Source organism: Sphingobacterium sp. UBA5639 (genome assembly GCF_002421245.1).
GTDB classification, from domain to species: domain Bacteria; phylum Bacteroidota; class Bacteroidia; order Sphingobacteriales; family Sphingobacteriaceae; genus Sphingobacterium; species Sphingobacterium multivorum.
The window spans coordinates 57,672-173,014 of the sequence record NZ_DIJR01000037.1 but is presented as its reverse complement, the minus strand read 5'-3'; the positions used below and the strand labels follow the sequence as shown (position 1 = coordinate 173,014).

The following is a 115,343-nucleotide window of genomic DNA, read 5'->3' as shown; positions in this document are numbered from 1 at the left end:
ATAAAAATTAAAAGACCATGCTTTTACTAAAACATGGTCTTTTTTATGGATCGTCTATAGTTTACTTTTTCAAGACTTCTTTCAATTTCGCGCGTAAAGCATCACCATGTAAATTCTTGGCGACAATTTTCCCATTGGGATCGATCAGGACATTCTGAGGAATAGATTTTACGCCATATAATGTTCCGACATCATTTTGCCAACGTTTAAGATCCGAAACATGACGCCAGTGCAATTTATCTGCATGGATGGCTTTGATCCAAGAATTGCGATCCTTATCAAAGGATATACCCAATATTTCGAAGTTTTCACCTTTAAATTGTTGGTATGTTTTGACAAGATCCGGGCTTTCGACACGGCAATCGGGGCACCAAGATGCCCAAAAATCAAGAAGCACATATTTTCCTTTAAAGTCCGAAAGCTTTACAGGGTTTCCAGTGGTGTCATTTTGCGTAAACGCTGGCGCTGTCTTTCCAATTTGAACCGTTTCCAAGGTATTTAAATAGTCTTGGAACTCTTTCCCTTCACTTGAATTCTTGACATTTTTACTCAACGTATTATAAAGCGCCTGAAGCTCGGGATAAACCGGGTCATATCCGCCAACTCTACGCAAGTCAACTAATGTCGAAATAGAATCCGGAGCAGCCTTTACGCGGGCAATATACTCCTCTTTGGTAAGTTCCTTTTTTTGTGCCGAACCAATGAATGGCAGAATTAAAAAAAGTAGTGTGATGTATTTTATCATGTTATTATTCTTATATATATTTACAAATATAGGAAAATCCACTAATTTAGTAGATTAATAAAATGTCAAAAAATGAACTTTAACCTAACTTCTAAACTTCCACATGTCGGTACGACGATCTTTACCAAAATGACGATGCTTGCGAATGAGCAGCACGCTTTAAATCTGTCGCAAGGTTTTCCTGACTTTGAGACCGATCCGAAGTTGGTGGAATTGGTTTCTAAGGCAATGGAAGCGGGACATAACCAATACGCGCCAATGATCGGAGCACAGACATTACGTGATACGATCTCCAAAAAATACCGGGAAGTTTATAACGTGGCGGTCGATGCAACGGCGGAGCTTACTGTGACATCAGGTGGTACCCAAGCAATTTTTACAGCTATTGCCGCAGTCGTTAGACCGCAAGATGAGGTTATTATTTTTGAACCGGCATACGATTGTTATGCGCCGACTATCGAATTGTTTGGCGGTAAAGTTGTTCCCGTGCGATTAATGGCACCTGATTTTCAGATTGACTGGGGTTACGTCGCTACGTTAATTAATTCCAGAACTCGTTTAATCATCATTAATAATCCGAATAATCCAACAGGCAAAGTGCTGGGTAAAGAAGAGTTAATTAAACTTGGGGACTTGTTGGCAGGTACCAACGCACTCTTATTGAGTGATGAAGTGTACGAGCATATCGTTTTCGATGGTGTCTCGCCCCAATCGGTATTGGAAATACACTCATTACGCGAGAGAAGTTTTGTTGTTGCTTCCTTTGGAAAGCTATTGCACACCACGGGTTGGAAGATAGGTTATTGCATTGCTCCGCCACAATTAACGCAGGAATTTAGAAAAGTGCATCAATTCAATGTATTTAGCGTAAATACACCCATGCAATTCGCTATCGCAGCATATCTGGAGGATATAAGCTATGTCAAAGGTCTATCGGAATTTTTTGAGCGAAAAAGAAACCTATTGAAAGACGGATTAAAGGGATCCCAGTTTACGATTCTTCCCTGCGAAGGAACTTATTTCCTGAATATCGATTATAGCGCGATCAGTCAGGAGAAGGAATTTGAATTTGCTTGCTCGTTAACCAGGGAGCACAAAATTGCAACCATCCCACTTTCAGCGTTCTATAAAGAAGCTACAAATCAACAAGTTTTGCGGGTTTGTTTTGCTAAAAAGGATGAAACGCTATTAAAAGCTGTCGAGATTCTGAATAAGGTATAGCTGTATTATTGGGGTAAAAGAATAGCTAAAAGGTTTTATTTAAAATATCGCTAAGAAAGAACCACTTTATTAAAATTTTACTTCAACTTGAGGTACTAATTTTATAAATTTGTAATTCACGTTTATCAACATACCCATAAAATGGCTAGATTAAATTTATTGGAAGAAACACGCTTCGAAAAAGTCCCTGTGAGCGTCTATCCAGATCAAAATTCAGCTTCGAAAAACGTTGCAAATCGTATTGCTGAAATTATTCGTGCAAAGCAAGAGAAAGGTGAGAAAGCTGTTCTGGGCCTTGCTACCGGTGCCACTCCGGTAAAAGTCTATCAAGAATTGATTCGTTTGCATAAAGAAGAAGGTTTAAGCTTTAAGAACGTGATTACCTTCAATCTTGACGAATACTACCCTATGCAACCTGATGCCGATCAGAGTTATGTGACCTTTATGAACAAAAACTTGTTCGATCATGTAGATATTGATGCGGCTAATGTAAATATTCCAGATGGTACCTTAGCTCCTGACCAAGTAAATGCATTCTGTGAAGCTTACGAACAGAAGATTACAGCAGCAGGAGGTTTAGATATTCAATTATTAGGTATTGGCCGTACAGGCCATATCGGTTTCAATGAGCCAGGTTCTGCACCTAACTCAGGTACACGTGTCGTAACGTTGGACGATTTGACTCGTCGCGATGCTTCCCGTGCTTTTGGTGGAAAAGAAAATGTACCGACAAAAGCGATTACCATGGGCGTAGGTACAATTTTCAAAGCGAGAGAGATTATTTTAATGGCTTGGACCGAGACAAAGGCTGAGATCATTAAAAAAGCAGTTGAAGGTGAAATCTCCTCGGAGATTCCTGCAACTTATCTTCAGTTATCGGACAACGTTGAATTTATTCTTGATGAAGCGGCAGCATCATTATTGACACGTTTTGATCTTCCTTGGTTGGCAGAAGATGTTACCTGGACACCTTCATTAATTAAAAAAGCAGTCGTTTGGTTGGCTTTAGAGATCAAAAAACCAATCCTGAAACTTACCGACGAGGATTATAATGCGCACGGGATGGCCAAGTTGGTTACAGAGACCGGTCCAGCATATAATATTAACATCCGTATATTTAACGAACTTCAACATACGATCACGGGATGGCCAGGAGGTAAACCCAATGTTGACGATTCACAACGTCCTGAGCGTGCTAACCCAGCGAAGAAAAATGTGATTGTATTTTCTCCACATCCGGATGATGATGTCATCTCGATGGGCGGTACATTTATTCGCCTGGCAGATCAAGGACACAATGTCCATGTTGCTTACCAAACTTGTGGTAATACAGCAGTTTGGGATGATGATGTGGTACGTTATCTGGAGTTTGCTGAAGATCTTGCAAAACAAATTGGGGCAGAGGCAGAAGCTTCTCAGATCGGCCGCATTTATGATGAAGAAAGAGCAATTTTTGCAACAAAAAAACCAAATCAGATCGATACTGAACTTGTCCGTAAAATCAAAGCATTAATCCGTAAGGGTGAGGCGATCGCAGGAGCCCGTTTGGTTGGTTTGCCAGATGAGAATATCCATTTCCAGGATCTACCTTTCTATGATAGACAGAAGTTTTCAAAAAATGTATCTTTTGAAGATGATATTCGACAAACAATGGAATTGTTGCGTCAGGTAAAACCACATCAGGTATTTGCTGCGGGTGACTTTGCAGATCCACACGGTACACATAAAGTATGTTTCGACATTCTGTTTGAAGCACTAAACAGATTGAGTAAAACGGATGAGTGGACAAAAGATTGTTGGTTGTGGTTATACCGTGGAGCATGGCATGAATATCCTATCCACGAGATCCAAATGGCCGTTCCTTTATCACCACAAGAAGTTTATCGCAAACGTTTAGCCATCTTTAAACACCAGTCTCAAAAAGATTTGCCTGTATTCCCTGGAGATGATCCACGTGAATTCTGGGTGCGTGCTGAAGATCGTACAAGCGAAACAGCAGCTTTATATGACCAACTAGGTTTGGCAAACTATGAAGCTATCGAAGCGTTTGTAAGATGGAAATTTGACTAAAATAATTGTCTAAATAAACAAAAAAGTCCTGAGCCTGAGTTGGTTCAGGACTTTTTTGTTTTTAATCATTCTAAATAGCTTATTTTTTATACCTTTGCGTTATTATTTAGAATAATTAAAAATAATTACCCAAAATTATTAACATGGACAAACACTTACTAGCTCTTGCTTCTACATTTTTAATCGGAGGTGCAGTATATGGTCAAACTTCGGGAATCGTCAAAGGTAAAGTCGTCGATACACAAAATAATCCTTTAAGTTCAGTAACCGTTTCAATCGGAGATAAAAAAGTACGTACGGACCATAGAGGTCATTTTAGACTGCATGGCATCGACCAAAATACGGTGATTAAATTCACCTACATGGGCTACCAAACAACCGTTATCGATTATGTTTTTAGCACGAAAAGCCCTGAAGTGATTATTGATGCCATTACGCTAGTGAGCAATGAGCAGGCCATTGATGAGGTAGAAGTGTTTGGTGAACGTAACAAAAAGCCAAAAGGCTTGGAGATGATTACACGTATGCCATTAAAACCTTCGGATCAAATTCAGAGTATTTCTGTCATTTCCAATAAGGTAATTCAAGATCAGGGTATTCTTACTTTGACGGATGCTGTAAGAAATATTCCCGGTGTAACCTTGTTTGGTTCTTATGGGGGTGTTAAAGAATCTTTGTCAACCCGTGGGTTCAGAGGGGTGCCTGTATTGAAGAATGGCGTGCGGATGGACTCTCAATTTCAAACTGCATCTGGAGTTGTTGATATGCAAGGTGTGGAGTCTATTCAAATGATTAAAGGGTCTGCTGCCGTTACACAGGGTGTTATTACCGATATTGGTAATGCCGGTGGTGTAATTAATGTGGTCACTAAAACCCCTAATTTCACGAATTCCGGTGAGGTGGGTGTTCGTGCAGGAAGTTGGGGACAATTCCGCCCAACCTTTGATTTCCAAACGGTACTGGATAAAAAACAGACCGTTGCTTTTCGAATGGATGGCGCGTATGAACGTAGTGATAGCTACCGTAAAAGTATATCCTCTAACCGTGTTTATTTAAATCCATCGTTAGCTTGGAAACCAACGGATAAGACAACAATTACTTTGGAGGGTGATTATTTTAATGATAATCGCACGCCGGTTAATTCCGCTGTCAATTTAAATCCTTCACAGGGGGTGAATGCGCTATATGTTATCCCGAACAATAAGTTTTTGGGCTTCAATTCCGATAATAATAATACAGAGATGAAGAGCTTTATGGCGCAGATCAATCATGAACTGACTGATCGCTGGAGCATCCGAGCCTCTATCGCAACGTCATCTTATCAGGTTGATAACCAATCATCATCTTCCTCATTGATTAAAGATGATGCAAAACAATATAATACCTTCTCGCGCTCAATGAGTAAGAGCCTGCGCGATGACAAAAATAAAACTTTCCAGTTTGACTTGATCGGAAAAGATCTTTATACGGGTAAGGTAAAACATTTGGTTCAGGCAGGGGTGGACTATCGTATTGCTGATGCGACAACAACTTCTTTTGCCGGAAAATTAAGTCCACTGGAGAAAAATGTTCTTTTGAAAAAAGCCGATCAAAATAGCAATGTAATTGATATTATTGATATCCATGGTGATTGGGTGAATGATCTTTCGGAAGTGGTATACGTCGATTCGTTGGGTAACCAGCGGAAAGGAAAGCAAATTGTCTATACAGCAGGAACTCCTGTACGGAGTTATTATTCTTCTATAGGATTTATGGGGCAAGACGTTATTGAATTTAACAAATACATTAAGGCTGTATTAGGTTTACGTTATTCCGAAATTACAACAAAAGATTTTACATCAAACGGTAATAAAAGGGAGTCGGCTTGGAATCCAATGGCGGGAGTGATTGTTACGCCATTTGAGAATTTCAACGTATTTGGATCTTATACAAACTCAACGAATTTAAGAAATGCGGCAAATCCTTTAACAGATGGTACAGCGGCAGGTGCTTCTAAAACCGAACAATTTGAGGGGGGAATTAAATCCGATTGGCTGAATAATCGTTTACGTTTCAATTTAACCTATTTCCATATTTATACCTCAAACTTGACGAATGCGGAGTATACACCAGGCACGAATGTCGCCACAGGATTATACTTTAAGGCCGGGGATTTGGTGCGCGATGGTATTGAGGCAGAGTTGAACGGTCGTGTATTGGAAAATTTGACAGTGATGTTGGGCTATGCGTATTTAGACGCACGTTATAAAAATTCACCATCTTATATGGATGGATCGGCACCGATGAATGCGCCAAAACATACGGCAAATGCATGGATACAATATGTATTTAATCAAGGAGCTCTTCGGAACCTGAGCTTAAGTGCCGGAGTTTATTATGTTGGAGACCGACCTGTCAATGAATATAGCTTAACCCCAAATGGGCACGGCGAATATTATGGTACAGAACCTTTCAATATGCCAGCATATACCACATTAAATGCGCAGGTGGGATACAAATGGCGCAAATTTGATGCGAAAGTCTTTGTAAATAATATCACCAATGAGATCGGATTGAATTCATACTTCCGCGGTGGTTTTATTAATCAGATCGATCCAAGAAATGCTGCGGTTGCATTGAGTTATAAGTTTTAAAGATATAAGTCTATATAAACAGAAGGGCTGTCCAAAGAAGTTGGACAGCCCTATTTTTATGCTATTTTCTTTTATCAGCTTAAGTATCCTTTCATCTAGTGGACGCTGGATCGACTGATGTTATTTTAGGCAGCTTTTTTTTGCGTTATCGACACCAATAGCGTTCACCATGATGAATCCCGATGAATTAATAGCTGATTACATCACCTGACCGTCCTTTGGCATCAAATACTTTAAATAAGTATTTTTTTCCGTTCTGGAAAGGTATCGGACCGTTCACCACTTTTGATTTCAATGTTGGCGTACTTCCATTATCGCTATAATAGACTTTGAAACCGGGATAATCGGTGTTGATAAGAAGTTGGCTGCCCTCTTTCTTGATCCCAATTTTTGGAAGTCGATAGGTATAGCCCCCATTTACCCTATCCAGTTTTCTCAATTCATCCTCACCTAATTTTTTGATAAAGGCGGTATACGATTTGCGATAAGTGGCCTCGTCAAAAGAATTTCCTTTTTCCCAAGTTTGTTCGGGCGCCCACGCGCGATCAGCAATCGCTATCAAACGTGGGAATATCATTTCCTCAAGACGTTGGTCAGTGGATACCTTTTCTGCCCATAAAGCACCTTTAATACCAAGGAGATTTTTCTTCCCTTCGGCTGTAAGCTGTTCTTTATTGGTGTAAGCCTCTGGTTTAAGACCTTTTCCAGTATCATCCTTCCGAAGGTTGATGAAGAAATTTTCAGGAGAGAACGAATAGGTTCTGTTCAGATTAACCGTGCCTACCCAGCTGTGTCCTGGATCTGCAAAGTCACGGTCCCAAGACATATCGAGGTAGTTGTTTGCCGCACTCGTGTAAACAACTTTATAACCAGCATTTGCCAATCGATAAGCGAGGTCTTCCTGTCCTTGGCCAGGGAGATTGTTCCATACATTCAAATGGATGCCGGATTTTCCTAGATCGGCATTTACAACCATGCCTTTTCCTTTATTGCGCATACCCATTTCTTCCCATCCCGACATCGTCAATCCTTTTTCTTGAACAAGGCTATTAATTTTGGCAATATACAGTGGCCATACATCGAGTACATTGGCGATATTATTCTCCTTCATAAAGGCCAACACCTTGGGCGATTTCTCCCAAACACCACTTGGCGTTTCGTCGCCGCCCAGATCGATAATTTTCAACGGAACTCCAGCTTGATCATGTATTGCTTTGATTTCATCGATCACCTTGCTCAGGAAGTGATAGGTTGAAGGTAGGGCAGGGTTCATGACATTGTCATTCCAGTTTTGTGCAGAGTTGTAAACGGACTTGTCCTCTGCATCGTCCAGCAAGAACTCCTCTGCCTTCTGTTTATCGCCAAGTTTTGAATAATGGGCAAAACGCGCCCGCATTGCTTTAATCGCTGCACGCGCATGACCAGGAGTTTCTACTTCGGGTATGACATCGATATGTCTTGCCTGTGCATATTTTAAAATTTCAATATAGTCAGCAACACTGTAGAATTGATGCGATTTGGTGGTCGCTCCAGAACCATAAGCAGACTGTATCGCTTTTCCATCCTCAAAATTAGCCGAACGATTGGCTCCGATAGCCGTTAATTCAGGTAGCGAAGGAATTTCCAATCGCCAACCTTCGTCGTCAATGAAGTGGAAATGGAATTTGTTCAACTTGTAAAAAGCCATGAGATCCAATATTCTTAAAACCTCGGCTTTGCTATGGAAATTACGGGCAGCATCCAGCATAAATCCACGGTAGCCATAACGTGGACTATCTTCAATGTTACCGTATGGTAAAGCGATTGATTTTGTGGCTTTATTCCATTGATTGTGATTGATCAACGATTTTAAAGATTGTATGGCATAAAATGCACCGGCTTTATCGGAAGCTTCTATTCGTATACCTTTTGCACCAATCGTCAAGTGATAGGATTCCGGCTTTAAGTTATTTGCTTTGACAATCTCGATGCCACCCTGAGGGCTAGATGAAGCCGTTAGCTTAATACCTGAATATGCTGAAAAAAAGTTTGTCAGAAAGTCCGATTCGCTCGCAAAATCCTTATCGACAAAAAGTTTTGTACCTGTCGATAGATTGAATTTCTCGTTATTATTGATGCTGATATTACTTGGTAAAGGAATGACATGTTGTGCTGCTGTCCCCTCCACAAGCTTGTTTTGATCGTATTTATAAGCAAAGTAATCTGTTTTTTCAGCGTCCGACTGGGGAGCGATTTTAACAGCAGAATAATCCGAAATATTTGTTGCAAGCCCAGTTTTATTATTTTTTAGGTATAGACCAATTGGCCCATCCGTATAATTGACCAGTCCGGTTGTGATAAAATCGATGTGGACCGTATCTTGCGCATTTAATGAAAAGTTATTTTTCTTAAAGCTAACCTGAAAGAGATCCCCGTTTCGGTGGTCTATCGCAAAACGTTTGTCGACCTTATCGGGATCGATAGATCGGATAAAATTAAACCAAAGGCTCCAGTCGTTGAGTTGAACAGCACTTTTCCCCTTGTTTTTTAAAATTAGGGTAGAAACCGGATTTTTACGGATATTCTCTCCGTCTTTGACCTTCCAGGTGAGCTGCAGTTGATCTGCGATTGCACTCGATTTCTGAGCATAGGCTTCCTGGCTTAACAAAGCCAAGCCTAGTCCGGCATAGAGTAGCGGTTTTTTGATTTTTTTTAAATTAGTCATGTTGGTTACTTTTTCAATGACTTTAAATATAGCTATTTTAGAGGGTTTTATGATCTATTTCAAAAAAAATGAATAAAAAAAAGATAAAAATTTTGACAGATTTATAAATATTTCTATATTTGCACACCGAAACAGAAAACGGCCCGTTCGTCTAGGGGTTAGGACGCAAGATTTTCATTCTTGAAACAGGGGTTCGATTCCCCTACGGGCTACAGATCTAAAAGTCAAAACGTACAAAAGCCTGCAAATGTTTAATTTGCAGGCTTTTTTGTTTTTCAGTATCTACAAAACCTATAATAAATCCAAAGAAAAAAGTGAGTCATTCAGTGAGTCATTTTCGCTCATTTACTCACTCACTGAAATGACAATAACATTCTTATAATCAAGATGTTTAAAAATCAAACATCTTGATCTGTTTTAGTTGCAAGGCTAATTTTGCATCGCTGAAATTTGTTTTTCAGTGGTGATGCAGAGCTCGCCGCAAAGGCGGCTCGGTTTGTTTCACTTAAATGATGTTGTCATGAGTACAAATTATTCCTTGCTTTTCTATCTGAAGAAACCAAAAAATTATGTTAGCGGCCCCAAGTCGATCTACATGCGGATTACCGTAGATGGTATCCCAAAAGAAGTTTCCACTGGACGAGAATGCTATCCGTCCAAATGGAATTCTAAAGCCAACCGTGTGAAAGGCACAACAGAAGCTGTCAAGACCCTGAACAGCTATCTTGATACCCTCGTAACTAAAATAAGTACGATCCATACCGCTATGACGGCTGCCGCAGAGGAAATCACAGCGGAATCGATCAAACTTAAGTATCAGGGAAAGGATACTAAATGTAAAAATTTCTTAGATGTCTTCAGGGAGCATAATATGCAGATGGAAGCATTGCTCGGCAATGGATTCAAGCCCAATACACTCAAAGGATATAAAACCTCTTTATTGCATGTTTGTGAATACCTTGAGAAAGAATTTAGACTAGCAGATATCGACACAAGAAAGATTGACCATGCTTTTATCACAGGCTACGAATTCTTTCTTCGTGCCACGATAGGCTGTTCAGCCGTGTCGGCAGCAAAATACATGAAGCACCTTCGCAAGATCATCAAGGTATGTATCGCGCACAGATGGATAACGGACGATCCATTTGCCTTTTATAAGATCAAGGTCAAAGCTAAAGAGAAGGAATTTCTGACAGATGCGGAACTTCGGAGGATAGAAGAAAAGAACTTCAAAATACCAAGACTTGCACATGTCCGCGATATCTTTGTCTTTTGTTGTTACACTGGACTTTCCTATGCAGATGTAAAGAAACTAAAATGGATTGATATTTCTGAAGGAGTGGACGGAAAACTCTGGATCTTCACCAGCAGAGAAAAAACCGAAACGTCGTCAAATATTCCACTACTTCCCAAAGCTCTTGAAATCATTGAAAGGTATCGTGATTATCCGCCGTGCATAGCCAAGGATATGGTTCTTCCAGTTCTCAGCAATCAGAAAATGAACAGCTATCTTAAAGAAATAGCGGATGTGTGTGAGATAACAAAAGAACTCACTTTTCACAAATCACGTCATACGTTCGCCACTTCTGTTACATTGGCAAATAGTGTACCTATCGAAACTGTTTCCAAGATGCTTGGACATACGGACATTAAGACTACGCAGCATTATGCGAAGTTATTGGACAATAGGGTCGCAATAGACATGGAAAAACTGGAAAGAACGATCGAGAATAAAACTGCGCCAACAGGTCATGCTAAAATCGCAGCGCTATGGGCCACCTAAGGTGCTTACTCTAATAAAGGCAAATCATAGTCGAAGAAATATTGCTTAATTCAGGAAGAAAGCGATGTTTTCATACATCGCTTTCATATTACATATTTGTAGTAAGAATTTAGAAATTTAGATATAATAGTTTATTTATCGCCAATTGCTCAATGAACCGACATGCCTGTACCTAGTACCGGATAAGCCTGATCAATCCTACAGGAGGTATTATCACTACCAGCCAGAAAATTGACGGGCCCTATCCGAGTGGATTACTATACGGAAGCTATCCATGCTGTTCAGCTGAGCGATGTTCTAGACCCATCTGATATGCCAGCAACAGTTAAAGAATCTTAACAAGGAACATAATAAACAAACTTTCGAATAGGGTACTAGGAAGATAAGCTATTGGGCAATATTGCTTTTATGCTATTAGGCTTGCCCTCCTGCTATCGAATCACGCTGTTTGGAACTGAGATTCGTTCTGAGTACAAAAAAATGAAGTGTTTTAATACGCGCAAGTTGTGTTTTCGGGGACCCCGAAAACCATCTTGCCTTTACTCTGCAATGCCTCAATTGGGGCATTGCAGGGTAAAGGGAGAACAACCTTCGCAACTCGGTCTTTCTTTCCAAATCTGGGGATAGCGCAAAATAGGATTTGCAAAATGCTAAAATGTGGTATTTTGTATCACCTATTCAACTAATTTTCTCAAGACTTATTTGAGAAATTAACGTCTGAGACTACTACCCCTGTCCTGTCCATCGTCATCCTGTTCCCATGGCTTTCGGTCTGGGGTAGCAATTCGAAGAATATACCCGTCGTCTTCTTTGAAAGCGTTACTCGCTTCAAGCACATGGTGCATAGCGGAGAGATCTTCTCCCTTAATCGTTTCGCTGAACAACTGTGCTCTTTGCAACATTCGGATAAAGGTATCAGGTTCCTGCCTGCGTGTCAATTGTCTGAGTGCGCCAAGGTAATCGTCCCGGAAAACGGTTGGTATAATGATCTTGGTCTGTCCCTGGCTGGTCAGCTCAGCATTCATCATCACTCTCGCCAATCTCCCATTTCCATCCAAAAAGGGATGTACCTCGCTGATCATAAACATCATGAATGCAGCTTTGGCAAAAGGGTGCCTTAATGCTCTGTAGAAATCAAACCCCTGTACCAATGTACCTCCAACAAGCTCATGGTCGACAAATTCAGTATCACCAGCCCGGTTGTTGCGGTCCTTGAACTCGCCCGGATTTTTGTCAGGTCTGGCAGTTAGCATGGTCTTATGCCGATAGCGAAGGATATGAATGAGCTCATCAGAATTCTTGGGGACAACCTGCATTTCCTCACGATTACTGACCATTTGGTAAGTTCCCAGTATATCGTGAGAATCTTCTCCCCTTGCGGGCAAGGGTTTTCCGCTATCAATGATCTTCAGAGCCTCTTCTACCTCAAAACGGGTACCCTCGATAAAGTTAGAGAAGTAGGCTTCGTAGAAGGCAAAATTGCGGAAGGCCCTAGTTGTTTGGTTTGCGTCATATATATCCGCAAACTCACGCTGCTGCAATTCCACAAAGAGCTTTTCGAAGAGGTCCAACCGTGCCGGATCATACGGATGCCCAAATGCCCGGGCAATGGCCACCGGGGATTTCAGGATACCCGAGGGCTTAGTCGACAGCATTGCGCCGACCATCCGGTTCAGCTTATCGAACTCCCTATCCATACCCAGCCTGGTACTGATTTCACTTGCACGGTCCCGCAATTCATTTAGTCCCTGTTCGCCTTTAACCCGTACGATCTGATCCAATTTTTCTTCTATCTGAGGAATTGTCCATGTTTTGGACTCCCCTCCAACTTTACGGGATTCCTGAAGATTCTCCAATAATGCACGGTCCTGTCCTGAGACATAGAGTCCATCGGAAAAAAGTAAATCTCCTGGGAGTGGCCCTTGTCCCTGCATTAAGTTCAACGTAAGGCCCGGGAGTTTGACCTTTCTATCATAGGAATAAGTTAGAAAGATATCACCAGTATCAGTAGGTTTAAATTCAAGGGCGGAGCGGTGACTGAGCAAAACACCTGGATATAGATGCCCGATGATCTTGAACCTATTCCGAAGCACGATAGCCTCCGGAGCTTCCTCCAAATTTGGGGTATATATCTTCGGTGCAATCTTCTTCAGTTTTCCTTCTTTGACAAGCTTGCCAATGGCTCTGCTTATGTTGGAATCGCTGGAAGAAAACAGTATCTCCTGTAGGTGTAATGGGATATCCTTGTCCATGATCTTTACAAACTTTTGAGATTAATTATAGTAATCAACATGTCAGAACAAATTTTTCAAACTAACAAAGTGTATTTATGCGAATTTTTCAAACTAATTTAAGTAAAAATACAGATTTTTCAGATTTGTATTGGAAAGCTATAATTACTTTTTTCAAAAATTTCCTACTAAACTCTTCAAAAAAGCTTTGGTCTACAAATTTTTCCGGATAAACCCGTCTGTTTTACAAATTATTTTAATTATGGAGCGGTTAGCTCTCCTATCAAGGGGTACATAGGAACTCAGGGAGACCGGATTCCTGCTTTTGGAGAAAGGAAAGTATACGCCACTGTAAAGTTCATTTTTCAGCACCCCGTCATTCAGATCGGCAGTATCCTTTTTGATTCTATTGAAATAATTAAACATCTTTATCAGGAATAGAAGTTTTGTCCTGCCGAGTTTAGGGGAAAGATGTTTAAGTCTGCGATTCACTTCCATAGAGAAGCGGACGCGTCTTGTGTTTTCATTAGATCTAGCCATTGCTGTCAGAATTATTGTTAGCGATAAACCTAAATCTGCTGGCCCTGGTAGGGTGCCAGGAGGGGATGTACTCCAGATAGCCATATAAGACGAGTTCGGAAAGGCATTTATGATAGGTAGCGATTGAACGGATCCGCGAAAAATGCATCAGTTTCCTGCGGCTGGTATAGAAAAAATCATGAAAGCCGGGTTGCTTATGAAAATAAAAAAGTGCCATAACCAGTTCGATATGTGATGGCAGCAGTCTATTATCTTTTGCGATGTGCTCAAAGTAAACTTCAAAGTCATGGTCTTGTGTATTGTTATCCATTACCTTCTCCTCCTTCCATCATCTTATCCACATCGCTGGCGCGATAATAAATGCTACCGCCGATTTTCTTGAATGGGAGCGTGCCTGTGATCCGCAGGTTTTGTAGCGTACCCGGAGATATTTTCAGTTTCTTTCTTACCTCACGGCTGCGGAAGCATTCCCTTTCGGCGTCAGTTTTTTCGTTTGTTAGGATCTGTCTGATTTCTTCGAGCAGTTCTTTCTTGAACTGCGACAGGTCTTCTTTTGTCAGGATGTCTAATAGCATGGTATACCAATTTTGTGAACAATATGTACCCCGGTTATACGCGGGGCCACTGCTACAAAGTTGGGATCTGGCGATGAAGTTTGGATGACCAACTCGGCGCGATGGTCATGTTCAGGGATCAAACAGGATGGGATCAATCCTTCTTTTTAGGAACGATGACGAATAGTTGCCGATCTTCTGGAATTTTTACTTCCTTCTGTGAATTATCTTTACCTACAAAATAATTTTTAGCAGTATCTATACTGATCTTCTTTTTGTTATTGCTAAAATAATTGGACACAATTTTATAATAGGGACTGAGCATATCCTTTCGTAACAAGGGAGCGCCGTTAGGAAGCTTTAATTTTTGCATCTGTTGAAATAGGTCGATCACTGTGGTATGATAATCATCGTATATTTCGATCTTGCGCATTATCGTGAAATCGGATAGCTTTTTATTCTCCTCCTGTAGTTTTGCGATCAGTTCATCTTTTTCCTTGAGAAGAATATCATTTGGGCGAACATTCCACCTGTCCTTTGGTGATAGGAAATCCAGAAATCCGCTCAGCTTTTTGATATTGGAAACGTAAAGTGGATGTTTCTTGGAAAATGGGTTCTGGTGATTGAAGTAATCTATCCTGGTAGAAACGATGTACCAAAGGTGGGAAAAGAACTCCTTCTCTGTTCGGTCTCCAGCCGATAGATAATATTTTAGATGGTACCTATAGTAATCATCAAAAGATTTCTCTTTCATACCGTATATCTTCAGTAGGAAATGATTGTCTTCATAGCCCCTTTTAAGTCCCATGATAGTTCCCAGTTTAAATGGATGTGGATCGAAATCGAAAGCTCTTCTGGGTTTAAAGTAATATAATGCCATAACTCTAATTTAGCGAAAAAATATTTTCTTAATAAAAAGATGGATATGGCCTGTTTAGTGTAAGAAGTTATATTCGGCAAATCTGTCTGAGGTTTTCAACTTTTTTGTATATTAAAGAGAGAAAGGACGCCAAGGCGTTTCATCTTCTTTAATGAATTTTTTCATATTTAGGTTTTATAATGAAACTCCTGCTTTAGTCTCCCAATGACAGGCAGGAGTTTTTTATGCAGTCCTCTTATTAACTCCTCATATTTTTATATAGTTATCTGGCCTATTGTTAAGGAATCGCATATGATTTAAAGTATACTACTCAGTATACCAAAAATGAGCTTTACGATATTGTAGAGGCTATAGAGTATCCCCGGAGGATACTCTAAACCCCATTTGCAGGGCATGGGGCAAGAAAAGTAGGGCTCTGCCCAACTTCTGCTTGCTCTAATGACTCGTCCTGAAATAAGTTTACACATTTCTTTTAAAATTTAATCAATTTCCTGAAACAGCTTTACAGCTTAATGACCTGGACCAACTATTCGCTGTACCAGCAGGATCCGGAGGTGACGGCCAACAGTGCAGGCGACGCCTACTAGAACCAGTGTGTTGTGAATCTAGGAATCCAGATCAGCCTGTAGGCTAGATGCGCACTGGTATTGCGCAAGCATCAGGTAACTAAGCAGAGCGGCCTACCTCCGGGTATGTTTCCGGAAGGTAGTGTATGTAAAGGCTGCTTGTCAGCCATTGAGGCGGGGGACTTACCTCAGTCCCAGTTGCCAGGTCTCCTGGACTTTGCCCCGGCTTTTGAGTAGCTCCAGCTGTTCACCCGTGGCTGCCGCCAGTAGCTTGTGCAGGCTGCTGTATTTGTCAAATTCGGGCGGGTACTTTTCGAGCACCCGGAAGCCTTGATCATAAAAGAACTGCTCGGCCTGGTCGAAAGACTCGAAGTAGTTGGCGTGCACGTTGTTTTTCCGGAAGAAATCGTTCCATTGTCCGTCTCTGTCGCTTCCCACGGCATGGGTCTCATGCCGGATATAAATATCGGCGGTGGTCCAGGTGCCGCCCTGCCGCTCGAGCAGCCTGCGGATATGCTGTAGGATCTGCTTTTTGTCTTCATCGTCGAAATACAGCAGCAGCCCCTCATTGATGATGGCGAGGTCGCTGCTGGTCTCCGGATTGCTTTCGGCGTGCAGGACGTCGAGCGGCTGTAACTGCAGGTTTTGCGGGACAGCCTGCTGCATGGTACTCAGCATATCACTCTTCTGGCTGATGATGGCCGGCAGGTCCGTGTCGATGTAGCTGGCGTCGGGGTGCTTGCGGGCGTAGTCCAGACCGCGCAACGAGAAGCCCGCGGAAAGCTCGAGTACGGTAGGTGCTGAGGTCTTTTCCAGAAAGTAATCTAGGGAGCGGTACCGCATTTCGAAGTGCACCACGCTTGCCCAGAAACCAAAATCCTGTTGCGGAGCGGCAGGGATTTCGATGCCGAAATAGGCGGCTACCTCTTCCGCAAAGGGAATGGAGCCTGAGGCCGCTTTGAAGGCCAGCAAGGCGCTGGCGGTATCTGTTACTTTTTTTAATCTCATGATTGTGTGTTTTTTTCTGCAAAGTAACAGCACCCCGGGATGGCAAAATAGGAAAAAGTAGACCTATCGTTATTTGTTGAAGGCATTGCCCAGCTGGTTGGGGGCGCGCATGAACTGCCGGGGCCGCTGTGCGAATACCTTGCGGAAGTTTTGCAGGAAGTGGGATTCGTCATAGTAAAGGTCATACAGATGGTCTTTGTTTTCCCTTTGATGATCACGGATATAGAGGTTGTACATCGCCTGCAGGCGCACGATGGAAGCATATTCTTTCGGTGTCAGGCCGACCTGCTGCTTGAACAGCTTATTGAGATGTCTCTGCGAGCCGGGAATATTTTCGAATACCTCCCGGATTCGGATATTACCCTTATGCTGGTCGATGGCATCCACTGCACTGATGACGCGCCCATCGGCTGCAAACTGTATCCGCTCGGCCAGCAGCTGCAGCAGCGAACCGATACTGTCCGCAGGCAAACCAGTGCAGGAGTCCAGTACCATGCTGCCGTCCCGCTTCAGGCGGGAGATGGACGCTACCCTGTTGACTAATGTGGGCATGGCAGCACCTGCGATGGCATAATAGCCATAGGGCCTGAAGGTGATGCCGATGGAGCTGACCGGGACAGAACCGCGGAGCACAATATTTTTGTTGTGAGGGCCCACCAGATGCAGGTCGTACAGCGGATGATGAAAGACCGTGTCGTCCACGACATGCTCGTAAGTACTTTGATAGTTCCACAGCAATACGCATTTACCGGTCGGGATCACTAGGGCCTGCTCGTGCTCGGGGAGCTGCTCCGGGCTTTCGAACGACCAGATGGACTCAATCAATGGAGATAAACTGTCAGGTACGGGATAATACTGCATGCCGGCATGTAAAAAAGCAAATATCGGAATAATGGGCCAGTCGCGCAACAGGGGCTTCGTGAATTCTGATAGCGGTAAGTTAACTTATTTTTTCCAACCTTTTTGTGTACAGGAGATGTTCAGACCGTAGCAATCATTCCCGAAAGGGGCTAATATCTCGATTCTTCGGCAATATTTTTAATGTCAGTTGACAAAAAGTCGAATACTAAGACTAACTTTCTGTAGGTAAATCTATATCAGTTGAATCATAGACAGCATCGTGTGGAGTTGCTACTTTTGGTGCGAGACAGATTTAATAAGTAATTTAAAATTTGTAGAGTTGCATAGAAGGTTTGATGATTCATTTAAGATAATGGCAGTGGATCTGAGCGTTGTTAGAGGGTCAGTGGCAGAAGTTGCAAAGGAGCTGGATATAGGACCCAGTTTGCTCAGTAAGAGGTGTAGAAACCCTCATTATAATGAGGATAAAGTTTTCCCTGATAATCCTAAAATTAGCACTGGGGAACAGGAGTTGAGGATTTTACGTAAAAAATTAAGAGATGCAGAGTTAGAGTGTGATATATTAAAAAAGGCCATAGCCATCTTCTCCAGGGGAGACGATACATATACCGATTCATAGAGGCTAACCGAGAGGTAAATTACGTAGAGAAGATGGCGAGGTATTGAACGTTAGCAGCAGTTGTTTTTACCGTTGGCAAGTTTCTCCCGAGTCACCTAGGGAACAGCAAAGTAAATCACTCGTGGATAAAATAAATCAGGCACACATGGATAGTAAGTATATCTATTGTAGCCCACGGATATCCGCAGAGCTGCACAAAAAAGGTGAAAAGGTGTCAAGAAGCTATGTTGAAGGGTTGATGAAGAAACATGGAATACGAAGTAAGGTGAAGAAAAAATTTAGGGTGGCCACAGATTCGAGCCATAGCTATAGGATAGCTGAAAATCTCCTCAAAAGAGATCTTTCGGCGGATTCCCTGTCGTAGAAATGGGATGGAGTCATTACTTACATCCATACAAGTACAAGATGGCTTTATCTAACAACAGTCATCGATCTAGCGGACAGAAAAGTGATCGGATGGTCTTTGAGCACTGACATGACCGCTACAAACACTACCGTAGAAGCCATCAGGATGGCTATTAGAAACGGAGGTGTCAAAGTTGGCCTTATCTTCCATTCGGATATAGGGATGCTATATGCTTGCGATGAATTCAGGAAGATAATTGTAGAAATCAGGATACTTCAAATCATGAGCAAGAAGGCGAATTGCTGGGACAACGTAGCAGCTGAGAGCTTTTCAAGACATTAATAGCTGAAATTGTCTACCATAGAAAATTAATGGATCAGCAGTCAGCTAGATTGGAAATCTTTTGATACATTAAAGGGATTTTACAATACCCAAAGAATACATTCTGCTCTGCGGTATAAAACCCCTAAGCAGATCGAGGAGATGCTATTGGAAAGAGAAAGGGTCTGTAAAATGAACTGTGTCAAGGCTTGCTTCACCGCCCCACGGGGCGTGAAGTGACCATCTTTTCAAAATCCTCATTCTGTTCTTTAAATACTTTAAGAATGGCATCATCCATTACACCAACCCCTAAAAAGGACAGCTTTACTTTTTGTGCAGTTGCAAAGCCTTCATCCTTGAGCATATCATCGTAAATCTTGTTGATACGCACACGAATATTGTCCAATTTGAGATTGGTACCCAGGGCCTGGGCACTTTTACCTAAAACTCTTCCGTGCTTTAAATCCCAATTATTGGGGTTGATGTCCAGTTTGGTACTAAAGGATTTTGGTATTCCGTCAATAGTGATACGTCCCATAACAGGCACGTTTCCGTTCTTCTTAGGTTCATTCTTCTTCAGGTAGAAAAGCAGTTTGAACGTGGATCTTTTCTCTTGTTCCATAACTCAATTGTTTAACGTTTAAAATTAAATTTTATTGAGTTACAAGGGAATATGAAAATTTGTGCAAATGACTGAAATATAGATTGTTATATTATCATTCGGTTGGTTGTACTCAGTAACGATTTAGTAACCTAACCTTGTAATTTTAAGCCCAAAACTTGTCGGACACCTACTTCCAAATTTTGCCTCACGTTTTCTAAACTACTGTATATGAATGGTCTTAACCATTTTGCTTATTTTTGCTTTCTTCTAGTATTTTTTAAGAAAAAAAATGAACTGATATATCTTTTCTGTTGTTTTGGAGTCCAAAAACAACAGAAATTCCTTAGATAAACACTGTATATTTTTTTGATTTTCAGCGATACAAAGCAGACACTTTGCCTAATAACGTGAGACAAATAGTCAAAGGTTTTATCTTCGCAAGAGTGCTGTTCTTATTTTCCTTCGGTTCCGGAATTTATAGTTACGCATCGATTCCTAATCCAATACATGCATATTATTCCTCGATGTGTACATGCAAGTGAAAATTATGACAATAATGCTCTAAATAAGTGAAAACTTTGCGTTCCACTGGCTGTACCTCAGTTCTTTCATCGCAATAGGAGGTCTAGTGACATTTCTCTGTTAGAGGTGAAGACTCTCTGGACAAGACAATCGACATAACGGTTGCGCATCTTCAGGTCAAGTGTATCCTTGTTTGTTGGCCGATAGATTTACACATTTTAAGTTATACGGACGAGGAATTCAATCGGTTTTTCTCTTAGCAACGCCAGATCAGCCTCTTGTGGCAGTGATTTTCGATGGTTCGAGCATCATCGAGCCTTTCTATACTTTTTTTCGTGAGACAAACACAATTGTACAAAAAATTTATTGGTTAACGTGTCCTTTAATATATCATCCGCATGAATTAAAAAAGGGAAAACACCCTTTTTGCGAGGCCGGACTTTTCTGCATTTAATTCTCACATCTCAGTCATTCAACATTCCCCTCAACCTTGTTTCAGATCGTCGACAACGAATTTCTCTGCAATAAAATTTTAGTGCCCAAGATCAAGGTACCAAGTTTTGTAGCCTCCTATTCTTTCGGAAGAATCTGGCACATCTTAATTATTGGCTTTTGCACCGACATTTTGTTTCGAAGTGTTTGTTAGCCTCCTGTTTGAAAGATCAGGAGGCTTTTTTAAATTTTAACTTGCCAAGTTTAACGCAATTTGCTATATTTAAGTTGTATAGCAATTGCAGCTAAAACGTATGTCAAACCAGTGAGGGATTCAGTGAGTTGGGAAAACGAAAGTTTGTAAAACACTGATAAAGAGATTATTGCCCGAAGAGTGTTATTCCCCTACGGGCTACAGATCGAAAGATTAAAACTTAAAAAAGCTTGCAATTCATATTGCAAGCTTTTTTTATCTTTGAGTATCTACAAAACCAATACGAACTTCCAGAAAAAAAATGACAACATTTCCTGTTATAGCTTCTACTCTTTCTGCCAAACAATTAGGCGATTTTGTGATAAATAGATATGGCCTAGACGACAAATACCAATGTTCCTTATTCAGAACAGGAATGAACCATACGTATTTTCTTTCCAACACCGAAACGAAATACGTTTTGCGCGTTTATAGTCATAATTGGCGGTCAAAATCCGAAATTATTGAAGAGCTTGAACTTTTGAAATCATTGAAGAAGAATAATTTAAGTGTTTCTTTTCCAATTGAAGATAAAGACGGAGGGTTCATTCAACAAATAAATGCGCCTGAAGGAATCAGATACGTTGTACTTTTTTCCTTTGCTCAAGGGGAGAAAATTCGATTTATGGACATCGAAACGTGCTTTCGGATAGGTTCTCTAATGGCAAATATCCACAACCATACCGAAAACAAGAATATTAACCGTGTGACTTACAATAAGAAGTCGCTTATAGAATTACCTTATGCGTATTTACAACAGTTCTTTTCAGACAAGTTGCCAGAAATGGAACTCATCAAGGAGTTTGGCAGAAATTTTCAAAATTCAGATTTTGATAATACAAAAACCGGAATTATACATATGGATATCTGGTATGATAATATGGCCGTTACAGACGAGCATGAGATTACCATTTTTGACTTTGACTTTTGTGGAAATGGATGGCAAATTTTAGACGTTGGATATTTCTGCAAACAGCTGTTTTTCATAGAATCAGATAAAGAGCAGTACGAATTAAAAATTCAAAGCTTCCTACGAGGATACCAGAGCAGCATTTCTTTATCTGAAAAAGAGCTCAGGTTAATACCGAAAGCTGGCGCTGCTATTTTTATTTTTTATCTTGGCGTACAGGCGCAAAGATTTGATTGGTCCAATATATTTTTGACAGAAAACTATCTTAAAATGTTTGTCGGAAGAATTAAAGCTTGGATGGACTATTACGAAAAGAAAGAAGTCACTGTGGTTAAATAAGGCAAGATTAAGGAATATTAATTCGGTTTTACGTTGAAGGCTGGAAAACAACTCTTGCATAAGCGTTGGGTGAAACTATAAACCAATTACAGGTATTTTGTCTTGTTGGTAATTAAAATGTAACGTATTAATTTTACCTTTACTATTCCAAATAATATAATTTTATGAAGGCACATACGTACGAAACACAATCAACAATTACCCCACAAAAGGCATTGGACTTCCTGAAAGAAGGAAACCAGCGCTTTGTTAATAACCTGAAAGCTAACCGCGATCTTCTCGAACAGGTGAACGCTACACGTGAAGGGCAGTGGCCATTCGCCGTGGTGCTAAGCTGCATCGATAGCCGTACTTCAGCTGAGCTTATATTTGATCAGGGACTGGGTGATATCTTCAGTATCCGGATTGCCGGAAATTTTGTCAATCAGGATATTTTGGGATCGATGGAGTTTGGTTGCAATGTGGCCGGTTCTAAACTTGTTGTCGTTTTGGGGCATACCAAATGTGGGGCATTAAAAGGAGGATTGGATGCGGCGCAGATCGAGGGTATGGGAATGGATAACCTAAATCATTTGATTAATCATTTCGACCCGATCATCAATGAAGTGATCGAGCAGGGGGAAGAACGTTCTTCTAAAAATAGTGTACTGCTTGAAAAACTAAATCAACAGAATATTAAACATGCAATCCGTGACATTCGCAAACAGAGTTCAACGCTCCGGAAATTGGAAGAAGAGGGTAAAATTAAAATTGTCGGAGCGAACTATGACGTCGAAACTGGTAGCGTAAGTTGGCTATAAGCCGAAAGGTCGTGTATACTTTTTAAGAATAAAAAGCATGACGGTCATTTGCTTGAATCCATGCGAATAGTTCTGTGTCATCTAACTGTTTCATGATTACCGCAATTTGTGTAACATCCCTAGTTTAATTAGGTTAAATTATAATTGTGGTGTTGAGTTAATATTAAAAACAGAAATATAGTAATGTTTTTTTATCAAACGATTGCACAAAATGCCAGATACTAAAAATCCTGATCTGCTTAAATTTTTGACAAGTAGATCAGGATTTGAAAAAATACTATTAGAACGGATCTTTATAAGCGGGCATCTACAAATTTTCGATCGAGTATGCCCTTGATATCAAAAACTACGGATGGGTTCTTTTTTAAATTATTGAGATCTAAATGTAAGAACTCTCGGTGTCCCACAGCCAGAATAACACTGTCATAATCTGCAGATTCGGGAAGATCCGATAATAGTTTTAAATTAAAATGTGATTTCACTTCATCTCTATTGACCCATGGATCATAAATGTCGACTTTTAGACCAAATTCTTGAAGATCCTGAATCATATCTATAACTTTACTATTTCTCATATCAGGACAGTTTTCTTTGAAGGTGATGCCCAATACTAACGCTTTTGCCCCTTCAAATTTGATGTTTTTCTGAATCATCAATTTCACCACTTTTGATGCGATGAAGGAGGCGATCTGATCATTTACTTCTCTTCCAGATAAAATAACATGTGGGTGATAACCTAGTTGAGTTGCTTTTTGAGCGAGGTAGTAGGGGTCTACAGAAATACAATGACCGCCCACTAGTCCTGGTTTAAAACGTAGAAAATTATATTTTGTGCCCGCAGCATCTAACACATCCTGTGTATCTATTCCTACACGGTCGAAGATTAGCGCGAGCTCATTCATAAAGGAGATATTTACATCGCGCTGCGCATTTTCGATCACCTTGGCAGCTTCGGCAACTTTGATTGAGGGCGCCAAATGTGTCCCGGCTTCAATAATATTCTTATAAAGTCCATCTACCACCAATCCTGCCTCAGGTGTACTTCCAGAAGTCACTTTCATGACCTTTTGAAGTGAATTTACTTTATCGCCTGGATTAATACGTTCTGGTGAATAACCAACAAAAAAATCTTGGTTAAATTTTAATCCCGAGCAACTTTCCAAAACAGGTATACACTCTTCTTCAGTACAACCAGGATAGACGGTAGATTCATAAATAACCAAATCGCCCGGATTTAATAATCCGCCAATCATTTTAGATGCCTCCAACAATGGTGACAAGTCTGGTGAATTATAGCGATCTATCGGAGTTGGTACAGTGACTATGTATACGTTTGCATCAGCAATGTCTGCGGTAGAATTACTCGCATCATATCCCTTACTTTGGTTTGATGTGAGAAATAGCTCTCTTGCACGTTCCAGTTCTTTTTTATCAGCTTCCAGTGTACGGTCAACACCGCGCCTAAGTTCATCAATACGTGTTTCATTAATATCAAATCCAATCACGGGGAAATAATCGGAAAATGCTATTGCTAACGGCAATCCGACATATCCTTGACCAATGATGGCAATTTTTTTTACCTGAAAATCTCTCATATATAGCTGTAAATATACGTTCTTTGCTTTAAATTTAACCTCTTGTCAACCAACCTCTGCGTCCAGCTGTTGCTATGGCATAGGGTGTAATCCAGAATAAACTGAAGGCGTAGAATATACTGTAACTATATGCCCAGAAAGCTTCTTTGGCATCCGAGTTTTTGGAAGCAAAGAAATAGGCCTGGACGCTGGAAAATATTAAGATACCGACCAATGTTGAGCTTAAGAACATCAGTGGATAATGAAATACGGTCCATAACATCAGTAATATCATCGGATAAGACAATAACACTTTTTTCCATTGCATAAGCAATAAGATACGTGCTCCCCATTTAGGTCCCTGACGGAAATTCTTAAATGTAAATTGACTCATCGCAATGTTTTCACGCACGTTGCTTCGTTCCCAACGGATAAACATCTTGTACAGATTTTTGTAACGTACAGGTGTGTCGGTATAAACGTATGCGTTGGATTGAAATAGAACATGATACCCCTGTTTCAGGATCATATTGGTCATCGCGCGATCTTCACCGATATCAGACGGTTGTCCCATAAAAGTCTGGTTAATCCAATCTTCCAAACAGTTCATGACAGCCTCTTTACGATAGCCAGATAATGCTCCTGGTGTACACATGACAGTACCCAACATACTTTGTGCAGAACGCACAAACTCAAAGCTGAATACGAAGCTAACATTCAACATACGGGGTATAATCGCTTTTTTGGTATTCAATACACGCACGTTACCCGCAACGGCTCCACATTCCTTGTTTGTTACAAAAGGACTCGCCATATTACGTATGGTATCCTTTTTAACAACAGAATCACTATCAACCGTAATAAAGATTTCTCCCGTACCTAACTTAAATCCACGGTATAAAGCATGTCTCTTACCCATATTCTTGGGCTGCTGATAAATTTCAACACGATCGCCCAATTCCATTTTGGCACGTTGTATCCAGGCAAAGGTATTGTCCTTACTTCCGTCATCAATAGCGATGATCTGAAGTTTCTTCTCCGGATAGTCGCTGCTAGCTAAACTATGTAAGGTATCATAGACTAACTGTCCTTCGTTATAAGCCGGAACGATAATCGTACAAGTAGGTAACTCATCGTCTGATACCGAAGCGATAGGTTTATATTTACGATGTAGTACAATCAAAAAAATCAAAAAGCTGATAGCGATAGCTGCTAAAAATATACCCAAGGCGATCAAAAATGTTCCGCCGATGCTGTCCAAACGTTGGAAACGTAATGCATCAAAATCAGGCTGAAGCATGTATACGCCAAAAACTGACGCAAATAGTATAAAAAAAGTCGCTCCAAAAATACCATATTCTTTCGGACCAAAGTTGCTTTCCTCGTTTTTGTTCACTGTATGATCAGATCGCTTTTCTCCTGCATTTACATCATATACAGCAGGCTGCCATTGTTTGGTCATCTGCTTGGATACGATCGAGTTTTCTTTCATGTAATTCATAACCGTTCTATTTTAGATACACATTCGTTCATTCTATATTTAACCGATACCGCAATCGGCATCATTTGTAATGAAAATATTACGATTGCATAAACGCAAAAGACATGCCTTTATTTTGTGCCAAAAATGGCACCACTGTTCAAATTGTAACGTTCTTGATACAAAGTAATGTTGAGTAAGTTGTTCTTTTTCAGTGTTTTAATTTTGTCTTGTAATAAAAATCGATTAAAATATAATAACGATATGGGCAGTAGACTTTTAAGGTTTTTTAACATTTGCCTGCAGATTGTTAAGAAAAATTGACAACTTTTGTGACAAACTGTGTAGGAAAGGGGGCAATCGGTCAGGTGAAGAATTCGGCTGAAACCAAATAAAAAAATGCAAGGGATAGAGAAAAAAAAGACGCTCCCAAAAGAGAGCGTCTCCAATATGATTGAGTTTCGGAATCGTCTTTATCCGCCAAATTCCATCAGATAATTTTTTAGAAAATCATTTAGATCACCATCCAGGACAGCTTGTGTATTGGAGGTTTCGTAATTGGTCCGTAAATCTTTAATTAACTTGTAAGGATGGAGGACATAATTTCGAATTTGGGATCCCCATTCTATTTTCTTCTTGTTTCCTTCAATAGCAGCGGTAGCTTCCTGGCGTTTACGCATTTCAATCTCATATAACTGTGATTTCAATAAGCGCATCGCATTTTCTTTGTTTTGTAATTGCGATCTGGATTCCTGATTTTTAATAATAATGCCCGTAGGTTTGTGATGTAATCGAACAGCTGTTTCCACCTTATTTACGTTCTGGCCTCCTGCACCACCTGAGCGGAACGTGTCCCATTCGATTTCCGAATCCTTAACATCAATCTCAATATTATCATCAATCAAGGGATAGACATAAACAGACGCGAACGAGGTATGGCGTTTTGCATTGGAATCAAACGGAGAAATCCGAACGAGCCTGTGTACACCGTTTTCTCCCTTCAGGTAGCCATAAGCAAAATCGCCTGATATCTGTAAGGTTACACTCTTAATGCCTGCAACGTCACCTTCCTGCGAATCTTGTTCGGTCACTTTATACCCATTTTTCTCGCCCCACATAATATACATCCGCATCAGCATGGCAGCCCAGTCACAACTTTCAGTCCCGCCGGCACCAGCTGTAATCTGTAAAATTGCATCCAGCTGATCTTCTTCGGCACTAAGCATGTTTTTGAATTCGAGTTCCTCGACTTGCGCTAAAGCTAGTTTATATTGGTCGTCCACTTCCTTATCACTCGCGTCGCCAGATTGGAAGAATTCATACATGACATAGGCGTCTTCAACCGCCGCTGCAACTTCGTCGAAGTGGTCTGTCCATACCTTTTGGTTTTTTATGGACAAGAGTATTTTTTCTGCAGCTTTGGAATCATCCCAAAAACTTGCTTCAAGCGTAATAGCTTGATCTCTTTCTATCTCTTCTTTGCGTGCATCGATGTCAAAGATGCCTCCTCAGGGAAGTAACACGATCCCTCAAGTCTTGAATTTGTTCTTTTGTCATATCCGCTAAAGTAGAAATTTTAATTAATAAATTCGTGCTTCTATCGAATAACTTCGCACCCAATATAGATTGCCCAATAGGGATAATTTGACCTTTTTTTTTTAGTTTTGGTATTGTCAACGGAATAAACCTTCATTTAAGGATCTACACGATGTGTAACAATGAAATACGGAAGGCTCTTATTGATGTTTAAAACAACTAATTTCAGTAAAAACAGTATGTTCCCAAAAATTAATTTTACAACGACTGAGGCCTATAAGAATCTAGCGCAGCATTTTGGTTCTTTTGCAGGGCTATCTAGCAATAGCGAAAAAAATGATCTACGTGCACTTTTTGCCGCAGATCCCGAACGTTTTGAGAAGTTCTCGATCGCTTTCGAAGATATACTTTTGGATTACTCCAAAAATCGGATTACTGCAGAAACAAAAGCGCTCTTGGTTCAGTTAGCTAAAGAATGTGGTCTTGAAGAAGCGATAGCGGCTATGTTCTCGGGCGAGCGGATCAACGTGACCGAAAACAGACCGGTGTTACACACCGCTTTGAGAAACCAATCCGGCCAACCCGTATATGTGGATGGAAAGGACGTCATGCCTGATGTTAAACGAGTGTTGGCACACATGAGAACTTTCACCGAAGAGATTCTATCTGGCCAGTGGAAAGGATATACAGGAAAAGAAATTACCGATGTAGTTAATATCGGTATTGGAGGTTCAGATCTCGGCCCTGTGATGGTAACAGAAGCATTAAAAGCTTATAAGACGCGGTTAAATGTCCATTTTGTTTCCAATGTAGACGGTACACACATTGCTGAAACATTGAAAGCTGTGGATCCTGAAACAACGTTGTTTTTGATTGCATCAAAAACTTTCACAACACAGGAAACGATGGCCAATGCTCATACCGCTAAAGACTGGTTTTTGGCGAGCGGAGCCCTTCAGGAGGATGTCGCTAAGCATTTTGCAGCATTGAGCACCAATACAGAAGCAGTACGTGCCTTTGGAATAGATACTCAAAATATGTTTGAGTTTTGGGACTGGGTAGGCGGACGGTATTCCCTGTGGTCTGCTATAGGTCTTTCAATTAGCTTGGCAATAGGCTTTGATAATTTCGAGGAACTTTTAAAAGGTGCCTACGATACGGACGTTCATTTTAAGGAAACTCCCTTCGAATCCAATATTCCGGTAATATTGGCTTTGCTTGGTGTATGGTACAATAATTTTTTCAAGGCCGAAAGCCATGCAATTCTCCCTTACGATCAATACCTACACCGTTTTGCCGCTTATTTCCAACAAGGGGATATGGAAAGTAACGGTAAGTATATTGATCGCAATGGTCAACAGGTGGATTATCAGACTGGACCGATTATCTGGGGTGAACCTGGTACGAACGGGCAGCACGCCTTCTATCAGTTGATTCACCAGGGCACCAAGTTGATTCCTTGTGATTTCATTGCACCTGCCAATAGTCTTAATCCGATCGGAAACCACCACCAATTGCTGTTGTCTAACTTTTTTGCGCAGACTGAGGCTTTGATGAATGGCAAAACGGAAGCCGAAGTGGTTGCTGAATTTAAGAAAGCCGGAAAGTCGGACCCGGAAATTGAAGCACTGAAAGCCTATAAAGTTTTTGAAGGTAATCGCCCAACGAATTCCATCCTGTTCAAAAAAATGACGCCACGCACTTTAGGACGACTTATCGCATTGTATGAGCATAAGATTTTTGTCCAGGGTGTGATCTGGAATATTTATAGTTTTGATCAATGGGGTGTCGAGCTCGGTAAACAATTGGCCAATCAAATCCTCCCGGAATTAAGCGACGCCAATCCGGTTACAAGTCATGATTCTTCGACAAATGGATTGATCAATGCGTACAAAGCTTGGCGGGATTAAAATTGCTCTCTGTGATCTAAATTAGATCCGGGATGAAATAGAAGAAACGGGGCTGTTCAACTTTTGGACAGCCCCGCTTTTAGTTAGACTTTTTTCTGCTGGATTCGAATGGCATTTAAAATAGCCAAAAGTGCTACCCCAACATCGGCGATAACGGCTTCCCAGAGCGTTGCAACACCACCGGCACCAAGAACCAAGACAATGATTTTGATCCCCATCGCGAGAATGACGTTCTGCCAGACAATGCTTCGGGTAATTTTACCGATTTTGATGGCAGACAGGATCTTGTGGGGTTCATCGTTCTGGATCACCACATCAGCCGTTTCGATGGTTGCATCGGCTCCGAGTCCACCCATGGCAATGCCGACCTGCGCCAAAGCTACTACAGGTGCGTCATTTACGCCGTCACCTGCAAAGGCAACACGGCGACCTTGATCGATCAGTTGTTGTACATGATTTACCTTATCTTCCGGAAGGAGGTCCCCAAAAGCTTTGTCTAGCCCAAGTTCTTTGGCAACTTCATTTACTACCGCTGTTTTATCCCCAGATAGCATGACGGTATATAAACCTTGAGCACGCATGGTTTGGATCACTTCCTTGGCATCGGGCTTAATCCGATCCGCCACAGTGATATAACCCGCATATTGATCTTCGATGGCAAGCAATACAATGGAGTAGGCCACTTGCCTTAGCTCTGCAGGATAGCTTATATTGAATTTGTCCAGTAACTTGCTGTTGCCTGCGAGTGTACGTTTTCCATTAACAGTGGCGAGGAGTCCGTGGCCTGCTATTTCCTGGGTTTTCTCAGCTTGCAATGCGGGCCTGCCGGGATGATAACTTGCGATCGCCTTTGCGATGGGATGTGTTGAATGTGCCTCGACAGCCTTAGCGTAACTCAGTAATTCCGTTGGATCTCGATGGACAGCAAAAACTTCCGTTACTTCAAATACACCCGCTGTAAGTGTCCCCGTTTTATCCATGACAATGGTATCGACAGCGGTGATGGCATCGAGGAAGTTCCCGCCCTTAAATAGTATGCCATTTCGGGAGGCTAAACCTATACCACCAAAATACCCCAAGGGAATCGAAACAACCAGGGCACAGGGACAGCTGATCACCAAGAAGACCAAACTCCGGTAGAACCATTCTTTAAAACTATAGTCCTGAACAAAAAATAGGGGTAAAATAAGAACCAAAAGCGCGAGGCCGAAAATAATAGGAACATATATTTTGGCAAATCTGGCAATAAACAATTGTGTTTTGGACTTCCGTGCGGTAGCATCCTGTACCATTTCGAGAATTTTGCTCAATTTGCTATCCTCAAATGTACTGGAAACCTCGATCTCAACAACCGTTTCCAGATTAATCATGCCTGCAAAAACAGCTTCGTCCTTATATTTTGTATCGGGTTTACTCTCTCCAGTCAATGCTGCGGTATTAAATGCAGCTTTCTCCGTTTTCAATTTACCATCCAGCGCCACTTTTTCTCCTGCTTTTACAAGGATAATTTCACCGATTGTGACGGTTTTTGGATTTACCTGCTGCTGTTGCCCGTTGCGCAGCACCGTTACTTTATCGGGACGGATATCCAATAGCGATTTAATTGATTTCTTGGCGTTATCGACGGCAGTATCCTGAAACCACTCTCCGATTTGGTAGAATACCATTACCGCGACACCCTCTTCAAATTCTCCAATGGCGAAAGCACCCAAGGTTGCAACGGTCATTAAAAAAAATTCATTAAAAATATCACCACGGCTTGCCTTGCGAAATGCCATTTGAATAACGGGGATTCCCGCGAGAAGGTAGGCAACGCTATTTAAGGTCAAGCTGATGCCAAAGGGAAGGCTGATCTTAAACGCATATTTCAATAGGAGTAAAGTAAGTAAGATGGTGAGTGCCATGAGGAGCTTACGTTGGGTGATCCACCAAGGCTGTTCCTTTGTTGTAAGACCATGCTCCGGTGTGGCATGGCTATGCTCGTGGTTGTGTTCGCACATATATCAGCGGTTCTTTATGAGAATTAAATTTACCGAATTCTGCCGTAAAAAGCGAGGGAATGGGGATAAACTCATCCATAAAGACGACTATTTTAGAGGAATCGGACCGGTAAAAAATATATTTCAACTGATAGGTTATTTCAATGGAGGAATGTGAAAAAGGGCTATCCAATTTTTTGGATAGCCCCTTATGCTATGTAATGAATGTACTCTTATTCTTTTGACATACTGCCAATAATCATTTCCAATATGGCAACGACAATGGCAAACAGCGCTGCGGTCCAAAATCCATGTACATCAAATTTGGAGCCGAGAAGTGAATCGGTCAACAAGACCATTAATACGGTAATAATAAAGGAAACTAGACCCAAGGTAATCCAATTCAATGGGAAAGTAAATAACCTTAAAATCGATCCCACAGTGGCGTTGACAAATCCAATGACAAGTCCTGTAACGATCGCCCAGCCGAAACCAGCAACTTCCGCACCAGGGACAACCCAGCAAGCAATTGCGACTACCAGGCCAGTAACTAAAAGACTAATAATAAATTTCATAATATGTGCTAATTTATAACGAGTAAATAAAGTAATAATATAATAATTGTCGTACAAACCCAATGCCAAACTTTGTTTAAATTATCGTTTTTAATCTTTGGGGTTAGATGGATGGATGGATGGATGGATGGATGGATGGATGGATGGATCGTTAACTTGTATTAATAACTGGGGCTGATTGATAAATAGCAATACTGGAATAAAAAATATATGCAAGCATAGTAAATATTTTGTATATTTATTCAGAAGCTATGCATGCTCTAGCCGTATGGTCATCAACGATTATGCGTGTTATGTATGACGATTGCCGATGGTGGAAAAGAATTGAAAGACGTATTTAAGTCGTTTAAACAAGCGATCGGATCGCCAATAGCGGGGAAATTGAAAGAATTAAGTTCATAAAATAATAGACCCATGAAGAAAATTATGATGTCATTCATAATGCTGCTGACTACAGTGGCATTATTTGCGCAGACCGATCCCATCATCGGAAAGTGGGAAAACCCAAGCGGCGAAGGTCGTGTTGAAATTTACAAGAAAGGCGATAAGTTTTTTGGTAAGCTCTATTGGCTGAAATTTCCAAATAATGAAGCCGGTCAGCCGAAGAAAGATATAAAAAATCCAGATAAAGCACTGCAGAGTAGAAATGTACAAGGGCTAGAAATCTTGACCAATTTTGATAAAGATGGCAATACGTATGTTGACGGAAAGATCTATGATCCGAAGTCGGGCAAAACGTATAGCTGCAAGATGACCTTAAAAGGCGATAAGCTTGATATCAGAGGTTATGTGGGTGTGAGCTTACTTGGACGCACCGAGACATGGAAAAGAATTAATTAAGATAGAAAATGGCTGCAAAATCAAAATAATCCGCTTGCATGGATAGGTCAGATTCCACCAAAAAGGCAATTTATTTCTAGGAAGTAAATTGCCTTTTTGGTTTTGTGCTGGAATTACAGTATTTTCATCCCTACAAATTATAAATACCAGCTCTATGGCCGTAAAAATGTCTTATGTTGAAAATGTCAAGCTTGCACTACAGTCCATTGTAGGGAATAAGCTGCGGACATTTTTAACAGCACTGATCATTGCCATAGGGATGATGGCATTAATAGGGGTATTGACCTCGATTGATGCGATGAAAAACTCGTTGACAGATTCCTTTTCGTCGATGGGATCAAATTCCTTCAACATACGCAACAGGGGATTGAATGTTCGGATCGGTAATGAAGGGACTCGCTCAAAAGTCTTTGCTAATATTACTTACGCTCAATCCGCAAAATTCAGACAGGATTTTCACTTTAATGCGTTGACATCAATCAGTGCCAATGTGAGTTGGAATACGACCGCAAAATATCAATCCAAAAAGACAAACCCCAATATCGGCCTGATCGGGACAGATGAAAATTATCTGCAGACATCAGGGTATGTTGTCAGCGAAGGCCGTAATTTTTCTACGCGGGAGGTTGAAACAGGTAGTGGCGTGATCATCATCGGTAGTGAAGTGAGTAAAATGCTATTCAACGAAATTATTGATCCCATAGGACAGTTTATTACTGTTAACAATATCCGCTATTTGGTGATAGGAGTCTTAAAAAGTAAAGGTTCCTCTGCCGGGATGGGCGGGGACAGAGCCTGCTTTATTCCCCTGATCAAGGCCCGGGCAGTGATGCAAGGTACCGAGCCTTCCTATGTGATCACTGTTTCTTCCAATGACCCCATGCGATTGGAAGCCGCAATTGGCGAAGCTACAATCGTATTTAGAAATATTCGCGGATTGGCATCACGGCAGTCAAATGATTTTGAAATCACCAAATCAGATGCGGTTGCCCAGATGCTGATGCAAAATATGGCTATGGTTACTTTGGGAGCAGTGGTGATCGCTTTTATAACCCTTGTGGGAGCTTCAATCGGATTGATGAACATCATGTTAGTTTCGGTCACCGAACGTACGCGAGAGATCGGTATTCGTAAGGCAATCGGTGCAACACCGAGTGTTATACGCAAACAATTTCTGATGGAAGCAATTGTGATCTGTATGATTGGAGGTGTCGCCGGGATCTTTATAGGTATTTTGATTGGTAATATCCTGGCGCTGCAGCTCGGCACATCTTTTATTATACCTTGGGGAGCGATTATTTTGGGTTTTGCGGTATGTGGACTCGTCGGTATGTTATCGGGCTATTACCCGGCCTCAAAAGCATCTAAACTGGATCCAGTCGACGCACTTCGTTACGAGTAATTCACATTGCAGCGCCTAACACGCTATTTTCACGAAATTTTTATGGATAAGACCTTTTCTTATGCGATAGCCTAAATCCGCTAGCTATCGCTCCTATCTGTTATTAAAATTCTGGCGCTTTTCGTCTAAAATGCGAGAGTCCAAAGTTGAGATAAGGTTATACCAACTTCGGACTGCAAGCATAATGAGTCCACCTTGAGTCCACGTTGAGTCCGTCTTTTTCAAGTGGATTTACCATTGAGACACCGCGCATACACCCTGCTTGCAGGACGAAGATGTCTAGGGCTTGCCGCCCAGTTGCTCGCGATCAAAGCAAGAGGAAAAGTAGATCGATTGAAAAAAGAAATTTTATGCAATCGGTTTAATGTTACCAAATCATTGATTTGGGGTGAATTCTCCGTGAATAGCCCTTGTCTCGAAAGGTGAAGCAACTTATTCCAATGAAAAAACTGTAATATTGTATAAAAAAATAAAATCGAATTATGTACAATACATTACAACCAGTTTTAGAAAAGGAATTGGAAGCAATCAAAGAAGCGGGATTGTATAAACAAGAGCGAGTGATCGTTACTCCCCAAGGAGCAGACATCAAAGTGAGTACAGGACAAGAAGTTGTCAATTTTTGTGCGAACAATTATTTGGGTCTGTCTTCGCACCCAAAAGTAATCGAAGCTGCTAAGAAAGCGATTGATACACATGGTTATGGAATGTCTTCCGTACGTTTCATCTGTGGTACCCAAGATGTGCATAAAGAATTAGAAGCAAAAATTTCTACGTTCCTCGGAACAGAAGATACTATTTTATATGCGGCAGCATTCGACGCGAATGGTGGGGTGTTTGAGCCATTATTTGGTGCCGAAGATGCCATCATTTCAGACGAATTAAATCATGCCTCTATCATTGATGGTGTTCGTTTGTGTAAAGCACAACGTTTCCGTTATAAAAATGCGGATATGGCTGATCTGGAAGCGCAATTGCAGGCCGCATCCGGTGCTCGACATAAAATCATTGTTACAGATGGCGCGTTTTCGATGGAGGGATCTGTAGCTCCATTGGACCAGATCTGTGATCTAGCCGATAAATACCAGGCGCTCGTGATGATCGATGAATCGCATTGTACAGGATTTATCGGTGCAACTGGACGTGGTACACACGAGCTTTTCAATGTAATTGATCGTGTAGATATCATTACAGGTACGTTGGGTAAGGCGCTAGGTGGTGCTTCCGGTGGTTTTACTTCCGGTAAAAAAGAAATCATCGATTTGTTACGTCAGCGTTCACGTCCTTATTTATTTTCGAATACCCTAGCACCCGCAATTGCAGGGGCTTCTGTTGCGGTCTTGGACATGCTGAGTGAGACAACTGCATTGCGTGATAAACTGGAATCCAATACGATCTACTTCCGTGAAAAAATGACGGCTGCTGGATTTGATATCAAGCCAGGTTTCCATCCAATCGTGCCTGTGATGCTGTATGACGCGAAATTAGCGCAGGAGTTCGCATCCAAGATGTTGGACGAGGGAATTTATGTGATCGGTTTTTACTATCCCGTTGTACCTCAGGGAAAAGCCCGTATCCGTGTGCAGATTTCGGCAGGACACGAAGTTGCTCACCTGGATAAAGCAATCGCCGCCTTTACCAAAGTAGGTAAAGAATTAGGTGTAATTAAATAAAATACACATAGTTATAAATTTTATGGTGCAAAATGTTTATCTTTGCACCCTAAAATTTTATAAAAATATTCTTGCTCAATGCAAAACATTAGAAACATTGCGATCATCGCTCACGTCGACCACGGTAAAACTACGCTTGTAGACAAAATTTTATATTTTACCAATCAATTCAGAGAAAATGAAAATGCTGGTGAATTAATCCTAGACAATAATGATTTAGAGCGTGAACGCGGGATCACTATTGTATCTAAGAACGTATCAGTAACATATAAAGGTGTTAAAATCAACATCATCGATACACCAGGTCACGCCGATTTCGGTGGTGAGGTTGAACGTGTATTGAAGATGGCCGATGGTGTAGTACTATTGGTAGATGCTTTTGAAGGCCCAATGCCTCAAACACGTTTCGTTACAGGTAAAGCGCTAGGTTTAGGTATCAAACCTATCGTTGTTGTCAATAAAGTCGATAAAGAAAACTGTCGTCCTGACGAAGTTTACGAACATGTTTTTGACTTATTCTTCAACTTGGGCGCTACTGAAGAGCAATTGGATTTCCCAGTATTGTACGGTTCTTCAAAACAAGGATGGATGTCTACCGATTGGAAAAATCGTACTGAAGACTTCACCGACTTATTGGAAGCTATCATCAAATATATCCCTGCACCAGAAGTATCTGAAGGTACTTTACAAATGCAGGTAACATCGTTGGATTACTCAACTTTCGTAGGACGTATCGCTATCGGTCGTGTTGCTCGTGGTACAATCAAAGAAAACCAACCTGTTTCTTTGGTGAAACGCGACGGAAAAGTTGTAAAATCAAGAGTTAAAGAGCTACAGGTATTTGAAGGTTTGGGCCGTATCAAAGTATCTGAAGTACATGCAGGTGATATCTGTGCTGTAGTAGGTATCGAAGGTTTTGATATCGGTGATACAATCGCAGATTTCGAAAATCCAGAGCAATTGGAAGTTATCAGCATTGATGAACCAACAATGAACATGTTGTTTACCATCAATAACTCTCCTTTCTTCGGTAAAGAAGGTAAATTGGTAACATCACGTAACATCTACGATCGTTTGCAAAAAGAGTTGGAGAAAAACTTAGCACTGCGCGTAGTTCCTACTGAATCTCCAGATGCTTGGTTGGTATACGGACGTGGTATCCTTCACTTGTCCGTATTGATCGAAACAATGCGCCGTGAGGGTTATGAGTTGCAAGTAGGCCAGCCACAAGTTATCATCAAAGAAATCGATGGTCAAAAATGTGAACCAATCGAAGAGCTTGTTGTTGATGTACCTTCTGATGTCTCAGGAAAAGTAATTGAGTTGGTTACACAACGTAAAGGTGAGTTGTTGATTATGGAAGCTAGAGGAGATATGCAACATCTTGAGTTCTCTATCCCTTCTCGTGGTATTATCGGTTTACGTAACAACGTGTTGACAGCAACAGCGGGTGAAGCTGTTATGGCACACCGTTTGAAAGGTTACGAGCCTTGGAAAGGTACAATTCCTGGTCGTTTGGCAGGTGTATTGATCTCTTTGGATACGGGTTCAACAACTGCGTACTCCATTGATAAATTACAAGACCGTGGTCGTTTCTTCGTAGATCCAGGTGTGGATGTATATGAAGGACAAATCCTAGGTGAACACATCCGTGACAATGATTTAACGATCAACGTTACTAAAGGAAAACAGTTGACAAATATGCGTGCTTCTGGTTCTGACGACAACGTACGTATTGCACCAGCAATCAAATTCTCCTTGGAAGAATGTATGGAGTATATTCAAGCTGACGAGTATATTGAGGTGACACCACAATCAATGCGTCTACGTAAAATCTATTTGACTGAAAACGAGCGTAAAGTTAACGCAAAGAAATTCCAATAGTCAATAGCGGAACGCGCTATAAAAAAAGCCCTCGAACATTGTTCGAGGGCTTTTTTTGATGATTTAAATCCTCGCCTTGGCAGTGCCTCAGGGAGATATCACGTTTTTTTGTTCTTTCCTCCCCGGTACAGTAAGTATCATCCGGCAGAAAACCGAATAGCTTTTCAATTCGCAGGAATATAATCAGCCAAGAATACGTAACTTTGTGTGAGATAAGGATTATTATGAGTAAACAGGTGGAGCACACTCCAAAAGAATATATTCAGATAAAGGGCGCAAGAGTTAATAACTTAAAGAATATCGACGTTGATATCCCTAAAAATAAATTAGTTGTTATCACTGGAATGTCGGGCTCAGGAAAATCATCCTTAGCTTTTGATACGCTCTATGCCGAAGGACAGCGACGTTATGTCGAAAGTCTCTCTTCGTACGCAAGACAATTTATGGGACGGATGAATAAACCGGAGGTGGATTACATCAAAGGTATCGCTCCCGCAATTGCCATTGAGCAACGTGTCATTACGTCCAACCCCCGTTCGACGGTAGGAACATCCACCGAGATCTATGATTATCTGAAATTGTTGTATGCCCGGATCGGCAAGACAATTTCTCCTGTATCAGGCCGCGAGGTGACCAAAGACAGTGTGAGTTCAGTGGTGGATTTTGCGTTGAATTTAGAAGAGGGGACAACGGTGACACTTCTCGCGCCACTTATTCCTGCTCATGGACGTAAACTTAAGGAAGAACTGTCGCTCCTGTTACAGAAAGGTTTTGTGCGTGTCGTCTTTGGGGATAGTATGCAGAAAATCGAAACTATTATCGATGATAAGGCCATCGCCAATAAAGACCTTCAGGATGGTGAAGTGCTTATTGTCGTCGACCGGGTTCGCATTGAACAGGACGATGATACAGTCAATCGACTTTCTGACTCTGTCCAAACAGGTTTTTTCGAGGGTAAGGGTGAGCTCTATATGGAAGAAAATGGTCAAAGACATCATTTCTCCCATAAATTTGAACTTGATGGAATAACATTTGAAGAACCTACACCAAATTTCTTCAGTTTTAATAATCCGTATGGTGCCTGTCGTCGATGTGAAGGTTATGGAAAGATCATTGGTATTGACCCTGATCTTGTTATTCCAGACAAAAGCCGCTCGGTCTACGATGGCGCAATTGCACCTTGGCGAGGGGAGAAAATGGGCGAGTGGTTACAAGTGCTTGTTAAAAGTTCACTGAAATTTGATTTCCCAATACATCGTGCCTATATGGACCTGACTGCGGCGCAGAAAGAGCTGCTGTGGACGGGAAATAAATATTTCGCAGGTCTTACTCAATTTTTTGAAGAGCTCGAAGCTCAGACCTATAAAATTCAATATCGGGTGATGTTATCGCGCTACCGCGGGAAAACAGATTGCCCGGATTGCCGCGGTACCCGTTTACGCAAAGATGCGACTTACGTGAAAGTAGGGGGCAAGTCTATCACCGATATCGTTTTGATGCCGCTTGAAGAAGCCTTGGAATTCTTTAAAACCCTACCGCTGGTGGGTAATGAACTGGTCATTGCCAAAAGACTTCTTGCCGAAATTAATAATAGGTTGCAATTTTTGTGCGATGTTGGATTAAGTTACCTGACCTTGAACCGGCTATCGAATACCCTTTCTGGAGGGGAATCACAGCGGATCAATCTGGCAACTTCATTAGGAAGTTCACTCGTAGGTTCTATTTATGTGTTGGACGAGCCAAGTATTGGACTTCATCCACGTGATACACAGCGTCTGATTTCTGTGCTGAAATCCCTGCGCGATGTTGGTAATACGGTTGTGGTGGTCGAGCATGAGCAGGAGATGATGGAGGCGGCTGATTACCTGATCGATATCGGACCGGAAGCCGGGATCAATGGCGGCGAAATGGTCTTCGCAGGTACATATCAGCAGATTCTGAAAGATACAAAGAGCCTTACGGGGCAATACCTCAGTGGTAAAAGCCAGATTGAGGTACCCCAAAAGCGCCGCCCATGGTCCAAGAGTGTGACCATTAAAGGAGCGCATGAGAATAACCTCAAAGGGATTGATGTACAATTTCCATTGAATACGTTTACTGTGGTGACAGGTGTTTCAGGATCAGGTAAGACCTCCTTGGTCAAACGTATCCTTTACCCAGCATTGCAGAAGTCGATAGGCAATTACTCTGGTGAACAGACTGGGGTCTATGATGCGATCGAGGGGGATATTACCCAGATAGAACAAGTTGAAATGGTCGATCAAAACCCGATCGGTCGTTCTTCGCGATCCAACCCGGTGACTTACGTGAAAGCCTGGGATGAAATCAGGGCCTTATATGCCAACCAGGCAGCAGCCAAAGCTGCTGGACTGAAACCTGCGGCATTTTCATTTAATGTTGAAGGTGGACGTTGTGATGTCTGTCAGGGTGAAGGTGAAGTTAAAATTGAAATGCAATTTATGGCCGATATCGTTTTGCCATGTGAGGCCTGTGGGGGCAAGCGATTTAAACAGTTTGTGCTTGATGTACACTATAAGAACAAGTCGGTAGCAGATGTTCTCGAGCTGAGTGTTGATGAAGCGATCGTATTCTTTGCAGACCAGCCTAAAATATTAGCGAAATTGCAGCCTTTACAGGACGTTGGACTAGGCTACGTTAAGCTCGGGCAATCGTCAAGTACATTGTCTGGCGGTGAAGCACAGCGGATTAAACTGGCCTCCTTCCTCATTAAGGGAAATAATAGCAAGAAGACACTTTTTATCTTTGATGAACCAACAACAGGCTTACACTTTCAGGATATTAAAAAGTTATTGAAATCATTTGATGCACTGATTGCCTTAGGGAACAGTATATTAGTGATCGAGCATAATATGGATATGATCAAATCGGCAGATTGGGTCATCGATATTGGTCCTGAGGGCGGTAATAAAGGTGGAAAGCTCGTCTTTGCGGGACTTCCTGAAGAACTTATTCATTGTAAAGATTCTTATACAGGTCAATTTTTAAAGACACATTTAAAAGATTAAATCCTACTTTAGCGAAGTGAAGTAATCTGTCTCAGGACAACGGAGCTGCCAATAAGTTCCGTTTATTGTTCCTTTTGTTAAGGTCTGATAGAATACTATACAGTAAATAAAAAACTAATATTTCAATACTTAATACGATTATGATTAAAAGATTTTTTTTAAGTGTCGTCCTTGGAATAGCGGCGCTTTCGTCCATGGCGCAACAACCGGAAAGACCAAAATTGGTTGTCGGCCTGATGGTGGATCAAATGCGTTGGGATTATTTATATCGTTTTGCAGATCGATATGGAAATGATGGTTTCAAACGACTTTTGAAAGAAGGATTCTCCTGTGAAAATACATTGATTAATTATATTCCGACATACACCGCTATTGGACACAGTTCGGTCTATACAGGATCCGTTCCTTCCATACATGGTATTGCGGGCAATGACTGGATTGAAGAACAGACGGGTAAAAATATGTACTGTACGCAGGACGATAATGTCGTTGGTGTAGGTACTACAGCCAAGGAGGGACAGCAGTCTCCACGTAATTTACTTGCATCGACCGTAACGGACCAATTGAAGCTCGCTTCTAACTTTAAATCCAAAGTGATCGGTATCGCGATCAAAGACCGCGGTGGTATTCTACCGGCAGGGCATTTTGCCGATGCAGCGTATTGGTTTGAAGCTAAATCCGGAGATTGGGTCACCTCTAATTTCTATATGGATAAACTGCCAAAATGGGTGGTAGACTTCAACAAGAAAAAATTGGCTGAAAAATACCTGAAAGGCGACTGGAAACCAATGTATGATATCAGCACCTATGCTGCCAACAGTATTGCAGATGATAACATCTACGAAGGTAAGTACCCTGGTGAAGAAAAACCGACTTTGCCGCGTGCAACTTCTAAGCTAATGAAAGACGAAGGCTATGAGCTGATCAAAACCACACCAATGGGAAATCAGTTTACGTTGGATCTGGCTATGGAAGCAATCAAAAATGAGCAGATGGGAAATAACCCAACTAAAAATACCGACTTCCTTTGTGTGAGCCTTTCTGCAACAGACTACGTTGGACACCGTTACTCATTGACAGCAGTGGAGATTGAAGATATCTATCTGCAGCTCGATAAACAGCTTGCCGATTTCTTCAACTACCTCGATAAGACCGTTGGCAAGGGTAACTACACGTTCTTCCTGACAGCAGATCATGGCGCTTCTTATAACTCTCGTTTCTTTATGGATATGAAAGGAAACGGTGGTTATTTCTATTCCCGTCAGATTATCACAGGACTTAACAAAACCCTTAAAGAGAAATTTGGACAAGAGAAGCTTGTTAAAAGCATGATGAACTACCAGGTGCACTTAAATAATCAATTGATTGATTCTTTGAACTTGGATCGTGATAAAATAAAAGAGACCATCATTCGTGAACTTCGCCATACAGAAGGTGTCGCTTATGTTGCTGATATGGAAAAAGGGGAAAGTCTGATGATCCCGGCGCCTATTCGCGAAAAAATGATCAACGGTTACAACTTTAAACGTAGTGGTGCTATTCAGATCGTTTGTGAGCCACAATGGTATGACGGCACGCCGCGCTCGACCGGGACAACACATGGTACCTGGTCTGGCTATGATTCCCATATTCCTTTGGTATTTATGGGTTGGGGAATTAAACCGGGTGTATCTAATACGGAGGTACATATTGTGGATATTGCACCGACAATTTCTTCACTACTCCACATCACTGAGCCCAATGGTAGCATCGGAAAACCGATCACGGCGGTATTGGGGCAATAAGGAGACTGTTGCTGCATGCGTGAAATCATGAAGGTTTTATTCTATTGAATAAAAAACGTAAATTTGCAATTCAACAGGGGGTTAACAAATTATGCTGTCCAAAAAGACAAAATATGCAATAAAGGCACTGATGGTGCTTGGTCGTAATTACGGTAATGAGCCGATGCAAATCGTGAAGATTGCGCAGGAGGAGAATATTCCAAAAAAATTCTTGGAACAAATTCTACTTGAAATGCGAAATGCCGGAATTCTGTATAGCAAAAAAGGTGCTGGAGGTGGTTATAGCCTCAATAAGGCTCCCGAAGATGTTTTTCTATCGCAGGTGATGCGCCTGATTGATGGCCCCATAGCCTTGCTGCCATGCGTGAGCTTGAACTTCTACCGCTCCTGCGAAGAGTGTACACAAGAGCATGCCTGTGGCATACGCGATACTTTTGTAGAGGTGAGAAATGCCATGTTGCAGATTTTAAATGATACAAGTATTGCCCATTTAATCAATAAGGAAAAAGAATTGAACCTAAATGTAGATTAAAGGAAATAAAATATATTTTTCTATTTAGATTGGAGGCGTAACAAATAAGTTACGCCTCTTTTTTTATGCGGTAAAGTTATTGGTATAGCGTGAATTATCGTGTTTTATTTGACCGAGGTAAGTTTCATTTTTTAATTACATAATTATTTAACATTATTTTACGAATTTTCCGTAGCAACATTTATATATTTACCTCGACAATATATAAACGAAATTTATGAAACTAACCTATTCCCTAGTTTTGTTTCTTTTATTTTCAGTCCTGAGTTCCAAGTCCTATGCACAACATAAACTTGTGGGATCGGTGGCAGATATCAAAGATCTTGCAAAACTACATCAAGCTTCAATCGCGCTGCTCAGTCCCAAAGATTCGATTTTGGTTAAATTCGGTCGGACGAAAGAAAATGGAACATTCCAAATTGCGAATCTCGACACAGGTACCTATAAAATGGTGGTTTCCTATCCGCAGTATGCTGACTTGGTAAAAGATATCCATGTGGCCGCCGAAGATCTAGATATTGGTATTGTAAAGCTATCCAAAGCAGCGCTACTATTGGAGGAGGTGCAGGTGAATGGCAAAATTCCTGTGGTTATTAAAGGCGACACCATCGAATACGATGCCGGTAGTTTTAAAGTAGAGAAAGATGCCAAAGTGGAAGACCTATTGAAGGTCTTGCCGGGTATTACGATGGATGGATCAGGCAAGATCATTGCTCAGGGCAAGGAAGTAAAAAAGGTATTGCTTGATGGGGAAGAGTTTTTTGGTGATGATCCAACGCTGATTACCAAGAATATTCGGTCAGATATGGTTAGCAAGGTACAAGTGTATGAGAAGAAATCAGATCTTGCTGTACGTACCGGAGTAGATGATGGCGAACGAACGCAGACAATTGATATTAAGCTCAAAGAAGATAAGAAAAAAGGAATGTTCGGCCAAGCTGTTGCGGGAGCTGGTACAGATAAATATTATGGCGGAAAAGTCATGCTCAATAAGTTTAAGGGATCGCAGAAAATTGCTGCTTATGGCATTCTCGCCAATGATGGAATGGTCGGATTAGGATTTGAAGATAGCCAAAAATATGGTGTGGGCGGAAGCAGCAATGTACAGATGATGGACGGCGGCGGCATCATGATTTCTTCTAGTGGTGATGGCTCCGACGGTGGATGGGATGGTAATTACTATGGTGGTGGCGTGCCTAAGGCCGTGAACATGGGCGCAAGTTATTCCGACAAATCCAAAGATGATAAGCATAAGATCAATGTCAACTTCAAACGGAATCAGATCAATGTCAATAATACAAGTACCTATAATGCGCAGAACAATCTTCCTGAACGTGCGCAGGTCGATAATAATGTGACAGCATCTGAAACCGAAACACAGGCCAATATCGCGAATTTAAGGTATGACTATAAGCTTGATTCGCTCGCAGACTTGACTGTCACTATGGGCTTTACCAAATCTAGCCGCGACAATTTATCCAATTCCGAAGCAGACCAGCGTAAATTGGATGGCACATTGATTACACGGACTTCGTCCAAGACAGATTTAAATAACGATCAGGATAAGTTTAATGTAAATGCGATGCTTACACGTCGTTTTAAAAAGGACCGCCGCTCCATTACTTTCAATGTCAATGCGAATACAGATCAAAATCGTAACAAGACACAGTATTTTTCGGAAAATTTCTTCCAAAGTTCCGGAGATACAACCTTGATCGATCAATATAAAAATGATAAGTTGGCCAACAATACGTATGGTGCTTCAGTAACCTATTCGGAGCCTTTGTCTAAAAGGTTGACTGCTGCAATAGGTTATGCATTCAATCAAAATAAATCGGAAACACTCAATCAGTCATTTGATAGAGATCCGGTTACAGGAAAATATACGGTATTGGACCAAGACCTGCTAAACGATTTTGATTTTAACAGTTTAAAAAATGGTGTCAACGCCTCCTTGAACTACAAGTCCAACACATTAACTGTAAATTTGAGCAATAGGGTTGATTTTGAGCAGGTCAAGAGAACCTATAACAACCTGAATACAATACTACAGCGGAACCAGACTTCTGTTGCTCCAGTCCTTTCCGTCAACTACAAAATCTCGAAAAGCAAAAATGTGAGCTTCCGATACAGCGGCCGCACGAGCCAGCCATCGTTGACGCAAATAGAGCCGTTGAAACAAAATGCCCAGCCACTCGTCGAGTATTTGGACAATCCAGATCTGGAAGCGGGCTTTAACAACTCCTATTCAATTAATTTCAACAACTACAAGCAGTTAAAGGACCAGAGTATTTATTTTTATGTCAGTGCAGATCAAGGAAAGAAAAGTATCAACAATAGCGTACGCTATGATCTAGATAAAGGTACGCAGCAAATTTCCTACGTGAATATTGATAAAGACAATTGGCGTATGTATGGCGGTGGAGGATACAGTTTTGTATTGAAGAAAAAATGGGGATTAAAAATGAACTTGGGTATGAACGCGCAGTATAACAGCCAGTTTAGCTATTTATCTACTTACAACGAAGATCCTGAGCTCAATAGAAATCAAACATGGAGTGTGGCGCCGAGCCTTGGCTTCAGTCGGTACAAGGCAAATAAAATGGATTTTTACATCTCCATGAGCCCTGGTGTGGAGCAGATGAATTCCTATTTGCAACCTGAGTTAAATCGCACGACTTTTAAATTTAGGACGTTCTCGGAGATTACGTATTATTTACCAAAAGACTTCAAGATTTCCCTGTCGACAAACCAGAATTATCAGGCTGCGACGAAAACATTGCAATCCATTAATATCATTAATATGAATGGATATGTTTCCAAAAAATTATTGAAAGATAAGTCTTTGGAAGTACAGGTATTTGTCAACGATATTTTAAACAAAAATAATGGGGTGTACCGTTATCAAAATGGAACTTCATTTATACAGACCAGCAACGATGTACTGCGTCGTTATGGAATGCTAAAAGTAATCTACAATTTTACAACAATGAACCGTCCATGATTAAATTAACGATTTTGTTTTCAATGATTTCCATGAATTTAATCATGGTAAGCTCCATCTGGCCGATGGAAAAATTAAATTATTTACAGATGAAAGGAGATGCCAAATGAGTAAGTATTTCAAGTTGATGGTCTGGGTATTATTGCTGAGCTCAGGAGTAGCTCGTGCACAACACGCGTATTTTCCGAGCAGCGGAACGGTGACTTATGAACGGAAGTTTCATGTGCAGAATTTCTTAAAACGTAATTATCTCAGCAAACCCGATCTAGATACCTGGGATAAGCTGATGGTCGACAATGCGGTGAAGAATGGGCCTGCAGAGGTAGTAACCCACCATATTCTGAAATTTTACGATAATGAAACCCTGTTTGAAACGGTGCAGGAAGATTATCCCGCAAATTATCGTAATGTGACTCACTATAATTCTATTCTTCCGGATTCAAAAACGTACATTAATTTTCAGAATCAGGAATTCTTAAAATTGCTCCCCTTTGGAGATGATCAGCTCTTGCTTAAAGATTCATTGCCTACTGTAAAATGGAAGTATACCGATGAATACCGAAATATTGCAGGATATGACTGCAGAAGAGCCAATGGAATTATTCAAGATTCGGTCTATGTGGTTGCGTTTTTTGCGGGGCAAATACCCATCTCCGGTGGTCCTGAACTTATACACGGACTCCCGGGCTTAGTGATGGGGATATCCATCCCAAGTATGAATGTAAATATGTTTGCCACAAAGGTGGAGATTATCAATACCGCATTTTCCAATGTGCTGACCAAAAAGAAAAAAGTTGTTGCGGAATCCAGGACAGAGATCATAAAAAAACTGAAAGATACCGTCTATGATTATATGGATGAGAAGGCGTTTAAGAAGCGGTTGCAGAGTATACTCTTTTAGGGGATAATGATGCTATCTAGCTAATAAAAAAGCCTGTTCAAACGAACAGGCTTTTTGTATAAATGGAGGTAAGCTCTTAATATTAACGTACCGTACTTCCGACTTTAATTGCTGTATCTGGTTTGACAAAATCCAATCGACCATCAGCGTCTTCTGCCATAAGGATCATTCCTTGTGACATAATTCCTTTTATTTCACGAGGCTCAAGATTGACTAAGATGGATACCTGGCGGCCTACGATCTCCTCAGGACTGAAGAATTCTGCGATACCCGAAACGACTGTGCGTGTATCTAATCCGGTGTCTATCGTCAGTTTTAACAATTTCTTGGTTTTGGCAACTTTTTCAGCGGCTGCAATAGTTCCAACGCGGATATCCATTTTAACAAAATCATCGAAGCTAATGTTTTCTTTCGCAGGAGCAACTTTTGCATTATCAGCTAGATTTTTTGCTTTTGCTTCAGCAAGTTTGTTTAGTTGGAAGTCGACTTGTTCATCGGTTATTTTGTCGAATAACAATTGCACTTCACCCAATTGGTGTCCAGCTTGGATCAAAGCATCTGAACCTGCGTCGTTCCAGTTCCCTTGTGGAAAATTAAGCATTTCAAATAGTTTGATCGCTGTTTTCGGTAAAAAGGGCTGTGCAAGAACGGCAAGATTGGCAACGATCTGTGCCGCTACATTTAGGATTGTTTTGACACGTTCCTCATCTGTTTTAATGATTTTCCATGGCTCCTCATCGGCAAGGTATTTATTGCCCAGACGAGCTACATTCATAAATTCTGCCAATGCCTCACGGAAGCGGAATTGCTCCAAAGACGATTTGATAGAAGTAGGGTATGATTTTAGTTCATTCAGTACCGCTTGATCTACAGCTGTTAGTGGCGAGCCGTTCAATACCTTGCCATCAAAATATTTGTGGGAAAGTACCAAGACACGGTTGACAAAGTTTCCAAAAATAGCAACGAGCTCATTGTTGATCCTAGCTTGGAAATCTTTCCAGGTAAACTCGGCATCCGAAGTTTCCGGTAATATGGCTGTCAATACATAACGCAATTCATCCTGCTTATCAGGAAATTCCTGTAGGTATTCATGTAACCAAACCGCATGGTTTCTGGACGTGGACAGCTTATCGCCCTCCAGGTTAAGGAATTCGTTGGCTGGAATATTTTCTGGTAAAATATAGTCGCCGTGTGCATGAAGAATCGCTGGGAAAATAATACAGTGGAAAACAATATTATCTTTTCCAATAAAATGGATCAGCGTAGAATCGTCTGCTGGGTTTTCATGGGTTTTCCAATAGTCTTCCCAGTTTTTACCATGGTCTAAAGCCCACTGTTTTGTTGCTGAGATATAACCGATAGGTGCATCTAACCAAACATATAGTTTTTTACCCGCTGCTTCAGCCAAAGGTACATCGACGCCCCAATCCAGATCTCTTGTCATTGAACGCGGCTGTAAACCGGATTTAAGCCAAGATTGACATTGGCCAAAAACGTTGGACTTCAGGATATTTTTCTTTCCTTCGATCAGCCATTTTTCAAGCCAAGGCTGGTATTTATCCAAAGGTAGATACCAATGTTTCGTTTCTTTCAAAACTGGCGTTTTTCCGCTCAATGTTGAAATCGGGTTGATCAAATCTGTTGGGCTAAGTGATGTCCCACATTTTTCACATTGGTCACCATAGGCGCCTTCAGACTTACAATTTGGACAAGTTCCCGTAATGTAACGGTCGGCCAAAAACTGATGGTATTCCTCATCGTAGTACTGCTCGGAAAATTTCTCCACAAATTCGCCTTTGTTGTAAAGGTTCAAGAAGAAATCCTGCGATAACTGGTGATGTATGGGCTCCGACGTACGGTGATAGATATCGAAAGAGATACCAAATTCCTCAAAGCTTTCTTTGATTTGTTTATTGTATTTGTCAATGATTTGTTGCGGGGTGATGCCCTCTTTTTTTGCACGGATGGTAATCGCCGCACCATGCTCATCTGAACCACATACATAGACTACATCTTTTTGATTCAGACGCAAATAGCGGACAAAGATATCCCCTGGGATATAAGCTCCGGCAAGGTGTCCAATATGTAAAGGACCATTGGCATAAGGTAATGCCGATGTGATGGTATAACGTTTTTTATCTAGAATACTCAATGCTTGAAAGTATATTAAAGTGTGTACTTGTTTTCTTTGGCAAACTTAGATAAATTGCTGTTTATATGCAATATAAATGCGTGTCATATCGAACAATTTATTCTTGAATTCTTGTTTTGACTTATTTCTACGATTATTTCAACTTGATTAAAATGCGCTTCCATTTAACAGCTTGTTATCGTAGAAATATTATTCAACATAGCGGTAGAAAACTTAGATAAATTTACGTTTATTTGTACATATAAGCACCATATGTCAAGTATATTTCTAATCGGACTTTGCAATGTAGCGGCCCTTTTTTTTGAAAGTGTTTGATGTTATTGGCCAGAAAGATTCTTCAGTTCGCTTGCATAGCTGTTGCTGTCTTCGAAGCCATGAAGGTTTTGTTTGATCATTAGCGATAAAAAAGATGTCCAAAATACCTGATTTTCTGAAAGAAGGCGATAAAGTAGCTATCGTTTGTCCTGCGAGTTTTATACGAGGCTCTATTGATGTTGGCATAAAAACATTGGAGAACTGGGGGCTGGAAGTTGTGGTTGGGAAGACTGTTGGGACATCGTTCCATCAGTTTGCCGGAGATGACAATTTACGCGCTGCCGATCTGCAGTGGGCATTGGATGATCCGTCGATTAAAGCGATTTTTGCTGCGCGCGGAGGTTACGGTTGTGTTCGTATTGTCGATCAGATAGATTTTTCAAGCTTTGAAAAAGATCCCAAATGGTTGGTGGGTTTTAGCGATATTACCGTATTGCATAGTCATATTCAACGGAACTATAAAATTGCAACAATACATGGACAGATGCCAAAGTCTTTTGAAACGGGCACAAAAGCATCGTTGGAAACGTTAAAAAATGCATTGTTTGGCCATAATATGGATTTTGACTACGAGCAAACGTTATTCCCCAATCGTGCGGGTAAAGGCGAAGGAAAATTGGTCGGCGGAAATTTAGCAATCTTACTATCTGTACTTGCTTCTAATTCGGATGTCAATTACAAGAATAAAATTCTATTTATTGAAGATGTCGGTGAAGCCTATTACTCCGTAGACAGAATGCTAAGGGCGTTGAAACGCGCGGGGAAATTAAAAAAATTGAATGGTCTAATTGTAGGTGGCTTTTCTGCGATGAAAGACAATGATCCTGCTTTTGGGCAGCGTGTGGAGGAAATTGTGTGGGATATAGTTAAAGAATATGATTTTCCGGTAGCATTTGGCTATCCTGCCGGGCATATTGATGATAATCACGCCCTGGTATTTGGGCGAAAAGTAAAATTGCAGACTACAGCTGATTCTGTTCAGTTAACCTATTTGTAGTGGAAGCTGAACAGAATCTCGTTGTTTTATTTATTGATTATCCCGTTTATTGATTATCCCGAATGTACAGGGATGACCATCATGGCAGCCTGGCTCTTCCAGGCCATTTTTTGCGCAATACTCGTATTGAAAATTCGGCTTAATAAGCCCTTGTCCCGATGGAAGGTGACCATCATGTCGATATGATTTTCGTTGATGTATTGGTTAATCCCTGAAGCGATGTCTGCATGGAGGATATAACTATAGATGGGATGATAAGGCGCCAGTAAATCCTGCATGGTTGTTATTTCGGCATTTACCGCTTTATTTGCAGGATCTTCTTTGGTCACATGGACGACATAGACCTCACTTTTCCGTAATACTTCTGCAGCATTCACCAAAAGACGGTTTAATTTTAGCTTTACTTCTTTGAGATTAGTGGCGATCAACATCTTTTTGGGTACCCGAAATTCTGCTCGTGTGGGGACCACCAGTAATGGTGTGTGACAATTTTCGATCAGCTTGAGGGTATTGCTTCCAAGAAGCAGTTTCTTTAAGCCGCTTTTACCTGCAGTCCCGACGATAACAAGATCAATGTCCTCTTCAGCACAGGTACGGTTTACGCCATAGCTAAGCTCGTATTCTTCAAGAACTGATTTCCAGGCAATGCCCTCAGGAAAAAGCAACATCAGTTCCTGTTGCCAGGTATTGAGGTCCTTTTGTTTTTCTTCCAAGATTTCTGAATTGCTGATGACAACAGGTTCAGTACCTACGGTAGGGATTACTTCGTATGTGTGGTATAGGACAACTTTTTCAATGCCCCAAAGTGGAGCTAATTGTGCGGCATATCGAGCAGCCGCATAAGCATTGTCCGAAAAGTCTGTTAACAAGAGTAGGTTTTTCATCCTTATTCGTTATTTGTTTGTCCATAACCCTTGGCTAAGGTGTTTTACACGTTCTTAGACAGGATATATGTTGAGATTCATCGCGTTATAATCGGGTCTATAGCCTTTAAATTACACATTAAGTATTATAAATGCAATAGCTTTATTTATGTGGTGGGTGCTGTGCGGTGTTCAATTTAAATAATTTCATTAATTTAGGGAGATCGGTAATTCAAGTTTTAATAGATTAAACGTTTTTTATGGCAATTTGGAATTCATTGGGTAAATATAGGGATACGGGACTTTTGGTCCTGCGTGTTGGACTTGGGGTGATGATGATCATGCACGGTCTGCCCAAATTACAGGGCGGTCCTGAGCTCTGGGCTGGCGTCGGAAAATCAATGGGTAATATCGGTATCCATTTTATGCCTACTTTTTGGGGATTTATGGCAGCTGCGACCGAAACTGTTGGAGGCCTATTTTTACTGTTAGGGCTCTTTTTCCGACCAGCAGCATTATTGCTTGCATTCACAATGGTCATTGCTGGATTAATGCATCTTTCTAAAGGAGATGGTATCTCTGGTGCATCACATGCGATTGAGCTTTGCTTTGTGTTTTTAGGACTTATCCTTGTTGGGCCGGGTAAACAATCCGTTGACAAGAAATAGGAGACTTCCCGGTAAGAGACATCTCGGAGGAAGAACTATATGATAAATCCCTGCCTCAAAAGGCAGGGACTGTTTTCTAATATCTTTATGCTGCCTAAATACCTATTTCTTATTGACCTGAAATCCACGTTTGGATATGTTCAATAATTGCATCTGTCGCAGGCTCTATTCCTCCCCTTTCTACGTGTGAATCGATCCATTCATGAATATAAGGATTTCTCATCAACGCTTGAAATTCATCTTTGATATACCTTCTTACCTCATCATCGCAATTCTTCAATTCATCCCATAATGTTCCCCTATTTTCCAAAACAAACACGATATCTTCAAAATCATGGCTAATTCTTCCATCACCACCACCACGGCTCTTAAATGCTTCGAGCTTAGTAGCAATAAAATATGGGGCGGACAATATCCTGATATTTTCGCCTGCCGATATCGCTAGATTTTGGGCGTGCTCGAACCCTCCCGGATACCAAATATTATTGAAGCCAATTGAAGGATCGTTGGTTGGCATGACATCTACGATAATACCTTCAATTTTAAATCGGCATATAATGCCGGATTCTACATCATTTGTAAAGCCGATTTCTCTTAATTTATCTTCTAGTTCCTGCCGTTGTTTATAGTTAAGGATTTCTATAATTACATCTATGTCATCCGTCGGGCGGATCTCTTGGACCTCTCGGTCAGCGTATAATGAAACGGTTGCGCCTCCTACAAATACGACCTGTTCCCTCAGTTCCTTAAGGGCATTTGCTACCGCCCGTATACGGACTATGTTAGTATGCTCCGACATGTTCTATTGCTTTCTTTAAATCATTTTCCGCAAAATTTATCTCTCTTACCCTGCCAACTCGTATAACATCAAGTAAAGCCAGTAACTTATATAAATGTTGATCCGACATTGCGGCTTTGATTTGATTTGGATAGAAGGGTTCAATAGCCTGTCCCATTTCTTTGCCATCCGACGAAGGCCAAACATATGGTTGGCTGCTATGGATCAGTGTCTGCATATATGGATGGGAATGGGCTGTAGGTATTCCTCTCGTTAGTATGCCGGGCTGAGCCGGAAATACATACCGCATTCCATGAATAAGAAAGTCCATAAGATTTAGTTTATTGACACGACGCTTATCATGACCTATCAATCCGGCATAATGGCTTCTTTCAAGAGATTCTGATATCTCCGACGGGCTGATATATAAACTTTGCGCAAGATCCTTTGCATGCCAAAAAGTATCGCCTAATATTATTACTTTAAGGAGAATCACCAAATCTTGGGGTCTCATCCCATTGTGTTTCCGTCTCATAATTACGAAGTCATTACTTTTGTTATAATATTGTTATAACAAAAGTAATAAATTAATTTGTGATTCGCGAATCGCAAATTACAAATTTATAAGATTGCGGCTTTACTATTTTTCTACCTATGACCTGTCCATTGGGATGACCAACAAGTTGGCCGAGCCATTCCAGGCTATTTTTTTAGAAATGCTTGTTTTGAATAGGCTAGCTAATAGTCCTTGCTTTTTATGGAATGAAAGTATGAGATCAATATGTTTCTCTTTGGCATATTCTTCAATACCTAGTGCAATATCGTCATGGCTGATGTAGTCGTAAATCGGATGATATTTGTCTAGGCGTTCATGGAGGTGCTTTAATTCCTGTGCCAAATCTGCGGCTGAACCTTCTTTTTTAGCAACATTCAACACATACAATTGTTCATTGAACGTATCTAACACCTGATCTAAATTGAATAAATCCAGCTTTCTGTCTACCTCCTTCAGATCGGTTGTAGCCAACACATTTTTGGGGACGGCAGGATTTACCTTATGGGAAACGATAAGCATGGGCTTAATGCAGATGTCCATCAGTGTAATAGCATTACTTCCGACCAAGATCTTAGCAAAACCTGTTTGTCCGGTGATACCCAATGCGACAAGGTCAATGTCGTGCGATTTACACATGTCGTTGACTCCCAATGGCAGATCAACATCTTCCATCTGATGTGTAAGTTCCACTTGTGGGGGGAACAATAATCTAATTTGGTCAAACCATGCTGTCAGTTCTTTCTCTTTGGCCTCTTTTACCTCATCATTAACAATGACTATAGGTTCGTTATTGACAATGGTAACACTGTTGTACGTATGGTAGATAATAACCTTTTGCGTTTTCCAGGCTTCTGTACATAGGGCTACTTGTTGTGCTGCCAGAAGAGCATTTTCTGAAAAGTCAGTTAACAGGAGGATACGTTTCATGATGTTCTTTTTTATACGTTTAACTTCTATAACCTGGTTGGTGCATCCTGTCCTGCAAAATCTTTAGCGTATGAGCTATGGGAATCATTGGGACTTTAAGCAGTACCGGTATATTACTAAAACAATGAATGTAGCGATAAGTTACAAAGAAAACGTGAATTTAATGTTAAACTCTCCCTATTGTGATGAGGGTCATAAAAAAAGGCAACCGCAGTTACGGTTGCCTTTCATTTTCTAGCTTTTGAAACGTTGAAATTACAATGGTTTTTTTGTTCCAAAGTTGATGATATAGTCGGTCATCACTTTGGCACTTTCATCTTTCACAAAGTCCAGGTCAATTTTAGGTTGGGATTTTCCTTCTTCCCAAGCCGGTTTGCCCTGCAATTTCAATAAAGCGTTGATGCGGTCTCTATTTTTCTTGAGGTTGTCATCTTTCTCTTTCTTGAATTTGTTTAGCTCCAATGAAATTTTCACATCCTCATCTTTTTGAGCTTCTTCGATATCCTCTTTCAGATATTTATATTCAAGCGAGTTTTTAATGCGTGCCTCATGCAGTGTTTCTAATTTTTTGTCAACAGCACTTAAATCTGCTACTTTCTTGAAGTTGCTCGATTTGATTTGATCCCAAGGAAGTGCTGATTTTTCGGAGCTCTCGCCAAATTTCTCTGCAGAGAATTGAGACGGGAATACGATATCAGGTGTAACACCTTTATGTTGCGTGCTGCTGCCATTTACACGGTAGAATTTACCCAATGTGATGTTGATCTGTCCATATTGCGGTGCACCTTCTGGGGTATCCGGATCTTTTTCTCCTGACGCTTTTAACAACAGGCGGCTGGTCGGACTGATAACACGTGACATATCAATTGCCGATTGCACGGTTCCTTTACCATAACTTTGAGAGCCTAAAATGATACCTCTGCCATAATCTTGGATAGCACCGGCAAAGATTTCAGAAGCCGAAGCCGAGAAACGGTTGATCATGATGCCTAATGGACCATCCCAGGATACGCCCGCGTTTTTATCTTCTTCGACATCGATGTTATCCTTTGTATCCCTTACTTGTACAACTGGACCTTTATCGATAAATAAACCTGTTAAATCAATAGCTTCTGGTAAGGATCCACCACCATTAAAGCGTAGATCGATGACCACGGCATCAACTTTTTCTTGTTTCAAGGTATCTAAAATTAACCTAACGTCCCTTGTTGTGCTCTTATAGTTTGGATCGCGCCTTCTGTAAGCGTCAAAATCCATGTAGAATTTAGGAATGTTGATGATACCTACCTTATACATTTTTCCGTCTGCACCTTTCACGTTCATGATCTCTTTCTTCGCAGACTCTTCTTCAACGACGATTTTCTCCCTTACTAAGGAGACGATGCGTGGATGAGAGTTCATGGGCTGACCAGCAGGTATAATTTTAAGACGAACAATTGTTCCTTTTGGCCCTTTGATTTTTGCTACAGCAGCATCAAGTCTCCAGCCAATAATATCTTCAAATTCACCATCTTTTCCTTGGGCTACCGCAATGATTTTGTCGTTGACATGAATGCTTTTGTCTTTGAATATTGGTCCACCCGGGATAATTTCATTGATACTTATGGCTTCATTGTCTATCATGAGCCGAGCGCCAATTCCTTCAAACGTATTGGCCATTCCTTCATTGAATGCCTGTGCAAAGGATGGATTAAAATAAGAGGTATGCGGGTCAACAGCATCTGTCAATGCTTGCATGACCACCTGAAAGGCATCGTTTGCATTTGTTTTCTTGGCCTGTGAGATCAAATTGACATAGCGTTTCTTTAGTGTTTCCACCTGTTTGGTCTTCGCACTGTCGGTAGACTTGCCACTCGCGGTTTCCAAGTTGAGCAGATCGTATTTTACGCGTTTGCGCCATTGGTCGTTGGCCTCGTTTGCGGTTTTGAACCAGCCTAGTTTTTCACGGTTAGGTTGGTAATACTCGTCCTTGGTATAATCCTGTTTCTTATCGATTTCTGAAAGCGCATATTGCATTCTGTCCAGGTATCTCTTCGAATAGACATTAAAAATATGGAATGCCGCAGAAAGATCTCCATTTTTGATATCCTGTGCAAGATTGCTTCTGTACGCTTGAAATGCATCAATATCCGATTGAAGCAAGTAATTTTTTCCCTGATCCAGACTTTTGATTAGATTATCGTATATGATACCCGATATCGAATCATTCATTTTGACCTTTTTGTAGCTCACATTTTCCAATAAACCAGAGACTTCCTTCGCGATGATCTGATGTTGTGTACTTGGTTTAAGTCCCCCATCTTCAGGCAACGCTACCCGTGGTTTTGAACCACAAGAAACAATGGATACAACAAAAAGTGCAAATATGAGTTTCCTAAACATATTTTCGACGGTTTTAATAATCATTCTTTTTAAAAAATATTCAGCTCTTATTGATAAGCGTGCTAAATTTAGTGAAATTCATAGCACATTACCGCAGAATCTAAAAATTTATTTGATTTATCCTTTAATATTTACAAAAAGCTTAAAATCGCTTTGTACACTGCTCTTTCAACAGACCACTGAATGGGGTAGATTGTTTTAAATGTTTCAATTATACAGTTCATTTTTCAACTGTGTATAGGCTTTATAGGTCTGATCAGCCGAAGGGTAGTCTTTTAAAACAAGGTATACTTCACCAAGTTTGTCCAATATAGCCAGCGACAGTTGTTTATTATTTTCATCTGAAGCGAGTTCTGCCGCTTGCACAAATTCTTTGATCGCCACCTTATAATTACCATCTTTTTGCTTGGATGAGGCCAGCAAGTATTCGATTTCAGCGAGCTCGCTATTTAGTTTTTTTGCATTGGCCAAGTCGCGGGCCTGTAGCAGAAACCACTGAGCCTCGGTAAATTTATCTTGCTTAAAATAAATTTCAGCAAGCATTTCCCATGCAAAAATCTTCCCCTCATAGGCTTTGGCCTTATTGAGTAAAGGGATCGCACTGCGGATAATATTGTTTTCGGCAGTTTTATAATTTCCCTGACCGGCTCGTGCCATAGCAATTAGAAGCCAGGCGTTGGCTTGGTCTGCATAGCTTTTGCTCTTCATGGCATAGGTATGATAATTTTGTGCGCTCTCTTCAGCACGTACAAAGTCTCCACGATACAGCTGGAAATTGCTGATGTTCATATTAATGGTAGCAATATCATCCCTGTTATCGGTACGATTTGCCAAGGAAAGCGCCTGATATAGAAATTTTGAGGCATTGCTGCTATCGTTATTTTTAATTGAAAATAGGGCTGCTTCATTGGCAAGCGCATAGCCAGCAATCCAGTTTTCAGCTTTTATTTGCCTCTCTATAGCACTATCCCAGCTCTTTGCCGCAGTGGGCATGGGGTTCATCAAATATTTAAAATGGTCCACGTTATTGGTGCTCCGCAGTTGCAATAACAGTCGCTGGAGCAGAAGCTGCCTAGCAATTTCTTTGCTGAAAGACTTCTTGTCTGCATAATTGTCTGCTAGTATTTCATTGGCCGTTTTTGGAGGTGGTAAAAAATAGACCTCTGGACCGATACCTTTAAAGGAAGCATCGTATTGTTTTATTGCGCCAGTATAATCTTTGGCGGCATCCTGTGCGATTACCTGACATGGTATATTCATGAATGCAGTCAAAGCGGTAACTATAGCAATCCAGTATTTTGTCATTCTCATAAAATATTACGTTATTATTAACGTCTACATAAATTTAGCTAAAGGACATATTTGAGCAATCTACTCCTTCATTCGATAAACCTGTACGGTCGGTTATGCGCTGCCAAAAGCAATTTACATATATCATAGCGCAAATATGACGAAAAATTGTGTGAAAAAATGTTAAAGTAATAGCGAACGGCGAATGATGACCCTCAAAACTATGCGTGTGAAAGCTTGATGCTTATCGCTTTGCAGAACTCTTCATCGAAAAGTTTGGATGAATAAAGCTAAAATATTTAGTTGCTGTGCCGTTTAATTTTTAACTTTGTGTTATGGCGACACGAATTCCATTAGCAGAACGACTTAGACCGCGGCAATTGAGCGATTATGTAGGACAACAACATATTGTAGGTCCAGATGCAGTACTCTACCATGCGATCCAGCAAAAAAATATACCATCCATGATTCTGTGGGGCCCTCCGGGGGTCGGAAAAACAAGTTTGGCCTTGCTGATCGCAAGAGAACTCGACAGGCCGTTCTTTTCATTAAGTGCGATTCAGGCCGGGGTGAAAGATATTCGTGAAGTGATTGAAAAAGCTGAACGGCTGATGAACTTCAACCAGGATCAACCCATTTTATTTATTGATGAGATTCACCGTTTTTCCAAGTCGCAGCAAGATTCACTTTTAGGGGCTGTTGAACGTGGGCTGGTGACACTTATTGGTGCAACAACAGAAAACCCCTCGTTTGAAGTTATCTCCGCATTGCTCTCGCGTTGCCAAGTCTATGTATTGGAACATCTTTCGGAAGAAGATCTTATTGGATTGATCCAAAAAGCATTACATGAAGACGAATATTTACAGAAACAGGCAATTGTTGTCGAAGAATATGAGGCCTTGTTGCGGCTGTCTGGTGGCGACGCACGTAAATTGTTAAATGTACTCGAGCTGGTTGTCAATGCGGCAGTATTGCACAAAGAGCCAATTACAAATGCCTTTGTCCTGAAACAGGTACAGCAAAATATGGCCATTTATGATAAAGCGGGTGAACAGCATTACGATATTATTTCGGCTTTTATTAAATCCATCCGTGGGTCTGATCCGAATGCCGCAGTCTATTGGCTTGCACGGATGATCGAAGGGGGGGAGGATCCGTCCTTTATTGCACGAAGGTTGTTGATTTTGGCTTCTGAGGATATTGGCAATGCCAACCCCAATGCCCTGTTATTGGCCAACAATTGTTTTCAGGCTGTCAATGTGATTGGGTGGCCCGAATCACGTATCATTCTGTCGCAAACGGTGATCTATCTGGCGACTTCAGTTAAAAGCAACGCTTCCTATGAAGCAATCAATAAAGCGCAGGCCTTGGTGAAACAAACTGGTGATCTGTCTGTACCGCTGCATATCCGCAATGCGCCGACCAAATTGATGAAGGACTTAAATTATGGGGCCGAATACAAATATGCACATGCCTATCCTGGGAATTTTGTTGTTCAGGAATTTCTTCCCAAAGAAATCAGTGGCGTCAAATTGTATGAGCCCGGACAAAATTTGCAGGAGGAAAAACTAAGACAAAGTCTCCGGAACAAATGGAAGGAGAAATATAAATATTAAATCAATATGTTTGAAAAAAAACAGCCTTAGCAGGTATTTTTTAATTTTTTTTAAAACTATCTCGTACCTTTGCTTGTTATCATAACGTTTTTCAATAGGTAGTAAACACGCTGGCACTCCCCATGGTCAGCGTGTTTTTTTTATTGCGGATCAACTTAAATTATTTATGTTTGTTTTACAAATGTTTCAACTATGAACTTAGCGCCTTTAAAACAAACAGGACGTCTGGCTATCCTAGCACTGACTGGACTTTTTGTCTTTTCTTGCAAAAAGGATACCCCTAAACCTGAGCCTGAGCCTGAACCCGAACCAGTGAAGCGTACCGAAGCGCAGCTGATCAAGGATGATATCTATAAGTATTATAAGTTATATTCACTTTGGGACAAATCCATTCCTGATTATACCAGTGATCCTTCTCAATTCACCGATAAATATGGCTCAGCAGATTTGGTGCTCGATGCGCTGAAGAAAATGACACCGGCACATGCGGCTTATCCAAACGGGGTCTTTGACCGATTTTCCTATATGGAGGGGCTCGACGGCTATAACACCGGAGCTACTGCTTCTGGCAGGCTTAAAATGGATACGAACGACGGGTATGGCATCTATGTGCAATTGGGAACTGAAGATGGGAAGACAGCACAGCCTATCATCTATTTTGTCGAGGGCGGATCGCCTGCCCAAAAAGCGGGTTTCAGACGGTCTGATTTTATTACAGCTGTCAATGGGGATTCAGACTACTCCATTGCTGTTACCTGTACGACGACTGGTTGTTCGATTAATGATGCCAGTGCCCGGGATAAAATGATGAATAAACTGAATGCTGCCTTGGACGCTGGTACACTTAAGTTGCAGGTGAAACATCAGGACGGGACAACAACGACCAAAGATCTTACTTATGCGAATGGTTATACCATTGATCCCATTTATAAAGATTCCGTCTATACCTATAATGGAAACAACGTAGGCTATCTTGCCCTATCGTCTTTTGAAGAAATCGAAAATAATAATGTCAATCAACAAAAGATCGATGCCGCTTTTGAAAAATTCCAGACTCAGCAGATTAAAAGTTTAATTGTTGATTTACGTTACAATGGAGGGGGATATGTAGATGCGTCTGCTTATGTCGCCGATAAAATTGGTGGAGCCATTACCAAAGGAAAGCTGATGCTCACCTATGAGGTGAACGATTATATCAAAGCGACGCCGAGCATCAATAAGATGTTTCAGGATACAAAATTTGAAGGCAAGAGCAATTTGAACTTGAGTAAAGTCTATTTTCTGGTGAGTGACCGTACAGCATCGGCAGCAGAAATGATAATTAATGTACTCAAGCCCTATCTGCAGGTGCAGATCATCGCCTCTGGTACACGTACCTACGGCAAGCCTGTAGGTTTCTTTGAGCAAGTTGTCCAAAAGAAGGTATCTTTCTGGCCAGTCTCCTTTCTTTTGAAGAATTCTGCTGGTTTTTCTGACTATTGGGATGGACTTGTCCCCGATAAAAAAGATATCACAGATTATGTGTTTCTGGACGTAGGCGATAAGAAAGAGACCATGCTGGCGACAGCACTGAACGATGCGGCACCGGGTATTACGACTAAAGCTTCTATCAATGCAGTAAGCCGAAAGGGATACCGCACGCTTGACCAAGGCGAGGTTAATATACGCCCAGACCGTGGCATGATCAAGAAACGCTAAAACTTTCCTTCTTTGATGTATATAAAGGGTTATAATATTGGATTGTCATTTTTTCTTACCTTTGTTTGATTGAAAGAAGATTGAAATGGAAGTTGATTTAAGTTTTACAGCGATTGATTTTGAGACTGCCACTGCAAATCAAAACTCAGCTTGTGCAATAGGTTTGGTCGTGGTTGAAAAGGGGATTATTGTTGAGGAGTTTTATTCGCTGATCCAGCCACCACAAAACCAATATATGTGGCAAACCACCCGCGTTCATGGGATTAAACCTCGTGATACCGCTCAAGCGCCAACATTTAAGGAGCTTTTTAAAGATATAAAGCCCCTAATTTCCAATCGTATTATGGTTGCTCATAATGAACTTTTTGATCGAAATGTACTTCGTAAGACGATGGGATACTATAACTTGTCTTACGAGAGCTTAGGTTTGTCTAATCTGTGGGAATGTACATTTAAAATTTATCAAAGCAAGGGTTTTAAGCCAGCTCGTCTTAATGCGTGTTGTGACGTGATGGGGATAGCGCTTAATCATCACGAGGCACTTTCTGATGCCAGAGCATGTGCACAGCTTTTTTTGAAACATCGGTTGGAACAAGATAAATAAGTCATTATATTTGATTGCCAGGTTGTTTAGGCATACACTTTGCTGTTTAGCTAACACACATTATTAGTCATACATGATAAATACACCTTTAAAAGAGATTCGGGTCGGCATTACATTCAGTGCATTCGATCTATTACATGCTGGTCATATCAAAATGCTTGAAGATGCCAAGCGCCAATGCGATTATTTGATTTGTGGGTTGCAGACGGACCCTACCTTAGATCGTCCAGAAAAAAATAAACCTGTACAGACCGTCGTGGAGCGCTATATCCAGCTCAAGGGATGCAAATATGTAGATCAGATTGTTCCGTATGCAACGGAGCAAGATTTAGAGGATGTTTTGCGTTCTTTTAAGATCGATGTGCGTATTGTTGGTGATGAATATCGGGAGAAAGAATTTACTGGACGTCAATACTGTGAAGAGCAGGGTATCCAACTTTATTTTAATAGTCGCGACCATCGGTTCTCCAGTTCAGGTTTGAGACGTATAGTTGCAGAAAAGTCTGAACAATAATCAATTTTCAACGTTTTATATTGAGACAAACAGCCGGTTCTTTTAAGAAACGATGCTGATTTTAACTGACAAATAAGTTTATTTTTAATGAAAATAGGTATTACATTTGGTGTATTTGACTTGTTGCATGCAGGCCATATTATGATGCTCGAAGAAGCAAAGCGCCATTGCGATTATTTGATTGTTGGATTGAATACCGATCCTTCTGATTTTTTTCCTGATAAAGCCAAACCTACTCAGACTATCGTAGAACGCTATATTCAATTGGAAGGCTGCCGTTATGTAGACGAAATTATACCTTATGAAACTGAGCAGGATCTGATTGATATGATTAAAGCCTTGCCAATCAATCTCCGGATTATTGGCGAAGAATATCGTGATAAGGATTTTTCAGCCAAAAAGTACTGCATAGAGGAAGGAATTGAAATTTATTACAATAAGCGTACACATCGCTTTTCCAGCGCGCAGCTGCGTAAGGTTGTATTCGAAAAAGAAGCACAAAAAAACATAAAATGAGTAATATTATCCACGTCATTCTAACCGGTGGAGTCGGGAGCCGTCTGTGGCCACTCTCTCGTAAAAGTTATCCTAAGCAGTACTTATCCCTTTTTAAAGACGGATCTCTTTTTGAAATGACCGTCAAACGAAATCAGTCCCTGTGCGGACAGGTTATTGTTGTCGGCAATCGTGACAATCATGACTTAAGTAAGGAAGTGATGCAAAATCAAGATATAGCCTATACGGATATTGTTGAAGCTACTCCACGAAACACGGCTGCCGCTATTGCTTTTGCTGCTTTCGCAGCTCAGCCAGACGATATTTTGATCGTAACCCCCTCCGATCATGTTATTGTTGGTGACAAGGCTTATCAGGACGCTATCGGTGAAGGAATAGAAAAAGCAAATAAGGGATATATTGTTACTTTTGGGATCAAGCCAATACGGCCAGAGACAGGTTATGGCTATATTGAGTACAAGGATGATAAAGTATTGTCGTTTCGCGAAAAGCCCAATCAAGATACTGCTGAGGATTTTATCGAACGCGGAAACTTTTTGTGGAACTCTGGGATGTTTTGCTTTCGGGCAGATACGTTCCTTTCTGAATTGCAGACCTTTGAACCAAAAGTTTATGCAACGGCTTTGGCGGCATGGCAGCATCGCAAGGAGGGTGAACTTGATTTAGATCTGTCCAAAGAAATTCCTTCCATCTCCGTTGATTACGCCGTTATGGAGCGGTCTAAGAAAATTCGAGTAGTGGCGACTTCTTTTGATTGGTCTGATTTAGGATCCTTTGAATCCATGTATGATTATCTTCAGACTACGGGGCACCCTGTTGATGAAAATGGTAATATGGTCATTGGTACCGATATTTACACTGCATTTGTAGGTCTTAAAAATGCGATTTTAGTCTATACTAAGGACGCTGTTTTGGTGCTCCAGAAGGAAAAATCACAAGATGTTAAAAAAATCTACAATACCTTGGAAAGACACCAATCAAAATTGATTGATTAAAAAACTAAACCGAAGTGAGGTATTAATCTAAGCCATATTGTGCCTTTTAAATTTAATCTTTTTGATGGCCTTAGTTTATTGTAGGATGCTTTTGATGTACGATGATTTATTCCTCAATATCGATAACCGTATTATTTTTAAATAAAATTATATTAAGGTAAAACTAAGGTAACATGCACATTTGTTAATCCAGTTCTATATGAGTACTTTTGTTGCTCAATAAAGCTATCCAATGTTAGAAACGCTTATTACTTCTAAGACACGGTTAAAGTTGCTGATCAAATTTTTTGTGTCGGCAACAAATAGAGCACATCTACGAGGTTTAGCGGAAGAGTTTCAGGAATCGACCAATGCCATTCGTAAGGAGCTTAATCAACTTTCAGAAGCGGGGTATCTCGATCGTAAAACTGAAAAGAATAAAGTAGTATATAGTGCCAATACAACGCATTCGCTATTCAAACCGCTTCAGCATCTGATTCATACGTTTTTAGGGATTGATCAATTAGTTGAACAAGTATTGGATCAAGCAGGTCATATCCGAGAGCTAAGCCTACTAGGCGACTATGCCAAAGGCCTTGACAGTGGAACTATTGAGGTACTTATTTTGGGTGAACGTATAAATGAGGCATACTTATTGCTGTTAGCGGAGAGAGTTGGGAAACATCTCGGTAAAAAGGTACGTATCTATTTTAATAAAGGTTACAGCGAGCACAAGATTAAACTTTATTTGAATAACGATTTAATAAATTAAAAGATTTTAAGCTATATGAATAAAACAATTGTCATTACCGGCGGAGCCGGATTTATAGGTTCCCATGTGGTACGTGAGTTTGTTAATAAATATCCTGAATATCATATCATCAATCTGGACGCTTTGACCTATGCTGGTAATTTAGAGAATTTAACGGATATCGAAGCTAAGCCCAATTATCAGTTTATAAAAGCTGATATTACCGATGCCAGTCTGATTTTTGATATTTTCCGTCAGTACCAGCCTGATGGTGTTATTCATTTGGCTGCAGAATCTCACGTCGATCGGTCGATTACTGATCCGACCGCCTTTGTGATGACCAATGTGATTGGCACGGTTAATCTATTAAACGCTGCGAAGGAGATCTGGAAGGATAATTATGAAGGTAAACGTTTTCATCACGTCTCTACTGATGAGGTATTTGGTGCGCTGGGTGCGACAGGATTGTTTACGGAAGAGACCAAATACGATCCACATTCGCCCTATTCTGCTTCGAAAGCTTCTTCCGACCATTTTGTACGTGCCTATCACGATACCTATGGTCTACCAATCGTGTTAACCAATTGTTCGAATAACTACGGACCGAATCATTTTCCAGAGAAATTGATCCCCTTGTGTATTCATAATATTTTAAACAATAAACCTTTGCCTATTTATGGTGATGGGAAATATACGCGTGATTGGCTGTTTGTTATTGATCATGCCAAAGCGATCGATTTGGTCTACCATAATGGTCAAAACGGCGGCTCCTATAATGTAGGTGGATTTAACGAATGGCAAAATATAGATTTGGTCAGGGAACTATGTAAGCAAGTTGATGAAAAATTGGGGCGCCCAGTCGGGACTGCTGCTGAGCTTATTACCTTTGTGAAAGATCGACCAGGCCACGATTTACGCTATGCCATTGATGCCAGCAAGATTAACCAGGAATTGGGTTATCAGCCCTCAGTAACCTTTGAGCAGGGGCTTTCTATCACTATCGATTGGTTTTTAAATAATCAGGAATGGCTAGATCGCCTTACTTCAGGCGACTACCAAAATTATTACGCAAATCAATATAATTAATCTATCCGATGAAAGTTACAGAAACAAAATTAAAAGGCTGTTTTATTTTGGAACCGGCCAAATATGGTGATTCAAGGGGGTATTTTATGGAAAGTTTTAATGAGAAAACTTTCAATGAGCTGACGGGTACAAATACCCATTTTGTGCAGGATAACCAGTCCTATTCAACACGTGGTGTTTTGCGAGGGCTACATGCACAGGCAGGTGAACATGCTCAGGCGAAATTGGTACGAGTGCTGCAAGGAGAAGTGATTGATGTTGCGGTGGATGTAAGATCTAATTCGGATACTTTTGGTCAATATGTGGCCGTTAACTTATCGTCGGACAATAACTTACAGTTATTTGTTCCACGTGGATTTTTGCATGGTTTTGTGGTGTTAAGCGAGACGGCGACGTTCTTTTATAAATGTGACAATTTTTATCATAAAGAGTCGGAATGCGGAGTACATCCCTTGGATTCCGATTTGGCTGTAGATTGGCAGATTCCTGTTCAGGAGATGATTTTATCAGATAAGGACCAGTCAGCACCAACATTTAAGGAGATTTTTGGAGTATGAGAATCGTTATTACCGGGGCCAATGGTCAACTTGGATCAGAATTGCGAGATCTTCTAGCCGGGCAGACGAGTAGAGACTGTTTTTTCTTGGATCGTAAGCAACTACCTTTAGAGCAAACGCTTATTATACAGGATATCTTGGCACAATATCAACCCGATATTATTATTCATACCGCAGCCTATACAGCTGTCGATAAGGCTGAATCAGAGCCTGAGTTGGCCGATCGGATTAATCATCTGGCTAGTGAGGAGATCGCACAATATTGTCGTATTCATGGCTCAAAATTGATTGCTATTTCGACAGACTATGTTTTTGATGGGAACTCAGCTGTCGCACTGGCTGAAGATGCGCCAGTTGATCCAGTTAATGTTTATGGGCTCACCAAGCTAAAGGGAGAGCAAGCTATTCAAAAATGGCTTCCAGAGGGTATTATTATTCGCACATCTTGGGTATATTCGACCTATGGCAATAATTTTGTGAAAACCATGATCCGTTTAATGGGAGAGCGTGAAGAAATTTCTGTTATAAACGATCAGATTGGTTCACCGACCTATGCAAAAGATTTAGCCGATGCTATCTTGGCTATTATTGACTCAGGTGTATGGGAAGGTGGTATCTATCATTTTAGCAACGAAGGAGAGATTTCATGGTATGACTTTGCTGTTGCAATTCGGGACTTGGAAAGTTTATCTTGTAAAATCAACCCAATTCCGACGACACAATATCCCACACCTGCGCGAAGACCTCATTATTCCTTATTGGATAAATCAAAAATTAAAAATACGTTCAGCATTTCTGTTCCTTCTTGGAAAGACAGTTTGAAAATAATGTTGCAAAAATTATAATAGTTAGTACATTATGAAAGGAATTATATTAGCCGGAGGATCCGGTACACGTTTACATCCATTGACTTTAGCCGTGTCTAAACAGTTGATGCCCGTGTACGACAAACCCATGATCTATTATCCATTGTCGACATTAATGTTGGCAGGAATCAACGAGATCTTAATTATTTCCACGCCACAGGATTTGCCGAATTTTCAAAAATTGTTGGGTGATGGATCGCAAATAGGCTGTAAGTTTTCGTATAAAGAGCAACCCAGTCCAGATGGTTTGGCACAAGCTTTTATTTTGGGTGAAGAGTTTATCGGAGATGACAAAGTAGCCCTTATTTTAGGAGACAATATCTTTTATTCTTCGGGGATGTCTAAGTTATTGCAAGACTCATCAGATCCCGATGGCGGCGTTGTTTTTGCCTATCAGGTTTCCGACCCCGAGCGTTATGGTGTGGTTGAGTTTGATGAGGACAATCAAGTCGTTTCTATCGAAGAAAAACCGAAAGAGCCAAAATCCAATTATGCGGTGCCAGGATTGTACTTGTATGATAATGATGTTGTTGAAATTGCGAAGAATATCAAGCCTTCTCCCCGTGGAGAACTGGAGATCACGGATATTAATGCCGAGTATTTGAAACGCGGAAAATTGAAAGTTGGCGTTTTTGATCGTGGAACAGCATGGTTGGATACGGGTACAATAAATTCTTTGATGCAAGCAGGACAGTTTGTTCAAGTGATTGAGGAACGTCAGGGTATGAAGATTGCTGCCATTGAAGAGGTTGCTTATCGGATGGGCTATATAAATAGGCAGCAGTTGATTAAGATTGCTGAACCATTGCGGAAAAGTGGATATGGAGAATATTTGATTAAACTTAAATAAATTGAAACTTAAAGTTATATTATTTGGACTAAAGTTGTTCAGATTGCTCTTTACTGTTGCAACCTTATCTGTTGTCGCAAAGTATTATGGAAGTTCATTTGAAAGAGATAATTGGTTGTTGGCATATTCTACCTTTTTGTTTATTGATTTAGCTATTTGGGGTCCTCTTAATGAAGTTTTTAGGGCTAAATATGTAGAAGTAAAAACTTTGTCTGGTCAAGAAACTGCACGTAATAGCCTTGCATCGCTCTTTAAATTTATAGCTGTTGGTACTGTCGTTATTTCCATTTTGTTTTTCTTTGGTTCGCAAGAAATAGCGAAGCTATTGTTACCTAATGGCTCTACTGATAAAGTAACACAACTGACATTTATGTTGGAGATAATAGGTCCTTCACTTTTATTGAATCAGTTTACTTTGCTTTTTGCGAGTGTGCTTAACGCTCATGATATTTTTTTTATACCTGAGATCTCGGGTGTTTTAACAGCGATATTTAATGTTTTATTCATTGTCTTATTCTATAATAGTTTAGGTATTTATGCTTTGTTTGTCGGGCATTATTTTAGCCTTTTAATTTTATTACTTCTCCTTCTTCTATCCTTTCATCGACATGGAATTCCTATCCTCAAACGAAACGAATCTTTCTCCTTTGCAGAGGTTCGACCATATCTTTTATATTCTTTGCCATTCTTTTTCCCTTATTTCGTAGGGCAATTATCAGCAATTTTGGAAAAGTATTTAGCTATGCAGGTTGGAGCAGGTACTATTTCGAATCTTGACTACTCTCGTAAATTTGTTGACATACCAGTCAACGTACTTTCAAGTGTTGTTACTACATTATTTGTTCCTACAATATCTTCATTATTTTTTGGAGAAAAGAAGCTGGAGGTGAGTGGTGAGATAAGTAAGTTCTTAAGTTTTGGTCAGTTAGTACTTACCTTTCTTATTAGTTTTGTTATCTTTTATTCCGAAGAGCTCATATTTTTTTTGCTAGACCGTGGATCTTTATCTATAGTAAATTTGATCGAAATTAATAATGTTCTATTGATTTATATTATTGGTTCATTAGGTGTTTTTTTATATGTATTATTTGGTATGACAATGTTGTCAACTAATGATTCAAAAAGGTATGCCATTATTGGATTTTTTACACAAGCATTAATTATAATTATTAATTATCTTGGATATAAATCTGTGGGTATATATATATTTCCTTATTCTTATGTTTTAATTCATACTTTTTCTGCTATTGTTATGATTTTGTTGTTAGGAAGGCGTCTTGTAATTCAAGATTGTTGGCCGATAGTTAAGTATATTATTTCGCTTTTGCTCACAATAATATTATTTTATACAGTCAAAAAATTTTTCATATTCATTCCTTCTGATAAATTTGCTAATATTTTTAATAAATCCTTGTGTTATATACTTATCTTAATTCCTCTTTTGTTCATAACAAACATCAAGGCAATTAAGCTTTTTTATAAAAATCGTTCATTATCATGAAAAAGAAAATATCTTGTACGCTATTTCCTTTGTGCGAAAATGTTCACCTAATAAAAGATGTTGGTATGATTCCATTTCATCTAGCAAAAGATCATAATTATGAAGTAATAATTGCCACATACAGAAATGGCAATTATCCATATCTTGAGACGGAGGTGAAAGGAGTGAAATTAAGTTTTATAAAAAAAATCACTGGTATACCGACTATTGATGTATTGTTTTTTCTCCTGCTCAACGCATATAAAATAGATTTATTACAGTGCTTTCACTTAATGAAATCTTCACTCATTTATATTTATTTTTTTAAGTTATTGACTTTTTTTAGTAGCAGAAGAAAGACTTATCTTAAGATGGATGTTGGAGCAGATTTGGATGAAAGTTTACCAAAAACTAACTGGCAGCGAGCGGTGATACGACAAATTGATTTGATTTCGGTGGAGAATACAACTTTTTATGAAATTTTGTCTAAAGACCCTTTATTTGCAAAGCGAATTTTATATATGCCCAATGGAATTACTTGTGAAAATGCCGACCCTATTCTTTATTCTGAAAAGAAGAATTACATACTGACAGTAGGTAGATTAGGATCTTATCAAAAGTCCAATCATGTTCTCCTTCAGGCATTTAAAAATTTCTGCATTCGTACTGGTAGACGAGATTGGAAATTGTTTTTGGTTGGACCCATTGAGGGTACAATTCAAAGAGATTTTGATACGTTATTTGACGGTTATTCTGATATTAAATCACTAGTAACTTTTACGGGACCTGTGTATGATAGAAAAGTATTAGAGAATTACTATAGAGAGTCAAAATTATTTGTGTTATCATCTAAGTTTGAGGGGTTTCCTTTGGTTTTTTTAGAAGCATTAAAAAATGGTTGTACAATTCTCTCTACAGATTTCCATTCGGCAGTAGATATTACAAAAAGTGGTCACCATGGTTTTGTTTATCCTATTGATGATGACGCTGCATTAAGCTGTTTGTTTAAAAAATTGGCGATAGATGATACTTTTTTAGAAAGTAGAGTTTTGATTAATCAACAAGAGGCTATCACTTCGTACAGATGGGAAGAGTTGGTAAATGACTTACACAAAAGATTAAGTTAACATGGTGGATGTATCAATAATATTAGTAAATTATAATACTTATGAACTTGTTTTAAGCTGTATATCATCAATAAAAGAAAAAACATCTTCTGAATTAAAATATGAGATTATTATTGTTGACAATATGTCACAAGATCGAAACATTGAGAATGTAACTAATCTTTTTTCAGATGTTTTATTCGTTCAAAGCTCTTCCAATAGAGGCTTCGGTAGTGGAAATAATTTAGGGGTCTTGTATGCAAAGGGTTCATATGTTCTATTTTTAAATACTGATACTCTCCTTATTAATGATGCGGTTTCAATATTGTATTCTTATATGAAGAATAATGAAAAGGTAGGTGTATGTGGTGCGAACTTATATTCAAAAGAAGGTGAATATGCTACATCATTTTCGCAGATTCCACCATCATTGTTAGCTGATTTTGATTATTTGTTTTTTAATATTTTTAGTAAACTGCTCTATCGAAACTGTGTTAATTATAATGTGACTAATTCTCCTATTAGAGTTCGGGGAACAATATCTGGAGCTTGTTATATGGTTTCTCGTAATGTTTTCAATAAAATAGGGGGGTTTGATGAGGATTTTTTTATGTACTATGAAGAGACAGAATTATCTCATAGAATTATGAGATCAGGATTGAAATTAATCAATCATCCTGAGGCTAAAGTAATTCATTTGGAGGGAGGTTCAGAGCAGGTCAAATCACGAGCATTGGATTGGACTTTAGAAAGCAAATTAAAATTTTTCAATAAAACAGGTCGATTTTGGCAATACCATATTTCTAATTTAGTTAATTATGTTGTTTTTTTGCAGAGGTTTTTTTTGTTTAAACTAATAAACAATAGGGAAAAAATTGCATATTGGAAATCGATGATGAAATGGGCGAATTCAAAGTTTTTTAAGAATAAATGATTTATTTCCTTATACCTATATGTTTGTTGCTTTTTGGAATTCGTTATGAATATCCTGATAAAAAGCATTTGCATAGTGTGATGTTTAGTATTTCGCTAATTATCTTGATCTTGTTCGCAGGCTTGCGTGGGGATATTGAACCAGATTATATTAGTTACAAGGATATTTATGATAAGGCAGGTCAATCTATCAATGCAAACGTTGAGATTGGTTATTATCTGTTTAACGTAGTTATGCATTCTCTTGGATTGGGATTTCAATGGGTGATTTTTTTCTGTGCTATTTTTAGTTTAGTTCCAAAGTTTTATTTCTTTAAGAATCATAGCAGTAATTATTTCATCGTGCTTGCATTCTATTACTGTTCGGTTTTCTTTTTATTTGATTTTATTGCTATACGCCAAGCTATCGCCATCGGAATTTTTATGGTATCCATCCCTTTTATCATAGAGCGGAAAATATCAATATATTTATTTTTGATAATGATCGCGAGTTTATTTCATTTATCTGCGCTAGTTCTTGTACCTCTTTATTTTATAATGCATCGATCATTCTCTAAGTTGTTGATGTTTTGTCTTTTAGTTGTCTGTTCTATTATTAATATTTTAAAAGTTAAAATTGGACTTTTAGATTATCTATTGTCTTTTGTCTCTTTACCAGGATTTGCTGCGGCAAAGATGGATATATATTCTTTAGATGATGAATTTGCGGCTCTATCAATTAAACAGCTTGTATTAGGTTTTTTATTTGTTTTTTATGCTGATAAGTTTAAGTCAAATAGTATTTTAAAAGCTTTATTAAATGCATATATTTTAGGGGTTTTAATAGCGACTTTTCTAAATGATATTCCTCAGTTTGCTTATCGTATCAAGTCTTATTTTTTATGGGCCGATGTAATATTATTGGTTGAAATTGTTCGTATTTGGTCAAAATCTAATAAAAGGAAGACTATTCCATTGTATATTTTATTTGTGGCATTTTATTGTTATACATTATATGGTTTCTTGGATTCAATTTCGCAACGTGGAATTTTTAAAGATTTTATTTATCCATATGTGCCATTCGTATGGCCAATATTTTAATCAAATGAATAAACCCTCTATACTTTTTTATTTTAATAGCATGACTCCTGCGGGAGGCATAGAAAGGGTGATAGCCACTCTTGCTAATAAATTTTCTGAATTTATGAAAGTTACTATTTTGGTAAAGGATAAGGCATTTAGCCATTATTATTTAAAGGAGGAAATAACTTTGCTCAGTTTGGAAAATGAAATTCGTTTTAATATGAATAATAGGTTAAGTCGATTGTTGGAAGTGAGTAAAAATTTTATCTCTAGCCAGAGAAAGCTCCGAGAATTTTTGACGAGTCAATCTTACGACTACTATTATGTTGCACATCCTATGAATGTATTGGAACTTCATATAGCTAGAGGAATTGATAATAAAGTTGTAATTTCAGAGCATGGAGATATTGATGCTTATAATTTTTTTTATAAAAGAATAAAAAAGCTTCTATACAACCGTGCGAAAGCATATGTAGTGCCAACTAAAACAGATACTTCAAAATATAGTACTTTAGGTTATCGAGCGATTTATATTCCTCATTTTAGATCAGATCTACCTTATCGAAGAAGCCTACAGAATAAAAATACCGCTATTAGCATTGGCAGGATGACGCAAGCCAAAAGGCAATGGATACTAATTAATCTATGGGATAGAATAGTTAATATTCATCAGATTCGAGATTGGATGTTATATATTATAGGTGATGGTAATCTTAAATCAAGTTTGCAACAGCAGATTGATGATCTAGGAATAGGGAACTATGTCAAACTTTTGCCACCCAAAAAGGAAGTTGAGGATTATTATAATAACGCATCCTTTTTTTTATTGACTTCAAAGTCAGAGGGGTTTGGCATGGTTATTTTAGAGGCTATGTCATTTGGAGTTCCTTGTATAAGTTATGATTGCCCTTCTGGCCCGAGAGATATGATTAGAAATAAAAAAGATGGATATTTAGTTGAACAGGATAATTTTAATGAATTAGAGCGAGCAACTTTAGAGTTGATAAAAAATAGAGAAAAGATGATATCGTTTGGGGAAGCATCTTTTATTTCTAGTGAGCGATGGTCTGAAAAAAATATATTAAAAAAATGGAAAAGGATATTGAGTTAAAATCAATTTCGGTTATAATTCCGATGTATAACGCAGAATTTACAGTTGAAAGAGCTTTAATGTCTGTTATTCATCAAAATTATTGTGGGCATATCGAAGTCATAATTGTAAATGATGGTTCCAAAGATGATTCGGTAAAGGTAGTTGAAAGAATTAAAATCCAACATTCATTATTTGATATAAAATTAATAAACCAAGAGAATGGAGGCGTCTCAAAAGCAAGAAATACAGGACTTAAAATAGCTTCTGGAGCCTATTTAGCATTCCTTGATGCAGACGATGAGTGGATGGCAAATAAGTTAAGTTGTCAAATTCCATATCTTGACAATGGATTCGGAGACTTCGTTAGTTGTTTGCGAAATGATGATATTTTAAGTTGGCCATATAGGGTCGAAGATTACAACTTTTCATACGTAACATTAACGCAATTGCTATATAAAGTAGTTGGTCAGACATCTACTGCAGTTTTTAAAAGACATATTTTTGAAGAATTAGGAGGCTTTGACGAAAACCAGCGATATTCTGAGGATGCAAATTATTGGATGAAAATTGCAAAAAATTTCAAAATGATAATTATAAATGAGAAATTAGTTTTAACCGGAGGAGGAAAGCCTTCTGTTGGACATAGTGGTTTGTCTGCAAATATCAATGCTATGGAAGATGGCGTTCAGAAAAATATTGAAGAAATGAGACAATTAAAGTATATCAATTTCAGTTCTTTTTTGTTCTTTAAAATATTTTCAAAACTTAAATTTTTTGTTAGAAAGATAAAGTTAAGAGTTAAGTCATGATTTATAAGATTTTTTGGTTTTTAAGAGGTTTATTATACAGTTTTTTTTTCGGTAAATTTGGATTGTACAGTTATTTGGGAAAACCAATATTTATACACAATATTCATCAAATTTATATTGGGAATAGAGTGCGTATTTTCCCTAATAATAGAATGGAAGTACACGGAAAAAATTCACGCATTATTATACAAGATAATGTGGGTATTGCCCAAAATGTACATATAACATCAGGCGGTGATTTAATTATTGGTAAAGGTTCAACAATACTAGCTAACGTATTCATTACTAACATCGATCATGAATACAATGTAATTGATAAACCTATTTTAGAACAGGGAATGTCTATAAGAGAAACAAGCATTGGAGAAAATTGTTTCATCGGTATTGGGGCTGCAATACAAGCTGGAACAATTCTTGGTAAACATTGTATAGTTGGAGCTAATTCTGTGGTTCGTGGTATATTTCCTGATTATTGTGTAATTGTTGGTGCTCCTGCAAGGATCGTTAAGAAATATAATTTTACTTCTAAAATATGGGAAAAAGTGTAAAATTTATAATTTTAGTACTTGAGGTTCTTTTTTCTTTAAGTGTATTTGCTGATAAAAAAATCGATTTGGTAATAAAAGGCGAAGTATGTTATGATATAATTATCCCGGATAATGCTAGCTTTGTCGAAATAAATGCGGCAAATCAACTTCGTAGACACTTATATAATTTAGGAAAAAGAGATTTTTTGATAAAGAGAGAAAGCCAAGCTAGTGTTTTGAGTAAGATTTTTGTTGGGAATTCAAAATCTTACACTAGTCTTTTTGGAAATATCAGAGATATAGTCGGGGTAGACGGGATTGTTATTAAATTAAAAAACAATAATTTATATATAAATGCAAATGGTGACCGTGCGATACTCTATGGTGTATACGAATTTCTTGAAGAGTTTATTAAAATAAAGTTTCTAACACCAAAGGATTTTGTTTATCCAAAGTACTCAAATGATAATCTTCAAATAGATATTAATGATTATTCATTTACTCCGCCGTTTTATTACAGAAGTCATCATATATATAATGCTATTTATAATGAAGAGTTTGCTGCAATCTTGAAGCAAAATGGAGAGTTTCAGCATACAAATATTAATTGGGGTAAGATAAATAAAATTTTGGGTTGGAGTCATACTTTTGATTCGATTTTTCCTTATGAAAAATACGGAAGAGTCCATCCAGAATGGTTTTTTGATTCTCAGACAGGAAAGCGCTTTATCGAGTACAAAACAAACATTTCGGGGCAATCTGTGCAACCCGATATTCAGAATAAGGAAGTAAGGAACATTTTTACCCAAAATATTCTTTCATTGATAAAGCGGTTTCCGGATCAAGATATTATCTCTATTTCACAGAATGATAATAAGTTTTTCCCTGTCTATAATAGAAAATCTTCTGCATCTGATGAATTAATTAATTTTGTAAATTATATTTCCACTCAAGTCGCAAAGTATTATCCCCAAAAAATTATTGAGACATTAGCTTATTATTCGACAGAGGCACCTCCGCTCAATGTAAAACCAAATTCAAATGTTATTGTTAGGTTTGCTCCTATAGATGGGGATATGGGATATTCTATTAATAATCCACGGAATTTGGAAACTAAAGAAAAGGTCATTGCTTGGTCTAAAATAGCGAAGCAAATGTATTTTTGGGGCTACAATACGAATTTCAAATATCCTGTTCTTCCATATCCGAGTTTAAGAAAAAGTAGTGAAGATCTTAGGTACTTAGCAGAAAATAAGTTTAGTGGAATATTTATACAAGATAATACAAATCCGTCAGAGGGCTATGGTTTCTTTTTAGACATGCAAGCATGGGTCATGGGGAAACTATTATGGAATCCTGAGCTGGATCGTGAAGACCTGATCAATGAGTTTTTCAATGCTTACTATCAAGAAGCTGCACAACCACTCTTAGATTACTATACAATGGTTGAAGAGAGATTCTTTGAATCTAAGCTGAAGCTTAATTCTTTTGAGGATAACTATAGTTATATTGATGCTAAATTCATTTTAAGTGGTGAAACACTTTTTGATGAAGCTGAAAAGAAGGCCCAATCTTCAGTTATAAGAGAGCGGGTTCAGAAGGAAAGAATTTCTTTTAATCTTCTCCAAATTTATCTCGGTTTAAAAAAACAAGTGTGGATGAACGAATTTTTTAAGGATTTATATAATAAGAAATATGACAATCAATATGTAGATTATTCTATAAAACGATATTTAGGAGATATTATATTGTCTTTTGCAAGAAATGGTTTGCCAAATGATATTAATTCTAAAGAGGTAAAAGGTGTTGATAATCAGTTTTTTGATTTTGAGGAAAATAGTTTTGTTTTGTATAGAAAAGGAGACCTAACGAATTTGGAAACCGATCTTGATGCAGAAAATATGTTGGTTGCATCAATTTTTGGAAAGACAAATGATTGGGCGCTGCAGCTTCCTCTAGATAATATCCAAATGTTAGCGAATCAAATGGCGAATATATCTGTTCGACTAAAACTTGTGCCATTAAATAGTGTTAACAAATCGGCTATGTTAAGGATTGGAATTTTTGATAAAAGGAAAAATAGAACGATTTTAGAGAAAAGATATGACGCAAAAGATATACCAGAAGGTAAATTTATACACCTAGAAGTAGGTAATGAGAAAATAAATAGTGATGTTAGCATTTATTTAGTTTTCGAAGATGAACAGAGGAATTTTGAAAAAATATTAATAGATAAAATACAAATAAAATGCAAATAAATAAAATTTTGAAAAATATACTAATTACCGGTGGGGCAGGATTTATAGGATCAAATTTGGCCTTAAAACTAATAGAAAAGGGGTATAATGTTACAGTTTTAGATAATTTATCACCTCAAATTCATGGTGATAATCCGAAAGAGAATTCTTCATTATATCTGAGTATCAAAGATAAAGTTAAGTTTATCTTTGGCTCAGTAACTAGTGAAATTGATTGGAAGGCTGCTTTGGTTGGCCAGGATGCTATCGTTCATTATGCTGCTGAGACTGGTACAGGTCAGTCAATGTATGAAGTAAAAAAGTATGTAGATGTTAATATTGGAGGAACGTCGATCTTACTAGATTTATTAGTAAATACCGAACACACGATAAAGAAGGTAGTGGTCGCTTCCTCAAGATCTATTTACGGAGAAGGTAAATATATAAGTGAAGAGCTCGGAGCAGTTTATCCTACCCAAAGGACGGCAAGCTATATGGATATGGGAGATTTTGATGTAAAGTACGATGGTGCATCTAAACTTCGATTGGTTGGTACTGATGAAGAGTCTAAAATACATCCCTCTTCAGTTTATGGTATAACAAAGCAAAATCAGGAACAGATGATAATGACTGTTTGCCCGACGGTTGGAATCGCAGCAGTAGCATTTCGTTATCAAAATGTTTATGGTCCTGGTCAATCTCTAAAAAATCCCTACACAGGAATTTTATCTATTTTTTCTACACAAATCAAAAATGGCAATGGAATCAATATTTTTGAAGATGGTAACGAATCACGGGATTTTGTATTTATTGATGATGTTGTAGATGCTACAATTTTGGGGTTGGAAAAAGATGAAGCAAATAATAATGTCTTTAATGTAGGTACTGGTGTAGCGACAGATGTTTTGACTGTAGCGAATCAATTGATCAAGAATTATGGCATTGAGGTTCCCGTCACCATTTCTGGGAATTATCGTTTGGGAGATATTAGACATAATTATGCTGATCTGTGTAAGATAAATCGTTTATTAAATTTCAAGCCTAAAGTATCATTTGAGATAGGTTTACAGAAATTTACTGAATGGGTAAATACTCAATCTATACAAGAGGATCAATACCAGAAATCTATAGAAGAAATGAAAGCAAAAGGATTATATAAGTAAAAATGATAACCAATCAATTAAAGAATAAAAAGATTCTTTTCTTATGTGTGAGAACATTTGGTTTAGAGAACCAAATTATTGCAAAACTCAAAAGTTATGGTGCTGATGTTGTTTTTTATGATGAACGAATTAAGGACACTAACTTAACAAAAGCTATCATACGCGTAAAGAAAAGTCTTTATAAATCAAAAATCGAGCGTTATTATAAGCGAATTCTTCTTGAGACAAAAGATATTGATTTTAGCTATTTGTTGGTTGTCCGGGGAGAAGTAGTGCCTGTATTTTTTTTGGAAGAATTTAAAAAACAACATCCTTCTTGTTGTTTAATCTTTTATAATTGGGATTCGTTTCGAAATACTCCCAATACTTCAAATCATCTCCACTTGTACGATAGAAAATTTTCTTTTGATCCTGGTGATGCAAAAAAATTTGGTATTAATTTTCGACCACTCTATTTTATTGATAGCTACAGCCAAATTAGTGGATCCGTTAGTAAAAGATATGATCTATTATTTTTAGGTACAGCTCATTCTGATCGTTATGTCATAAGCTCTCAAATAAAAGAGTATTTTGAGAATCATGGACGATCAGCATTTTGTTACTATTTTATGCATAGTAAATGGGTTTATCATTTCAAAAGATTATTTGATAAAACGTTTAAGAATTTTGATATCAAAAAAATTAGTTTTAAGTCTCTTACAATTCATGAGATGTTATCCCTTTATGAACAGTCAAATGTAATTTTGGATATCAATCACCCTATGCAAAAGGGACTTACTATGAGGACATTTGAGTCGATTGGAGCGCAAAAGAAATTAATTACAACGAACAGTGAAATTGTGAAGTTTGACTTTTTCAATAGTGATAATATATTTGTCTTGGATCGTGATAATATAAATGTAGATTTGGAGTGGTTGGATAAACCTTATCAACCTATAGATAGAGAGATTTATCATAGGCTTTCAATATCCGGATGGCTCTACAATTTATTTTTGGATGAAGACAGTTCTTATTGGAGTGATTTTATATAATGTTTATATTATGAAAATACAAATAACAGGCTTGTCTGGATTCGTTGGAGAAAATCTTTTTAGATATCTATCAATAAAAGGAATCGAAATAGAGAGAATTTCCCTAAGAAAGAAAGATTGGCATGTACATATACCTGTGTCAGCCGATGCAATAATTCACTTGGCTGGCAAGGCACACGATACGTCTAATACTTCGAGTTCTGACGAGTATTTCGAAGTAAATAGGGATTTGACAATCGAACTTTTTAAAAAATTCTTAAGTTCTGATATTTGCGACTTCTTTTACTTTTCCTCTGTAAAAGCAGTTGCCGATACAGTTGACGGTGTACTTGCTGAAGATGTGCAACCAAAACCTTTGACACCCTATGGCAAATCGAAATTAGAAGCCGAACAATTTCTATTAAGCCAGACCCTGCCTCTAGGAAAGCGACTTTTTATTATGCGGCCATGTATGATTCATGGACCAGGAAATAAAGGGAATTTAAATTTATTATATAAGGTTGTTGATAAAAATATTCCTTGGCCATTATCGGCATTTCATAATCAGCGTTCTTTCTTAAGCATAGATAATTTATCTTATATCATTTACAAAATGCTTACTGACCAATCTGTACCATCTGGTGTTTATAACGTCGCCGATGATGAATCCTTATCGACAAATGATTTGGTTTCATTAATTGCAGCTACTCTTGGAAAAAAGGAACATTTATGGCATATTTCTCCCGGTTTTATTAAATCAATGGTAAGGATAGGAGATATTTTACCACTACCGCTAAATTCAGAACGTCTAAAAAAGCTGACAGAATCGTATGTGGTTTCAAATCAAAAAATTAAAACAGCTTTAGGTGTTGACAAGCTGCCTTTGTCAGCAAAGGAAGGACTTATCAAAACTATTTTATCATTTAAAGTATCTAAATAGGACATGTTGTATCTAATTATTGTTGCTCTACTTTTTGTCCTCGAACTGCTCTACTTCAAGATAGCGGATCGCTTTAATATTATTGATAAGCCCAATCAGCGTTCTTCCCATTCAATAATAACACTTCGTGGTGGTGGCATAGTCTTTTATTTTGGAGCGCTGGCATACTTTATCTGGTCTGGTTTTCAATTCCCCTGGTTTTTCTTAGGGCTAACAATGATGACCATTGTGTCTTTTTTAGACGATGTATTTACGCTATCGAACAAGATACGCTTGCTGGTGCATTTTGCGTCGGTATTACTAATGGCCTACCAACTGAATGTATTTGCAATGCCATGGTATTTTTTGATCATAACCTTTATCATTGTGGTTGGTGTGATTAATGCCTACAATTTTATGGATGGTATCAATGGCATTACGGCCTGTTATAGTTTAGCTGTTGGTGGGCTCCTTATGCTTGTAAACAAGCAGCTTGATTTTATACCACAAGAATTGCTAGTATTTACTTTATTGGGCGTTTTAGTATTTACCTTCTTTAATTTTCGTACAAAAGCGAAATGCTTCGCTGGTGATGTTGGTTCTGTGGCGATAGCCTATATCTTATTATTTGCTCTAGGAGCTCTTATATTAAAAACAGGCAATTTAATTTACATCCTATTTTTGTCCATATATGGCATTGATGCTGTTTGGACGATACTACGGCGATTAACGTTAAAAGAAAATATTTTTGAAGCTCATCGCTCTCATTTATATCAGTATATGGGGAATGAAGCTGGTATCAATAAGTTACTGATTTCTTTTCTCTATGGAGTTACTCAGTTTGGAATTGGGCTTGCCGTCATTGAATTTTCAAATAAGAGCTATGATATTCAAATTTATTTCTCTCTTGGCCTACTTTTTGTTTTAAGTGTTGTATATTTAATTTTGAAAAAATATATTATTACTAGCTATGTAAAATAGCTCTTTTTTTTTCTAAATTTTGTAGAAATTTTTTTAAAATAAAGGGGAACTTGAAAGCATTATTTTGACCTTTTGATTTACAAAAATGATTAACCTTTGGAGGGAGGGGCTGTTACTGAACAAGCCTCGGTGGATGGTCCTATTAGTGGATATGCTCATTGTAAGCACTAGCTTTGGTATGAGCTATATCCTTATTTTCAAACATAGAGGAATCGTTGACCTAAACAATTTATTTGGTCAGTTGATTATCGTATGCACAGTTTACCTTGTTTGGTTTTTGATCTTCGGGACATTTAAAAGTGTCATGCACAAAACAGGAATACGGGACCTTCAGCAACTTGTTGTTGCGCTTGTTTTGGCTTATATTTCTGTTGAGTTACTTAGTAAATTAATAGAATGGATAGTCCCTAAGAATACCATATTGCAAAGTATAGTGCCTTTTTCGGATACGCAACTTCTTTTTCATACTCTCATCGCTGGTTTTGGAATGACTTTCCTTAGGGTTCTTTATCGATCTATATACCATGAACTTGTGTGGAATCAGAAAGATAACCGTATACCTGTAATCCTCTTTGGTGCTGGGAATATGGGGAATACGACATTTCACTTTATTCACACGACCTCGCGCAATAAATATCGTATTGTGGCCATTCTGGACGACAAGCCAAGCCGTATTGGAAAACGCATTCAAGGATTTAAAGTTAGGGATATCAATTGTCTTAATAAAGCTTTTGTAAAGAAGCATGGAAACGCACATGAATTGATTATTGCGATTGACGACCATAATCCTCAACGTTTAGAGCATGTTTTCAAGTTGGCAGAACCAATTCCACTTATTGTAAAGATAATTCCTGACACGGCTAAATTACTTGCTGGAGAAGTTGCCACGAGGCAGATTAGAAGTCTCCGAATCGAAGATTTGCTTGGGCGTAAAGCGATTGATCTCGATAATCCGACAATTGCATCGGAAATGAAAGACCAAATTGTATTGGTAACTGGTGGCGCGGGTTCTATAGGCAGCGAACTTGTTCGGCAATTGGCACATACCGATCTGTTGAAACTTATTGTTGTAGACCAGGCAGAATCTGCACTTTACGAAATTCAGCAGGAACTTAGTTCCAATGTGAATTTCGACCGTTTTACCTTTATTGTTGGGGATATCCGGAATCAACCTTTTATGGAAACCGTTTTTCAAACATTTTTGCCTACTTATGTTTTTCATGCAGCAGCTTATAAGCATGTACCACTCATGGAGGCCAATCCGTATGAATCCATATTGACCAATGTGTGCGGATCGTATGCTTTAGCCAAATTGGCAGATAAGTATGAAGTTTCTAAATTCGTAATGGTTTCCACCGATAAGGCTGTCAACCCAACGAATGTAATGGGAGCCACAAAACGTGTGGCAGAGATAGCCGTATCAACAGTTAATAAATATTCTAAAACTAATTTTATCGTCACACGGTTTGGAAATGTTTTAGGTTCAAATGGATCAGTTATCCCACTTTTTGAAAGACAGATGCTCCATGGAGGTCCGTTGACCATTACAGACCCCAATATTACGCGGTATTTTATGACCATCCCCGAAGCCTGCCAATTGGTGCAGGAAGCAGCAGTGATGGGTAAAGGAGGGGAGATATTTGTATTTGATATGGGCGAACCTGTTAAAATTATGGAACTTGCCAAGCAGATGATCCGCCTAAAAGGATATAATTACCCAGAGGATATTGATATTAAGGTGGTGGGGTTACGACCTGGAGAAAAAATATTTGAGGAACTTTTGGCAAATGGAGAAAATACCGAGAAGACGTATCATGAAAAGATTATGATTGCCAAAGTAAATACCGCTGACTTAGATATGCAGAAAAGTAGAGTTGAATATCTATGTCAATATGTAGAAGATGCAAATCCTAGTGCAGATAAAATGGAACTTGTAAGATTGATAAAGCTAATTGTGCCCGAATATCGATCGCAGAATTCTGTATTTCAGACATTAGATAAATGAAAAATATGATGAATATAATACAAGGGGGAGTCGCCAAAGACCATAGAGGACAAATAAGATTTGTCAATGATTTTGACATGAGCCTTGTTAAGCGCTTTTATATTATCAAGAATCTAGATACAGAGTTGGTAAGAGGTTGGCGCGCTCATAAGATCGAACAACGCTGGTTTTATGTACTCTCTGGATCATTTTCCGTAGATTTGGTGAAAATTGACAATTGGGAAGTAGCCTCACCAGATCTTCCTGTCGATAATATGATTATGCCTGCTAGCAAATTGCGTGTGTTACACGTCCCTGCAGGCTACGGTACTGCTTTCAAAGCAATGGAACCTGATAGTGAATTGCTCGTATATTCCGACTATGGAATTGAACATGCGGCAAACGATGATCACACGTATCCCTTGGATTACTTTAAAAATAGAAAGCAATAAATTGATATTTAGTGCCCTTTAATTGGTTGCGAGGTAGTTCCTTGGTCAGCCTATTAAGTATTGCTAAAATGATGTTGTGTACGGAATAGATTATTGTATTAAAATGGGGCTATCTAAAAGATTTAGTAGCCCCTTAATTATTTATTAGTAACCCGGATTCTGTGTTAGTTTAGCTATTTTTTGAGCCGTCTTCAAACGTTCATAAGCCGTCTGCAATGCTTGTTCGGCATGTCTCTGTTTGGTAATATCCTTTCCAACAGCAATGACAGTTTTAGATTCAGCTGCAATAGTGGCAGACCATAACAACCATTTCAATTCCCCTTATCGGTCAAAAACCTTCCTGCAAAAGGCTCCATAGAATGGCCGCTGATTAAAGAATCGAAATCTTCACGGGCACGTTCTCTATCCGCTATATGGATAAACTGAAAAAGTGATGTGGAATACAATCTATCTTTTTGGTAGCCAAATAGATTGAAAAATGCTTTATTACACTTTTTAATATATCCATCAAAGCCAATAAGGCAATACCGCATCAATGATGGCGACAAGGTCCCGGCCATTTTCTATTGATGATTTATATCTTCCCTTGCTAAAGAAGGTTTCCTGATAGGCATGATTCTACTTTAGAACATGTGCCAGATTGGAAGTAAGCGCATGCAATTGTTAAAGAAGCGTTATTCCAAACGAGAAGTTTGCGAGAAATTAAATGTATCGCTTCAATTGAGGGTTCATGAGGTTGTGGAACATCCTTTATCCATGGTTTAGGAGGAGATGTGAGAAATTTTGGGCTAATTTGGGCAATAGGGAAAGCTATCGAATGCAGAATAGAAAAACGTTCTTGGACAAGTAAATTTTATAGCATACTTTTGGACTGGATTGTGTATTTATTAGTGCCAAAAATGCTGCACTCCAACTTACCAATTATGCTGCATTCTTAGTTACCATTTACAGCAAGGCACTTTGCATTAATGTGAAGAAAAAGAAATTAATAAAAAATTAATTTGAAACAGATAAAATGAAAGAAATTAAAAAAATAACTTGTATTGGGGCGGGTTATGTAGGAGGGCCTACCATGTCGGTCATTGCACAGAAAAATCCACATGTTACTGTTACTGTGGTCGACGTAAACACTGCGCGTATCGATGCTTGGAACGATGTTGACTTAGAAAAACTACCTGTTTATGAGCCTGGACTCGATACGGTTGTAGCAGAAGCGCGCGGGCGTAATCTTTTCTTTTCTACCGATGTGGAAAAGGCAATTGATGAGGCCGATATGATTTTTATTTCTGTCAACACACCGACGAAGACTTATGGTAAAGGTAAAGGTCAGGCGGCAGACTTAAAGTATATCGAGTTGTGTGCTCGTCAGATTGCTGCTGTTGCTAAATCCGATAAAATAGTTGTCGAGAAGTCCACTTTACCAGTTCGTACTGCTGCGGCTTTAAAGAGCATTTTGGACAATACGGGTAATGGTGTCAACTTCCAAATTCTTTCTAATCCTGAGTTTCTTGCTGAAGGTACTGCTATTACAGATTTGCACAATCCGGACCGTGTATTGATCGGAGGGGAGGATGCAAATGCGATCGAAGCCTTGGTACAGGTTTACGAAGCTTGGGTACCTCGCGAGCGTATCTTAACGACCAATTTATGGTCTTCGGAATTAGCTAAACTGGTTGCCAATGCGTTTTTGGCTCAACGTGTGTCATCTATTAATGCCATTTCAGAACTATGTGAGGTTACAGGTGCCAATGTGGATGAGGTATCGCGGGCCATTGGTCAAGATAGCCGTATCGGCCCTAAGTTTTTAAAGGCATCAGTCGGTTTTGGTGGTTCCTGTTTCCAAAAGGATATTTTGAACTTGGTATATATTGCGCGTTCTTACAATCTGACCGCCGTAGCAGATTATTGGGAACAGGTTATTATTTTAAACGATCACCAAAAATCACGTTTTGCACAAAATATTATTCAAACTATGTATAACACGGTCAATGGTAAGAAGATCGCTGTTTTGGGTTGGGCATTTAAGAAAGATACCAATGATACCCGGGAGTCTGCGGCCATTTATGTAGCGGATCATTTGTTGGAAGAGGAGGCCCATCTGGTGGTTTATGATCCTAAGGTTTCTTCAGAGCAGGTTTATAAAGATTTGGATTATTTCGGTACACGCTCGCCAGGTGAAAATCGTCGTTTAGTCACAGTAATCAATGATCCTTATGAAGCATTTCAGGGTGCACATGCTGTTGCGGTATTGACCGAATGGGATGAGTTTAAAGAATACGATTGGGCGAAGATTAAAAAAGAGATGAAAAAGCCGGCCTTTGTTTTTGATGGACGCAAAATATTGGATCGTACCCAGTTAAAGGATTTAGGATTTGATTACTATGCGATCGGTGAATAATCTAAGAAAAGGATATTTAGTAGTTGAACGTAGAGACGATTGGGTAGAAGTTCATAATTATATTGATGCAATGAACCAAGCAATTAAAAAACTAAAGGCATTGCCTTTTTCATCAAGATTAATTCGTGATACCCATCGAATTTTATTGCACAGTGTGCGTGGTGAGCACAAATTACCTGGCGAATTTCGAACAAGTCAAAATTGGATCGGTGGAGCCACTATCAACGATGCTACTTTTATACCACCAGTACATTCTTCTATTCCTGAATTAATGAATGATTTGGAGAAGTTCGCACATAATAAAGAATATTTTTTTCCTGATTTGTTGAAGGTTGCATTAATTCATTACCAATTTGAAACTATCCACCCTTTTCTTGATGGTAATGGCCGTGTAGGGCGTTTATTGATTACGCTTTATTTAGTAGATAAAGGAATTCTTAAAAAGCCTATTTTATATCTCTCGGATTTTTTTTGAACGAAACCGAGGTTTGTATTATGATAATTTAATGCGTGTTCGTACGCACAATGATATCAAGCAATGGTTGAAGTTTTTTCTGGTAGGCATTATAGAAACTGCAAAGAATGGAATTGCAACATTTGATGCAATTCTCAAATTAAAAAAGGAAAAAGAAGAAATAATTGAGAAGAATAGCACAAGAAGTCACCATATACTCAATATTTTAGACCACTTATATCAACGCCCAATCATTAACGCGCAACAGGTGTTAGATTTTACTGGCGTATCTATACCAAATGCCTACAAAATAATTGATGAAATGAAACAATACCATATCTTAAAAGAAATGACTGGAGGGAAAAGAGGGCAAATATTTATGTTTGATCCATATATTAAGTTATTTTAGTAGGAATATTGAAGATAAATTCAATAAAGTCGTATAAAGATTTTTAGTTATGATGCCTTAAATAGTGAACGTAAAGGAAATTTATATTTGGTATTGGATTCGGCAAATCGAAAGTCTAATCCAACGATAGCTAATACGCTGGTTTCTGAAGTTGCCAAATTGCGTACCTTGAAGTCTGCATTAAATGGTGCAGCTGATATAGCATGGATAACAAAAACTACAGAACAATTATTGGCCGTGTTAAAAAATAGAGATTTAAGGTATGAAGCTCTCCAACTAGCTGAACGGGTGAAGAAATCCAAAAACGGCTATTTGCTGCCTCCTACTGCTGCTGCAACTACTTTTTAGAGCATGACAGATAAATACCGTGGTAAAGTCGTAGTTGTGGACTTTTGGGCAAAGTGGTGCGCCCCATGCCGCTCCGGTATTGAATCGTCGCAAGGGAAACGCTTAAAACTCAAAGATAATCCGAATTTGGCGTTTGTTTTTGTGACCGACGTCGATAGAACTCCAGATATGGAGTTGTATAAAGATTATATCGTTAAAAATAGCATGTTTGAATCCTATCGGGTTTCTGCCGATGAATATAAAGCATTGCGTGAATTATTTAAGTTTAATGGAATTCCGAGGTATCTACTGATGGATCCTGAAGGTAGAATTAGAAGTGCTATTGCTGTAACAAATACGGTGCTGGATAGACTTCCTGATATTAAAATTTTGAAAGGGCTTGATCCTTCTAATATCAAAGGACAGGCGCTTTTTCATCGGGCATTGATGCATTTTACTCTTTTGCAGCTATATGCTGCGCCTTTTGATCAGAAAGGTGATAATAATGGGGCTGGCATACCGCTCAAGTTGACTGCTGATATCAATGACAAAACCAAGCGGTCAACAGTTGGGGAATGTTATCGTTCGGTTATTGAAGATTTGGAACAAGCGAGTGACTTGCTGCCACATGAACTGGGTATACTGCCAAGACCCAACAGGATTTCAGCCTTTGCTGCACTTTCACGCGTGTATTTGGCGATGGGAAGATTATGTGCAAGCAAAAAATTATGCGGATAAGGTATTGGGCAGTTATAAGACTTTGATGGATCTCAATACAATGAATGTCGATGCAGCTTATCCTTATCCAGCGATGAATGCTGAAACGTTATTTTTTGCATACTCAAACGGCTCGACCATGTTTATTGGGAGTCGAGGGTCGTACTTGACAATGGATTTACTTCAACTATATGAAACGCATGACTTGCGACTTCGGGCAAATTATAAAAAAGGAACAGATGGCTTCTCTACATTTAAAGGGCAGTATATGGGAACGGGGGCAGGGCTCTTTTTTGTAGGTATGACGACTTCTGAAGTATTATTAAATGCCGCTGAATGTAACGCACGATTGGGAAATGTTACCAGCGCATTGGAACAGTTAAATTATCTGTTGCAAAATCGGATTGAGAAGCAATTCTTTGTGCCTGTAACGGAAACTAACTCCGAAGCTTTGTTGAAAATAATAATTAGGGAGCGGCGTAAAGAGTTGGTTCGTAGAGGGCTAAGGTGGTCGGATTTGAGACGGTTGAATAAAGACGAACGTTTTAAAAAGGAAATTGTCCGTGAGGTAACCGTTGACGGAAAAACTGAACAATTCAAACTCTTGCCCAATAGCAGGGATTACATTTTTAATATTCCAGCCGAGGTTAAAAATATGACCGGTATGGAATAATCGTAAGAAACTAGCGAAGGGTAGTTCCTTCGTTAGTTAGCGCAGTAATCTGCCCTGGATGTATGACTTTTAGGTACGTAGTTGTATGATTTTTTGTGCGATGGCGACCGGTCTTCATTTTTGGTACGAGAGGTCTAATTTCAGGGGCGAATGCCAAATATGGGAGGATCTGCCTGCAGCTGCTAAGGACTAGGTTCCCGGAAAAAAAAAGGTTTTCAAACTGTAAAGAATGAAAACCTTTGGAATGGTAAGATCTTAACCTGATAAATTCTTTAGATTAAATCATTGGGATCACCATCTAAATTTCTATCGTATCTCGCACGTACACGTCGGGCACGCTCGCGCTCCGCAGCAAATTCATCTGCCTTTGATCCCGGGCTATAAAATGTATCTTCATTAAAATGTGGATGTTGATAAAAATCGTGGTCATATACACTAGATCCTACCGTAAATCCGACATCACCTGTTCCCTCATAAATATGGCGAATGGATAATTCAGTATCCGGATCCAGGTTATTTTCACGGTAGGCCGGTAGTCTGGTCAGACGGTCGGCAGTAACCGGTACTACCACGACTTCACCATCGTCGGCCGGATTATAGCGATAGTCTGTAGCAGGTTCCACGGGATCGATTTCATCTACCGGTAGTACGCCGCTGCGGTCGATGGGCTCCACGGTACCCGTTTCATCATTACTCGCCTGTATACGCTTCCCGTCATAAAGTGCAGCTACGCCAATGGGCACCAATATCTTTTTGTCGTCTTCAATAGGTAAATCTGCATCTTTCAGGTCAACAATAATATAGCGTACTTGTTGGCTTTGAGGGTCAAAAAGGAGGTCATCCACCTCACCTAGCGATTGTCCGGCCTGATTTTTCACCTTCCAGCCTCTAATATCTGGTTCACCATCAACGATTTCATAATCGCTTCCTCCTAATTCGATTAAATGGTTGTATTTTTTTTCTTCTAATGCCATGTCTTTAAATTTTTGAGTTCAAAACTTTAGGTTTCTATTTATTGCGAAAAACCACGATCTCTACATTTCGGTTTTGATTTTTTCCGCTTGCGCTTGCATTGTCAGCCACAGGAGCATTTTCTCCACGTGAATGTACGCTTACTTTGCTTTGGTCAATTCCACCTTGACTAACCAACCAGTCCTTCACGGCAGTAGCACGTTCCATGCCCAGTTGCTTGTTGTGGGATGCCGTGCCGGTAGAATCCGTATTCCCAAATACGCCTACATAGGCACCTTGAAAATCTTTATTCAAAGCCGATGAAATTTGTTTAAGTTTCGCCTCGGAATTGCTTTGTATGGCGCTTTGGTCAGTGGCAAATAATATATTTTCGCCAAGCGAGTAAATGGTATAGCCATCACTGGAGCGTACGCGAATATCTTTGTCCGTGATGTTCGGGTCCGAAGATTCAGCACTATTGAAATCTACTGAATTCCAGCTTGGTTCCGTTGTTGCAAGGGTATCCCCGCCCATATCGCCCTGATCTGTTACCATGCCGGTGCTGTCCCTGGCATCAGCGACATCGGATGCACTGTTATTACGATTTACAAAAAACAAGATTATTGCCAATGCAATAAGTGCGAGTAGAAGCCAAAGCCACCATGGTGCTCCGCTTTTAGGTTTTACTTCTAAATGTGCCATATAGCTATTATTTTTTCTAGGAGAACACCTAAATTCTATCTTCGGTTTTAAAAGTTTTTTTATGGCACATACAAAATAGGGGGCTACCGCTAAACTTAAGAGAGGATGTAAGACGGATGGAAGATAAAAATTTAGATTAAAAATTTGATTTTCAAATATAAGTGTTATCTTCGTATTATCTAAGCAAAACCGGTTTTGCTTATTATCATTAATAACCAATTTTAAAAACAAAAATGCCTCATACCGAAAATATAATTTTATGTGTCGATTTAGGTGGTACGCATTGCTCATCAGGCCTTGTGCATGGGAGCCCTGCAGTTGTCATGGACGGATCGTACTTTCGCGGGAATGTAAATAGTAACGCAGAAAGAGTACAGATTTTGTCGGCCATAAAACAAACCATCGATAAGACCCTAAGTTCAACTACGCATTTACCATCCGAAATTTTCATATCTTGCCCTGGCCCATTCGATTACGAAAGCGGAATATCCTTAATGGACGGAATGAATAAGTATCAGTCGCTACTAGGCTTTAATCTAAAAACATTTTTTGCGAATATCACAGGAATTGATTTAAGTTCGATCTACTTTTATAACGACGCTGCAGCCTTTTTATTGGGCGAAGTTGTCAATAAAAAAATGGAAAATAGGCGCGTTATAGGCCTGACTTTAGGAACCGGATTGGGTTCTTCGCTTTACGAAAATGGAACAATCGTAGATCTCAATTTAGGGTCAGCAGTTTTCAGCAACGGCATTGTAGAAGACTTCATTTCAACCCGAGGGGTCTTAGCTCATTTGACAGAAAAATTTGGGTATATTCCCGTTGATAACATAAAAGACATAGCTGAACGCCCAGATCTGGAAATTTTTAGAAAAGAGGCTTTTGATTTCCTAAGCAAGCAACTGATTACTTTCATTAAAGAATATATTTATCCGTTAACGCCAGACACAATTATAATCGGAGGCAGTATTGCCAAGGCCCACAATTATTTTTTTGATAAGCTCCTTTGTACCCTTGATACGGAGCTATCCCTTGCATCATTTGATGAACGCAACTTATTTCTCGGATTAACCCTCAAGACATTTAGTATATGAAACCCATTTGGAAATTTACATTGATCGCATCGTTGGGAGGTTTTTTGTTTGGTTTTGAAACAGCAGTGATATCGGGTGCTGAACAAATCATACAAAAACTCTGGGACTTGGATGCTGTCCGTCATGGACTTACCGTATCGATCTCGCTGATCGGAACCATTATAGGAGCCGTTATCGCCGGACGTATGGCCGATCGTTATGGGCGTAAACCCGTGCTTTATTTCGTTGCAGCTTTATATTTACTCTCAGCATTGGGCTGTGCAGTAGCGTCCATCTGGGAGCTTTTCCTGTTGTTCAGATTATTTGGTGGACTTGCTGTGGGGATCAGCTCTGTTGTTGGACCAGTATATACCTCCGAAATTGCTCCCGCAAAAGATCGCGGTAAACTTACAGGAACTTTTCAGATTATGATCGTGCTGGGAATCTTTACGGCCTATCTGACAAATTTTCTCTTTATGAGCGTAAATTCAGGCGGATGGCGATACATGCTCGGTATCATGGCTGTGCCTGCTCTATTATTTGTACTTCTATTGAATCTTATTCCCGAAAGTCCAAGATGGCTATTGCAGCAGGGACACATTGAAAAAGCGCGTGCAAGTTATCTTCGGCTTGCAACTCCATTTGAAGTGCAGGTCAATCAGCCCCAAACATCTGGTAAGCATGTTAACCTATTCCAAAAACGGTATGCCAAACCTATACTTTTTGCGGTGTTGTTAGCATTCTTCAATCAAATGACCGGAATTAATGCTATTCTATATTACGCACCACGGATCTTCGAAATGGCGGGCTTTAGTGCAGCATTAGCCTACCTTCAGCCTATTTTTATCGGTGGTACCAATTTGCTCTTTACCCTGGTTGGCATGAGCATCATAGATCGTTTTGGGCGAAAAAAACTGCTTTTGACAGGCGCTATTGGCATGTTCTTATTTCTGTTATTGGCAGCCTTTGGCCTAAAAGGAGTAAACGCACAATTTTTACTTTTCTATATCATGGGATTTATAGCATCTTTTGCCTTATCACAAGGTGCCGTGATTTGGGTGTTTTTGGCGGAAATTTTCCCGAACGAGGTTCGCGCCCAAGGCTCTTCCTTGGGGAGCACGACCCATTGGCTATTTGCTGCAATAATATCCTGGGTATTTCCAATTATTGTAGAAGGTAGCGTACTCGGAGGATATTATGTGTTTTTATTCTATGCCCTGATGGTTATCGCGTCCTTCGTGTTTATTCTATGTATGCCCGAAACGAAGGGCAAAGTATTGGAAGAAATAAACTAAAGTTCCCATATTAAATAATTATTAAATCCTCATCATAAAGCGATATTGATCTATAAACTTATTAATTTCGTTTTGCAAAACCGGTTTTCTAAGATAATTTTGCGCTTTTGATACTAAAGAAACATTTTCGTAATACCATAATATTAAAATAATTGACATATGAAACAAATAATAACGCTATTTAAGCCTCTTTCCATAATTGCGATTACGGTGACTTTTTGGGGCTGTAGCGCGCAAAGACAGCCGCGCCATCTCGCCCCAGACTGGGTAATGGGCGGTTTCATTCGTCCAGCAGGGGTAAACCCTGTAATCGAACCTGATAGTACCACCACATTTATGAATCCCATGAATGGGCAACTTGTGCATTGGGAGAATAATGACACCTTCAACCCGGCAGCGGTGGTAAAAGGAGATAGTATCTACGTGCTTTATCGTGCTGAAGATAAGACGGGGATAAAAATTGGTCATCGTACTTCACGTCTAGGGCTTGCTGCGAGCGCTGATGGAACACATTTCAACCGACAAAAAACGCCTGTTTTTTATCCCGGGGCTGATAGCCAGCGTGAGTTTGAATGGCCCGGTGGAACGGAGGATCCGCGTATAGCGGAATCCGAAGATGGCACCTATGTGATGTTCTATACGCAATGGAACCGAAAAGTACCTCGCCTGGGGGTAGCTACCTCAAAGGATCTTAAAAATTGGACAAAATATGGGCCTATTTTTAAAAAATCGAACATACTGCCTGAGCTCGTCAATAAATCGCATAAATCAGCATCGATTGTCACTAAACTGGAAAATGGTAAGCAGCTAATTACTAAAGTAAATGGGAAGTATTGGATGTACTGGGGCGAGCATGGTGTATATGGCGCAACGTCGGATAATCTGATTGACTGGGAACCGGTTGTAGATGAGAAAGGTCAACTCAAAGCGTTCATCTCACCTCGAGAGGGATATTTTGATAGCTCTTTAACAGAATGTGGCCCACCGGCCATCCTGACAGATAAAGGAATTCTACTATTATATAATGGTAAAAACCACCCTGAAAAAGGAGATAAGCGATTTAATAAAGGTACTTATTCAGCAGGGCAAGTTCTTTTCGACAGTAAAGATCCGGGTAAAGTATTAGCAAGGATGGACGTGCCTTTCCTAAGACCAATGGAAGCTTTTGAAAAAAGTGGTCAATATGTTGACGGCACAGTGTTTATTGAAGGCCTGGTTTATTTTAAACAGAAATGGTTTCTATACTATGGCTGTGCGGATTCAAAGGTTGGTGTTGCCATTTTTGATCCGCAACATCCTGCTACACTGGATCCCATCCCTAATGAAAAATAAGGTATAGATGTATAAAGCCAAAGTGATTCGTGTAAGCGTTTTTAATAAAGAATTACTAACCAAAAATAAATTTTATAAAAAATGATACAGCGTGATTTAAATGCAGCCTATAAGAGCGCCTTAAAGGCAAGTTTGATAGGGATCGCACTAATGACATCCGCGGCTTATGGTCATGAGCGTTGGGACAGTGATCTTGTCCTCATGGCTATGGCCAAAGCACCCGTCCGGATAACCGGACAAGTAACGGATGCTGCCAATAATCCGATCGCCGGGGTCACTGTGCAAATAAAGCGCACACCCTCCATCGGAACCAGTACGGACGGAACCGGAAAATTTTCCATTACAACAGATCCTAATGAAACACTGCTGCTATCCGCCGCCGGCTATAAGAGCCAAGAAATCCTGCTTGGGGGACGAACAAACTTATCCATTATTCTGCAAGATAGTGTAGCGATGATGGACGAGGTTGTGGTGGTGGGATACGGCGTGCAGAAACGAGCTTCGGTAACAGGTTCAGTTGCATCCATACAGGCTGAAGAGCTGATTAAGGTAAAGACGCCAAACGTAACAAATATGCTTGCTGGTCGATTGCCGGGGATTCGTGCGGTACAGCGTAGCGGTGCCCCCGGAGATGACGGAGCGTCGGTGGATATCCGCGGGTACGGTAGCATGCTCGTTATCGTGGATGGCGTACAGCGAGATTTTGCACAGGTCGATCCGAATGATATCGAATCTATATCAATATTAAAGGATGCTGCTGCCGCGGTATACGGATTTAAAGGTTCCAACGGGGTGCTATTGGTGACCACAAAAAAAGGAAGCAATTCAAAAACTAAAGTGGAGTACAATGGATATTATGGAATCCAGCAGGTGACGCGATATCCACGTATGATGAATGCCTATGAATATGCGTCGCTGTATAATGAAGCGATCTATAATTCTAATCCGTACACTGGGGTACCAGCATACAGTCAAGAACAACTCGATAGTTACAAAAATGGAGCACAGGGTACTGACTGGTGGGACTCCCTCGTGCGTAACAATGCTCCACAGAGCTCACACAATGTCAGCATCTATGGGGGAAATGACAAAGTTAAATATTATAATTCGGTGGGATATGTTGACCAGGGTGGTATTTTGAGGTCAGATGACTGGAACTTCAAAAGGTATAATCTACGCTCCAATATTGATCTGAATGTTACGCCAAATTTTACCGTCGGATTTAAATTGACAGGTCGTTTACAAGATCGTGAAAAACCGTATGGAGGTGACGATCTGTTTACACAGGCACAGATGGCCATCCCTATTTATTCAATTTATGCCAACAATAATCCCAGTTATTGGCAGGCCATTGGAAACATGGCCAACCCTATACATAGCTCTTATATCGAGCATAGTGGATACGAATCGCGCCTGAGAAGAGAGTTTAACGGTTCATTGGATCTAAATTGGAAGCTACCGTGGATAGCTGGACTGTCGTTACGTGCTATGGTCGCTTATGACTATAAGAACAGTGAATGGAAAACATGGCAAAAGGCATTGAGCGATTACCAGTACAATCAGACGAATGAACAATATACCGAGGTCGCTCTAAGAAAAAAAGCAAGCCTGGAGTCCAAGATGGAAAATCTGTATATGCCAACGCAGCAGTATTCGATCAATTACAACCGTGTATTTGGACAAAAGCATGATGTCAGTGGCTTATTGTTATGGGAGGCCTATCACGACCGTTTGACCGATATATTGGGTTTTAGGGAATCTTCAATCGGGATCATTGACGACATCAGTAAAGGAGACACCGAAAACCAAAATACGAGTGGCAAAAGTGTGGAAACGGCGCATGCAGGTCTGGTAGGAAGGTTTAATTATGCCTATGACCGAAGATATCTACTTGAATTGAATTTCCGTTATGATGGATCTTATAAATTTCAGCGGGACCGCAGGTGGGGATTCTTCCCGGGAGTTTCAGCGGGTTGGCGGATTTCGGAAGAGAAATTTTTCAAAGAAAATTTTGCTCATTTTGATAACGTAAAAATCCGGGGCTCCTATGCCAAAGTCGGTGATGAGGGTGATTTTTCGGCATTCCAATACCTCGATGGATATGTCTATGGAGGGAGTTATGTGCTGGGAACTGGAGGCTTGTCTTCTGGGCTGAGAAGCAGTGGGATGGCCAATCCTTGGTTGACATGGTACGAGTCTAATATCATGAATCTAGGGTTTGAGGCTTCCTTTAAAAACGGATTGATCAATACGGAATTCGACTGGTTTAGACGCGAACGCTCTGGGCTTCCTGCGACAAGACAAGGCACTTTCCCGACAACATTCGGCGAGTCTATGCCACAGGAAAATTTAAATTCAGATATCAATACCGGTTTTGAATGGACTGTAGGCCATAAAAATAAAATTGGTGATTTTGCCTATAATATATCCGGCAATTTTTCTGTAACACGCATCCGCTATGGCTACGTCGAACGTGCAGCTTCAACCAATATGTATGATAATTGGCGGAACAACAGTAATGATAGAAATAAGGATATCCGGTGGGGGAAGACGGTCTTGGGTCAATTTTCCTCGTATGAAGATATTTTAAATTCACCGGTGCAGGATAATAATGGAAATCGATCCCTGCTTCCCGGAGATTTGAAATTCAAAGATGTGAATGGCGACGGCATTATAGATGGGAACGATGTGGAACCAATCGGTCATGGTGCAACACCAAGAATGTATTATGGATTAAATCTCGGCGCGAATTATAAAGGATTTGATATGACCTTATTTTTTCAGGGAGCTGCAGGCCATGATATTTATATAAGTGGCGATATACTTGATCCGTTTATCCAACAGGGCCTAGGTAACGGATTTGCATTTATGACCGACCGATGGCACCGGGCAGATCCTGCTGATCCCAATAGTGAATGGATTGCCGGCACAATGCCCGCAGCCCGGGTAACAGGTCAGGTGGACAACCGATCTGATAACTCATGGTCCTTACATAAAGCAGATTATCTACGGTTAAAAACATTGGAAGTCGGGTATTCTCTTCCAAAAAAATGGATAGAGTCTTTAAAGATTGACCGATGCAGAGTCTATTTTAATGCCAATAACCTGCTGACTTTCACGGGGAGTGATGCGTTATTGAAAAATATAGATCCTGAAAGCAATCAAAGCCGATTGCGCTATTATCCACAATTGAAAACGTTCAATTTTGGTATTAATATAGTTTTATAAAACCCTATACTATGAAAATGAAATATTTCAGTCCACTTCTTCTGAGTTGTGCATTTACACTGAGTTTATATAGTTGTAACGATTACCTGGACCGGGAGCTCACCAGTGGAATTATCACCTCTGATCTCATCTGGAAAAGTCCGCAGGCGATACAGTCTGTATTGGTCACCATGTACGATGAAGGATTAAGATTAGATGAATTTGACGATTGGTTTACCGGGAAATCCAATCTGCTTAATTTGACCTCCTTGTCGGATGAAGCCACAGGAGCTTATCAAAAAGATTATGCATTTAGCAATGCCAATTCGATATATACGTATAGTGATTATGTATTTGAAGATCCGTTTGCGACTAGATATGTGCAGATACGGCGTACCAACGACTTTTTAAAGAAACTGAGCGAGACTACAGTCTTGAGCGACGAGGAGAAGCGCCTAGTCGATGCTGAGGCACGGTGGATACGAGCGATGCAATATTTTGGTTTGGTTAAACGCTATGGTGGTGTCCCCTTGCTAACGACACCACAAGAATATGTGCCCGGCGATTTTTCGGCATTACAGGTTCCAAGAAATAAGGAATCGGAAGTTTACGATTTTATTATCAGTGAATGTAAGGCGATTAGCGACATACTTCCGGTATCGCGATCTGCAGAAAGTAAATATAGAGCCTCCAAAGGTGCAGCCCTTGCCTTATGGTCCCGTGCTTCGCTGTATGCTGGCTCGATCGCTAAATATGGTTCAAATGCAAATTTAAGTGGAGAGGCTGTAACGCGCGGTTATGTTGGTATAGCAGCCAATGAGGCAACGAGGTATTTTACCGAATCGTATAATGCTTCAAAAGCATTGCTGGAGGCAGGCACTTATACCCTTTATAACAAAAATGCCGACAAAGCAGCGAATTTTTATGAACTGTTTTCCAAAAGTGTAAATGGGAATAACGGGGAATATATCTTTCAGAAAACATTCAATGTTTCAGCGGGAAAAGGTCACATGTGGGATAAGATGAATGCTCCTTTTTCCTATCGAGGTGACGGGTGGGGATGCGGTGTAACACCTACGCTCGAAATGGTCGAAGCATTTGAATACAGTGATGGTAGTGCCGGTAAATTAGCCTTAAAAAATACGGATGGGACACCTCGTAGTTTTGATAGTCCCTACGATCTTTTTGTCGGGAAAGACCCGCGATTGTTTGCTTCCATCTACGTCCCCGGAGCTCCTTTAAAGGGCAGTAAGGTCGAATGGATACGGGGGGTAATTAACGGACAGAACGGCTCGGGACAAAAATATCAGGCGCAGAATCAGCCGGACAAAGATAATGTGGCTACAATTGATGGTGTGAGGTACAATACTTCGGGTAAAGATGGCGGTGCAGACGTTGGGGATGCGTCAAAAACGGGGTTTTATATGCGTAAGTTTTTTGATGAAACTCTCACGGATATGACAAATATTGATGCTAAGCGCTCGGAGACACCTTGGGTGGTATTTCGTCTTGGTGAGATATACCTCAATTTTGCTGAGGCCTGCGTGGAGCTTGGTGGCAAAGATGCAGAAGCTCTTCAGGCTGTAAATAACATTCGTGCACGCGCCGGAATTCAACCTCTTGCAACGATATCTACTGCTAAAGTAAGACAAGAACGTAAGGTCGAACTTGCTTTTGAAAAGCTCCGTTTCTGGGACCTCAAGCGGTGGCGCGTGGCTCATCTGGATGAATCCCAGGGAGGACTTACTAACTATAGGGGTACAGCGTTATATCCTTGGTACAATGTCAAAAGTAAGAAGTATACTTTTGAAACTGGAGTTCCTCCAAAACAAAAGAGATTATTTCTGGAAAGAAACTACTATATCCGCATCAGTCCTACGGACTTGAGCACAAATCCGCAGCTGGTTCAGAATCCGGGCTACGGTAATTAATTTAGATGTATACAATTATGATAAGTATGAAGAATATTTTTTTTATGCTCGGTGTTATGCTTATTGCTGTTATGAACAGTTGTGAAAATGAGATCGATAATATGGAGGCTCCGAATGGCGGACTGCACGGTACCATATATGACATGGAAACTAACACGCCTATTCCGCTGCCTGTGGAGGGATCGGGCGGTGTGCTCGTTTCTTTATTTGAAATAGGCACAAAGGCGACTGCTTCTGTCGATTTCAGGGCGAATGCCGATGGATCTTATACCAATAATAAAGTGTTTAATGGGAAGTACAGGGTGGCCGTAAATGGCCCTTTTATAGGGGTTTGTGAAGGTTATACCACGGTCAATGGTGAGACGCAGTTCGATTTGAAGGCAACTCCTTTTTCCCGTATTACGGCTTCGGCGACTATTTCCGAAAGAAACCGGGTCGAAATAGCATTTAAGGTTGATAAGGCGGACGACTCCTTTACATTTACCAACGTATCTGTCATGTGGAACTATACGCCACGGGTAGATGAAAATAATGCTAATTATGTCACAAAGATTGCTAAAGGCAAAATAGATGAAGGTACGCATGTTTTTGAACTGGCCAATGATAAACAGTTTGTCGAAAACTTTTACAAGATCAAAGCAAATGGCAACAAAATCTACGTCAGGGTAAGTGCGACTGTAAACGGAGTCGTCAATTATAGTGATACCATAGAATTGATAGCAAATGACTGATCACATAGCACGCAAAGTGAAAACTAAAAACGAGTCACTGATGAAAAAAATCATAACATTAAGTATAATAGGTTTTTTATTGGTATCATGCAGTAAAAATGAAACCAAGGTTGAAGAGCAGCCTGTAACTGGTGTATCTGTCAAAACCATGACTTATAACATCTATTCAGCACAAAAAAAGGGCATAGAGGCTATTGCCGAAGTGATCAAGAAAAATGATCCCGAACTGGTGGGACTGCAGGAGGTGGAGGTTAACTCCATCAATATGAATTTTGATACGGGTAAGCGGCTTTCGGAACTCACGGGCATGCCTTATTATTATTTTGTTAAGGCGCGCGACCTAGCGCAAGGAGAATACGGAAATTTAATCTTATCTAAATTTCCGCTTAAAGAGACAAAAACGTATTTATTAGATGTATTAACTTCGGAAGCAAATGCATACATCAGGGCGCTCGGAACTGTTAAGGTGACCAAAGAAAATAAGGACTTTTATTTCGCCGTAACCCATTTGGACCATTTGGCCGATAATGCCAATAGGCTCCATCAAATTGACCTAATCCACCAATATACCAAAGATATTACGCTACCTATCATTCTGTCTGCAGACATCAATGCCAAGCCTACAGAAGAAGGCTATAAAATGTTGACGAAATGGTTTACATCAGGATGCCTAAATGGCTACTGTGGCTTTACAGCCGGAACACCTAAACCTGATGGAACCATAGATTACCTGATGTATGCACCGGCAGACGGGGTCTTGACGGAGACATATGATGTAGACTATAGTTCCTATTCGCAATCCGATCATTTTCCTGTTGTTGCGAATTTTTTAATCAAAAACTAATACAAATTTTACGTAGCAAAACCATGATAACTATTTGTTTTTCTAAAATATCAGGAATAAGAAATCTTCACATCGGGATATTTTTTTGTTTCGCAATGGGTCTACTCAGTTGCACCAAAGAGATTGGTGGCGACATGACGTATCCCGATAAGGCTAATGAACCTCAAATTACCCAATATACACCTATTTCTGGAGGCTCATCTACCGAAATATCCCTATATGGGAGTAATTTTGGAACGGATCTCGCAAAAATCAAAGTGACGATAAATGAGAAGGAAGCGAGTGTATTAAGTTCCAATGGACGGGTCATTACCGCACGTATTCCACAGAATGCGGGATCTGGTAAAGTCAAACTAGCTATTAACGGCGTAGAATATACCTATAAGCAAAATTTTGAGTACGGATATCAGACCGTCGTGTATACCTATTTAGGATCGACTAAGGATAATGTTGACGGGGATTATGTGCAGGCTAAATTATCCGGGCCACGCTATTTGAAATGGAGTAAGGATAATATGCTCTATTTTGTCGAAGAGGGGGCGAGTAGCCGAGATAATTTTGCGGCACTCCGTGTTGCTGCAAATAATCAAGTAAGTACCTTACTTAATGCTTCTGAGAACCCTTTGTTCGAGCGGCTCCGGGCTTTTGACTTTTCAATAGACCAAAATACATTGTACCTTAGCAATGATAACAACGCAAATGGATCCATGGGCTTTGGCAAGATGATAAAATCTTCTGGTAAATATAGCAATTTAACGGCCCTATCTGCAACGGCAGGATTGACGGCTGTAACAACGAACCCCGTGACAGATGAAGTGTTTGTTGGTATATACTCAGGCGGAAAGATCTGTCGTTTAAAATCCGATGGTACGCTGGAGCAGCTATTTGCAGTCAATTCAAAAAATGTCAATATTATGGATATTATTTTCTCTCCAGATGGGCAAACTATGTTTATATCAGGAGCCTACAATGCACACAGTGTTTATCGTGTACCCTATGACCTTGCGGCCAAAAGATTCGGTGCTGTACAAGTACTTGCTGGACCAAATGCCAATACGACGGGGAATGCAATAGGAAATGGAGAGTCTGCGCGATTCAATACACCTGCACAAATGGATCTGGATCAGGATGGAAACTTATATGTTGCCGATCGTAAAAACCATTGTGTTCGTAAAATCACGACCAATGGTACGGTAACTACTTATGCAGGAATTGCCGGCACCAGTGGTCTCCAGAATGGGAATGCCTTAACAGCAAAATTTTACGAACCCGAAGGTCTACAGTTCGGTCCTGACGGAGCATTGTATGTAGCTGATACCTGGAATCACGTTATTCGAAAGATCGTTATAGAGTAACTACCATATAATTTAACTAATTCTTACTTACATTAAAGAATAGGATCATGATGATAACTTTGTCTAAAGCAAGACATTTAAACTTGCGCCCCCTGCTGTTTGTTTTAATAACCGCTCTGCTGTTGTCAGTTAACGCCAATGGAGTTTCCGCCCAAAAATTGAATCGTAAAGTTGAGATCAAAACAATGACCTACAACATCTATAGTGCTCGAAAAATGGGCATTGAAGCGATTGCTTCGGTGATCAAAAAAGTTGATCCCGATGTTGTTTCTTTGCAAGAAGTGGAACGCAATACAGCTATTAATCCAATGGATTTTCCGAAGGAAATCGCTGCATTGACAGGGATGCAATACTATTATTTTGCACATGCATTAACGTTGAAGAAAGGTGATTATGGTAATGTTATCCTTTCCAAATATCCGCTACTGGAGACAAAGTCTATCCATTTGGGGGTTGCTAATGATGGAGATGACATCCGATCCTTTGGCTATGCATTGTTGGAAAAGGAAGGCAAACAATTTTATTTTGCGACGACCCACCTGGGCTACAAAAAGGATGATGCCACCCGTCTAAAACAGATCGATGAGATCTTGGCGGAAATCAAAAATTTAAAGAAGCCGATCATTTTGGGTGCTGATCTGAATTCACGGCCCAACTCGCAGACTATGCCGGCTTTGCAAAAATGGTTTTCCCTGCCCTGTCAAACCTCGAATTGTGAATGGACTGTACCTACACCAAAACCGACATATACTTGTGATTGGTTGATATATGCTCCGCAGCAGGCTTTTGAAGTAAAGGACTATGCGGTTCAATTTTGGGCAGACAAAGAATCCGACCATTTTCCAGTTGTAGGAACATTTAATATTAAATAGTCTGAATAATTCAATACTAATTATGGCGGGAAGGGTGTCTTCTTGCCGAAAGGAAGCTATAATCTGGCAGATCTGAATGCCAGAGGTATCGAAAACGATTGGGCATCCTCCGCGAGCGTTCCAAACGGAGTTACCTTGACGCTGTACGAACACCAAAATTTCTCGGGGATCAACTGGGTGCTGACGACGGATACGCCACTCTTTTCTCAATTGACACCGACAGCCAATGATAAGGCCTCGTCCATGAAAGTGGAATAAATGATGACACTCTTTTTTCGGTAATCTTCTGCCGATCAGTTGTTGCGACCGATTGGCAGAAGATTATTGCTTTTTCTTTCAGATGACTTTCTTGCCTTTATCACAGAGGGTAACACGACATGACTAGCATTATCTTTTGTTGGTTTTTCTATCTGCTTTAGCAATAATTTTATAATGTTGTTACTTAGTTCCTCCAAGGGCTGACGTATGGCGGTGATCGTTGGGGAGATCAGGTTAAACGCCTCATGATCGTCAAAGGACACGATGCCGAAATCCATTTTCCTTTTAGCCGTTAGCTTATTTATTGCAGCCAACCCTGCAAGACAAAGATAATTGGTTGCAAAGATGATAGCGTCCAATTCCAGATTTTTTTCAAGAAAATCTTTAATAAGCTGCTGTTTGACTGTTTTTTTTGATTCAAAGGGTATAAAGGCTACTTTAGGGTCAATAGCTAATTTTTCCATCGTCTCTTGGTAACCTAATAATCGTTCATGCATTTGGCTTTGTGTAGATTCGAGTGTAACGAATCCAATCTGACGAAACCCCTTATCATATAGATGCATACAAGCTTCAATCATTGCTTCCTTGTTGTTGGTTCCGACAAAATCCACACCTTCGACCGGATCCCGGTCAAATAGAACAATTGGGATATGTTCATCCACCATTTCTTTAACGACATCTTCTATTCCTTTGGTTGGTGCAATAATATAGCCATCCAGTTGGCTCCGTCTGAAAAAATTGATAATCTCAATGGCTGTATTGGTATCACCGAGGGTACTGCTGTACATTATCCTATACCCTTTCGTTTTGGCTAGATTTTCGATCATGAGCGCTATTGGTCCAAAAAATGAGTCAGAAATATCTTCAACAATAAGTCCGATACTGCTACTTCGGCCTGTGGCTAGGCTTTGCGCTAAGTGATGCGGGTAAAAACGAACCTCTCTGACATAATCCAGTACTTTAGCCTGTAATTCTTTGCTAATCCGTCTTTCGTCAGCTTTTCCGTTAATGATCAACGATACGGTTGACTTTGCTATTTTTAAGTGTTTCGCAATGTCATTTATTGAAATCTTTTTATTTTCCATACATTCTAAAACTTAAAAATATAGATTTTTATTCACTTGTATCCATTATCGTTCAAAGCCTTTAGAATTTACCGGCATTGTTGTTGAAAAAGAGGTCGTTTACTGCAGCGAAGAAAAAAAGTGTCCAGAAGAAATCGGCAAGATCGTAAAGAGATTCAATGTACTTCATAATCTTTTCTTGGGCCATCATGGGGTTCAAGCCTTCTCTGTCAAGATGCATCAGGTCAACTTCGTGATTAGCTTTTTGTTTTTCGGATTTTCCCTTATTGATTTATCTGTTGTAAAATATTATGATTAAATTAGCGTAGATGAAAACTACAGCTAATCTTCTGGTGTCTATTTTGGAGCAGTCCCATAGTGCGATCGCAATTTATGATAGCATAGACCTAAATATTGCTTTTGTTAGCCAAGGTATGCTGGATATATTATGTGTGGATCGGTCCATCCTAGGGCGTAGTTTTTGTGCATGCTTTCCTCATTTTAAAGAAGAAGGTTTTTCATCTATTTTGAAAAACGTTTGGAAAACAGGAATTGTCTATCAGGCTGAGCGTACACCCGCAAATATTGTTCATGAAGAGACGAAAACACTGCGGTATTTTAATTTTGAATATAGGCCATTGCTTGACGAGGAGGGGAAAACCTATGCCATTTTGCATACGGCAAGTGATGTGACTGAGCAACATCTTGCCTACAAAAATGTGGAGGAAAAGCAAGAGCAGCTTATGTTTAGCCGCGAATTGGACGTGCTCGCCAGCACATTGGCACATGATCTAAAAAATCCATTGTCTGTTTTGAAACTTGGGAATAGTTTTCTGAGGAAAAATGTGGGTGTTTCGGTTAAGGTAAGTGAAAGGTGGTTTGAAGCCTTTGCGGCATCTATTCAAAATATAGAAAGTATTATAAATCAGACATTGCAGCTTGGCAAGATACGCACTGCCGAGAAAGAAGTCGCGTGTGTGGCAATGGATAAAAAAATAAGGAATTGTATTGATGAAATTAAACTGGTATATCCCGACAAACAAATGGAAATCAAATTAGGAGATCTATTTCCTTTGTATACGGATGGCGGAATCGTTTATCAGGTTTTTATAAATCTAATTGGTAATGCCGTTAAATATGCAAAAAAATCAGGCGAGGCTTTTTTACATATTTATAGTGAAAAAGCTGATAAAGGAGTCGTATATTATCTCGAAGATAATGGCATCGGGATTCCGGAAGACGAGTTGCAGAAGGTTTTTCTTACAAATGAACGGGCGAGTAATACTGCCAAGATTGCTGGATCGGGAATCGGGCTGGCATTGGTTAAACATCTCATGGAACGTATCGGTGGGACGATTCATTTATCGAGCGAACTTAACAAAGGAACCGTCGTTCGCTTATTTTTTCCAGTTTCATCGCGAACGTTAGCCTAAACAACTTTTGACCTAATACTAACTTCGGCTGGAAGTTTTATTTCGGGCATGAGGAAAATAAAATTCTTGTGATTGAATTTTCTTGGGCGAAATAATCGTGTTTTGCTTAGCTGCAAGCAAGATGAAATAACAGCGTAAACAAATTTAAATTTAAAAAATCAGCTACTCAAAATCCGTTGTTGAGTAGCTGATTTTCTAATTTATCGCTTCACAAATGCGATACCGCTGATGCTTGCAGATCCGCCTGCCGTTAATGGCTTGGATACGGTGTTCCAGACCACGGGATTAAATTGGTTTCCTGTATTGGTCTTTTGGACCATCACGCTGGTGGAACCGCCGTTCAATACAAATGCATCGTAACTGCCTAAGGCTCCCATCAAAACGGCAACATCATTTAAACTGATGCCTACTGAAAAATTGGTGTCGCCTCCGTCGACAACTAAGGCATACATCGTTTTATTATCTGCGGATAGGCCAATGGCTGTTATCGCTTGAACAATTGCTGCTGTAGTCAAAACGTTATAACCTCGATATCGGACCCAATTGGTGCCGGATACCAGCCCGCTAAATTGATTCAAATCATAAGGCTCAAAAGCAAACTTGGTGGTATCGGCACAATTGCCTATGTAAGGCATGCCATCCTTGTGTATCGCAAAGAAAGGTCTGGTCTTCTCTTTGGTCTTTATATTGCTCGTGGATACATTGATCTGCCGCCCGTTTTTAATGTAGGAATAAGTGGACGATAACGCCGCATTTGTTGCTGCGAGGATCTCGCCGCCTGCGCGTGGTTCGCAGTACTTGGCCATATCACCTATCGGCTGGCTCACATATAGGTAATCATCAAATGCACTCATGATTGAAGGAAAAACCGCTTTTGATGAAAGATCTACAGTGAGCAGTTGAAGGCTCACGCGTTGATCGAGCTTGTTCTGGTAGCGAATATGGGTTCGTACAAGTCCATTGGTTAGGGTAACGGATGAATCGACCAGAAATGTTTTGATGAGGTCGGTCTGCGCCATGAGCTGCTTGGTGATGGGCTCTATTTCCTTGTCTTCTGGAATAATATCGGTGGGCGGAGTTACTATCTCTTTATCGTCAAAGCTGGGATAATCATCCCTTTGCTTGCAGGAATATAGCATGCTGATGCACGTGATGTACAAAAGGACATTTCTTAATATGGTTTTTCTTTTCATATCTATCGAACTAAGAAAAATGAAACATAAGGCTTCATGATGGTGCTGGTAAATCCATCATAGCCCAAAGCATAAATGACATACGACCTGCGGTCCAGGATGGCTCCGGCATTGCTGTAGGACGCGATTACAGTGCCATTTGTTACCGGAGATCCCGCCTTGCGGATCTTCCAGGTACGGGTGGCAATGCGGTTGAGCTGGAAATATGGACTTGTTTCCAGGTATTTAATGTCCTTGGCGACAAGTGAGTCTTGCACGGCGATGGCATCTGCGCTTCCAGTGGCCGCGGCGCCATAGTAAAGGTCGATCGATGGAACATTGGGCATCAGATTGGTAAAGTGATACCTTGCTTGTGTACTGTCGGGCCGTGTGAGGTCTTCTTCATTGAGGATCATTTTTGTGTTCTGCGCCGTATCGGTAATATGAATGGTATAGCGCTTGCCTGCGCTCAGGTTAACGGATGATTCGGCCAAGATAATGGAGTCGCGTCCATCGTCGGTTTTATGTGGAAGGGCAACTTGTACCTTTACGTTGCCGGCTTTCCATTTTAAAAAATCAGGCCGTGAATCTCCGCGGGTATTATACCCGCCGCCGGGAAAGGGCTCGCGTCCCCGAATGAGTGAAGTAACGCGCTGATCGTCAAATTTGACATACATATAGCGGTCATCGGGATATATCGATGCCATATTGATTTTCACGATGACATCATCGGCGCCAAGGAAATCTACTTTTCCAAAGTCCTGAATGGATTTCTCGCATGAATATAGGCCAAAGACACCTAAAGCTAGAAATGCTAAGTTTTTGAATATCTTCATAATGTTTCCTTTAATACGTTAATAAGTTGTTGTAACAAACCAGGTTGGCTTAATCACGTACTCCGGCTCTAATCCGCCCCATCGTTCAAGCTCTGAAGCATTCCATACGTACTCCGAATTATAACGAGGCCGGACGCGGTAACAATAATCATTGTAAGTCAGCTGGCTGCCGGCCAATGGAATAAACTGCTTGAATATTTCCGTGTTATAATGATATTTTCTTAAATCACACCATTGTTCAAGACCTCCCCAGCCCCATTGCACAATATACTTTTGTCCCATAATGTCGGCTAGGGTTAGATCAGCAGCAGATAGCGGTATTTCTCCTCCCTTGATGTAATTATCTATTTCAACAGCAGTAATGGGTTTTTCATTGGTTGTATTGATGTACTTATTGACGAAGTTCATGTGGGCATAGATACCTTTGATATAGGCCTCATAGGCCTTTGCTGCGTCGCCTTTGATAAAGAGGGCCTCGGCTTTGACCAGTTGCAGCTGCGCATAGGTCATCAATGGAAAATCTGCGGCGTCTCTAAAGATGAATTTGCCTACACCGCTACTGACGTCGCCTAGGATATTTGGAACGGTGGTATTGGACACATTGGGCTCACCACCGACGTAAATACTGTCAACAGGATTATTGATCATCAACATACGCGATAGACGAGGGTCTGTCGATATTTTTGGATTTTCAATAGGTTCGCCCCGCAATCCCCCGGTTAGGTAGCGCACAATAGGCTTACCGGCTCTGTTGTAATAGGATGTGGTATAAAGGCCGAATTTTGAGCTCACCACATTGGCTGTTTCGGATTTGTCGCCGTCAAATTTAACGCCTGCATCATCGGATGGTGAATCAAAGGAGCGGTCCACAAAATAGGCAATCGAGTCGGCATACTTTTCCTTAAAATCGGGTTTATTAACCAAGTGAATGTACTGAAGAGCTTTTAGGCCGTAGACAAATTTGCGCCAACGGTCCATATTGCCCCGAAAGAGATTATCGCCCTTTTTTGAATTGAGGTTGGCGCTGTAATCGACGGGGCTTTTTTGATCCAGATAATATAATGCAGAATCACACCATACGCGTACTTTAGCATACACTTCTGGTTGGTCATTGTATCTGAAAGATAACTGTTGCGTACGCAAGGCCTCATCGAGAATAATGGGGCCGTGATAGTCGGTCAGCATCTGATAGCCCCAGGCTTTTACGGCATAGCCGATTGCGGCATATTCATATTTCTGATTGGCTATGGCGTCATTGATCATCAACTGCAGGTTTAGTCCGTGATCAAAATAGACCATACGCCACATCACACCGCCAACATCACTTTGCTGTGGAAATCCATGCCGCTCCCAGATTCGGGAGGACTCATCGGTGCTGGCGCCAAGGATGGTCTGATTGAACTTGTTCATCTGACGTTGGTCATTGGCATAACCATTGGCCATTTGATAGATAATCGGAGCTAAAAGCAATTCGGCTTTTACAAGCTGTGGGTTGGACGGGTTTTCATTGATGTCCAGGTATTTTTTACAACTGCTCAATCCGGTGAGGACTAAGAAAATAAGTATATAAAGCGTTGTTCTCATGGTGTATTCCTCCTAAAATCTCATGTTTAAACCAAAATTGAAACCTCTGGGTTTAGCCATATTCCCGTAATCGATTCCGTATCCGCCGATACCGCCTAGTCCTGCTGTATTGCTATTACTTTCGGGATCTAGCCCTGTGTAATTGGTGAACAGGAAGAGATCGGTGGCCGTAAAAAATACGCTAAGTGCGGCTTGTGATGAGATGCGTTGTGTCAGATGTTTGGGTAGGGCATAGCGAAGAGTTACATCCCGAAGCCTAAATGCATAAATGTTTTTCTCGATAAACATCTGCGGTTCGATATTGGTCATATAGTAGGCGGATGCGGAATATGGTGTTACTGCAATGTGGTTTACTGTTGGATTGGCCGTGTTTTCAAGCCCGTCTTCCAATACGCCCTGAATTACCCGCGGGTCTTCCCGATTTAATGTTTTCACAGACTGCCCATAGGTATAGAGTCTATAATCTAGCCCGTTGAGCACATCGCCACCTTTGCGGAGATCCCATAAAAACGTGAGGTAAAAGTTTTTGTAATTGAACTTGTTGACAATGCCAAGTGTATAGTCGGGAATGCGGTCGCCTATCGGATAATACTTATCGGTGCCGGCAATGGGTAAGCCTGTTTGTGGATTGATCAAAATGTCTCCACGCTCGTTTCTTTTAAACTGCGTACCTGTTAGGGTACCGATACTATAGCCTGGCATCACGGAAGAACGTACGCCGCTCAGTACCCAGGTGTCTGAATCATAGAGTTCGGGCAATTCTTCAGCAAGCGATAGTACTTTTCCTTTGTATTGGGTAAAATTGAAGGTCATATCCCAGCTGAAATCTTCTTTTTTGATCGGGTTGACGTTGACTTGCAATTCGGTACCATAGGTTTTGACTTCGCCGCCGTTCATCATCCGTAGTACAAAGCCTGAGCCATAGCTCAATCTTGGCAGAATGATCTGTCCGGTGCTTAATCGATTAAAATAGCTGAAATCAAATGTGAGGCGGCGTTTAAAAAAGCCAAATTCAACGCCTGTTTCAAAATCTCTGGTTTTTTCGGCTTTCAGGTCGGGGTTACCGCCGTTCACACCGTAAGCAAATCCGCCTCCTGTTGAGAGCTTTGGCTCTAGATTGGATAGGGTATAGTAGCTTTTGAAGGGTGCTTTTCCGGTCGTTCCTACAGAGATGCGGTATTTTCCGTCGCTGAGCCATTGTACTTTATTTTTGAAGAAAGACAGGTCTGAAAAATTAAAGGCCAACGAAGCCGATGGATAGCCAAAATAGGGATTGTTGGGCATCATGCGGGAGGCTGCATCCAATCGACCTGTTAAATTGAGGTACAGGAGGTTGTCGAGATATCCAAATCCGGCCTGTGCCAAAAATCCGACTGTACGAAAGTTATTGGCAACAGATCGCGCCAGGCGCGTGCTCGGAAAGGTGTTGTTGATGCTGTAAAAGTTGGGATCGTAAAAGTCCTCGCCATATTGGGAGTTAGTAAGGGTATTGTAGTCTTTAAATTCTGTTCCCAAGTTTGCTCTAAAACTAATGTCGCGCCCGATTTTTGTATTGGCCGTCGCCATAAATGATCCCGAGAGCACGCGTGCATTGACTTGATACTCATTCATGGAGCCATTGCGTACATTGGTCGAAGACCCTGATCCGGAGTAGGATTGAGGATGGTAAACGCTTTGTCCCTGTGTGTTGGCAAAGTCGATGCCGATGATCCCGTTGAGGCTTAGCCAGTTCGTAGCACGATAGGTAATGTTGGAAGTGGCAAGGAGGCGGTTTACATCATCATTGGCGGTGTTGCGGTATACATCCCAGAAGGGATTATCCAGCTCATTGTAAATATCGGTGCTGTGGAGTACACGATTCCCTTTTTCATCGATCCAGTCCCTCACATCAAACAGCGGGTTGAAACGCATCAGGGTAATCAGGTAGCCTATTGCCTTTACGGACTTTATCGTTTTGTGAATTGATATAGTTGAAAGAGGTGTTAAATTCGAGTTTGTCGTTAAATTTTGCTGTTCCATTGAGGCGGGTCGAAAAGCGCTTATAGCTGGTATTGGGGACGATACCAGTATTGTTGCTGTATTCATTGGACCAGCGGTAAGTCACTTTTTCTGATCCGCCTTCGAAAGAAAGATTATGCTTTTGATTATATCCGGTGCGGAAGAAGTTGTTGACATTGTCTTTGTAGAGCGTGACTCCTTCTGCATATTTTGGTCCCATTGAATAGACCGAATTAGCGGCGTATACACCATTGGTTCCCTGTGCATAAACATATTGCCGCTCGGGGTATTTATTGACCGTTTCAACGCGTCCTGAGAGCGAATAGTTGACGGTAAATTTACCGGCTTTTCCTTTCTTGGTTGTTATGAGAATGGCTCCGCCTGCACCTTGGCTGCCGAATTGGGCTGTCGCCTCTGGGCCTTTCAGGATGGTATAGGTTTCGATATCGTCTGGATTGATATCCATTGCCCGATTGGAGTAATCGAGATCTCGATTTGCTCCATTGCTAGCCAGGTCATTTTCATTCAGTGTGGAGTTGTTGATGGGTACGCCATCGACAACGATAAGGGTATTGTTGTCGCCAGAGATGGAGGCAAAGCCGCGCAGTACGATTTGTGCCGATGCACCTGGCATACCGCTTGTACTATTGATTGAAAGGCCCGGTACACGGCCTTGGAGACCTTGGAAAAACGATTCGCGTTGGGTTTCGGATACATCTGATCCGGCAACGATAGGTGTGGAGTATCCGAGGGTTTTTCGATCACGTTTGACTCCGAAAGCGGTAACTACCACTTCGTCGAGGGACGAACTGTTTTCGGATAGGCTGATGTTGATTACCGACTGCCCCATGAGCGCTTTTTCGATTTGGTTATAACCGACATGTCTAAAAATTAAGGTGGCGTTTTCTTGTACGGTGATCTTGTACATTCCACTGTTGGTGGTGATGGACTGCGTGTTTTTGCCTTTTTCGAGAACTGTTACACCGCCTAATGCCGACCCATCTGTCGTAGTGACTTTACCGGTAACGATTTTTTGGGCCAGGGCGACACCATACGTACTCAGTAAACTCACTAGTATGAGCATACTTCTTTTCATAATAAAATTGTGTTTGATTAGTTTCGTTCAACTTAGGTTTTGCCAATACACCTGGTGCTTGGGCAACATAAATATTGTGCTATTTCATAAAAATTTATAGCGGTTAGAAATCGGTTTGTATATGTTTTATATCAAATATAGCATAAAAGCGCAATTTTTAAAATTTTTTAGAGGTTTTTTTGTGAAAATACATGTATTGTTGAATAAAAACGCAAAAATACGCTTTTTTAAAACGAAGGGTTTAGCGTAAAATTGAAGAGCCCAGCCTGTTTACTAAATCAGACTGGGCTCTATTCGTTTAAATCGGTTTTTTACGTCCTTTAATAACCTGGATTTTGTGTCAGACTATTGTTGCCGGCAATGGCCTTATTGGGTCATCCAGCATACGGCACTTGTCGATGTTTGCACCTGTTACGGTATCGATCGTAAAACATCTCTTGTTAAGGGTTTTGAAAGATAAGAAAGCACCATGTTGTTGTCTGCTGCGCGACTCTGGTCTCTTAAATCTACGGAAGAGGTTAACATATGTATGCGCAAGTTGTCCTTATTGGGAAAATCTTGCATCGCTTCCAGAAATTGCCAGCCATCCATAATCGGCATATTGATATCCAAGAAGACGAGATAGGAATTTTGTTGATTTTGCTGTATGTATTCCACCGCTTTCTTTCCATTTTCTAAAATGACCACAGTCGCATCGGGATAGACACTAGCAATGATTTTAGTATGTACAAAATTGATGACAGCGTCGTCATCTATAAGTAGTATCTGTTCCATTTTAATGATGAATAAGGTTTGTTTTAACGGTGATTTGCGCAATCACCGCATCTAATTCTTTTGCGGAATCCATAATCAGATCCATAATTTCAGCAGTAGATTTTCCGCCGCCATCTAATTCCTTTGAAAGGTAAATTAGGCTCATGATCCGTGTTAGTGGAGCGCGGATACTGTGAGACTGCAGCCAGGCGATTTCACAGAGGGTCTCGTTCTGTTTCTTTATTTGTTCCATAGCCTGATGGGAAGCTGTAATATCTTGTATTGTGCCTTCAATTTTAATCGTATTACCCGTTTCATCAGTGACTAATCGCACTTCTTGATGCACCCATTTCAACTTTCCCGATAAGGTGATGATTTCATGCTCAAAGCTTTTGATAATTCCAGGCTCTACGTGAAATAAAGGATCATCCTCGAGCATATGCTGGTCTTTGGGCTGCAAAGTCTGCTTGATATTTTCTAAGCTGGGGATAAAGGTGCTAGGCGAACACTCATAAATTTTGTACATCTCCTCACTCCATTCCGAGACATCCGAATCTATAGCTCTAAACCAGTACCCGAGCTTAGCAATTTTTTGGGCTGTCTTTAATTGTTCATAAGCTGTTTGTAACGCGTGCTCGGCAAGCTTTTGTTTGGTGATATCCTTCCCGACAGCAACAAGCGTTTTGGATTCTGCTGCTACAGTAGCCGACCATTGCAACCATTTCATATCACCGGAGGATGTTAAAAACCGACCCGAAAAACGCTCGGTGTTATGGCCGCTCATCAATAACGATAACCCTTCTTCTAAACGCTCTCGATCTTCGGGATGGATGAGTTCAAACATGGGGGTAGCATATAGATATGTTGTAGGATAACCCAGCAGTTGGCTGAAAGCTTTATTGCATTTTTTGATATAACCATCGAAACCAATTATGCACAGCGGATCTGAAGAAATATTGAAAATAGAACGATACTCTTCTTCTGTCACTTTTTGTTTGACGAGTGGTCCAAGCTTTTCGCTGACATTGGTCAGTAAATTTATCGTTTCGACAAGATTCTCTGGCGCAGACGTCGAAAAACATACGATGCAGCCCAGAAATTCATCGCCATACATAATCGGTAGTCCGATTCCCGTGGAAAGACCCACCGCCCTGGCCGCTTCTGCGCGTAGAAAATCTTTATTTGCGCCGAGATCGTCCCAAATAACCACCTTTTTTTCTTTCCATACTTTACCTGCGAGCCCGTCCTCTTCTGTAAAGGAAGTCAATTCCTGCGTCTGTTGGTGAAATAGCGCGAACTTACTTTGCTGCGACGATTTTGACACAAGGTGTAACTCGCTGTGGTCTGGAGCGACCAACCAGATCTCGCTGACACGTATCTTGGGAAGCAACACCAATCGTTGAAGGGCTTGATCTAGTGAGGATATCAGGGAAATAGACTTTGCAAAGGTTAAGGTCAGCTCGGTAAAAAGATCGTTGACGATCTTCTCTTTGATTTCGGCGGTGACCTCCTGCGTATTAGCAATGATGCCCTCAATAAGGGGCGTGTTTAGGTGGTTGGATAATTCGGTTTTAAACCAGCGCAGATCGCCGTTTGCATCGGGAAACCGATATGCGCCAATGGAAGCCGACTTCGATACCTTCATTTTGTCGAGCTGCGCCTTGACCTGGGGAGCATCATCTTCATAGATGAATTCAAAGGCATTTTTGCCCACAAAGGCTTCAGGATCCATCCCCAGAACGGTAGTGGATGTAGGGGCTACATACTTGTATTTGCCGTCGAGGTCGATAATGGCCACAAGATCCCGACCATTTTCGATTAATGATCGAAACCTTTTCTCACTGAATGAAAGCTCCTTGTAGGCCTTGTCTAAGTTGCGTTCTTTCTCATAGAGCTCGGTCAGTTCGGTGGCGGTAACGATTTCGGCTTGAATGCCGTTGAAATTGATGGTGTTGCCTTTAATCTGTACATACATAATACTGCCATCACGTTTCTGATGCCGAAAAATACTTTTCTTAAATTTTTTTAGCCGGCTTTTGGTTCTTTCTACAGCTTCCTCCAATTTCGGTATATCCTCTTGCGGGCGAATATCTCTAATTGTCATTTGCTTAAACTCTTCC

The 115,343-nt window shown here is 40.1% G+C and carries 97 protein-coding genes and 1 tRNA gene (1 of these 98 only partly in view); 64 read left to right on the top strand and 34 right to left on the bottom strand.

The window, feature by feature from the left end; all coding sequences use genetic code 11:
* Window positions 1-61: 61 nt before the first annotated feature.
* Entirely contained in the window at window positions 62-745 is a 684-nt protein-coding gene (locus tag B4Z90_RS24245; RefSeq protein ID WP_115045986.1) for a peroxiredoxin family protein, read from the bottom strand.
* A 72-nt stretch (window positions 746-817) separates the two neighbouring features.
* Between B4Z90_RS24245 and B4Z90_RS24240 the strand changes: the two genes are divergently transcribed.
* The 3 genes from B4Z90_RS24240 to B4Z90_RS24230 all read left to right on the top strand — a co-directional run bounded on the left by B4Z90_RS24240 (window position 818) and on the right by B4Z90_RS24230 (window position 6,669).
* Window positions 818-1,966: a methionine aminotransferase gene (locus B4Z90_RS24240; RefSeq protein ID WP_286803570.1), complete on the top strand. Its 1,149-nt coding sequence runs from the start codon at window positions 818-820 to the stop codon at window positions 1,964-1,966.
* Window positions 1,967-2,107: 141 nt separating this feature from the next.
* Window positions 2,108-4,036 (top strand): glucosamine-6-phosphate deaminase, encoded by a 1,929-nt coding sequence (gene nagB, locus B4Z90_RS24235; RefSeq protein ID WP_115045982.1) that lies wholly within the window; start codon window positions 2,108-2,110, stop codon window positions 4,034-4,036.
* A 143-nt stretch (window positions 4,037-4,179) separates the two neighbouring features.
* Window positions 4,180-6,669: a TonB-dependent receptor gene (locus tag B4Z90_RS24230; RefSeq protein WP_115045981.1), complete on the top strand. Its 2,490-nt coding sequence runs from the start codon at window positions 4,180-4,182 to the stop codon at window positions 6,667-6,669.
* Window positions 6,670-6,856: 187 nt separating this feature from the next.
* Here B4Z90_RS24230 and B4Z90_RS24225 read toward each other — a convergent pair whose 3' ends face one another.
* Window positions 6,857-9,373, bottom strand: a complete 2,517-nt coding sequence (locus tag B4Z90_RS24225) for a family 20 glycosylhydrolase (RefSeq protein ID WP_159332611.1) — start codon at window positions 9,371-9,373, stop codon at window positions 6,857-6,859.
* Window positions 9,374-9,513: 140 nt separating this feature from the next.
* Between B4Z90_RS24225 and B4Z90_RS24220 the strand changes: the two genes are divergently transcribed.
* Window positions 9,514-9,585: transfer RNA gene (locus tag B4Z90_RS24220), tRNA-Glu, on the top strand.
* A 308-nt stretch (window positions 9,586-9,893) separates the two neighbouring features.
* A complete protein-coding gene (locus B4Z90_RS24215) occupies window positions 9,894-11,156 on the top strand; it encodes a site-specific integrase (protein ID WP_286803569.1) in 1,263 nt (420 codons plus the stop codon).
* A 710-nt stretch (window positions 11,157-11,866) separates the two neighbouring features.
* On the opposite strand, the gene B4Z90_RS24210 is transcribed toward B4Z90_RS24215, so the two are convergent.
* The 6 genes from B4Z90_RS24210 to B4Z90_RS24185 form a co-directional block, all read right to left on the bottom strand.
* On the bottom strand, window positions 11,867-13,408 hold the full coding sequence (locus B4Z90_RS24210) for a Fic family protein (RefSeq protein ID WP_070565846.1): 1,542 nt from the start codon (window positions 13,406-13,408) through the stop codon (window positions 11,867-11,869).
* 511 nt (window positions 13,409-13,919) lie between these two features.
* A complete protein-coding gene (locus tag B4Z90_RS24205; protein ID WP_115045974.1) occupies window positions 13,920-14,237 on the bottom strand; it encodes a hypothetical protein in 318 nt (105 codons plus the stop codon).
* On the bottom strand, window positions 14,230-14,502 hold the full coding sequence (locus B4Z90_RS24200; protein WP_145328040.1) for a helix-turn-helix domain-containing protein: 273 nt from the start codon (window positions 14,500-14,502) through the stop codon (window positions 14,230-14,232). Before B4Z90_RS24200 ends, B4Z90_RS24205 begins: the two co-directional genes overlap by 8 nt.
* A 133-nt stretch (window positions 14,503-14,635) precedes the next feature.
* Window positions 14,636-15,361: a TMF family protein gene (locus B4Z90_RS24195; protein ID WP_070565849.1), complete on the bottom strand. Its 726-nt coding sequence runs from the start codon at window positions 15,359-15,361 to the stop codon at window positions 14,636-14,638.
* 749 nt (window positions 15,362-16,110) lie between these two features.
* Window positions 16,111-16,935 (bottom strand): class I SAM-dependent methyltransferase, encoded by an 825-nt coding sequence (locus B4Z90_RS24190; protein WP_070565850.1) that lies wholly within the window; start codon window positions 16,933-16,935, stop codon window positions 16,111-16,113.
* A gap of 69 nt (window positions 16,936-17,004) precedes the next feature.
* Window positions 17,005-17,844: a helix-turn-helix domain-containing protein gene (locus tag B4Z90_RS24185; protein ID WP_286727526.1), complete on the bottom strand. Its 840-nt coding sequence runs from the start codon at window positions 17,842-17,844 to the stop codon at window positions 17,005-17,007.
* A 271-nt stretch (window positions 17,845-18,115) separates the two neighbouring features.
* On the opposite strand from B4Z90_RS24185, the gene B4Z90_RS24180 reads away from it, so the two are divergent.
* From B4Z90_RS24180 to B4Z90_RS25265, 3 genes are all read left to right on the top strand, one after another.
* The gene (locus tag B4Z90_RS24180) at window positions 18,116-18,415 is read left to right on the top strand and encodes a transposase (protein WP_139144983.1); all 300 of its coding nucleotides are present in this window, start codon (window positions 18,116-18,118) and stop codon (window positions 18,413-18,415) included.
* A gap of 121 nt (window positions 18,416-18,536) precedes the next feature.
* Window positions 18,537-18,779 carry an IS3 family transposase gene (locus B4Z90_RS24175; RefSeq protein WP_262886153.1) on the top strand — a complete coding sequence of 81 codons (243 nt, stop codon included), beginning with the start codon at window positions 18,537-18,539 and terminating at the stop codon, window positions 18,777-18,779.
* A 15-nt stretch (window positions 18,780-18,794) separates the two neighbouring features.
* Entirely contained in the window at window positions 18,795-19,103 is a 309-nt protein-coding gene (locus tag B4Z90_RS25265; protein ID WP_083295929.1) for a DDE-type integrase/transposase/recombinase, read from the top strand.
* Window positions 19,104-19,296: 193 nt separating this feature from the next.
* Here the strand turns inward: B4Z90_RS25265 and B4Z90_RS24170 are convergent, their stop codons facing one another.
* The gene (locus B4Z90_RS24170; RefSeq protein ID WP_070565854.1) at window positions 19,297-19,704 is read right to left on the bottom strand and encodes an Arm DNA-binding domain-containing protein; all 408 of its coding nucleotides are present in this window, start codon (window positions 19,702-19,704) and stop codon (window positions 19,297-19,299) included.
* A gap of 1,451 nt (window positions 19,705-21,155) precedes the next feature.
* Between B4Z90_RS24170 and B4Z90_RS24165 the strand changes: the two genes are divergently transcribed.
* Together B4Z90_RS24165 and B4Z90_RS24160 are read left to right on the top strand one after the other, a co-directional pair.
* Entirely contained in the window at window positions 21,156-22,142 is a 987-nt protein-coding gene (locus tag B4Z90_RS24165) for a phosphotransferase (protein WP_286803568.1), read from the top strand.
* Between the two features lie 164 nt (window positions 22,143-22,306).
* Window positions 22,307-22,942 carry a carbonic anhydrase family protein gene (locus tag B4Z90_RS24160; RefSeq protein WP_070565856.1) on the top strand — a complete coding sequence of 212 codons (636 nt, stop codon included), beginning with the start codon at window positions 22,307-22,309 and terminating at the stop codon, window positions 22,940-22,942.
* 293 nt (window positions 22,943-23,235) lie between these two features.
* On the opposite strand, the gene B4Z90_RS24155 is transcribed toward B4Z90_RS24160, so the two are convergent.
* The 3 genes from B4Z90_RS24155 to prfB all read right to left on the bottom strand — a co-directional run bounded on the left by B4Z90_RS24155 (window position 23,236) and on the right by prfB (window position 27,553).
* Window positions 23,236-24,537, bottom strand: a complete 1,302-nt coding sequence (locus B4Z90_RS24155; protein WP_115045954.1) for a nucleotide sugar dehydrogenase — start codon at window positions 24,535-24,537, stop codon at window positions 23,236-23,238.
* A gap of 34 nt (window positions 24,538-24,571) precedes the next feature.
* Window positions 24,572-26,017, bottom strand: a complete 1,446-nt coding sequence (locus tag B4Z90_RS24150; protein ID WP_286803566.1) for a glycosyltransferase — start codon at window positions 26,015-26,017, stop codon at window positions 24,572-24,574.
* Window positions 26,018-26,469: 452 nt separating this feature from the next.
* Window positions 26,470-27,553, bottom strand: a protein-coding gene (prfB, locus tag B4Z90_RS24145) for a peptide chain release factor 2 (protein ID WP_201639914.1) whose coding sequence is annotated in 2 segments (ribosomal slippage) — window positions 26,470-27,492 and window positions 27,494-27,553 — 1,083 coding nt in all. Because the reading frame shifts where the segments join, the coding sequence is not laid out codon by codon here.
* A gap of 218 nt (window positions 27,554-27,771) precedes the next feature.
* Between prfB and pgi the strand changes: the two genes are divergently transcribed.
* Window positions 27,772-29,442, top strand: a complete 1,671-nt coding sequence (gene pgi, locus B4Z90_RS24140) for a glucose-6-phosphate isomerase (RefSeq protein WP_286803625.1) — start codon at window positions 27,772-27,774, stop codon at window positions 29,440-29,442.
* An 83-nt stretch (window positions 29,443-29,525) separates the two neighbouring features.
* Here pgi and B4Z90_RS24135 read toward each other — a convergent pair whose 3' ends face one another.
* Together B4Z90_RS24135 and B4Z90_RS24130 are read right to left on the bottom strand one after the other, a co-directional pair.
* Window positions 29,526-31,442 carry a heavy metal translocating P-type ATPase gene (locus B4Z90_RS24135; RefSeq protein WP_115045951.1) on the bottom strand — a complete coding sequence of 639 codons (1,917 nt, stop codon included), beginning with the start codon at window positions 31,440-31,442 and terminating at the stop codon, window positions 29,526-29,528.
* A gap of 212 nt (window positions 31,443-31,654) precedes the next feature.
* Window positions 31,655-31,996: a phage holin family protein gene (locus B4Z90_RS24130; RefSeq protein ID WP_115045949.1), complete on the bottom strand. Its 342-nt coding sequence runs from the start codon at window positions 31,994-31,996 to the stop codon at window positions 31,655-31,657.
* Between the two features lie 414 nt (window positions 31,997-32,410).
* Here B4Z90_RS24130 and B4Z90_RS24125 point away from each other — a divergent pair, with 414 nt between their 5' ends.
* The 9 genes from B4Z90_RS24125 (at window position 32,411) to B4Z90_RS24085 (ending at window position 47,042) form a co-directional block, all read left to right on the top strand.
* Window positions 32,411-32,836, top strand: a complete 426-nt coding sequence (locus B4Z90_RS24125; protein ID WP_046673759.1) for a DUF2147 domain-containing protein — start codon at window positions 32,411-32,413, stop codon at window positions 32,834-32,836.
* Window positions 32,837-32,990: 154 nt separating this feature from the next.
* A complete protein-coding gene (locus B4Z90_RS24120; protein WP_286803562.1) occupies window positions 32,991-34,238 on the top strand; it encodes an ABC transporter permease in 1,248 nt (415 codons plus the stop codon).
* Window positions 34,239-34,720: 482 nt separating this feature from the next.
* Window positions 34,721-35,911, top strand: coding sequence for a glycine C-acetyltransferase (gene kbl / locus B4Z90_RS24115; protein WP_286803561.1), 1,191 nt, complete (start codon window positions 34,721-34,723; stop codon window positions 35,909-35,911).
* A 78-nt stretch (window positions 35,912-35,989) separates the two neighbouring features.
* Complete coding sequence (gene typA, locus B4Z90_RS24110; RefSeq protein WP_286803559.1) at window positions 35,990-37,795, top strand: translational GTPase TypA; 1,806 nt, start codon at window positions 35,990-35,992, stop codon at window positions 37,793-37,795.
* A 224-nt stretch (window positions 37,796-38,019) separates the two neighbouring features.
* Entirely contained in the window at window positions 38,020-40,821 is a 2,802-nt protein-coding gene (gene uvrA, locus B4Z90_RS24105; RefSeq protein WP_286803558.1) for an excinuclease ABC subunit UvrA, read from the top strand.
* Between the two features lie 140 nt (window positions 40,822-40,961).
* Window positions 40,962-42,605: an alkaline phosphatase PafA gene (pafA, locus tag B4Z90_RS24100; protein WP_286803557.1), complete on the top strand. Its 1,644-nt coding sequence runs from the start codon at window positions 40,962-40,964 to the stop codon at window positions 42,603-42,605.
* Between the two features lie 91 nt (window positions 42,606-42,696).
* Entirely contained in the window at window positions 42,697-43,137 is a 441-nt protein-coding gene (locus B4Z90_RS24095) for an RrF2 family transcriptional regulator (protein WP_046673766.1), read from the top strand.
* A gap of 217 nt (window positions 43,138-43,354) precedes the next feature.
* The gene (locus B4Z90_RS24090; RefSeq protein WP_286709934.1) at window positions 43,355-46,141 is read left to right on the top strand and encodes an outer membrane beta-barrel protein; all 2,787 of its coding nucleotides are present in this window, start codon (window positions 43,355-43,357) and stop codon (window positions 46,139-46,141) included.
* A 106-nt stretch (window positions 46,142-46,247) separates the two neighbouring features.
* The gene (locus B4Z90_RS24085) at window positions 46,248-47,042 is read left to right on the top strand and encodes a GLPGLI family protein (protein WP_286803556.1); all 795 of its coding nucleotides are present in this window, start codon (window positions 46,248-46,250) and stop codon (window positions 47,040-47,042) included.
* Window positions 47,043-47,124: 82 nt separating this feature from the next.
* Here the strand turns inward: B4Z90_RS24085 and metG are convergent, their stop codons facing one another.
* Window positions 47,125-49,194, bottom strand: a complete 2,070-nt coding sequence (gene metG / locus B4Z90_RS24080; protein ID WP_286803554.1) for a methionine--tRNA ligase — start codon at window positions 49,192-49,194, stop codon at window positions 47,125-47,127.
* 409 nt (window positions 49,195-49,603) lie between these two features.
* On the opposite strand from metG, the gene B4Z90_RS24075 reads away from it, so the two are divergent.
* Window positions 49,604-50,506 carry a S66 peptidase family protein gene (locus B4Z90_RS24075; protein WP_286803552.1) on the top strand — a complete coding sequence of 301 codons (903 nt, stop codon included), beginning with the start codon at window positions 49,604-49,606 and terminating at the stop codon, window positions 50,504-50,506.
* 53 nt (window positions 50,507-50,559) lie between these two features.
* On the opposite strand, the gene B4Z90_RS24070 is transcribed toward B4Z90_RS24075, so the two are convergent.
* A complete protein-coding gene (locus B4Z90_RS24070) occupies window positions 50,560-51,390 on the bottom strand; it encodes a universal stress protein (protein WP_286803551.1) in 831 nt (276 codons plus the stop codon).
* A 239-nt stretch (window positions 51,391-51,629) separates the two neighbouring features.
* Here B4Z90_RS24070 and B4Z90_RS24065 point away from each other — a divergent pair, with 239 nt between their 5' ends.
* Window positions 51,630-52,037 carry a DoxX family protein gene (locus B4Z90_RS24065; protein ID WP_286803550.1) on the top strand — a complete coding sequence of 136 codons (408 nt, stop codon included), beginning with the start codon at window positions 51,630-51,632 and terminating at the stop codon, window positions 52,035-52,037.
* A gap of 109 nt (window positions 52,038-52,146) precedes the next feature.
* On the opposite strand, the gene B4Z90_RS24060 is transcribed toward B4Z90_RS24065, so the two are convergent.
* From B4Z90_RS24060 to B4Z90_RS24040, 5 genes are all read right to left on the bottom strand, one after another.
* The gene (locus B4Z90_RS24060) at window positions 52,147-52,836 is read right to left on the bottom strand and encodes a nucleotidyl transferase AbiEii/AbiGii toxin family protein (RefSeq protein ID WP_286803549.1); all 690 of its coding nucleotides are present in this window, start codon (window positions 52,834-52,836) and stop codon (window positions 52,147-52,149) included.
* Window positions 52,820-53,350, bottom strand: coding sequence for a hypothetical protein (locus B4Z90_RS24055; protein WP_286803548.1), 531 nt, complete (start codon window positions 53,348-53,350; stop codon window positions 52,820-52,822). The genes B4Z90_RS24060 and B4Z90_RS24055 overlap by 17 nt, the downstream gene beginning before the upstream one ends.
* A gap of 117 nt (window positions 53,351-53,467) precedes the next feature.
* Entirely contained in the window at window positions 53,468-54,298 is an 831-nt protein-coding gene (locus tag B4Z90_RS24050; protein ID WP_286803547.1) for a universal stress protein, read from the bottom strand.
* 255 nt (window positions 54,299-54,553) lie between these two features.
* Window positions 54,554-56,704: a carboxy terminal-processing peptidase gene (locus B4Z90_RS24045; protein ID WP_286803545.1), complete on the bottom strand. Its 2,151-nt coding sequence runs from the start codon at window positions 56,702-56,704 to the stop codon at window positions 54,554-54,556.
* Window positions 56,705-56,887: 183 nt separating this feature from the next.
* On the bottom strand, window positions 56,888-57,991 hold the full coding sequence (locus B4Z90_RS24040) for a tetratricopeptide repeat protein (RefSeq protein ID WP_286709927.1): 1,104 nt from the start codon (window positions 57,989-57,991) through the stop codon (window positions 56,888-56,890).
* Between the two features lie 314 nt (window positions 57,992-58,305).
* Here B4Z90_RS24040 and B4Z90_RS24035 point away from each other — a divergent pair, with 314 nt between their 5' ends.
* From B4Z90_RS24035 to B4Z90_RS23915, 25 genes are all read left to right on the top strand, one after another.
* Complete coding sequence (locus tag B4Z90_RS24035) at window positions 58,306-59,586, top strand: replication-associated recombination protein A (protein ID WP_286803543.1); 1,281 nt, start codon at window positions 58,306-58,308, stop codon at window positions 59,584-59,586.
* 192 nt (window positions 59,587-59,778) lie between these two features.
* Window positions 59,779-61,284 (top strand): S41 family peptidase, encoded by a 1,506-nt coding sequence (locus B4Z90_RS24030; RefSeq protein ID WP_286803542.1) that lies wholly within the window; start codon window positions 59,779-59,781, stop codon window positions 61,282-61,284.
* An 85-nt stretch (window positions 61,285-61,369) separates the two neighbouring features.
* The gene (locus B4Z90_RS24025) at window positions 61,370-61,888 is read left to right on the top strand and encodes a 3'-5' exonuclease (protein ID WP_286709924.1); all 519 of its coding nucleotides are present in this window, start codon (window positions 61,370-61,372) and stop codon (window positions 61,886-61,888) included.
* Between the two features lie 73 nt (window positions 61,889-61,961).
* Window positions 61,962-62,402 (top strand): adenylyltransferase/cytidyltransferase family protein, encoded by a 441-nt coding sequence (locus B4Z90_RS24020; RefSeq protein WP_204990895.1) that lies wholly within the window; start codon window positions 61,962-61,964, stop codon window positions 62,400-62,402.
* A gap of 87 nt (window positions 62,403-62,489) precedes the next feature.
* Window positions 62,490-62,918: an adenylyltransferase/cytidyltransferase family protein gene (locus B4Z90_RS24015; protein WP_286709923.1), complete on the top strand. Its 429-nt coding sequence runs from the start codon at window positions 62,490-62,492 to the stop codon at window positions 62,916-62,918.
* The gene (locus tag B4Z90_RS24010; protein ID WP_286709922.1) at window positions 62,915-63,913 is read left to right on the top strand and encodes a mannose-1-phosphate guanylyltransferase; all 999 of its coding nucleotides are present in this window, start codon (window positions 62,915-62,917) and stop codon (window positions 63,911-63,913) included. Before B4Z90_RS24015 ends, B4Z90_RS24010 begins: the two co-directional genes overlap by 4 nt.
* A 232-nt stretch (window positions 63,914-64,145) precedes the next feature.
* The gene (locus tag B4Z90_RS24005; RefSeq protein WP_286709921.1) at window positions 64,146-64,664 is read left to right on the top strand and encodes an ArsR family transcriptional regulator; all 519 of its coding nucleotides are present in this window, start codon (window positions 64,146-64,148) and stop codon (window positions 64,662-64,664) included.
* A 15-nt stretch (window positions 64,665-64,679) separates the two neighbouring features.
* A complete protein-coding gene (gene rfbB / locus B4Z90_RS24000; RefSeq protein WP_286709920.1) occupies window positions 64,680-65,729 on the top strand; it encodes a dTDP-glucose 4,6-dehydratase in 1,050 nt (349 codons plus the stop codon).
* Between the two features lie 8 nt (window positions 65,730-65,737).
* The gene (rfbC, locus tag B4Z90_RS23995; protein ID WP_286709919.1) at window positions 65,738-66,286 is read left to right on the top strand and encodes a dTDP-4-dehydrorhamnose 3,5-epimerase; all 549 of its coding nucleotides are present in this window, start codon (window positions 65,738-65,740) and stop codon (window positions 66,284-66,286) included.
* Window positions 66,283-67,131, top strand: a complete 849-nt coding sequence (gene rfbD / locus B4Z90_RS23990) for a dTDP-4-dehydrorhamnose reductase (protein WP_286709918.1) — start codon at window positions 66,283-66,285, stop codon at window positions 67,129-67,131. Before rfbC ends, rfbD begins: the two co-directional genes overlap by 4 nt.
* Window positions 67,132-67,144: 13 nt before the next feature.
* Window positions 67,145-68,002, top strand: coding sequence for a glucose-1-phosphate thymidylyltransferase RfbA (gene rfbA / locus B4Z90_RS23985; protein ID WP_286709917.1), 858 nt, complete (start codon window positions 67,145-67,147; stop codon window positions 68,000-68,002).
* 1 nt (window position 68,003) lies between these two features.
* A complete protein-coding gene (locus tag B4Z90_RS23980) occupies window positions 68,004-69,503 on the top strand; it encodes a lipid II flippase MurJ (protein WP_286803540.1) in 1,500 nt (499 codons plus the stop codon).
* Window positions 69,500-70,609, top strand: a complete 1,110-nt coding sequence (locus tag B4Z90_RS23975) for a glycosyltransferase (protein ID WP_286709915.1) — start codon at window positions 69,500-69,502, stop codon at window positions 70,607-70,609. The genes B4Z90_RS23980 and B4Z90_RS23975 overlap by 4 nt, the downstream gene beginning before the upstream one ends.
* A gap of 1 nt (window position 70,610) precedes the next feature.
* The gene (locus tag B4Z90_RS23970; RefSeq protein ID WP_286709914.1) at window positions 70,611-71,522 is read left to right on the top strand and encodes a glycosyltransferase family 2 protein; all 912 of its coding nucleotides are present in this window, start codon (window positions 70,611-70,613) and stop codon (window positions 71,520-71,522) included.
* Window positions 71,519-72,601, top strand: coding sequence for an EpsG family protein (locus B4Z90_RS23965; protein ID WP_286709913.1), 1,083 nt, complete (start codon window positions 71,519-71,521; stop codon window positions 72,599-72,601). The genes B4Z90_RS23970 and B4Z90_RS23965 overlap by 4 nt, the downstream gene beginning before the upstream one ends.
* 4 nt (window positions 72,602-72,605) lie before the next feature.
* Complete coding sequence (locus tag B4Z90_RS23960; RefSeq protein ID WP_286709912.1) at window positions 72,606-73,694, top strand: glycosyltransferase family 4 protein; 1,089 nt, start codon at window positions 72,606-72,608, stop codon at window positions 73,692-73,694.
* Entirely contained in the window at window positions 73,673-74,485 is an 813-nt protein-coding gene (locus B4Z90_RS23955) for a glycosyltransferase family 2 protein (RefSeq protein ID WP_286709911.1), read from the top strand. Before B4Z90_RS23960 ends, B4Z90_RS23955 begins: the two co-directional genes overlap by 22 nt.
* The gene (locus B4Z90_RS23950; protein WP_286709910.1) at window positions 74,482-75,033 is read left to right on the top strand and encodes an acyltransferase; all 552 of its coding nucleotides are present in this window, start codon (window positions 74,482-74,484) and stop codon (window positions 75,031-75,033) included. Before B4Z90_RS23955 ends, B4Z90_RS23950 begins: the two co-directional genes overlap by 4 nt.
* The gene (locus B4Z90_RS23945) at window positions 75,018-77,270 is read left to right on the top strand and encodes a DUF4838 domain-containing protein (protein ID WP_286709909.1); all 2,253 of its coding nucleotides are present in this window, start codon (window positions 75,018-75,020) and stop codon (window positions 77,268-77,270) included. The genes B4Z90_RS23950 and B4Z90_RS23945 overlap by 16 nt, the downstream gene beginning before the upstream one ends.
* Window positions 77,261-78,412, top strand: coding sequence for an NAD-dependent epimerase/dehydratase family protein (locus B4Z90_RS23940; RefSeq protein ID WP_286709908.1), 1,152 nt, complete (start codon window positions 77,261-77,263; stop codon window positions 78,410-78,412). Before B4Z90_RS23945 ends, B4Z90_RS23940 begins: the two co-directional genes overlap by 10 nt.
* 2 nt (window positions 78,413-78,414) lie before the next feature.
* Window positions 78,415-79,443, top strand: coding sequence for a hypothetical protein (locus B4Z90_RS23935; RefSeq protein WP_286709907.1), 1,029 nt, complete (start codon window positions 78,415-78,417; stop codon window positions 79,441-79,443).
* Entirely contained in the window at window positions 79,409-80,362 is a 954-nt protein-coding gene (locus B4Z90_RS23930) for an NAD-dependent epimerase/dehydratase family protein (protein WP_286803537.1), read from the top strand. The genes B4Z90_RS23935 and B4Z90_RS23930 overlap by 35 nt, the downstream gene beginning before the upstream one ends.
* A 3-nt stretch (window positions 80,363-80,365) precedes the next feature.
* Entirely contained in the window at window positions 80,366-81,322 is a 957-nt protein-coding gene (locus tag B4Z90_RS23925; protein ID WP_286709905.1) for an MraY family glycosyltransferase, read from the top strand.
* Window positions 81,323-81,407: 85 nt separating this feature from the next.
* Entirely contained in the window at window positions 81,408-83,327 is a 1,920-nt protein-coding gene (locus tag B4Z90_RS23920) for a polysaccharide biosynthesis protein (protein ID WP_286803535.1), read from the top strand.
* 5 nt (window positions 83,328-83,332) lie between these two features.
* Window positions 83,333-83,758, top strand: a complete 426-nt coding sequence (locus tag B4Z90_RS23915; protein ID WP_286803533.1) for a WxcM-like domain-containing protein — start codon at window positions 83,333-83,335, stop codon at window positions 83,756-83,758.
* Between the two features lie 144 nt (window positions 83,759-83,902).
* Here B4Z90_RS23915 and B4Z90_RS23910 read toward each other — a convergent pair whose 3' ends face one another.
* Both B4Z90_RS23910 and B4Z90_RS25260 read right to left on the bottom strand, forming a co-directional pair.
* Window positions 83,903-84,073, bottom strand: a complete 171-nt coding sequence (locus tag B4Z90_RS23910) for a hypothetical protein (protein WP_286803532.1) — start codon at window positions 84,071-84,073, stop codon at window positions 83,903-83,905.
* Entirely contained in the window at window positions 84,070-84,291 is a 222-nt protein-coding gene (locus B4Z90_RS25260) for a PAS domain-containing protein (protein ID WP_376745398.1), read from the bottom strand. The genes B4Z90_RS23910 and B4Z90_RS25260 overlap by 4 nt, the downstream gene beginning before the upstream one ends.
* A gap of 482 nt (window positions 84,292-84,773) precedes the next feature.
* Here B4Z90_RS25260 and B4Z90_RS23905 point away from each other — a divergent pair, with 482 nt between their 5' ends.
* From B4Z90_RS23905 to B4Z90_RS23880, 6 genes are all read left to right on the top strand, one after another.
* Complete coding sequence (locus tag B4Z90_RS23905) at window positions 84,774-86,156, top strand: nucleotide sugar dehydrogenase (protein WP_286710447.1); 1,383 nt, start codon at window positions 84,774-84,776, stop codon at window positions 86,154-86,156.
* Window positions 86,149-86,631, top strand: coding sequence for a Fic family protein (locus tag B4Z90_RS23900; protein WP_286710448.1), 483 nt, complete (start codon window positions 86,149-86,151; stop codon window positions 86,629-86,631). Before B4Z90_RS23905 ends, B4Z90_RS23900 begins: the two co-directional genes overlap by 8 nt.
* A 13-nt stretch (window positions 86,632-86,644) precedes the next feature.
* Entirely contained in the window at window positions 86,645-87,019 is a 375-nt protein-coding gene (locus B4Z90_RS23895; RefSeq protein ID WP_286803530.1) for a hypothetical protein, read from the top strand.
* A gap of 87 nt (window positions 87,020-87,106) precedes the next feature.
* A complete protein-coding gene (locus B4Z90_RS23890; RefSeq protein ID WP_286710450.1) occupies window positions 87,107-87,367 on the top strand; it encodes a hypothetical protein in 261 nt (86 codons plus the stop codon).
* Window positions 87,368-87,370: 3 nt separating this feature from the next.
* Complete coding sequence (locus tag B4Z90_RS23885; RefSeq protein WP_286803529.1) at window positions 87,371-88,084, top strand: RagB/SusD family nutrient uptake outer membrane protein; 714 nt, start codon at window positions 87,371-87,373, stop codon at window positions 88,082-88,084.
* Complete coding sequence (locus B4Z90_RS23880; protein ID WP_286710452.1) at window positions 88,059-88,736, top strand: RagB/SusD family nutrient uptake outer membrane protein; 678 nt, start codon at window positions 88,059-88,061, stop codon at window positions 88,734-88,736. The genes B4Z90_RS23885 and B4Z90_RS23880 overlap by 26 nt, the downstream gene beginning before the upstream one ends.
* A gap of 272 nt (window positions 88,737-89,008) precedes the next feature.
* Here B4Z90_RS23880 and B4Z90_RS23875 read toward each other — a convergent pair whose 3' ends face one another.
* Window positions 89,009-89,710: a PRC-barrel domain-containing protein gene (locus B4Z90_RS23875; RefSeq protein ID WP_286803528.1), complete on the bottom strand. Its 702-nt coding sequence runs from the start codon at window positions 89,708-89,710 to the stop codon at window positions 89,009-89,011.
* A 34-nt stretch (window positions 89,711-89,744) separates the two neighbouring features.
* Window positions 89,745-90,389 (bottom strand): OmpA family protein, encoded by a 645-nt coding sequence (locus tag B4Z90_RS23870; RefSeq protein ID WP_159332653.1) that lies wholly within the window; start codon window positions 90,387-90,389, stop codon window positions 89,745-89,747.
* Window positions 90,390-90,622: 233 nt separating this feature from the next.
* On the opposite strand from B4Z90_RS23870, the gene B4Z90_RS23865 reads away from it, so the two are divergent.
* The 10 genes from B4Z90_RS23865 (at window position 90,623) to B4Z90_RS23820 (ending at window position 103,287) form a co-directional block, all read left to right on the top strand.
* A complete protein-coding gene (locus B4Z90_RS23865) occupies window positions 90,623-91,483 on the top strand; it encodes an ROK family protein (RefSeq protein ID WP_201303444.1) in 861 nt (286 codons plus the stop codon).
* Window positions 91,480-92,757 carry a sugar porter family MFS transporter gene (locus B4Z90_RS23860; protein WP_286803527.1) on the top strand — a complete coding sequence of 426 codons (1,278 nt, stop codon included), beginning with the start codon at window positions 91,480-91,482 and terminating at the stop codon, window positions 92,755-92,757. The genes B4Z90_RS23865 and B4Z90_RS23860 overlap by 4 nt, the downstream gene beginning before the upstream one ends.
* Before the next feature lie 159 nt (window positions 92,758-92,916).
* A complete protein-coding gene (locus tag B4Z90_RS23855; RefSeq protein WP_286803525.1) occupies window positions 92,917-94,089 on the top strand; it encodes a glycoside hydrolase family 130 protein in 1,173 nt (390 codons plus the stop codon).
* 81 nt (window positions 94,090-94,170) lie between these two features.
* Entirely contained in the window at window positions 94,171-97,317 is a 3,147-nt protein-coding gene (locus B4Z90_RS23850; RefSeq protein ID WP_286803523.1) for a SusC/RagA family TonB-linked outer membrane protein, read from the top strand.
* 11 nt (window positions 97,318-97,328) lie between these two features.
* The gene (locus B4Z90_RS23845) at window positions 97,329-99,227 is read left to right on the top strand and encodes a RagB/SusD family nutrient uptake outer membrane protein (RefSeq protein ID WP_286803522.1); all 1,899 of its coding nucleotides are present in this window, start codon (window positions 97,329-97,331) and stop codon (window positions 99,225-99,227) included.
* Between the two features lie 26 nt (window positions 99,228-99,253).
* On the top strand, window positions 99,254-99,958 hold the full coding sequence (locus B4Z90_RS23840; protein ID WP_286803520.1) for a DUF3823 domain-containing protein: 705 nt from the start codon (window positions 99,254-99,256) through the stop codon (window positions 99,956-99,958).
* A 40-nt stretch (window positions 99,959-99,998) separates the two neighbouring features.
* Complete coding sequence (locus tag B4Z90_RS23835; protein ID WP_286803518.1) at window positions 99,999-100,802, top strand: endonuclease/exonuclease/phosphatase family protein; 804 nt, start codon at window positions 99,999-100,001, stop codon at window positions 100,800-100,802.
* Window positions 100,803-100,897: 95 nt separating this feature from the next.
* A complete protein-coding gene (locus B4Z90_RS23830) occupies window positions 100,898-102,157 on the top strand; it encodes an IPT/TIG domain-containing protein (protein ID WP_286803516.1) in 1,260 nt (419 codons plus the stop codon).
* A 47-nt stretch (window positions 102,158-102,204) separates the two neighbouring features.
* Entirely contained in the window at window positions 102,205-103,029 is an 825-nt protein-coding gene (locus B4Z90_RS23825) for an endonuclease/exonuclease/phosphatase family protein (protein WP_201303448.1), read from the top strand.
* Between the two features lie 42 nt (window positions 103,030-103,071).
* Window positions 103,072-103,287: a hypothetical protein gene (locus B4Z90_RS23820; RefSeq protein WP_286803514.1), complete on the top strand. Its 216-nt coding sequence runs from the start codon at window positions 103,072-103,074 to the stop codon at window positions 103,285-103,287.
* Window positions 103,288-103,322: 35 nt separating this feature from the next.
* Here B4Z90_RS23820 and B4Z90_RS23815 read toward each other — a convergent pair whose 3' ends face one another.
* Both B4Z90_RS23815 and B4Z90_RS23810 read right to left on the bottom strand, forming a co-directional pair.
* Complete coding sequence (locus B4Z90_RS23815; protein ID WP_159332658.1) at window positions 103,323-104,372, bottom strand: LacI family DNA-binding transcriptional regulator; 1,050 nt, start codon at window positions 104,370-104,372, stop codon at window positions 103,323-103,325.
* A 61-nt stretch (window positions 104,373-104,433) separates the two neighbouring features.
* Window positions 104,434-104,592, bottom strand: a complete 159-nt coding sequence (locus tag B4Z90_RS23810) for a hypothetical protein (protein WP_286803513.1) — start codon at window positions 104,590-104,592, stop codon at window positions 104,434-104,436.
* Between the two features lie 88 nt (window positions 104,593-104,680).
* Here B4Z90_RS23810 and B4Z90_RS23805 point away from each other — a divergent pair, with 88 nt between their 5' ends.
* Entirely contained in the window at window positions 104,681-105,784 is a 1,104-nt protein-coding gene (locus tag B4Z90_RS23805) for a PAS domain-containing sensor histidine kinase (protein ID WP_286803512.1), read from the top strand.
* Window positions 105,785-105,984: 200 nt separating this feature from the next.
* Here the strand turns inward: B4Z90_RS23805 and B4Z90_RS23800 are convergent, their stop codons facing one another.
* From B4Z90_RS23800 to B4Z90_RS23770, 7 genes are all read right to left on the bottom strand, one after another.
* Window positions 105,985-106,977 carry a phosphodiester glycosidase family protein gene (locus B4Z90_RS23800; RefSeq protein ID WP_286803510.1) on the bottom strand — a complete coding sequence of 331 codons (993 nt, stop codon included), beginning with the start codon at window positions 106,975-106,977 and terminating at the stop codon, window positions 105,985-105,987.
* A gap of 2 nt (window positions 106,978-106,979) precedes the next feature.
* Window positions 106,980-107,792: a DUF4397 domain-containing protein gene (locus B4Z90_RS23795; protein ID WP_051606686.1), complete on the bottom strand. Its 813-nt coding sequence runs from the start codon at window positions 107,790-107,792 to the stop codon at window positions 106,980-106,982.
* Between the two features lie 18 nt (window positions 107,793-107,810).
* On the bottom strand, window positions 107,811-109,376 hold the full coding sequence (locus B4Z90_RS23790; RefSeq protein ID WP_286803507.1) for a SusD/RagB family nutrient-binding outer membrane lipoprotein: 1,566 nt from the start codon (window positions 109,374-109,376) through the stop codon (window positions 107,811-107,813).
* A 12-nt stretch (window positions 109,377-109,388) separates the two neighbouring features.
* Window positions 109,389-111,287, bottom strand: a complete 1,899-nt coding sequence (locus B4Z90_RS23785; protein ID WP_286803624.1) for a TonB-dependent receptor domain-containing protein — start codon at window positions 111,285-111,287, stop codon at window positions 109,389-109,391.
* Entirely contained in the window at window positions 111,265-112,470 is a 1,206-nt protein-coding gene (locus tag B4Z90_RS23780) for a TonB-dependent receptor plug domain-containing protein (RefSeq protein ID WP_286803506.1), read from the bottom strand. The genes B4Z90_RS23785 and B4Z90_RS23780 overlap by 23 nt, the downstream gene beginning before the upstream one ends.
* A 411-nt stretch (window positions 112,471-112,881) precedes the next feature.
* Complete coding sequence (locus tag B4Z90_RS23775) at window positions 112,882-113,244, bottom strand: response regulator (RefSeq protein WP_115045876.1); 363 nt, start codon at window positions 113,242-113,244, stop codon at window positions 112,882-112,884.
* Window position 113,245: 1 nt separating this feature from the next.
* Window positions 113,246-115,343, bottom strand: partial view of a PAS domain S-box protein gene (locus B4Z90_RS23770; RefSeq protein WP_286803504.1) — the 3' portion only. Its footprint extends 143 nt past the window's final position; only the last 2,098 of its 2,241 coding nucleotides appear in the window; the start codon falls outside the window, past its right edge — the gene reads right to left on this strand; the stop codon is at window positions 113,246-113,248.

What these genes read in the sequence shown, in the direction of transcription:
- B4Z90_RS23800 (WP_286803510.1), bottom strand. Translation starts at nt 106,977, where the DNA reads ATGAAAAGAAAAACCATATTAAGAAATGTCCTTTTGTACATCACGTGC.
- B4Z90_RS23830 (WP_286803516.1), top strand. Translation starts at nt 100,898, where the DNA reads ATGGGTCTACTCAGTTGCACCAAAGAGATTGGTGGCGACATGACGTAT.
- rfbC (WP_286709919.1), top strand. Translation starts at nt 65,738, where the DNA reads ATGAAAGTTACAGAAACAAAATTAAAAGGCTGTTTTATTTTGGAACCG.
- B4Z90_RS24070 (WP_286803551.1), bottom strand. Translation starts at nt 51,390, where the DNA reads ATGAAAAACCTACTCTTGTTAACAGACTTTTCGGACAATGCTTATGCG.
- B4Z90_RS23845 (WP_286803522.1), top strand. Translation starts at nt 97,329, where the DNA reads ATGAAAATGAAATATTTCAGTCCACTTCTTCTGAGTTGTGCATTTACA.
- B4Z90_RS23815 (WP_159332658.1), bottom strand. Translation starts at nt 104,372, where the DNA reads ATGGAAAATAAAAAGATTTCAATAAATGACATTGCGAAACACTTAAAA.
- B4Z90_RS24030 (WP_286803542.1), top strand. Translation starts at nt 59,779, where the DNA reads ATGAACTTAGCGCCTTTAAAACAAACAGGACGTCTGGCTATCCTAGCA.
- B4Z90_RS24245 (WP_115045986.1), bottom strand. Translation starts at nt 745, where the DNA reads ATGATAAAATACATCACACTACTTTTTTTAATTCTGCCATTCATTGGT.
- B4Z90_RS23965 (WP_286709913.1), top strand. Translation starts at nt 71,519, where the DNA reads ATGATTTATTTCCTTATACCTATATGTTTGTTGCTTTTTGGAATTCGT.
- rfbB (WP_286709920.1), top strand. Translation starts at nt 64,680, where the DNA reads ATGAATAAAACAATTGTCATTACCGGCGGAGCCGGATTTATAGGTTCC.
- B4Z90_RS24200 (WP_145328040.1), bottom strand. Translation starts at nt 14,502, where the DNA reads ATGCTATTAGACATCCTGACAAAAGAAGACCTGTCGCAGTTCAAGAAA.
- B4Z90_RS23805 (WP_286803512.1), top strand. Translation starts at nt 104,681, where the DNA reads ATGAAAACTACAGCTAATCTTCTGGTGTCTATTTTGGAGCAGTCCCAT.
- B4Z90_RS23935 (WP_286709907.1), top strand. Translation starts at nt 78,415, where the DNA reads ATGATAACCAATCAATTAAAGAATAAAAAGATTCTTTTCTTATGTGTG.
- B4Z90_RS23785 (WP_286803624.1), bottom strand. Translation starts at nt 111,287, where the DNA reads ATGCGTTTCAACCCGCTGTTTGATGTGAGGGACTGGATCGATGAAAAA.
- B4Z90_RS23790 (WP_286803507.1), bottom strand. Translation starts at nt 109,376, where the DNA reads ATGAGAACAACGCTTTATATACTTATTTTCTTAGTCCTCACCGGATTG.
- B4Z90_RS24205 (WP_115045974.1), bottom strand. Translation starts at nt 14,237, where the DNA reads ATGGATAACAATACACAAGACCATGACTTTGAAGTTTACTTTGAGCAC.
- B4Z90_RS23930 (WP_286803537.1), top strand. Translation starts at nt 79,409, where the DNA reads ATGAAGACAGTTCTTATTGGAGTGATTTTATATAATGTTTATATTATG.
- B4Z90_RS24035 (WP_286803543.1), top strand. Translation starts at nt 58,306, where the DNA reads ATGGCGACACGAATTCCATTAGCAGAACGACTTAGACCGCGGCAATTG.
- B4Z90_RS23855 (WP_286803525.1), top strand. Translation starts at nt 92,917, where the DNA reads ATGAAACAAATAATAACGCTATTTAAGCCTCTTTCCATAATTGCGATT.
- pgi (WP_286803625.1), top strand. Translation starts at nt 27,772, where the DNA reads ATGTTCCCAAAAATTAATTTTACAACGACTGAGGCCTATAAGAATCTA.
- B4Z90_RS23915 (WP_286803533.1), top strand. Translation starts at nt 83,333, where the DNA reads ATGATGAATATAATACAAGGGGGAGTCGCCAAAGACCATAGAGGACAA.
- B4Z90_RS24095 (WP_046673766.1), top strand. Translation starts at nt 42,697, where the DNA reads ATGCTGTCCAAAAAGACAAAATATGCAATAAAGGCACTGATGGTGCTT.
- B4Z90_RS23875 (WP_286803528.1), bottom strand. Translation starts at nt 89,710, where the DNA reads ATGGCATTAGAAGAAAAAAAATACAACCATTTAATCGAATTAGGAGGA.
- B4Z90_RS23940 (WP_286709908.1), top strand. Translation starts at nt 77,261, where the DNA reads ATGCAAATAAATAAAATTTTGAAAAATATACTAATTACCGGTGGGGCA.
- B4Z90_RS25260 (WP_376745398.1), bottom strand. Translation starts at nt 84,291, where the DNA reads ATGCGGTATTGCCTTATTGGCTTTGATGGATATATTAAAAAGTGTAAT.
- B4Z90_RS23850 (WP_286803523.1), top strand. Translation starts at nt 94,171, where the DNA reads ATGATACAGCGTGATTTAAATGCAGCCTATAAGAGCGCCTTAAAGGCA.
- B4Z90_RS24050 (WP_286803547.1), bottom strand. Translation starts at nt 54,298, where the DNA reads ATGAAACGTATCCTCCTGTTAACTGACTTTTCAGAAAATGCTCTTCTG.
- B4Z90_RS23835 (WP_286803518.1), top strand. Translation starts at nt 99,999, where the DNA reads ATGAAAAAAATCATAACATTAAGTATAATAGGTTTTTTATTGGTATCA.
- B4Z90_RS24190 (WP_070565850.1), bottom strand. Translation starts at nt 16,935, where the DNA reads ATGAGATTAAAAAAAGTAACAGATACCGCCAGCGCCTTGCTGGCCTTC.
- B4Z90_RS24225 (WP_159332611.1), bottom strand. Translation starts at nt 9,373, where the DNA reads ATGACTAATTTAAAAAAAATCAAAAAACCGCTACTCTATGCCGGACTA.
- B4Z90_RS23920 (WP_286803535.1), top strand. Translation starts at nt 81,408, where the DNA reads ATGATTAACCTTTGGAGGGAGGGGCTGTTACTGAACAAGCCTCGGTGG.
- B4Z90_RS24045 (WP_286803545.1), bottom strand. Translation starts at nt 56,704, where the DNA reads ATGATTATTAAAACCGTCGAAAATATGTTTAGGAAACTCATATTTGCA.
- B4Z90_RS23905 (WP_286710447.1), top strand. Translation starts at nt 84,774, where the DNA reads ATGAAAGAAATTAAAAAAATAACTTGTATTGGGGCGGGTTATGTAGGA.
- B4Z90_RS24040 (WP_286709927.1), bottom strand. Translation starts at nt 57,991, where the DNA reads ATGAGAATGACAAAATACTGGATTGCTATAGTTACCGCTTTGACTGCA.
- B4Z90_RS24155 (WP_115045954.1), bottom strand. Translation starts at nt 24,537, where the DNA reads ATGAGAGATTTTCAGGTAAAAAAAATTGCCATCATTGGTCAAGGATAT.
- B4Z90_RS23840 (WP_286803520.1), top strand. Translation starts at nt 99,254, where the DNA reads ATGAAGAATATTTTTTTTATGCTCGGTGTTATGCTTATTGCTGTTATG.
- B4Z90_RS23825 (WP_201303448.1), top strand. Translation starts at nt 102,205, where the DNA reads ATGATGATAACTTTGTCTAAAGCAAGACATTTAAACTTGCGCCCCCTG.
- B4Z90_RS24075 (WP_286803552.1), top strand. Translation starts at nt 49,604, where the DNA reads ATGTCCAAAATACCTGATTTTCTGAAAGAAGGCGATAAAGTAGCTATC.
- nagB (WP_115045982.1), top strand. Translation starts at nt 2,108, where the DNA reads ATGGCTAGATTAAATTTATTGGAAGAAACACGCTTCGAAAAAGTCCCT.
- B4Z90_RS23780 (WP_286803506.1), bottom strand. Translation starts at nt 112,470, where the DNA reads ATGAAAAGAAGTATGCTCATACTAGTGAGTTTACTGAGTACGTATGGT.
- B4Z90_RS23865 (WP_201303444.1), top strand. Translation starts at nt 90,623, where the DNA reads ATGCCTCATACCGAAAATATAATTTTATGTGTCGATTTAGGTGGTACG.
- B4Z90_RS23870 (WP_159332653.1), bottom strand. Translation starts at nt 90,389, where the DNA reads ATGGCACATTTAGAAGTAAAACCTAAAAGCGGAGCACCATGGTGGCTT.
- B4Z90_RS24170 (WP_070565854.1), bottom strand. Translation starts at nt 19,704, where the DNA reads ATGGAACAAGAGAAAAGATCCACGTTCAAACTGCTTTTCTACCTGAAG.
- B4Z90_RS24125 (WP_046673759.1), top strand. Translation starts at nt 32,411, where the DNA reads ATGAAGAAAATTATGATGTCATTCATAATGCTGCTGACTACAGTGGCA.
- rfbD (WP_286709918.1), top strand. Translation starts at nt 66,283, where the DNA reads ATGAGAATCGTTATTACCGGGGCCAATGGTCAACTTGGATCAGAATTG.
- B4Z90_RS23945 (WP_286709909.1), top strand. Translation starts at nt 75,018, where the DNA reads ATGGGAAAAAGTGTAAAATTTATAATTTTAGTACTTGAGGTTCTTTTT.
- B4Z90_RS24020 (WP_204990895.1), top strand. Translation starts at nt 61,962, where the DNA reads ATGATAAATACACCTTTAAAAGAGATTCGGGTCGGCATTACATTCAGT.
- B4Z90_RS24065 (WP_286803550.1), top strand. Translation starts at nt 51,630, where the DNA reads ATGGCAATTTGGAATTCATTGGGTAAATATAGGGATACGGGACTTTTG.
- rfbA (WP_286709917.1), top strand. Translation starts at nt 67,145, where the DNA reads ATGAAAGGAATTATATTAGCCGGAGGATCCGGTACACGTTTACATCCA.
- B4Z90_RS23775 (WP_115045876.1), bottom strand. Translation starts at nt 113,244, where the DNA reads ATGGAACAGATACTACTTATAGATGACGACGCTGTCATCAATTTTGTA.
- B4Z90_RS23885 (WP_286803529.1), top strand. Translation starts at nt 87,371, where the DNA reads ATGACAGATAAATACCGTGGTAAAGTCGTAGTTGTGGACTTTTGGGCA.
- B4Z90_RS24060 (WP_286803549.1), bottom strand. Translation starts at nt 52,836, where the DNA reads ATGTCGGAGCATACTAACATAGTCCGTATACGGGCGGTAGCAAATGCC.
- B4Z90_RS24025 (WP_286709924.1), top strand. Translation starts at nt 61,370, where the DNA reads ATGGAAGTTGATTTAAGTTTTACAGCGATTGATTTTGAGACTGCCACT.
- B4Z90_RS24195 (WP_070565849.1), bottom strand. Translation starts at nt 15,361, where the DNA reads ATGGCATTATATTACTTTAAACCCAGAAGAGCTTTCGATTTCGATCCA.
- B4Z90_RS24085 (WP_286803556.1), top strand. Translation starts at nt 46,248, where the DNA reads ATGAGTAAGTATTTCAAGTTGATGGTCTGGGTATTATTGCTGAGCTCA.
- B4Z90_RS23970 (WP_286709914.1), top strand. Translation starts at nt 70,611, where the DNA reads ATGGTGGATGTATCAATAATATTAGTAAATTATAATACTTATGAACTT.
- B4Z90_RS23860 (WP_286803527.1), top strand. Translation starts at nt 91,480, where the DNA reads ATGAAACCCATTTGGAAATTTACATTGATCGCATCGTTGGGAGGTTTT.
- B4Z90_RS24150 (WP_286803566.1), bottom strand. Translation starts at nt 26,017, where the DNA reads ATGAATTACATGAAAGAAAACTCGATCGTATCCAAGCAGATGACCAAA.
- B4Z90_RS24230 (WP_115045981.1), top strand. Translation starts at nt 4,180, where the DNA reads ATGGACAAACACTTACTAGCTCTTGCTTCTACATTTTTAATCGGAGGT.
- B4Z90_RS24090 (WP_286709934.1), top strand. Translation starts at nt 43,355, where the DNA reads ATGAAACTAACCTATTCCCTAGTTTTGTTTCTTTTATTTTCAGTCCTG.
- B4Z90_RS24015 (WP_286709923.1), top strand. Translation starts at nt 62,490, where the DNA reads ATGAAAATAGGTATTACATTTGGTGTATTTGACTTGTTGCATGCAGGC.
- uvrA (WP_286803558.1), top strand. Translation starts at nt 38,020, where the DNA reads ATGAGTAAACAGGTGGAGCACACTCCAAAAGAATATATTCAGATAAAG.
- kbl (WP_286803561.1), top strand. Translation starts at nt 34,721, where the DNA reads ATGTACAATACATTACAACCAGTTTTAGAAAAGGAATTGGAAGCAATC.
- B4Z90_RS24215 (WP_286803569.1), top strand. Translation starts at nt 9,894, where the DNA reads ATGAGTACAAATTATTCCTTGCTTTTCTATCTGAAGAAACCAAAAAAT.
- B4Z90_RS24240 (WP_286803570.1), top strand. Translation starts at nt 818, where the DNA reads ATGAACTTTAACCTAACTTCTAAACTTCCACATGTCGGTACGACGATC.
- B4Z90_RS23810 (WP_286803513.1), bottom strand. Translation starts at nt 104,592, where the DNA reads ATGCATCTTGACAGAGAAGGCTTGAACCCCATGATGGCCCAAGAAAAG.
- typA (WP_286803559.1), top strand. Translation starts at nt 35,990, where the DNA reads ATGCAAAACATTAGAAACATTGCGATCATCGCTCACGTCGACCACGGT.
- B4Z90_RS24160 (WP_070565856.1), top strand. Translation starts at nt 22,307, where the DNA reads ATGAAGGCACATACGTACGAAACACAATCAACAATTACCCCACAAAAG.
- B4Z90_RS23960 (WP_286709912.1), top strand. Translation starts at nt 72,606, where the DNA reads ATGAATAAACCCTCTATACTTTTTTATTTTAATAGCATGACTCCTGCG.
- B4Z90_RS23925 (WP_286709905.1), top strand. Translation starts at nt 80,366, where the DNA reads ATGTTGTATCTAATTATTGTTGCTCTACTTTTTGTCCTCGAACTGCTC.
- B4Z90_RS24120 (WP_286803562.1), top strand. Translation starts at nt 32,991, where the DNA reads ATGGCCGTAAAAATGTCTTATGTTGAAAATGTCAAGCTTGCACTACAG.
- B4Z90_RS23950 (WP_286709910.1), top strand. Translation starts at nt 74,482, where the DNA reads ATGATTTATAAGATTTTTTGGTTTTTAAGAGGTTTATTATACAGTTTT.
- B4Z90_RS24135 (WP_115045951.1), bottom strand. Translation starts at nt 31,442, where the DNA reads ATGTGCGAACACAACCACGAGCATAGCCATGCCACACCGGAGCATGGT.
- B4Z90_RS24210 (WP_070565846.1), bottom strand. Translation starts at nt 13,408, where the DNA reads ATGGACAAGGATATCCCATTACACCTACAGGAGATACTGTTTTCTTCC.
- pafA (WP_286803557.1), top strand. Translation starts at nt 40,962, where the DNA reads ATGATTAAAAGATTTTTTTTAAGTGTCGTCCTTGGAATAGCGGCGCTT.
- B4Z90_RS24010 (WP_286709922.1), top strand. Translation starts at nt 62,915, where the DNA reads ATGAGTAATATTATCCACGTCATTCTAACCGGTGGAGTCGGGAGCCGT.
- B4Z90_RS23975 (WP_286709915.1), top strand. Translation starts at nt 69,500, where the DNA reads ATGAAAAAGAAAATATCTTGTACGCTATTTCCTTTGTGCGAAAATGTT.
- B4Z90_RS24165 (WP_286803568.1), top strand. Translation starts at nt 21,156, where the DNA reads ATGACAACATTTCCTGTTATAGCTTCTACTCTTTCTGCCAAACAATTA.
- B4Z90_RS24005 (WP_286709921.1), top strand. Translation starts at nt 64,146, where the DNA reads ATGTTAGAAACGCTTATTACTTCTAAGACACGGTTAAAGTTGCTGATC.
- B4Z90_RS24130 (WP_115045949.1), bottom strand. Translation starts at nt 31,996, where the DNA reads ATGAAATTTATTATTAGTCTTTTAGTTACTGGCCTGGTAGTCGCAATT.
- B4Z90_RS23955 (WP_286709911.1), top strand. Translation starts at nt 73,673, where the DNA reads ATGGAAAAGGATATTGAGTTAAAATCAATTTCGGTTATAATTCCGATG.
- B4Z90_RS24055 (WP_286803548.1), bottom strand. Translation starts at nt 53,350, where the DNA reads ATGAGACGGAAACACAATGGGATGAGACCCCAAGATTTGGTGATTCTC.
- B4Z90_RS23795 (WP_051606686.1), bottom strand. Translation starts at nt 107,792, where the DNA reads ATGAAGATATTCAAAAACTTAGCATTTCTAGCTTTAGGTGTCTTTGGC.